Source organism: Gracilibacillus caseinilyticus, from assembly GCF_022919115.1.
Lineage (GTDB): Bacteria > Bacillota > Bacilli > Bacillales > Amphibacillaceae > Gracilibacillus > Gracilibacillus caseinilyticus.
In genome coordinates, this window is record NZ_CP095072.1 from 1,901,742 (window position 1) to 2,017,084 (window position 115,343).

Sequence of the window (115,343 nt, forward strand, 5' to 3'; positions counted from 1 at the left end):
CGTGATCACAGCAGAACAAATGCTGGAACGCTTTCTTTTTCCAAGATCACAGCAGTGGACATTGGTCCGCAAGCTGTCTGGTGGAGAGCGAAGAAGGTTATACTTGCTGACGGTTTTAATGAAGGAACCGAACGTCCTGTTTTTAGATGAGCCGACCAATGATTTGGATACAGAGACGTTAACGGTGTTAGAAGATTACTTGGACCAATTTCCTGGTGTTGTTATCACCGTGTCGCATGATCGTTATTTCTTAGATAAAACGATCGAGCAGATCATTGCGTTCACAGGAAGTCCGACTGTAACCACTTTTTATGGTAATTATTCTGAATTCCGGGAGCAGCAGAAGCAACAAGAAGAGCTGAATCATCAGCCTGCTAAGTCGACAGCAGCGCAGAAGCCCAAACGGAAAAAGAAGAAATTATCATACCATGAACAAAAAGAGTGGGATACGATTGAAGATGAAATAACCGAATTAGAAACGGAACTGGAACAGGTGCAATCGGAAATCACAGAAGCGGGAAGTGATATTGGTGCCATTCAGCCGTTATATAACAAACAAAGTGAATTAGAAGAGCAATTGGAACAAAAAATGGTTAGATGGGAAGAACTTTCCCTTTTAATAGAAGAAATGAAGGAGGAGTCATAAATGGCAGATCAACAACTACAAGAAAAATACGCAGAACTAGCGTTAAAGACAGGTGTGAATTTACAAGAAGGACAAGCACTAGTCATTAATTCATCAATAGAGGGAGCCGATTTTGCCAAAATTGTCGTACGTAAAGCGTATGAAATGGGTGCAAAAAATGTTCAGGTTAACTGGGCTGATGATGAATTAACATTATTGAAGTATCAATATGCTTCTGAGGAAGTGCTTACCGATATCCCGGAATGGCAGATTGCCAAACAATTAGCTTTTGCTGAAGATGGTGCTGCGTTATTATCGATCCGTTCGACCAATCCGGATTTGTTAAAGGACATTGATCCTTCCAAGGTGGCGAAAGCAAACAAAGCTGCAGGAGAAGCAATGAAAGAATTCCGCCAATATACGATGAACGATCGCATCCCTTGGTCAATTATATCGATTCCAACCGGTGACTGGGCTCAAAAAATCTTCCCAGGCAAAACAAAGGAAGAGGCAATCGAAAGCTTATGGAAGCAAATTTTCAAAATTGTCCGTGTTGACAAAGAAGATCCAGTGGCTGCATGGGATGCACATAATGATACATTAAAGCAGGCTCGCGAATACTTAAATAAAAAATCTTATCAAGCATTAATTTTTAAATCGGAAGGTACCGATATCCGCTTTGAATTACCAGAGGGTCACATTTGGAAAGGTGGCGCTGCTCAAACGCCAAATGGTAATGCCTTCAATCCGAATATGCCTACGGAAGAAGTATTTACAATGCCGCATAAATACAAAGTTGATGGAACAGTTACGGCAACGAAACCACTCGTCTATGGTGGTAACATGATTGATGGATTCAGTCTGACATTTAAAGATGGAAAAGTGGTTGATTTCAAAGCAGAGCAAGGCTACGATACATTGAAGCACCTGCTAGAAACGGATGACGGTGCCAGCCGATTGGGAGAACTTGCATTAGTACCGCATGCGTCACCAATTTCGCAGTCTGGTTTAATTTTCTATAACACATTATATGATGAAAATGCGTCCTGCCATATCGCATTAGGAAAAGCTTATCCAACTAACATGGAAGGCGGCTCTGATATGAATGAAGAACAGCTTGATCAGCATGGCGTCAACGACAGCTTAACACATGTCGACTTCATGATCGGCTCAGCTGATCTAGATATCGACGGCGAAACAGCAGATGGCTCAACCGAACCCGTCTTCCGCCAAGGCGCATGGGCAATTGATTTTGACTAAGTATGAAAAAAAAGACTTGATCCAGTAAGGGTCAGGTCTTTTCTTTTGAAGTAAGGCAATTATATAAACTGTCATGAAGGCAAATTACATGCGGTATGGGTTCTTATAATACGGATTATGTAAAGTGGAACTATACGTCAGTAGGCCATTTTGATATGTTGTCTATGCGTAGCAAAGCTCCGGAAATATGCACCGCGTCCTGTGGGGTCGGCCTCAACTTCCTCAGAAAGCAAAAACCGCTTTCCTGCGGGATTTTCGGACACGACTGATCCCACGGGAGTCTACGCATATTTCCTGCGCTCTAATGAGGTTTTACAACGTACGTAACCGCTAAAAGCAGTGTTTTTAGGCATTAATGAATGCAGTCAATTATTTATGGACAATTAAAGATGCGCTCAATATGCTAGCTCCTGCAAAAGTTGTAGAGTTCTTATCCTAGCGCAGGCCAACCACGTAGACTCCCGCGGGACATGCAGGTGCTGAAGGATCCACTTTGTGAAGCGGTCTTCTCCACAAAGTTAGCTTCAGCCGTGCCCCGCAGGACGCGAAGTGGTTGGCCGGAGCGGTATCAAACCACTAACAATATGTCAAAATTACTGCTAAGCTACATAATCCGTATTATAAGAATGAAAATTTCTTTAAGAAACAAAATGCTATTATCTATGCCATTTAATCCGAACCGTATGATTTCTTTTTGAACAGGAACAAGCTCCACCATATAAGTAGAAATAAATAACCAATTAACGTAAAAATCGACCAAACAGCTCCTTGAAAGAATTGATTAAGTAAGTGTTCGAATTCGTTCATTCCTCTTGCTCTGCCAAATGAATAAAAGAAGCTGACAATTGGAATGGTTAGCGTAAAGATGATACATACAATAGACAGGATCTTATCATGCTTATTGAAAAAACGGAAGATTGCAGTTCCTAAAGTAGCTAATAAAAATATGTAATAGATAGTCCAAAACCAGTTAGGAAGGGTTTCCCAGTACATTCAATTTGCCTCCTGTATCCTTTGGTCTCTCATAAAATTAAACATATTTTAACAGAAAAAATAAATTCATACAAAATATTTCACTATTACCTTTTTCCAATCTTATACATTACCATTGTGTATAAGGTTGGTAAGCTTATAAAAAAACAGCTGTATCGGTAGTCATGAAATACCTCTATTGATCCGACAATACCTTATTGATTTCAAAAGGAGAGATAGCCATGAGCAAAAAATGGAAAGTTGGAATTTTCCTCTTTAACGATGTAGAAGTATTGGATTTTGCTGGTCCATTTGAAGTTTTTTCTGTTACATATGATAATAACGGGGAAAAGCCTTTTGACGTAAAGACGGTTTCGGAGACAGGAGAAATGGTGCAAGCTCGCAACGGATTACGTATTCTACCTGATTACCATTTTGAGAATGCCCCGGAATTTGATATTTTGGTTATTCCGGGAGGATCTGGTACACGGGAGATAGAGCATAATCAGAAAGTTATTCATTGGATCCAGCAACAAATGCAGTCGGTAACACTTATGACTTCTGTATGCACAGGTGCGTTTCTCCTGGCAAAAGCAGGTCTCTTAACTAAGCGAAAATGTACAACACATTGGGGAAGTCTTGAAAGATTGCAAAAGGAATATCCAGCTATTGATGTAAAATCAGAGGTCAAATTTGTGGATGAAGGAAATATCATTACTTCAGCAGGGATTTCAGCAGGTATCAATATGTCTTTTCACGTGCTGCAACGGTTGGTGGGGAAGGAGACAGCAAACGCTACAGCTCACCGGATGGAATATGATATGGAGTTATAAAAGTGAGTTGACCTTGTCGTGGTGTTAAGTGTTCTGTTCTATGTTATTTATAGTCTTGAGACGATAAAACATCAATTAAACATCCTTAACGAAAGAGTGGAACAAGAATCCAACGATGACATAGAAAAAGAATTGGAAGAATGGCACGAAAGGAAAAACTAAAAAACACCACCTGGACTTTATACCTGGTGGTGTTTCTCTTAAGTTTCCTCCACTAATTCAACAAAGCATTTCAAAAAGAGTTCGCCGTATTGCTCATATTTGCGCTGGCCAACGCCATTGATCTCCAGCATTTCGTATTTTGTAGTTGGCTTGACTCTCGACATTTCCTTCAATGTCTTATCTGAAAATATGACATATGGCGGCACTGCTTGATCGGTAGCTAATTGTTTGCGCAGTCTTCTTAATTGTTCAAACATATCGACATCATAATGGTCATCTTCCTGTGCTTTCACTTTGGCAACTTGCACGTATACTTTTTCCTCACCTTTCAGTACGGTCTTGGATCGTTTGCCCAGCTGTAAAACAGGGAATTGTCCGCCTTTCGAAACTAAATACTCTTCTGCTACCAGAAATTGAATGAAGGAAAGCACTTCTTTTTCGGTTAACTCCTTTAATAAACCGTAAGTCGTCAGCCGGTCAAAGTGGAATTGCTTCACTTTTTTGTCCTGCGATCCTTTTAATACTTTGGCAACAAGACTGGCGCCAAATCGTTCATCCATCCGTTTGACACAAGATAATACCATCTGTGCCTCTTTCGTGTGATCAACCAATTCTTTTTCATTATCACAATTGGAACAATGACCGCATGGTTCGCTTGAAGAAACCACATCATTAAAGTAACGCAAAATATATTGCTGCAGACATTGTTCGGTATGACAGTAGTTAATCATTGCTTGCAGCTTTTTATATTCATTATGCTTCTTGTCGTCTTGCATTTCAGATTGATCAATTAAATATTTTTGCAGATTAATATCTTGTCCCGAAAAAAGAACAACACACTGACTAGGTTCTCCATCACGACCTGCACGTCCAGCTTCTTGATAGTAGCTTTCCAGATTTTTCGGTAATGCATAATGCACCACATATCTCACATTGGACTTATCAATTCCCATCCCGAAGGCATTGGTTGCCACCATGACCTGTGCATTATCATAAATAAAGTCATTTTGTGCTTGTTTACGTGCTTCTTCGGTCATCCCGGCGTGATATTTTTGCACCGCATATCCTTTTTCCTCTAGTAAATGATAAAGCAAGTCGACCTGTTTTCTTGTAATGGCATAGATAATACCTGTTTCCGAAGCATGAGCTTTTAAATAGTCAAGCAAATATGTCTGACGATCGTGTCCTTTGACTATCTGAAACATCAAATTTTGTCGGGCAAATCCGGTATTAACGACAGTTTCCGTCCTTACATCCAGTAATTGCTGTAAATCTTGTGTAACTTCGACAGTTGCCGTAGCCGTTAGTCCAACTAAAATCGGGCGCTGGTTTAATTGATTGACCACCTGTACAACCGTACGATAGCTAGGGCGGAAATCATGTCCCCACTGTGAAATACAGTGTGCTTCATCGAAAGCAATCAGGGCAATAGGCAACTGGTTAATGGTATGGAAAAATGAGTTCGATTCAAATCGTTCAGGTGCCACGTAAACAAATTTGTATTCATTGCGCCTCAATGCTCGCAGCCTGCTTGCTTGTTCCTCTGAAGTAAGGGAACTATTAATATAGGTAGCAGTGATTCCTAATGATTTAAGCGCGTCAACCTGATCCTTCATTAATGAGATGAGAGGGGAGATGACTACTGTAATCCCATCCATTGCAAGTCCAGGGATTTGATAACAGATTGATTTTCCACCACCAGTGGGCATAATTGCTAACGTGTTATCGCCATTCATAATTTGACCGACAATTTGCTCTTGACCTGGTCGAAATGTGTCATAACCAAAATATTTTTTTAATAAAGCTAATGTATCCTTCGACATCTGAACCATCCTTTATATCATTCAAATTTTATCTTAACATTTTCCAGGTATCCGTGCAGGTAAAAATTGCTCGAAATAAAATGATTTACATCTATTCCTTTAACCTTTAAAATAATGCTATCTTGTGTGTAAAAAAAGATCAGATAGAGATAGATAAGAAAACAGATAGGGGGATAATAATGGACTCTTTATTATTAATACTTATGCTGGTAGCAGTTCTCGGGATCGGTTCGCAGTGGCTGGCGTGGAAATTTCAATTACCGGCAATTGTGGTCATGTCGATTGCAGGATTGCTAGTCGGACCTGTGTTTGGCTTGATGAACCCGGAAGAGGCATTTGGGGATATGTATCGTCCATTTATCTCCATAGCAGTTGCGATTATTCTGTTTGAAGGAAGTCTTAATCTTAATTTTAAGGAAGTCAAAGGATTAGGGAAGCCTGTCTTTCGAATCGTGACATGGGGGGCTTTTATTGCATGGATATTAGGTTCTGTAGCTGCCCATTTTGTTGCAGGGATGTCGTGGGCGGTTGCGTTTGTCATTGGTGGTATCTTTATTGTAACAGGTCCTACTGTTATTTTGCCACTATTAAGACAGTCAAAATTAAAGCCGACACCCGCCAAAATTTTAAAGTGGGAAGGCATCATTGTGGACCCATTTGGTGCGTTAGTCGCCATCTTTGCCTTTGAGTTTATTCTTTTCCTTTCAGCAGATGGCAGGGATGCAACTTCCTTGTTCTTGTTCTTACTGGCGGCGTTATTCGCAGTCGTCATTGGCTATATATTTGGAAAAGTGGTCGCGTGGATGTTCGAGTCGGGCCATGTCCCAGAATTTCTGAAATCACCTGCCGTGTTCGTGGCGGTTATTGCCTGTTTTATTATTGCCGATGAAGTAAAACATGAAACAGGGTTATTAGCTGTCACTGCGATGGGGATGACACTTGCAAATTTAGGGATATCCTCGATCAAAGACATGCGCCATTTTAAAGAAAATATTTCGATCTTACTCATATCAACGGTATTTATTTTATTAACGTCCTCCTTAACAACGGAGACATTGATGGATGTGTTTCGACCGGAAATTATCGGTTTCGTGTTATTGATGCTTTTTGTCGTTCGGCCACTTTCGGTTTTTCTCTCAACGATTAATTCTGGATTGAATCTGAGGGAAAAAACGTTAGTCGGCTGGATTGCGCCAAGAGGTATTGTGGCACTAACGGTAGCAAGTTATTTTGCATCCATTTTGGCAGATGAAGGGTTTGCTGGCTCGTCACTTATTACACCGCTAACCTTTGCACTTGTTTTCTCAACGGTTGTAGTTCATGGGTTCTCCATTGGCTGGCTGGCGAAAAAATTAAACCTTTCTGCAGAAGGAAATCCAGGTGTGCTGATTGTCGGTTCCAATCGTTTTTCGAATGCGCTAGTGAAGGTGATGCAGGAGTTGGATATTCCATCTGTTGTGGTTGATTCCTCATGGGACCGCCTGCAACGAGCAAGAAAAGCCGGCATACCGCATAACCATTGTGAGATATTATCGGAGCAGACAGAGTATATGATGAATTTCACACCGTATGATTATTTATTGGCTTCGACGGAATATGACTCGTATAATGCCTTGGTTTGTTCAACGTTCTTACCGGAATTCGGCCGTAAGAATGTATTCCGATTACCTAATCAAAGTCACAGTGGTGATCAAATTAACGATATTGACCATACGATTGGTGGAAGAGAAGTCTTTTCACCAATGGAGGGCATCGAGGAATTAAAATATAAATTGAAAAGCGGTTATGTGATGCGCAAAACGTCGTTGACAGAGCAATACCGCTATAAAGATTATTTAGAAGATCGTCACGAGGAGACGATTCTGTTGTTTATCGTAAAACAATCGAAGCAAATTGCCTTCTTTACAAATGACGTTGAAATTTCTGCATCGCCAGGAGATACTATCGTCAGCATGACACCACCAAGTAAAGAATTTAATAAAATAAAAGAAAAATTAGAAGAAAAACGTAACGAAAAAGGCTAGCCACTTGGCTAGCCCTTTTATCGGATTCGGTTCTTCTATTCCTTCGTATGTTGAAGTTGCTTTCTTAACGAAGCAATCTGTTCAGTGAGTCTTTCTAGCTCATCCTCGTTATGTTCCGTTCTTCCCCCAACATACACAAGCTTCTCTAAATCAGCCGAAAGTCTTGCATAGTCTGCCTTTAAATCCTCAATTTCAGCCTCAATTTCCTTACGGTTCATATACTCCAAGCCTCCATCAGTCGTTTTCTTAAGCGTAAAACAGATACAGTTAATAAGCAAGATAAATACGATTTCCATATTATAGGTCACATTTGGGTAAATAGCTACCAATTTTTGAGTATTCTAGATTATTTATGAGGAAATGCCATCATATATCCATGATTGAAGAACATTTTTACGTAGTCAGAAAATTTGTGGTTTATTTGCGCTGAATAAGGGTATAGTAAATTTGTGAATGCTGAAACAATTCTGTAACATTATTAATATGAAAAAATTTCGGTATTTGAAATGAATCCTTTGAGGAGGAAAAAAAGGTTGAAAGTATTTCAGTTATTAGACAAATTCATCATGAAATTAGAAGAATTTATCTTGAGTTTTTCTATTATACTTATCTCGATCATGATTGTGGGAAATGTTATTGCTCGTGAAATTTTTAATTCAGGTGCATTTTATTTTGCTTATGAAGTAAGTAAATTCGCTATTGTAATTGCAACATTTATTGGAATTTCTTACGCAGCGAGAAAAGGACGTCATATCAGTATGTCAGCATTTTATGATTTTGCACCTTTTAAAGTGCGTAAAATCATGATGATAATCATTAATTTTGTGACAGCAATTGTGATGTTCGTAATGGCATACTTTACGTTTAATTTTGTTATGTTTGAATATGAAACAGGGGCGATTACCACTTCACTAGAAGTACCTCGCTATTTCATGTCTGTTATTATTCCTATCGGTTTTATTTCTGCAGGAATTCAATTCTTGCGCAATACATTTATTAACTTCACTAAGAAGGCAAAAGACAAAGTGTATTTAGGGATAGATGCGGTAGATTACAATGATGAAGAGAAAAAAGATATTAAAATGGAAGATATTTCCATATAAAAAGTCAATGTGGAGAGGAAAAGATTATGTTAACGACTTTGTTATCAATAATGATTGTATTATTGCTGTTGAATTTTCCGATGATGATACCTTTAATTATTGCACCAGTTATCATCATGCTAATTTATAATCCAAACTTAAGTATGGATTTATTAATGAAGCAGCTCTTAACAGGTATCGAATCACCTGTATTACTATGTGTGCCGTTATTTATATTTGCTGCAGACATTATGACCTCAGGAAAAACTTCTCAACGTTTATTAGATTTCATTGGTGCGTTTGTTGGTCATATTCGCGGTGGATATGCTGTTACAACAGCTGCAGCTTGTACACTTTTTGGTGCGATTTCGGGATCGACACAGGCAACCGTTGTTGCAATTGGGCGTCCAATGAGAGAAAAGTTATTAAAAATCGGGTATCGTGACTCCAGTGCAATCGCATTAATCATAAACTCCAGTGACGTGGCATTACTAGTTCCACCAAGTATTGGGATGATTATTTATGCTTTAGCTGCAGGATCTGGTGTTTCTGTCGGAGATTTATTTATTGCAGGTATTATTCCAGGGATAATGGTATTTTTAGCGTTTGCCATTTATAGTGTAATCTATGCAAAGGTTAAAAATATTCCATTAGCAGAAAAAGTTTCCTGGCCAGATAGATTTAAATTTTTTAGAAAAGCGTTATTACCTTTAGGTTTCCCGGTAATTATCGTTGGTGGTATTTACATGGGGTACTTTACTCCAGTTGAAGCATCCGGGATTTCGGTTTTATATGCCATTATTTTAGAAGTGTTAGTTTACAAAACAATTCCATGGAAGAAGTTACCAAGCATTGCGTTGTCTACAGGATTGGTTACATCAGCAGTATTTATCCTGGTAGCTGGTGGTCAGTTGTTTACTTGGGTATTAGGTTACGCTCGTATACCACAACAAATAACAGAAGCAGTATTGGGATCAGATCCAAGTGCAATGTATGTATTATTAATTGTCAGTATCTTTTTCTTTGTTGGCTGTATGTTTGTAGACCCAATCGTAGTTATTTTAATTCTGACACCTATCTTTGTACCAGCAGCTGAGACTGCAGGTGTTGATTTAATACACTTAGGTATTATTGTTACATTCCAGGCAGCATTAGGATCAGCGACACCACCATTTGGGGTCGATATATTTACCGCCAGTGCGGTATTTAAGAAACCTTATCTGGAGGTAATCAGGAGTACACCGCCGTTTATTGTTATTTTGCTGGTTATCGGCGCGTTACTTATTCTGTTCCCACAATTGTCATTAGCATTAATTTAAGTTAGTAAAGTGGCTGCCCTAAGCAGCTCGCTTTATATAAAGTTTTTAATAAAATTACAGGGGGTAATGGTCATTTTAAACAAGAAGTATTTACTTATGTTACTTTCCATCTTGACGCTTAGTTTTGTACTAGTAGCGTGTGGTGGAGGCGAAGAAGAAGGCACTGATGAAGGAAACTCTGGAGAAGATTCAGGATCTGAAGGCGGCGAAGAAGCTTCAGGTGAATTCGAAGAGCAGTCTTGGCAATTTGTAACAGAAGAGCTTAAAGGCGAAGTACAGTACGAATATGCAGCAGAATTCGCTAAACGAATTAACGAAAAATCTGGTGGAGCTATTACTGTAGAACCATTGGAATATGGTGCGTTAGGTAGTGAAGTAGACCAGGCGCAATTACTGCAACAAGGTGGCGTTCAGTTAGCAGTTATGTCACCAGGTTTTACAGGTGGCCAAGTACCAGACGGTCAGATCTTCTCACTACACTATTTCTTCCCATCTGATCAAGAAAAAGTACAAGAAGTATTAACAAACAGTGAAGCACTTAACACAGACCTTCGTGCTAAGTATGAAGAACATAGTATTTCTCCACTTGCATTCTGGACAGAAGGTGCAATGGCTTGGACTAGTAATGTAGGAATCGAGTCTCCCTCTGATTGGGAAGGCTTGAACATGCGTGTACAAGAATCTCCATTAATGCGTGAAACATATGATGCATATGGTGCAACTGTACAATCATTAAGCTGGAGTGAATTGTATACAGCACTAGATCGTGAAACAGTTGATGCCCAAGAGAACCCGTTATTCTTTATTGAATCAGCAAGTTTCCATGAAGTACAAGATTCAATCACGATCTCTCACCATAACAACTATGTAGCGATGACAACAGTTAATACAGAATGGTATAATGGTCTAGACGATAATGTGAAACAACTAGTTGATGAAACAGTTGCAGAAATGCAAGATTGGGTATTCGATGAACAAAAAGCTCAAAACGAAGCAGGGTTAGAAGCAATTAAAGCGGACGAAGAAAACCCAACAGAAATCATCGAATTAACAGATGAACAAATTGCAGAATTTAAAAAAGCTGCAGAGCCAGTACACGAATACTACAAAAACGAAGTAGAAGGTATTGACCCAGCTATTTATGACAAATTAAAAGAAGAAATCGCAGCAGTAGAAGGCGAATAATTCTAAGCGGAACCTGTTCCTTATGTAAGGAGCAGGTTCTTTTTTATATTTTAGGAAATTTCAAAGTCGTAAAAGGTGAATAGCAGAAGTGAAGAGTATTTAAGAGTAAAAATAAGTGAAAGCTCTTAAAATTCAACTAGCTTGGCAACCATTTTGAAATCGATCTTGTGCTGGTATTGCTTCGAAGTGGGCTTCCTCGGCACAAGGCAACGAAGCTCATAATAGATAAGACTGGTTTCCAGACAACAAAAAGCAATTATGACGATCATATTACGAATATAATGTAATAGAAAGGCTATTAATCATATATATTATAGAAACCAAAGTTATGAAATTAGTGTTATAAAAATCCTAATGACGCCAAAAACACGCTCATTGTAACAAAAATTTCACACAGTTTTGATTCCGCTTCCATTGACGGAATCGCAATATCGAAATATACTTAAATCATTAGCAATAATTTTGCTAAAAATTTCAAAAGGAGCTGGTTATGTGAAGACAAGTATCAGACAATGTACAATAGACGACTTGTATTTGTTACAAGAGATAGGCACAGATACGTATAACGAAACTTATAGCCATTTAAATACTCCCGAAAATATTAATGAATATTTGGAAAATGCCTTCAATGTAGATCAACTCACCAAAGAATTATCCAATCCATCATCAACATTTTTATTCCAATATGTAGACAAAAACCTCGCTGGTTATTTAAAAATTAATGAAGCAGATGCTCAAACATACAATGTTAGTGATAATGCATTAGAAATAGAACGTATTTATGTAAAAAATAATTACAGAAGCATGGGGTTAGGGAAAGTATTGCTAGACAAAGCTATGGAGATTGCCAAAGAGCGTCAAAAAAGTGAAATATGGTTAGGGGTATGGCGAAAAAATAAAAATGCCATCGATTTTCATAAAAATATGGGATTTGAATCAAGAGGTTCCTATTCTTTATATTTTGGAGATGACGAGCAAATTATGTACATTATGGCAAAAAAATTATAATCCTTTGCAATAACTAGGGATAAGGCTATTGCCACTTTAACTGGCAATAAGCCATCATACCCTATGTAGAACAGCTTTACAGCAGATCTGGATCTTTCTCTGGCTGTTTTTCTTTCCATTCATGATAGAAATGAGAAATAACAGTTTTGACAACGGCATATGCAGGGATGATGAATAACAACCCTATAAATCCAGCGATACCCCCGGCAGCTAAGATTAATGTGATAACTGTTAACGGGTGGATCGAAAGGGCCCGTCCCATAATGTTTGGCGAGATCAGGTTACTTTCAATCTGTTGTGCAATCACCATGACACTAGTTGCCCAGACAGCCATCATAGGTTCCTGGAAGAAGCCGACAATGATCGCTGGTATAGCTGATAAGAATGGCCCGATAAACGGAATAAAGTTCATGACAAGACCAAATAATGCCAAGGATAGGGAGTAATCCAGTTTAATGATCACATATCCAATGTACAGCATGATCCCTACACAAAGACTGACAAAAAATTGTCCTTGAATGAATGATGACAGCGTATGATTAATATTAGCTGTTAAGGTTTTAAAACTGTCCGCTTTTTTCGGACTTAAAAATTTTGAAACAAAAGGTACCAGTTTATAGCCGTCCATCATCATGAAGTAAAGAAAGAACGGAATCAGGACAATTGAAAAGACAAAACTAAATATTTGTCCAATGGCACTGATAATCCCCGTCGTTATTTTCTCCGCATAGCCACTAATATTATCCAGCACGTTCTGAATTGCACTTTCAAATTGAGGTGGAATGATGTTCTGATTTTGCTGCCACAGCTCAAATATATCTTGCGCACTTCTTACCATCTTCGGCACGCTATCGACAAAATTGGAAAATTGTCGTTGTACAATCGGTGCAATAAATAAGATAATCAGCGTGATAACCGCTATAAGTAACAGGAATACGATCATGGTCCCAATAAAGCGGGGGACTTTTTTTCGTGACAGCCAATTAACGATCGGACTGGTAATATAATAAATGATACCAGAGCCGATAATCGGTACGGCGATAGCTGCTAAATAAGCACCAACTGGTTGGAAAATAAAGCGGGATAAATAAATTAAGTATACTAAGATGAAAATTAATATGAATGTTATTAGCGTTCGAATGCTTTTTTTCTGTAACAAATGCTTCACAACCTTTTTTATTTCATACTGTCATTCTATCATCTGTAGACAAATGATGGTATGTTTTTGTTAGGGCTGAAAAGGATATTTCAGCAGTAAGCTACAATTTATTATACATATAAAATCAATAGAAACGACAGCAAGACTATGCTACTATAGGATTATAATAATGTATGTTTAGGGGGAAATCGTATGGCATGGCAAGATACATTAAAAAAATGGGCATCGTTTACGACGCTTCATCCAGATTTGTTAAAGCAGTTGAACACGCTGTCAGATAATGAAGAAGAATTAGAAGATTCGTTTTACAAAAATTTAACCTTCGGAACTGGTGGTATGCGTGGCATGCTGGGTCCAGGAACGAATCGCATGAATATATATACGGTACGTAAGGCAGTTGAAGGCCTCGCCAATTACATAGTAGAAAATATAAAAGATGCAGAGAGCCGTGGAGTGGTGATTGCCTATGATTCACGTTATATGTCTCAGGAATTTGCCGTAGAGGCAGCAAGGGTATTGGGTGCCCATAAAGTGAAAACATATGTCTTCGAATCGATAAGACCAACTCCATTACTTTCCTTCGCTGTCCGTCATTTGCACACAGCGGCAGGGATTATGATAACGGCAAGTCATAATCCGCCAGAATACAACGGATTTAAGGTATACAATGCAGATGGCGGTCAAGTTCCACTTGAAGAAGCAGCAGCTATCATTGAAGAAGTGAACAAAGTCGAAGATGAGTTGCAAGTAGAAGTACTAGACAGAGAAGAAGTGGAGTCTGCTGGTCTGTTGGAGTGGGTTGGTGAATCCGTCGATACAGCATATCTAAAGGAACTGAAAACGATCCAGAAACAAACAGCTGAAGATCAGGTGAATATCGTCTTTACACCTTTACATGGAACGGCGCATGATTTGGTGCTGAAAGGATTAGCACAAATCGGTTTCAATAATGTTCATGTTGTCAAAGAGCAAGCACAACCAGATCCTGAGTTCTCAACCGTAACATCTCCGAATCCGGAAGAGCACCAAGCGTTCGAAATGGCGATTGCTCAAGGAACGGAAGTAGATGCAGATATTTTAATCGGAACAGATCCAGATGCCGATCGTCTTGGTGTAGCAGTGAAAGATGGTAAAGGTTCTTATCAGGTCTTGACAGGTAATCAGCTCGGTTCGTTGTTATTGGATTATACGTTAGCACAGACGGAAGCGGATCAATTACAAGATGGTCAAGTGGTGAAAACCATTGTAACGACTGAATTAGGCAGAGCGATCGCTTCTTATTATGGTGTCAATACAATTGATACGTTAACAGGTTTTAAATTTATTGGTGAAAAAATGAAACAATTTGAATCAGATAACCGTCATTTCCTTTTTGGCTATGAAGAAAGCTATGGCTATTTGATTGGTGACTTCGTCCGTGATAAAGATGCTGTGCAAGCGGCAGTTGCGGCATGTGAGATGGCTAATTATTGGAAAGTACAGGGTAAAACATTGTTAGAAGCGTTGGATGTACTATATGAACGTCATGGCTTTTATCTGGAAGATATGAAGTCATTAACATTAAAAGGGAAAGATGGAGCAGAACAAATTGCTGCGATTATGGATGATATTAGACAAGAACCATTCGAGCAATTAGGTGGATGGAAAGTTATAGCGGTGGAGGACTATCACAGCAGTATCCGCCAGCTTCCATTGCAAGAGACAGAAGAAGTCATTACCTTACCTAAGGAAAATGTGATGAAATTTTTATTAGAAGAAGAAGCATGGGTTTGCTTCCGCCCGTCTGGTACAGAGCCTAAAATCAAAAGTTACTTCGGTGTGAAGACAGACGGATCTGAAAAAAGCAAGGCGCTGATCAAACAGTTGCAAACGGAAGTAGATGATCGTATCAGTAAAGTAATTAATGCATAAATTCGAGTATAAAAGAAGAACCTAAACCTAATCTGATGGTGAAGGTTCTTTTTTCTATAAGTGCGTGTTCAAAAAATGTTGCCGAATGCCTTTTTGAATATCCTAATTAAGAAAAGATTGACAGAATCGGAAAAAGAACGTATATTAAGAATATACATAAAGGGGAGTAGCTGTTACAATAAATGTCGTCATTTCGAGAGAATATCTCCGGCATTATTGGCAACTCGACGTTGTTAGCGAGACCTTTACCATCCATGGTAAAGGTCTCGCTATTTTTGTGTGATCTTTGCTAGCGGGTGGAGAACATATCAAAGAGGAGTTGAAGCAGTTGGAATTAATTTTTGAGTATGGCTGGGTATTATTAGTATTAATTGGTTTAGAAGGTATATTAGCTGCAGATAATGCACTTGTGCTTGCGATAATGGTGAAACACTTACCAGATGAGCAACGAAAAAGAGCTTTATTTTATGGTTTAGCAGGGGCTTTTATCTTACGTTTTGGATCATTATTCATTATTTCCTTCCTTGTCGATGTGTGGCAAGTGCAAGCAATAGGTGCTGCCTATCTATTGTTCATTTCGATTAAAAATCTTTATGATATTTATAAAAAACGGAAGAACGATGGTGATGAGGAAGAGGGCGAAGATGCGGAGAACAAGGGCAGTGGCTTCTGGATGACGGTTCTTAAGGTTGAATTAGCAGACTTAGCGTTTGCCGTGGATTCGATTCTGGCAGCTGTTGCCTTGGCAGTCGCGCTACCGGCAACAGGTATAGGTACGATTGGAAGTCTTGATACAGGTCAATTCTTAGTTGTTTTAGCAGGTGGTATGATCGGTCTGATCATTATGCGATTTGCAGCAAATGTCTTTGTTAAATTGCTGCACGATCGTCCGGGATTAGAAGCCGCAGCCTTTATTATCGTCGGCTGGGTTGGTGTGAAGCTGGTAGTAACGGTACTGGCACATGAAGATATTCATTTATTACCGCACGACTTTGCCCACTCAACAGCTTGGAAGTTATTCTTCTATGCCGTACTTGTAGCAATTGCTGTAGGTGGCTGGTTTTTGTCAGGAAAAAACAAAAAAGAAGCATAAATCATTTTAGTTTCATCTCATCCATCACCTGTCTATAATGGGAGGAAGAAAGGATGGTACAGATGGCATTACATCATTTTTACCTAGAAGCATCGTGGCCTGGTGGCAGAAATGAAGTAGGGGAGTTGGAAGCAGGTAATTTGAAGACACAAATTTCGATTCCTCCAGAGATGGATGGCCCTGGAATTGGGACCAATCCAGATGAAATGCTGCTTGGCGCGGCTTCTACATGCTATATTATTACATTGGCCGCAATGATCGAACGAGCTCACCTTCCGCTGGACTATTTACATTTAGATTCAGTCGGAGATGTTGACGTTACGAACGGCGTTTTTACCTATAAAAGAATCACGCACCGTCCAGTGGTCAGATTAAAAAAAGAAGCAACAGCAGACCAACTGGTTCAATTAGAAAAAATCGTAACAGACGCTGAGGCATCCTGCATGATATCACGTGCTATCAAAGGCAATGTCGATGTCGTATTAGAAGAAGACATATCGATTACATGATAAGTCATAACAAAAAAGAGCCGAACATAACACGAATGGACGAAAAAATTCGAGTTGTGTTTGGCTTTTTCTTTGTCATAAAGAATAAAAGTGTAGGTTCTTATAATACGGATTATGTAAATTAACAACTGGCTTAGTGGTCATTTTGAAATGATTCATGTGCTAGGACATCGCTCCGGGGCCAACCACTTCCATCGGGAGTCTACGTGGTTGGCCTGCGCTAAAGTATTGATTCTACAACTAATGTAAGAGTTTTAGCTTTTAGATTGTTATCCAGAAGTAACAATCAATGATAGCATTGGAAATTGCAAATACACAATGTTTAGCACTGCCGCTATTAATTGTGACTAACGTTGTAGCACTTCCTTAAGCGAAGACTCCGCATGCGTCAGTACGAGTACGATCTGAAGATCCACTTTGTCTGCAACTGTGGCTGCTAGTATCCCTTCGAAGTAAGTTTCCTCGGCACAAGGCAACAAAGAAGTTGTTCAAATTTTAGCCTAGCTGAAGCCGTACCCAACAGGACGCGGAGTATATTTCCGGAGATTTGCTAGCATATATAACATATCAAAATTACCACATTGACACACAAGATCCACTTTACATAATCCGTATTATAGGCAGCTTAAATATTTTTAAGTTAGTTAGGACCGGGCGGGTTAAGACCGGCTTTTCTTTACCAAGTTATCATTCCCAATTTGTTTTATATTTCAATTGATTAACATCATTAAGTTGACAGTTGCGTAAAATGATAGTAATATATCATAGTATTTTAATCGGAATTATATTATTTGAGGAGGAAATAAGTATGGATACGTTTTTGATTATTATTAATATTGCAATTATGTTAGTATTCATTGGTGTTTTAATCGGTATGCAGCGAAAATACGTATCGTTTAGTAAACGTGTATTCACTGGTTTAGGTTTAGGTATTCTGCTAGGGGCATTTTTACAAATTGTCTATTCAGCAGATTCTGAGATTGTTAGTTCCACAACAGATTGGTACAATATCGTAGGTAGAGGATACGTCCGTTTATTAATGGTTATCGTTATTCCATTAGTCATGGTGTCGATCATCCAATCGATCATTAATTTAGAGAAATCATCAGAATTAGGGAAAATGTCCGCATGGATTATTGGGATTTTAGTTACGACAGCTATGATTGCTGCTGTAGTTGGTATTACCAGCTCTACTATTTTTAATTTAAATGCTGATCAAATTGAAATGGGGCAGGCGGAAGAAGAGCGTGGTCTGGCACTTGAAGAAAGACTTGGCTCTTTAGAAGGCATGACGACTCCGCAAAAAATATTAGAATTTATCCCATCGAATATTTTTTTGGATATGACAGGTGAGAGAGCAACATCTGTTATTGCTGTCGTGATCTTCTCGATTTTAGTTGGGATTGCCGTACTAGGAGTAAGAAGAAAACAGCCGGAACAAGCAACGAAATTCGTAGAAATGGTTAACGCAATTTATGCCGTAGTGATGCGGATGGTGACGATCATTTTACGACTTGCACCATTCGGTATCATGGGCTTAATGGCGAATACGGTAGCACAAACGAATGTAGCCGGTATTATTGAGCTAGGAAAATTCGTAGGTGCGTCCTATGTCGCTTTATTGATCATGTTCGTCATCCATTTAATTCTACTAGCAGTATTCGGTCTGAATCCGTTCCTGTATATACGTAAAGTATTACCTGTATTGAGTTTTGCCTTTACGTCACGATCCAGTGCCGGAACGATTCCATTAACCATTCAAGTACAGAAAGAAAGCCTTGGTGTGCACAGTGGTACTGCGAATATGGCAGCATCATTCGGTGCAACGATTGGTCAAAATGGCTGTGCGGGTATTTACCCAGCAATGCTGGCAGTGATGATCGCTCCATCACAAGGCATCGATCCATTATCACCAAGTTTTCTAATTCCCTTGGTACTAATTATTGGCATCAGTTCATTTGGTGTCGCTGGTGTAGGTGGCGGTGCGACATTCGCAGCATTAATCGTACTTTCCTCAATGAACTTACCAGTAGCATTAGCCGGGTTACTGATAACTGTCGAACCGTTAATTGATATGGGGCGTACAGCATTGAACGTAAACGACTCAATTGTATCAGGTACGCTTACTTCAAAAATTATGAAAAAGTTAAACATTACTAAATATAACGACAAAGAAGCAGTGAACAAAGATATTGCGTTGTAAAATAAAAATAAAGAAATCCCCAAGTCTTTAATTGACTTGGGGATTTTGTTTATACGGTAGAAAAGTATAAAATTTTAGCAATGAAGATGCACGACGCAGTGAAAATTTAGAATGTACCAAGTATAAGAAAAACTTCGACACTCGCTAATAGACGAGGCGAATGCCGAGTTTTTCTAATCACGGCGCTAATCGTCCGTAATACCCCCACTTCAAGATTCGAGAGATAAATTAAGAAGCTAAGTGGGGGTTAAAAACCCCCACTGATTGAAGTCTCACTTTATTTGTTTAGCTCGAAACTTTTCCATGGTCATATAGAAAGCTGGTAATAGCAGCAAGGTCAATACAGTAGAGAAGATTAACCCAGCCACAATCGATACTGCCAATGGTTTGAATAAGACATCGCCCATAAAAATAATTGGCGTTAACGCTGCAATCGACGTTAAGGTCGTCAGAATAATTGGTCTTAGTCTTGCACGGCCGGCTGTAATAATGGCTTCTGCTGTATTTCCTTCATATTGTTCTTTATTTTGCTGAATGAACTCAATAATGAGAATTGAGTTCCGTACCACAATACCAGAAAGCGAGATAATACCTAAGACAGCTAAGAAGCTAAGCGGCTGACCGCTGACGAAAAGCCCGACAACTGCACCGGTGATTGCTAAGAAAATCGTGCTTGTAATTAAGAATGGTGTCAGTAACGAATTAAATTGAATGGCTAATGTGATGTAAATCAAGAACAAGACAATTACAAACAACTTCGCTACTTCAACAAAGAATTCTGTTTCTGCACTTGCTTCCCCATCTTCACCTAGAGCATACTCACCATCGATATCATCAAGCTCGGCACGCATCGAATCAATTACTTCAGTGGTTTCGGCAGCGAAATCCCCTTCACCTGATTCATACGCGGATATCGTTATAGTTCGGTCCCCATTAGTATGTGTGATCGCAGCAATTTGTTGATCCTCACTGCTTGTAATGAATTCGTCAAAGGAATAAATGGACGGTGCTCCCTGATCAGAAGCGACGACAGCACTTAACTCACTTAAATCAATTGCATTCTCTGTTCCTTCATCCAACCGTAATTCCATGTTTAATTTTTGATCATCCACCTTGATTTCGGATAGAGGAACACCTGCATTAGCCAGCTGTAATGTACCTGTCACTTGATTAAGTGAGATCCCATTTTGAGCAAGAAAATCACGATCAATATCATACGTTTTGACAGGCTGACTCGTTCCTGTGTTCACCGTCGCAATCTCGACAGAATCAAGTTCATTTAACTGATCCTTTAAGGCTGTTGATTTCTCTAATAAAACATCGAGGTCTGGACCTTTCAATTTCAATTCAATTGCCGGAGACGGTGGTGGTCCGGAAACAATTGTTTCTAAGAAAATTTCACTATCTGGAAATTCGTCTCGTAATTCTTTTTCATATTGCTCAATAAAGGCACTGGCGGACGTTTTATCTCGGTCTACACGGATGACAATTTGCCCAGTGTTTTCACCTGATCTGGTTAAGCCTGAATTAAAAATATTTGGTAATCCGCCACCAGTATAACGAGCGGTTTCGCTGATATCTTCCGCATTTTCTTGAATGTAGCTTTCGATATCTGCCAGTTTTTGATCAGTTTCTTCAATTGGTGTACCTTCATCTAACGTTAACGACAGCGTCACCTCAGCACGATCAGCAGCAGGGAAGAACTCAAATGGTACTTTTACTGCTAAAAGTAATAAGAGAATACAAATGACAATACCACTGATTACCGTTAGCCAAGGTTTTTTAATAATGGCAGGTAAGACATTGTCAGCATAGAGGTTCTCTAACCAACGGAAAAAACTCGTTAACAGACCGACGCGACGTTTTTTTGTTTTATACAGCTTTAGTTGTCTCGTGTATTGCACCGTTGGAATTAAAGTTAATGCCAGCAATGTCGATGCAATGATGGTTCCCATGAGTGCTATCGGTAAGGCCCGGATAAATTCGCCGTTGCTGCCCGAAAGGAACGTGAGAGGGAAGAAGCTGAACACGATTAATAAAGTTGAAGTAACGATCGACACCCGTACTTCTTTTAGACCGCGTTTGACCCCATCCATCGGTCCGTCACCTAGTTGATAGCGCCGCATAATATTATCATTCACAACAATTGCATCATCGACAAGAATCCCGATCGCTACGATAATGCCGATGATCGATATTTGATTAAGGTCCACTCCTGCATATGGTAACGGAATAAGCCCGACAATAATCGAAATCGGAATAGCCAGGGCAACCAATATAGCAGAAGATATTGGTAAGCCGAGCACCATGATGATAATGACAGACAACAATGAAATCGCTAATGATATTAGTAAACTGTTATATACTTCATCAATAACGGTGCTTTGAGAATAGAAGCGGTCCGCGTTGACTTCTGCTGGCAAGTCTTCTTTTAATTTAGAGACCTTCTCATCGATTTGATCCTGAAGACTCGAAATGTTTCCGCCATCCTCAGCGAAAACCGTTAACGATAAGGCTGCCTGATCTTTATAGGTAATTAAATCTTCCGTTGCTTCATTCTCTACATTAATCGAAGCGATGTCTGATAGTGTTGTTTCCCCAGCTATATAAATATCCTCTAGTTGTGCTAAATCATCGACAGACACCAGATTTAACAGAATGTTTTGCTGTTGATTACTTTCTGTCCCTAAGGCTGTCGGACTTAGTTCATTCTGAATCGCTTCAATCACTTGGTTTGGCTGAATTTGATTGTCAGCAAGTGCTTCTTGATCAAGTGAGATAAGTACCTTTTGTTCAGGCAGACCTTTTACAGAAACAGAGGAAATGCCACTGATCTCCGTTAAGCTTGATTTCCAATTCTCCACCTGATCACGAATCGCATATAGATCATCCCGGTTATCACTTAGTAAATGGTATGTAGCGACGCTGGATGTCACAAGGTCTGTTTTGACTTCAGGTGAAAATGCATCATCCGGGAAGCCGCTTTCGGCATCCTGCACGTATTGTCGAATAGTGGAGTACACAGAATCTGAGTTAGCGTTATCACTTAATGTTACCGTAACGGTAGAAAAACCGTTTGTGGATGCGGACGTGACATTGTCAACCCCTTCAATCTCCATCACTTTTTCTTCAATTGGATTGGTAATTTCATTTTCTACAACTTCTGGATTGGCACCAGGATACACGGTCGAAATCGAAGCGATGTTTTGACTGATTTCGGGAATATCACGTTTTGGAGTTTGTAAATAGGTGAAGATCCCTGTAATAATAAGCAGCAGAACAAAAATCCACACAATTTTCCGATATTTTAGTAATGTCTCCATCTCATAAATCACCTCTATATAGTTATTAATGCCATAGTATATGAAAGAAGTAAATGAAAAAGATTTGCTTTTTCCATGGAATAAGTTAGCATATTATTATAGTTCACTTTGGAGAGGAGCAGTAAACATGAAAGAAGCATTAACGAAGTATGCGAAGTTAGCATTACAAACAGGTGTTCATTTACAAAAAGGACAAGGGCTTATTGTGCAGGCACCAATCGAAGCTGCCGAATTCGTCCGTCTCGTGGTTAAAGAAGCCTATCAAGCTGGAGCGAAAAATGTTCATGTCGAATGGAACGACGATGATTTAACATATCTAAAAATGAAAAATGCCCCGATGGAAGTATTGGAAACGTTTCCGGAATGGCGAAAAGATGCGATGCTTAGTATGGTTAAAGATGGTTATGCTATTTTGAATATTTATGGGGAGAACCCTGATCTTCTGAAAGATATTGAAGCCAAACGAATGGCTGCCGTTACCAAAGCGAGCTCTACTGCATTAAAAGAATATCGTGATTACTTAATGAATGACCGGGCACGCTGGTCGATTGTCGGTTACCCGACTGCGGCATGGGCAGAGAAAGTTTATCCTGATTCGTCAACAGAAGAAGCAACAGAAAAGCTGTGGCAGGAGATTTTCCGTATTTCGCGTGTGGATAAGGAAGATCCCATTAAAGCGTGGGAAGATCATAATGCATTATTACGTAATGCCCGCGAATATTTAAATGATAAAAACTATGCTAAACTTCATTTTACAGCAGAAGGTACTGACTTAACGATCGAGCTGCCAGAAGGACATATTTGGCATGGTGGTGCGGCGAAGGCAACAGATGGTGTGACTTTCAATCCGAATATGCCAACAGAAGAAGTTTTTTCAATGCCACATAAATATGGGGTGAATGGCCAAGTTACCAGCACAAAGCCTCTAAGTTTTCAAGGTCAGCTAATCGAGAATTTCACCTTGACGTTTGAAAAAGGCAAAGTAGTCGATTTTACCTGTGAAAAGGGCGAGCAAGCTTTGAAGGAGCTGTTAGATGCAGATCAAGACGGCGCATCCCGTTTGGGAGAAGTAGCGCTTGTACCGCATGAATCACCAGTTTCACAGTCAGGTATCATCTTCTTTAATACGTTGTTTGACGAAAATGCTTCGTGTCATATTGCTCTTGGTAAAGCATACCCGACCAATATTAAGGGCGGCTCTGATATGACTGAAGCGGAAATGGATCAGCATGGTGTCAACGACAGTATTGTCCACGAAGATTTCATGATCGGCTCTCAAGCAATGAACATCGACGGCATCACCCAGGACGGCAAAACAGAAGCCATCTTCCGTAATGGAACATGGGCAATTGAATTTTAAGTGAAAACACCCCGGATTGGGGTGTTTTTTTATTCATTCATATCGGCGGAAATTAGCTTTCTTCAGGTAAGCCATTTCTAATGTCCGTCAGCTCTAGAGGTCATTTGAGAAAGAATACAAATCTTAAAATACATCGGGAGGATTTGTATTCTAAAGGGGTGAAAGGGAACAAAAGAGCCCGCTAAGTCTGAAGATTTGTATCCAAAGATGGGGAAAGGGAACAAAAGAGCCGCTAAGTCTGAAGATTTGTATCCAAAGATGAAGAAAGGGAACAAAAGTGTACGCTATGCCCAAAAAGTTGTATCCATAGAGGGGAAAAGAAGCCAAAAGAGCCTACCCTATCCAAAGATTTGTATCCAAAACATAGTTAAAGTTCAAAGAAGCAACGCAATGGCAAAAAAAATTACCGATTGCAAGATTTACTCCACCAATAATTTCAAGACACGCACTCACATTCACCTATTAACCCACATAAATCTATGCGTTACATCTTCATGAAAAATCTTCGGAAAATATTACGTAAACAATCAAAGCTTTTCAGTTTATTAACATCTGATTTACAAATGGATAACAATTATCCAATTTACTTTTTGTTCTCTTTTGTAGTGGGTATTATGGAAATAACGAAAAGTAAGGGAGAATGTAAAATGCAAAGAGAAGCATACTTTGATAATGCCAAACTCTTATTTATTTTTTTGGTAGTATTCGGGCATTTAATTCAGCCCCTTAAAGAAAATATAGAATTAGTAAATGTACTTTATCAATGGATATATTTATTTCACATGCCAATATTCGTATTGGTAAGCGGTTTTTTTGCAAAAGGAATTGGTAACAAGCAATATATCGGCAAATTAGCAAGGCGAATCCTTGTACCATATTTACTGTTCCAAGCGTTTTATTTCCTCTATTTTTTAGGGATAGGGAAGGACAGCTGGGACACCACCTTATATGATCCGTTATGGGGATTATGGTTCCTGCTTAGTTTATTCAGCTGGCACTTGCTCCTGATAGGATATAAAAAAATGAAGCCGAGATACGGGATACCACTCGCCTTCGCGGTTGGGGTTGTGGCGGGGTATATCTCATGGATAGGACCTAGTTTTAGTTTATCCCGGACACTGGTGTTTTTTCCGTTCTTTTTAATCGGTTACTGGTTAACGAAGGACCAACTGTTTAAATGGCAAACGAAAGGAATGAAAATAGCAGCAATTAGTGTACTTGTCGTTATATTTGCGATCTGCTTTATCGAGCCAGGCGTTCCATCTGAATGGATGTTCGGATCTAAATCCTATCAAACGTTAGAGGCAGGTATGTATGGTGGGGTATTCCGATCAATGTTATATGCTGTTTCAACCTTAATGGTGTTTGCCATTTTATTATTGGTGCCAAGACGTGGATTTACTTTTACCGTGCTAGGTCAAAATACGATGTATGTCTATCTGTTGCACGGTATCATTATTCAATATGTGCGTGAGGCGAGTTTATTGAGAGTGGATCATAATCTCGACACGATTGGAATGGGGATTATCGCAGCAGCTATCGTCTGGTTCCTGGCTTCCAAGCCGGTTGTAACCTTCACACAACCAATTGTCGAAGGAAAATTTAACAATATCCAGCAATGGTGGCAAAACAGAAAAGAACAGAAAGCCTACCATTATCAAGAAAATACCAGAGAACATTACTCATCCGCTAAATAAAAAATAAAAAGCCGAACAGAACACAAAACGTGCTATGTTCGGCTTTTCTTAAATTGTTATCTCCCAACCTCTATACTGAGTAATGAGCTAATAATCGATCCACACTGGATCCATATGCTTCACCAAATAAGTTCAAATGCACCAGCAAATAGAACAGTTGATAGAGCGGTTTAACGTCTTCATAATAATCTTCTAATGGAAACGAAGTCTGATAGCTTTGGTAAAAATGAGCGGGAAAGCCACTGAATAACTCGGTGAATGCTATTTCAAACAGATGGTCACCATAAAGGACAGACGGATCAATCAGATAAGGCTGGCCGTGAGCACCAGTTAGCCAATTACCACCCCACAAATCACCGTGCAATAACGATACACGGGGCTTGGCCGGAATAAATCGTTCGAGATTCACTAGCAGTTGTTCTAATCTCGCCTGACGGATGCCAGTCATACGACCGTTCGTTATCGCCAGATCCATTTGCGGTCTTAAGCGCTTGTCCCGATAGTAATCCACCCAATTGTCATACCAATGATTATTTTGGGTTAATGCACCGACGTACGTTCTCTGATCCAATCCATATTGCGTGCCGACATCGGTGGTATGCATGGCAGCTAATTGTTCACCTAACCAGTTACCTGTTTGTTTGGTTGGCCGGCCGTCAATCCATTCCATAATCAATGTCATTTCCTGATCTGCAGCGTCATGATCAACATGATAAACAGCAGGGACCGCAATCGTTTCGGTATTCCTGATCCGATCTAATCCATCTGCTTCTATTTGAAAGAAATCCGCTGGGACATCCTGGTTCGTTTTGACAAAATATTGATGGTTCGCTGTCTGTACATAATAAGCTTGATTAATATCGCCCCCAGAAACTGGTTGAACCTTCTCAATAGTGCTCTGATCGCCCATTAATTTGATTTTTTCCTGCATCACAACTCCTCCTCAATCGGGCAGTCATATTAAAACATGTTTACATCATTATATCATCATAAAATCAAGGTAGAAAAGCGAATGCTTATCATGTACAATAAGGAAAGCTTTTATAAATTTGTTGAATGAGGTGTAACAATTTGCAACGAGAAAATTGGACTTCGAGAATTGGGTTTATGCTGGCCGCAATGGGCTCAGCAGTTGGCTTAGGAAATATTTGGCGTTTCTCTTACGTAGCAGGTGAAAGTGGTGGAGGCGCATTTTTAATTTTATATATTTTAAGTGTGTTAGTTATTGGTATTCCATTGTTGCTCGTCGAGGTAAGTATTGGAAGAAAGGCGCGTCAGGATATTGTCGGATCCTATAAAAAACTAGCTCCCGGCAAACCATGGTATATGCTAGGTTATCTAGGTGTTGCCAGTGCCTTTTTAATATTAAGTTTTTACAGTGTTGTAGCAGGGTGGGCGTTGTATTACTGGTGGCGCTACCTTACAGGCTCGATGTCTGTCATGCCTGATATCGGCTTTGGCGGATCTTTTGAGAGCTTTATTGCGCAAGATTACGCTCCGTTAGGCTGGCATGCCTTGTTTATGGTGATTACGATGTTCATCGTCCTTGGCGGTGTGCAAAAAGGAATCGAATTAGCGAACAAAATTTTAATGCCATTATTAGCGCTTATGATGATAGGTTTGGCGATTTACAGTGTGACATTGCCAGGAGCTTCAGAAGGGTTAGCGTTTTTATTTAAACCAGACTGGTCAGTGCTTGAAGATCCGAGCGTTTATATTTCGGCGTTAGGGCAGGCATTTTTCTCCTTAAGTCTTGGTGTAGGAACAATGATGACTTATGGAAGTTACTTAACCAAAGATCACAAACTGCCTACTGCCACTGTTGGTATTGGGATCATGGATACATTCTTTGCGATTATTTCAGGGATCGTCATTTTTCCGGCGGTATTTGCCTTTGGAATTGATCCAAGCTCAGGACCACCGCTTGTGTTTATTACCTTACCGGAAATTTTCTATCAAATGAGTTTCGGTGGTATTGTTGGCTTTATCTTCTTTACGGCCTTAAGCTTGGCAGCTATTTCTTCTTCGATCTCCCTGTTGGAAGTGCCGGTAGCCTATTTGATGCGTGCCCGTAATATATCAAGAAAAAAGGCATCACTGATCGCAAGTATCGTCATTTTTATCTCCGGTATTACCGTTTCACTTGGTATGGGAAAATGGAGTGGCGTCACTTTGATTGGCGATCACAACATTTTAGATTCCTTTGATTATATAACGTCCAATGTGTTCCTGCCGGTTGGCGGATTGACGATGGCGGTCTTTGTCGGCTGGTATTTTACCAGAAGCGAGGCATTAGAAGCTGCGGATTTAACGAAAAGTGCGTTGGCGTCGATTTGGTTAGTATTAATTCGAATTGTCGCACCGATTATAATCATTATTATTTTCTTAAATTCACTAGGAATTGTATAATGACAGTGAGAGGATGAAATAAGATGGCGATAACGAATCAGCAGATTTTGCGAAAAATTATAACAGAATGCGAACAAGCATTGCACAATGAATCAAAAGTCCGCGAACATGCGAAAGCTGTCCAATCGTTGACTGATTTATTGCTGGAGCAAGAGTTCACAACAACGACCACAAGCAGTTCGTCCATTGATCCTGTAGAGTGGGAGAAGATGGTGGGGCAACCAACCCCGAAACCAGCAACAACAGACAGTAAGAAGTTAAAGGAAGAAGATGCGAATGGAGATTCGTTACTTGACTTTTAATATAGGGGAGAGAGACAACGAATGAAGATATTTTTATTGTTAGGTATCCTGAATGGTTTTCTTGCCGTAGCATTAGGCGCATTCGGTGCACATGGACTGGAAGGGAAATTATCCGAGAAAATGCTCGCAACATGGGATAAAGCAGTGCTGTATCAGATGTTCCATACTGTAGCATTACTCGCAACTGGTTTACTGATGCAGAAGTATACCGGAGGAAGCATCGTTTCTGCGGGCTGGTTCTTCTTTGCCGGGATTGTGCTGTTCTCTGGCAGTCTGTATGTGTATTCGACTACTGCAATTAAGACGTTTGCGATGATCACACCACTTGGCGGCCTGGCCTTTTTAATCGGCTGGGTACTGTTAGGTTACGCAGTCATGAAGTTTGTGTAAAGAACATAAGATAGAATACGTTGAACGGTGAAAGAGGGATGTTGGATGAACACCCTCTTTTTCTATAAAAAACTGCTTGGAGATGGGATCATGACGACAAACTGGAGGAAAGCAGGCGAGGCTTTACGTAAGATCGAGGTGGAATCCACTTCACAGAATCAGCCAGTACTTATCAGAGGAACGTCTGATGAGCTGAAATGCATTGGAATTGGTACAGATGCGGCTGTTTTTCAGCATGTGGATATACCGGAATATGCGTTCAAGCTATATGCTAAAGACAAAATGCACAAGCTGTCAGTAGAGGAAGCGATTTATCAACAGCTGGGAGAGAACCAATTTTTCCCGACCTGTTATGGGGCAACAGAGCAATACCTCGTGATTAGTTATGAAGAAGGCATCACGTTATTTGATTGCATCTTGCAAGGTGTCTACATTCCGAAAGAAGTGATAGCAGAAGTGGAAGAGGCGCGTGATTATGTGCGACAGCTTGGTCTCAATCCACGTGATATTCATACGAAAAATATTTTGCTGCAAAATGGGCGCGCCAAAATCATCGATGTCTCGGAGTATTCGCAAGCAGGCAATGATTTCCGTTGGGAACATTTGAAGAAAGCATATGATGAGCATTACCATTTGATTGCGAATAAGCCGATTCCATTCTGGGTGGTGGAAACGGTAAGGAAGTGGTACAATCAGCGCTCCCGAAATTATCCGACATTTGATGAGTTTGTCGGGGCTGTTTTAAAATGGACCACTTTTTCCAAACAGAATCTGTCAAACAAAGAAGAGAAGGATAGCGATTCCAAGTAGGCCGAGACCTCGGAACAACTGCTGCGAGAAGAATAACGGTGGGCGGCCAAGCTTCCATTCTTTAAAAGCTTCCATGAAAAAGTTGACGCTTAAACTGGTTAAAGCAAGCACCCAGAGCAGGACCGAATGGTATTGCCAGGCTAACACAATTAATGCGAGGGAGATGCAAAAAAAGCTAATCATTACTTCGTGCGTTTCTGCTTTTTTATTCATGGTTCTGCCTCCTGAAAAAGAAGATAAAGGAAATCCGCTGGTCTCAGAGGGCCAGCGGATTTTAGTTCTATTAGCGTGGTGCGTAGGTGGCCATTTGTGCATTATATGGATATTCGTAGACTATTTCTTCATCAAACGTAATGTAATCTAAGTATACCATCAATAGGATGTAGCGTTTGCCTGTATCAGGATCACTCAAAATGATGTGGTCACGACCTGCTGCTTCAATAATCCCTTTGAAAATTTTCGCATTCCAGCGATCATTGTTTTCAAATGTCATATAAACAGTAGCCTGCTTTCCTTTGTTCAGACGCAAAATGTTCTCAATATACGATTCTTCCATTGGAAGCATGCCAGGTGTGGCAGTCATGCCTGGTGGTTGTTGTTGAGCGTATGGATATTGCTGCTGCATTTGGTTATACATTGGATACGAGTATCCCCCGTTGGTATAACCGTCCTGCATACCATAATAATTTTGCGGGATATATGGCTGAGTAGTTGTCGGCTGCTGCTGTCTGCTTTGACTTTGATTTGGGTTTTGTCCTTGACTCATCTTTGAAAAGCTCCTTTCCGTTGTCGGGAATCCATTCGTGCTTTTTTCCGTATTCCTACTAGCCATCTATATGCGGTTTATAAAACAAACATGCATAAAGAAACGAAGGCTTTCACCAAATACTGGCGAAAGCCTTCATTTCCGTATCGTTTGTTCATAAAATTTTTACCACGTCGTAGAAAAAACGTGTGTTTAAACAGCTAAATAAGCTGGGACGTCTTCTGTTTTTAATATATTTCCAACATAGAATGGTCCGAATTCCCCGTAACGGGCACTGACCACATCAAAGCGCATTTCATAAACAATTTTCTTCAGTTGTAACACGTCTTTCGCAAAGAGCGTGACACTCCATTCCCAGTCATCAAAGCCCATTGAGCCGGTAATAACCTGTTTCACTTCACCCGCATATTTTCTGCCGGTAAAACTGTGTTCATACATTAATTGGCGACGTTCATCGAAAGGAAGCATGTACCAGTTGTCATTTCCTTCCCGACGCTTGTCCATTGGGTAAAAACAAATATGATCCCACAGTGGTAATTTCGGTGCTAAACGGGCACGTACACCTGGATTGTCTTCCGGATTGTCACTTTCTTTCGACATATATTTAGAGAGTTCCACCACAGATACATAGGAATAACTAGGCTTAGTAAACTCCGCTATTTTGGACTTATTGAAACGAAGCTCAATCTCACTTAATTCCTGCATTGTCGGACGCAAGATCATAAGAAGAATGTCTGCTTTTTGTCCCATAATAGAATAGAAGGCATGACTGCCGTCTCGGGCCTCAGCTACTTCTTCCCATTCACGGAGCATCGTCTGTAATTCCTCAACTGCCTGCTGACGCTCTTCTTCGGTTGCTTTTTTCCATTTTGTCCAGTCGATGGTTCGTAAATCGTGTAAACAATACCAACCGTCCATTGTTTCTACTGCTTCTGGCATCTATCTTCACTCCTTTGCTTACTATCTCTTGTTTTAATATAACATATTTAGGGGAAAATACTTATTGAAAAGCAATAAGCATCACCTAGTATTTACCATGAATTTGAACAAATAAAAAATTTTCAAGATAAAACGCCTTCATTTTAGCTGATGCTTTCATTATGACACAAAAAGGCGTATCATATAATACAGATAAGATATTGGAGGGTGTAATCATGAGTGATTTATTTACAGATATTAAAAGCAGATTGCAAGGAAATGCTAGAAAAATCGTTTTCCCTGAAGGGTTAGATGAACGAATTTTAACAGCTGCAAGTAAGTTGAAGGAAGACCAATTTGTAGAACCTGTACTAGTCGGAATTCAAGAAAAAATAGAACAGAAAGCAAAAGAATTATCAATTGCTATCGATGGAGTAGAAATTATCGATCCAAGCACATATCCTGCATTTGACGAAATGGTAGCAGCTTTTGTTGAACGAAGAAAAGGAAAAGCAACTGAAGAAGATGCCCGCAAGATTCTATTAGATGAAAACTATTTCGGTACGATGCTTGTTTATATGGGCAACGCAGACGGACTTGTAAGTGGTGCGGCACACTCTACAGCGGACACAGTACGTCCTGCCTTACAAATCATCAAAACAAAAGCCGGTGTCAAAAAGACTTCCGGTGTGTTCGTGATGGTACGTGAGGAAGAGAAATACGTATTCGCAGATTGTGCGATTAACATTTCACCTGACAGCCAGGATCTTGCTGAGATTGCCATTGGCAGTGCAGAAACAGCGAAGCTTTTCAATATCGATCCTCGTGTAGCAATGCTAAGTTTCTCCACTAAAGGATCAGCGAAATCAGATGAAACAGAAAAAGTGGCAGAAGCAGTAAAAGTAGCGAAAGAAATGGCACCAGATGTAACGTTAGATGGCGAGTTCCAATTCGACGCAGCATTCGTCCCGTCTGTAGCAGAGAAAAAAGCACCAGGCTCTGTCCTGAAAGGGGACGCCAACGTATTCGTATTCCCAAGCTTAGAAGCAGGAAACATCGGCTACAAAATTGCCCAACGCCTAGGCGGACTCGACGCAGTTGGCCCAATCCTGCAAGGCTTAAACCAGCCAGTAAATGATCTATCACGCGGCTGCAGCAGTGAAGATGCATATAAATTAGCATTAATCACAGCAGCACAAGCACTAGATGCCTCTGAGGCGAAATAATGTAAGTTAGTATAAAAGCCGAACTAATTGTGTTAGTTCGGCTTTTATGTGGTGTCGAGGAAGCTCGAAGCGATATCATACCACTAACTACCTGTCAAAATGATCTCTAAGCTAGCCAACATAATCCATAATAGAGGCAGTTGTATATGTGCAGGTTTATGTTATGACCTAACCTCATTTTTTGCTATACTAAAATAGCAGAAAGGAGATATTATTGATTCCAGAATCCTCGATCATTTGGCAGCAATACCAGGCACTCTCCGAATTGCTACCTCCTGATCAACCCGGATATTTTCAGATCGCAGAACAATTCAGACGGCATGACATCGGTCAAGCCAGTGAAGACAGCCTCGCATTTTACCTCCAGCAAACACACATTCCACTCGATCTCTGTATAAAAAGACTTCGCCTCGAACATCACGTTCCCTTTCAATTAGATTGGTTGATCTTAACAGAAGCATTTCGCGTTATTTTCGAAGTGAAAGGTCACACTGGAGAAATTTATTTTGATGCCAAATCCCATCAGCTTGTGCGCGAATCAGAGACGAAAAGGAAGTATTTGACGACCCGATCTTGCAGGTTGACCGCCAGTATGCCAATTTGAGAACTTTTTTCAGTGATTACCAAATTGATCAACTACCAACCTACCGCTTTGCAGTCTTTACGAACCCCAACGTTATTCTCAAGCTTCATGATTATACTGAGTATGAAAGAATCCTTACCGTCCAAGAAGTTCCAATTATTTTAGAGCGATTAGCAAATAAGCATACCTCTAAAATCTCTTATCAACAAAATAAACAGATTCGATCCTTCCTAATCTCTCGCCATCAAGAACGATTTAGCGTGATACTAGAAAAACATCAGATTATGTGGGAAGATTTAAAGAAAGGAGTTCCTTGTCCGGATTGCAGCAGGCGTTCGATGATACGAGAAAGAATGCGCTGGCAATGCACGTACTGTGGAACGCGCAGTACGGATGCGCACACAAAGCTTCTCTTTAAGCTCGCCTTACTTACGAATAACCGTCTGACTAAAGCAATGGTGCAAGACTTTTTACAAATCCCAACTGCGGATGCGACAAGAAAGTTAATCGCTCGAGCAGGCTATCATAAGGCAGGAGTAAGAAAAGGTGCTATCTATTATCATCCAGGAATTCCAGCAAGTGGCCATAAAGCACAAGCAAGTGGCCATAAAACTAGTAAAAGTGGCCATAAAAAACAAAAAAAGTGGCCATTAAATCATCAAAAGTGGCCATAAAACATCCAAAAGTGGCCATAAAAGGAGCCACGTCTATGATTACAATCGAAAAATGCATCATACATCGCTTCAAGATGCCGTTGAAGCATCCATTTACGAACAGCAGCACAACGATAACGGAAAAAGATATTATCATTACGGAATTAATCGATCGTGAAGGGCGCAGCGGCTTTGGCGAGTCGGTTGCCTTTGATGCGCCTTGGTATACAGAAGAGACGACGGACACGGTAGCAGTCATGATCGAAAACCATCTGTGGCCACTGATCAGGCATCGAACATTTTCACACCCGGCAGATATTCCGTTCCACACGGTTCACAGAAATCACATGGCGAAAACAGCCATCGAGGGAGCCGTTTGGGATTTATACGCCAAGCAGCAGCAACAACCACTCTACAAAATCATTGGCGGGCAAACGAATACAATTCCGGTCGGAGCGGCGATTGGACTGCAGCCGAGCGATGGCCTTTTGCTAACCAAAATGGAACAAGCTATAAGAGAGGGCTATCAACGGATTAAATTAAAAATAAAGCCAGGGCATGACCTCACATTACTGGAAAAAGTACGCAGCCATTTTCCAGATGTACAGATAATGGTGGATGCTAATTCGGCTTACACCTTACATGATATCGATCATCTCAAAAAGTTTGATGATTATAACTTAATGATGATCGAACAGCCGCTGGCGCACAACGATTTCGTCGATCACGCCCGGCTGCAGGAGCAATTGCAAACGCCGATTTGCCTGGACGAGAGCATTCATACGATGGCGGATGTCCAAACGGCGATCCAGCTAAAAAGCTGCCAGATCATCAGCATGAAACTAGGAAAAGTAGGCGGCTTCACCAATGCGATGCGCATCCACGATTACTGTCAGCAACATGACATACCAGTCTGGTGCGGCGGCATGTTCGAAGCCGGGGTAGGGCGTGCACAATCATTGGCATTGGCGACACTTCCGAACTTTCAATACCCGGCAGATCCCGGTGCATCCGCCCGCTATTGGCGTCAGGACATCATCACACCGGAGGTAAAAGTAGAAAACGGCTGCGTCACGTTACCAGACCAGCCCGGAATCGGCTATCAGGTCCAGCTTCCAAAATCGGATCAAAAGGTACTCACTTGAGTACTTTTTGATTCCGATCAACCATCTGTTTCATCCGCTCTTCAAACACTTCGAGCTCCGAACCTGCTAGATCACGCCATTCCGTGTCACCCAACAGTCCTAATACACGCTCGATACTATCCTCCACCGTCAATGCCTCACTAGTTAATTCAGCTAAAGACATCATCGTTTCCGGCTCCACCACAGGATAAGTAAAACGCTCCGAATCAACGGCATGTCCTTTTTGATAAAAATCACGGATCAATGCTGCACGCTCAGCCCCGCTGCCGCGCACGCATAAATAAATTTGCACCGCGATTCCTTTTTTAACCCGGCGCTGGGAGATCCCTGCAAATTTTTTGCCGCGAATACTTAAATCGTAATCACCGGGACAATAAGAACCAACTACTTCAAAGGCTTCAATCTCATCTGTCAGATCTCGATACATATCCTGTACGAATGCCGTCATCAGCTGATAACCGGAGTGAATACCCATCTCCTGTAAATCTGGCAAAATAAAAGAGAAGTTCAGCACATCCTCATCCAGCACAACTGCGAGTCCACCTGAATTGCGGACGACGACATCATAGCCTGCAGCTTCCAAAAAATCGATAGCCTCACGAATTGCAGGAAGACGACTGTCCAAAATTCCGAGCACCACGGTTTTATCATGGACCCAGAAGCGGCAGGCAATATCATTCTCTGTCCGACCGATCGATTCACATAATGCATCGTCAGCGGCAAAGGATGCCATCGCCGTTCCAAGCGCTTCCGGATCACGGTGATCGACCACTCGTATTTGTTTATCTAAAAAAAATTGCTTCCAATCTTTCATTATTATCCTCCAAACCTTTTCGTACATTTGAATCTACATTATACTATATATAGTAAGTAAATTGTTTATGTAAAATGGAGCGCCGTGGAAAGCGCTCCTTAATTTATTGTTATCCAGTTAATACTCCTTCGTGAGGATATTTTATTTTTTCTTCCTTAGAACTGGCCAATGAAAAAGCTAATGTCAGTGGGCCAAGTTTACCGATAAACATAATCAAAATAATGATAATCTTACCTATCATAGAGAGAGATCCGGTTAAACCAATAGAGAGCCCTACTGTTCCAAATGCAGAAATAACTTCGAATAATATTGTCATAAAAGGTGCTTGTTCTGTAATACTTAATAAAAAGATGGCGGAAAAAATAAAAAATACCCCCATTGTTGCAATAGCTAAAGATCGTAAGATATAAATTTGACTAATCGATCTCTCTGCAATTGTTATTTCTTTTTTACCTTGTAAAAAGGTAAAAACAGCTAATATTATAACTATAAAGGTTGTTAATTTTATACCGCCGCCAGTTGAAGCACTACCGGCTCCAATAAACATGAGTAGAAGCATGAAAAACAAGGTAGGTTCTTCTAAGCTTCCGATATCTAATGTATTAAAACCAGCTGTTCTTGGTGAAGTGGCTTGAAAGTAGGAGGCCCATAGTTTATCTGATAAAGTAGGCAAACCTCCCAATGAATTTAGGTTATTGTATTCTAATATAAAAATAATAAACATAGCCACGATGTTTATTATGAAAGTTCCTGCAATCATTAATTTGGAATGAAGAGATAGTTTCTGAAATTTCTTTTTGTACCATATATCTGAAAGTACAGTAAAACCGATCCCTCCAATAATAAAAAGTCCTGAAATGACAATGTTTGTAATTGGGTCGCCAACATATCCCATCAGACTATCAGACCATAGAGAAAATCCCGCATTATTAAATGCTGAGATAGCATGAAAGAAGCTAAAATACAAACCTTTTCCCCATCCTAAATCAGGTACCCATTTAATTGCTAGAAAAAACATCGCAATCATTTCGATTGTGAGAGAAAAGATAAACAAATTACGTACTAACTTGATAATTCCCCCTATTGAGGTCTGATTTAAAGCTTGTTGAATAATAAGTCTTTCTTTAATGCCAATTCTTTTTCCTAACATAATATAGATGAGAACGGCAAATGACATTATTCCTAATCCACCAAGTTGGATCAAGAGTGCAATAACAATTTCTCCAAAAATAGTAAATGCTACAGGGGTATCCACAACGATTAAGCCCGTTACGGTCATGGCGGAGGTCGCCGTGAATAAGGCATCTAACCAAGTGATGGATGCTGTAGTTGCGATTGGGAGTCTTAATAAAATGGTTCCTATTATTATGCAAATGGCAAAAATAAAAATTAACAATTGAGATGGCTTTAGGTTAATATATTTTCGTTTCATTTCTGTCTCCTATGTTTTTCAAAACGTTCAATATCTTTATTACGACCGATGATAATTAATACATCGTTTTTATAGATCGTTTCATCAGCGGATGGTGAGATAATGGTTTCATCATTTCGTTGAATACCGATAATGTTGCATCCATACTTGTCCCGGATATCTAAGTCTGTTAATGACTTATTATATAATCTGTCAAATGCTAAAATTTCCACGATACTATGGTCTTTGGAAAGTTCAATGAAATCAATCATATTGTCATTGGTTACGTGTTGTGCTATACGCCTTGCCATTTCTCTCTCTGGATGCATAACACGATCTACGCCTATTTTACTTAGTACTTTATGATGATAATTATTTTGTGCCTTGGCCCATACTTTAGGTATTCCCATTTCTTTTAAGAGTAAAGAGGTTAAAATGCTAGCTTCAATATTTTCGCCAAATGAAACAAAGGCATGATCTACATTTCGAACTCCTATTTCTTTCAATGAATTTTCATCAATACCATTTGATCGTACAGAGTGCGTCGCTATTTTGCTGTATTCATCCACTTTAGCAGGATTAATATCAACAGCTAGTACTTCTACATTATTCATACTTGAGAATGACTTTACAAGACTTCCTCCGAATTGTCCTAACCCAAAAACTGCATAGTGCTTTTTCATATTTATCCTTCTTTCTTTAAAATTGAGCACAAAAAAAACCATTCCAAAAAGAATGGTCAATGATAACATTAACCCTTCTCTCTTAAATTGCTGACGAGGTTAGCTGTCGGATTAGGGACTAAGAGTATCCCTTCTTAACGTGAATGGTTAAGATTCACCCCAAGATAAACAAAAGTTATCAAAAGTGGTTCCCCCGCTCAATAACATGATTAAGCTTTAAAAAGGTTTTATTAAATTGATAAAACATACTTTACTCCTTTGAAACAAGATAGTCAATACACATTTTGTAATAATTTTATTATTACTTTATGAAAGATCTAATCTTTTAGTATATACAATTAACTTTGAACATACTAAAAAAGCCAGAGTAGATCTCAGACCACACTCTCCAACACCCATCACTTATTAGTAGGGGATTTTAGAGTTTTTCTAGGTTACTTTGATAGAGGAAACAATCTTTAGAGTTTTAAAAATAGGAGAAAGAGCAGCAATTATTAGTATTATTGCATACGTGTGCTTATCCATCATAAAAGTTTTAATTGGTTATAATACTGGTTCAGAAGCCTTGAGAGCCGATGGTCTTAATAACGTTACGGATATTTTAGCGTCAATTGTAGTATTAGTAGGATTAAAGTTATCTCAAAAACCTGCAGACCATGATCATCCTTACGGTCACTGGAAAGCTGAAATGGTGGCGTCGATGGTGGGGTCGTTTATTATGATGGCAGTGGGTTTACAAGTATTGTATCAAGCGATCTCTTCTGTATGAAACTATGGTACTAATGTAGTGGTAGATGTTGTGATGCAAGTATATTCTAATCAAGATATCAAAGAAGCTCATGATCTTTCAACCAGAGTAGAAAACCAATTGATAGAAAAACACGATATATTTGATGTTCATGTTCGCATTGAACCAAAATATTAGACTGAAGAAGACGGTAGAGATATAATGCCGAGAGGGAGAAAAACTCCCATCTCTTATTCTAGTCCTTATCCTATTAGTTCTATAACCCCTTTCTTAGAATTGGGGTAAGGGCTTATTCTATTTCTATTTATTTATAAAATATAGAAACCAAACAGCATGGTTTTGCTCGTCAGCTGCAGCACGTTGAAAAGATTGTTTAATCTTCTCCTCTTGAGCACGATCGGCCATATCTAAATAAAAGTCCACAGCCCCCTGTTCATCATTAAAAGCAAATTCTATTCCATCACGATAATTAGTTGGACATTCCTCCGTTATATTATAGGTGGGTTGCTGTCCTGTTAAACGAATATAAATTTCTGCAAATGCCTGAAGATGTCTTTTTTCATCATTTTGTATCTCTAAGATTCTATTTATTTGTGTAGAGTTCGGTGCCATTTTCGCTAGCATACCGTAACATGAAATAGCACTATATTCAGCATTAATTGCTTTTTGCAGGTCTGCGATGAATTTATTATCATCATTCATGACGCGGTAGTTTTCATAATTTAAATATTGATAATTTGAGTACATGGTTACTCTCCTTAAGTTAAAGTTTCCATATAACTATATGAAGAACGTTGAGGGTATGTGCTAGTCTAATTAATGTTGATTATAAATGAAAAAACATAAATAATTCATTAAAATTAAGCCATAATATAGGTGATTTTAATAAAAGGAGGCGAATTCAGTGGACCAAAATCAACTTCAAGAATGTATTACTGAATGCGAAAGTGCGCTAACTCATTTGAGTAGTGCTATGAGCCATGCACATGATTCTGCAAAACAAAAAATGCAACATGCTTCTAAAGATTTGGAAGAGTGTGTAGCAGAGTGTCGTGAATTACTAAATTAATAAAAATCCCTCCTATTTTTAGGAGGGTACTAATTGAAAGTTGACTCTTTTGGTTGTTCAAAGCCGATTTGCTCCCATTCTTCTTTAGAAGGGCCTTATATTCCAGGTACCGATAATCCAGCTTTTCTCATGAGTTGATCGAAGGTATCCCTTCAAAGAAAGTTCTTGTTTTTCGAAATTTTTGTGTGCATCATTCAACTAAATAACTTAACGCGCCCATAAAAATAACTGAATAAATGACAAGAATAAGTTGCGCTTCTTTATCATATATGGCATTACCTACTAACTCACCGAGAACAAGGGCAGAAATAAAGTCAAAAGGTGTAATTTGAGCAAGACTCACCTTTCCTAATAACTTTGACATAATGAGCAAGAAAAAAACTACTGCTAATTCGATTGTTAGTGAAGCAAAATCCATAATTATCTCTTCTTTAGAATTAGGGTATACTATTGGATGAATAATTACTCTAAATATTTCAGCACATTACTTAAAAAGAAGATTACAATTAATTTAAATTGGAACATTTGACAAAGCACCTATCAAAAATAAGTAAATACTCGACTTTTATCCTCATTTAATCTACTCACATTTCTAGTCTCAAATCAGCCCCAGAACCTTTCTTTAACATGCATTAATTTGCGTTTGCGTTTTAATAAGATTAATAGTAAAGTATTGATATAACAAGGTTTCGAACTAATTGTTTCGTTAGTTTACTATTAGATGATGATACTAATAGTAAGAAAAAAGAGGAAGGTATTTGCCATGGCTTATAAAGATGACCAGTTACACGAGGAGAAAGTATTTAAAGATCCTGTTCACCGGTACGTGCACGTGCGGGACCGCGTGATCTGGGATTTGATCGGCACGAAAGAATTTCAACGGTTAAGACGAATCAAGCAGCTTGGCACATCGTTTTTCACTTTCCACGGTGCAGAACATAGTCGCTTCAATCATTCACTGGGTGTCTATGAAATTGTACGTCGCATCTTAATTAATTTTGCGGACAGGCCTAAATGGAATCATGAAGAGCGCTTGCTGTGCCTGTGTGCCGCTTTGCTGCATGATCTGGGACATGGACCGTTTTCCCACTCATTTGAAAAAGTGTTCCGCCTCGATCATGAGGAATTCACAAGAGCAATTATTTTAGGTGATACCGAAGTCAATCACGTTTTAAAAAGAGTAAGCAAAGATTTCCCACAAAAAGTTGCAGATGTTATTAACAAAACCTATCATGATAAATTGGTTGTCAGCCTGATTTCCAGTCAGATTGATGCGGACCGGATGGATTACTTGCAGCGTGATGCCTATTTTACTGGGGTTAGCTACGGCCATTTTGATATGGAACGAATCCTCCGTGTCATGCGCCCGGTCGAAGATCAAGTCGTAATCAAGGAATCCGGGATGCATGCGGTCGAGGACTATATCATGAGCCGGTATCAGATGTATTGGCAGGTTTATTTTCACCCGGTTACTCGCAGCGCTGAAGTAATCTTGACGAAAATCCTGCATCGCGTCAAACAGTTATTTGAAGAGGGGTATACGTTCAAAGTAGAGCCTACGCCGTTTGAGTCTTTTTTTAAAGAACAGGTTTCCTTGGAAGATTACATTCGTCTGGATGAAGCATTTGTTCTTTATTATTTCCAAATGTGGGCCGAAGAAGACGATCCGATTTTAAGTGATCTCGCTTACCGTTTTGTCAACAGGCGTTTATTTAAATATGTCGAATTTAATCCGAATTTACAAATGAATGAATGGATGCAGTTATACCAACTGTTTCAGGCAATCGACCTTGATCCTGACTATTATTTGGTAGTTGATTCTTCTTCCGATTTGCCGTATGATTTTTATCGTCCAGGTGAAGAGGAGGAACGTCTGCCGATTCATCTATTATTACCAAATCAAGAATTACGAGAATTGTCCCGTCAGTCTGATATTGTCGAGGCCATATCAGGTAAAAAAAGGACAGACCATAAATTATATTATCCAAAAGATCTAATCGAACAATTACCGGATGATCGACCGGAAAAGGCGAAAATCAAAGAGATATTAAACTGATAAAAAACTGGGGTGTTTTCATTGTTAGATAACCATGCAAAGCTTGTTAAAGTAATCGCAGCATCGGAAGGAATTGTCGGTCGGAAGAAACTGCAGAAAATCATTTATATTATGAAAAAGTTAGGGCTGCCATTTGAGGAGAAATATACCTTTTATTTCTACGGACCCTACTCAGAAGAACTAAGCTTACGAATCGAGGAGTTAACGAATCTTGGATTTGTATCAGAGGTAAAAGAAAAGAAGAGCAATTATTATCAATATCGTTATCAAGTAACGGAACAAGGTGAAGATTTTCTTAAACATTCCAACACAGAACTGCCCCCGGAGATTTCGATAGCAAAGCAAATGAAAGAACAGAGTTCCCGTTTCTTAGAGCTCGTTTCCACCATGCTTTATTTTGATCACTTACCAAAGCAGGAAATTGAACAAAAGGTGCAGGAAGTCAAAGCAAAATCGAACTACACATCAGAAGATATCGAACAAGCTTGGGACTATATTAACAGCATTAAAAAATAACCCCCTTACGAAGGTGGGTTATTTTTTTTTGTCTAATAGACGATCCAACTTATCCTCAATCCGATTCATTTGCTGTTTGCGAGGTCTCAAGCGCGACGTGTACCAGGTCACCGTGATCACTATAACTATTAACAGCAGTAATACGAGTGAGAAAACAATGTCGCCCCAATGTAACCCGCCGATACCTACGAAAAGCATGCTATACACAACCTTTAACACAAAAGTAGTTAAGGAGATTATAGCACAAAAGAGGATAAAAGTGGAATTGCTTGTGGTGAGTATGATTCTATTACCTTTTCCTATCAAATAATCAAAAGAAAAAGCAGTAATGAACGAGTGACTAAACAACCAAGCAAAACACATCCCCACGAATCTGTCACAGTTACAGTTGCATTTTCATTAGAAAAACCGGTAAAGTCACCCTGTTAGCTGAGCATCCATATTGAGATATTTAATGTGCTGGGATATCGCTTCGGCCAACCACTCCGCGTCCTGCGGGGCACGGCTGAAGCTAACTTTGTAAAGAAGATCGCTTTACAAAGTGGATCTTCAGCGCCTGCCTGTCCCGCGGGAGTCTCCGTGGTTGGCCTACGCTAGGATAGGGACTCTACAACTTTTGTCAGAGCTAGCTAATTGATCGCATGCATATATAATAGCTATGTATAAATGCCTAGAACCACTGCTTTTTGCTGTTACATACGTTGTAGCACTTCCTTAAGCGTAGGAAATAGGCGGAGACTCCCGTGGAATCAGCGCGAGCTGAAGATCCAATTAGTCTGTGCCTGTGTTTGCTAGTATCGCTTCGAAGTAGGCTTCCTCGGCACAAGGCAGCAAAGAAGTAGTGCAAGTAGTAGCCTAGCTGAAGCCGTGCCCACAGGACGCGGAGCCTATTTCCGGAGCTTTGCTAAGCAAACGAAATCTATTAAAATTACCACAATGTCAGACAGTTCTACTTTACGTAATGAAACCAATTTTTTGACCTACTTCTGTTAGGACATTTTTATCACGGCGCTAACCGTCCGTAATCCCCCGACTGATGGAAGTCTCACTTTGTGACAGTGATTATATGCTCTCTTGACTTGAAATAAAAAAGCCGAACGAAACAAATCGCTCGGCTTTCACAATAAATCAATCAACCAGACGCTTACCGCCAACACCATAATTACGCTTATCAATATCCTCTACGAATACGACAACCTTCTCGCGGGTCGCGCCGGTTGTTTCGACGACGGCGTCGGTTACTTTTTCGATTAATGCTTTGCGTTGTTCATCTGTTCTTCCTTCTAGCATTTGTACTGTGACATATGGCATATGTATCTGCTCCTTTGTAATAAAAGATACATCTATTGTATCGTAAAAGCGAAAACAGGGAAACAAAGAAGATGAAAACACCATTTTAAACATGCTACAATGAAAAGTAAAAGAAGTAGGAGGATAAATCATGAGTGAAGAGAAGAAAAAGAAATCCAATGCGTTTACGATCATGAAGGACGATTCGACGGATGGTCATGGTGGATACGGTGTTGGTTCGGTTAGTTTAGAAAATATTTCTCCTGTTATCATTGATCCGAATGAAGATCGTGCATTTGTCGATATGGGGGCGATGCATGCCAGAAGTGAAGTCGAGCGCAGGGTGAAATTTTTAAAAGATAGAAACGAAGTACCGAATGGCAAATTGTATTGGATTGTATGGGTTACGGTAGAGCGTGGAGAGAACGGTCCGTACTTTCATGGGGTGACCGGCTGCGAAATCCTGGTAGACCGTTCGATTAAACGTGCCTATAAATCGATGCCGGAGCATGTGAATCACATGGACAAATCGATGAAAGGTCATGTCATCGTGGAACATATGGACGAAAAATCGCAAAAATTATTAGGCGATTTTCTGCGTGAATTCGATGCCGATATGTGGAAAAATTCATCTGATGAATTAAAGCAGGCATTACCGAAATAATGAACATTTTGTGAACATTAATTGAATTTACAACATTATACTTGTCGAGTCCGTTCCTTTTTTTATAAAATGAACACACATGGTAACTCTTTGTTACTAGGACCGGAAAAGGCTGGGCATTTGCCCAGCCTTTTTCCGTGCTATGGAATTACTGCTCGTCTTCTCCTGTCCATAACCATTTCCACCAGTTCTCCAGCAGGGCGTCGTCTGGTATGCCTTCATTGAGATCGTCAGGGTGTTCCGGTGTGAACTCATCATCTAAATGCAACGTACATTGTTTCGTCGGTTCTGTTCCTTTTACAAAATACATCTTATGTGTCTGGCCGCAATCTTCTGTTGCCAAGAGTCCCGTATTCAGGTCAATATTGACTTCCACCACATTATCCGGTTTGACAACATGTTCTTCCGGTAAATCCTGATGGGAGGCTTCCATGAAATCGGCCCAAACCTGTTTAGCAAAATGCTTATCATTTGTCTGGGTGATCTCGCGGTTATCATCATAGCCCGTCCAGACACCGGCTACAAGTGACGGGCTGAAGCCGATCATCCAGTTATCCGAATTGGTTGTTCCCGATTTACCAGCGTATTCATGTGTCAGCTGATTGGCGATCGATGAGCCCGTTACCTGCATGTAGCCATCAAGCTCATGGTTAAACATGCCCTTCATCAGATCCTGCAAGATAAACGCATACGCTTCTTTTAAAACTTGCTTGTCGTCTTCTTTTGGAAAAAGACTCCACGCTTCTTCTTCCTTTTTCACTTCTTCACGGTCATACAGCACTTTACCATATGCATCTGTCACTTTCGTTATCGTGTGGGAGTTTACCTCAGCACCGCCATTTGCAATCATACTGTATCCGTGCACCATTTCCTGCATCGTTACGACTTCGGTACCTAATGCCAATGCTGGAACTGCATCCAACTCACTTTTGAAGCCGAATTTATCTTTGACGACACGTACGAAGCGTTCCGGTGTCAGGTAAAGGTTCGTTTTCACTGCAAAAATATTATCCGATAATGCCAGAGCCTGTGCCATCGTGATCGGCTCGTTGGCATAGTAATCGTTGTAATTACTAGGCTGATACATTTTCCCATCCGCAAGCTCAAAGGATGTCGGCTTGCTCATAAGCGTGGTCGCTGCCGTCATACCATTTTCCAGAGCGGCATAGTAAAGAAATGGTTTAAAGGACGAGCCTGGCATCCGTTTAGCCTGAGTCACGCGATTAAAGGACGACGCTTCGTAATCTTGTCCGCCGATTAATGCCGTGACAGCACCTGAATTAGGATTCATTGCCATTGCGCCGATTTGAATTTCTTTATTGGATACGTTCCGCGTAGTGGCCTCTTCCAGTGCTTGCTGCTGCTTCATATCCAGTGTCGTGTACACCTTGTACCCACCGGAGCGAATCTTCTCAATATCGACATCCAATAATTGCTTCAATTCTTCGACGACTACGTCTTGAAAGTAAGGGGCAGCGCTCTGCGTTGTAATGACATGATCCTCTGAGTAGGCGAGTTCTTCTGCTAAGGCAGATTGATACGTTGCTTCATCGATTACTTCGTGCGCATACAGATTATCTAAAATGAACCTTTGCCGATTTTTCGCTTTCTCCTCATCATGAAAAGGTGAGTAGGTTGACGGCCCTTTCGGAATGCCGGCAAGCATCGCAGCTTCTGCCAATCTCAATTCGTCTGCCGATTTATTGAAATAATACTTACTGGCGGCTTCAATCCCGTAGGCACCATGGCCATAGTAAATCGTGTTCAAATAGCCTTCCAGCAGCTCTTCTTTATCATAGTACATTTCCAGTCGGATCGTATAAAATGCTTCATATAATTTACGTTTCCACGTCTTTTCATGAGAAAGAAACAGATTACGAGCATATTGCTGGGTAATCGTGCTTGCCCCTTCCTTCAGAGAGAAGGAGGTAATGTTTTTGACCACAGCAGACATTAATCGTTTGAAGTCAAAACCAATATGATCATAGAAATGCTGATCTTCCGTCCAGATCGTTGCCTTTTCCAAGTCGTCGTCAATGTCCGCAAGGGATACCCAGTATCTTTTTTCGGATCCGTATTCCTCTCCAATTACTTCTTCTGTATTGCCATAGTAAATCGTATTCTGCGGACGCTCTAAGGACGGAGGACCAAGCAGAAAACTGGCAAGCAATAACACCGCAAGACACGAACCAGCCATCATCACTAAAAAAAATAATAATTTCATTACCCGGATTTTTTTTCTTCTACGCCTGCGACTCACAGCTATACCCCCATCTATATTTTTTGCTATACAGTAGCTGTAATATATGAGAACCTATTGTTAGCATTATGGTTAAAACCACCAGTCACTAAACATCAAATGTAAAGAATTACTTGATTTTTTAAGGAAAAACTCTAAAATAGTATTGTTTCCTAGTAAATAAAGTGAGACTTCAATCAGTGGGGGGTTTGACCCCCACTGATTGCTAGCGAAACTTATCAGGAAGTTATCGTCCGTTTATCCCCCACATAGCTTCTTATTTATCTCTCGAATCTTGAAGTGGGGGTATTACGGACGGTTAGCGCCGTGATAAATTGATTGGATATAGATAAAGGAGCGATCCAGATGGGATTATGGTTCACAGAGAAACAAACCGAAAACTTCGGTATTACAGCAAAAATTAAACAAACCTATCATTCAGAACAAACTGATTTTCAGAAATTAGATATGGTAGAGACAGCAGAATGGGGCAACATGCTATTGTTAGATGACATGGTGATGACCACTGAGAAAGATGAATTCGTTTATCATGAAATGGTGGCACATGTACCGTTATTTACCCACCCTAATCCTAAAGATGTATTAGTAGTAGGTGGCGGAGACGGTGGTGTAATCCGTGAAATATTGAAGCATCCATCCGTTCAGAAAGCAGTATTGGTCGATATTGATGGAAAAGTCATCGAATATTCGAAGCAATACTTGCCTTCTATCGCTGGAAAATTAGAGGATCCTCGCGTAGAAGTAAGGGTAGCAGACGGATTTATGCATATTGCTGAAAGTGAAAAAGCGTATGATGTGATCATGGTTGATTCTACCGAACCGGTGGGACCAGCCGTTAATCTTTTTTCAAAAGGATTCTATGCAGGGATTTCCAACGCATTAAAAGATGACGGTATTTTTGTCGCGCAAACAGATAATCCGTGGTTTAAAGCAGATTTAATTAAGCAAGTATTCCACGATGTACAAGAGATCTTCCAGGTAACACGTTTATATACAGCGAATATTCCAACGTATCCAAGTGGTTTATGGACCTTTACATTAGGCAGTAAAATGCATGACCCGCTGAAGGTAAAAGAGGAGCGTTTTTTTGACTTGGATACAAAATATTACACAAAAAATATTCACCATGCAGCCTTTGTATTACCTAAATTTGTTGAGGATTTAACGGAATAGAGGAGATGAAAGCTATGCGTTTTGATGAAGCTTATTCTGGGAAAGTATTTATCATGTCACGTCCGACCTATGAAGATGCCGATGCGATTCTGTACGGAATGCCGATGGATTGGACGGTCAGCTTTCGCCCGGGCTCCCGCTTTGGTCCGAACCGTATTCGTGAAGCCTCATTAGGATTAGAAGAATACAGTCCTTATTTAGATCGTCACCTGGAAGAAGCAGCTTACTTTGATGCAGGGGACATTCCGTTACCATTCGGAAATGCGCAGCGAAGTTTAGATATGATCCAGGATTACATCGAGCAGATTCTAGCAAAAGGAAAGTTCCCGCTTGGACTAGGTGGCGAACATTTAGTCAGCTGGCCGATCATTCAGGCGATTTATCATCAGTATCCCGATCTTGCGGTCATACATATTGACGCGCATGCCGATTTGCGTGAAGAATACGAAGGTGAAGCCTTATCCCATTCGACACCAATTCGAAAAGTATGTGAAAAAATCGGACCGAAAAACGTTTATTCTTTTGGAATCCGTTCAGGTGACCGCGACGAATTCCGTTATGCGAAAGAAAGCGGCATGCATATGTCCACATTTGAAGTGGCGGCTCCGTTAAAAGAGATCTTGCCAAGCTTAGCTGGAAGACCGGTTTATGTCACAATTGATATTGACGTGTTAGATCCTGCATTTGCTCCTGGAACAGGAACCGCAGAAGCTGGCGGTATTTCATCGAAAGAGCTGCTTGAAGCAATTCACCTGATTGCACGTTCGGATCTTCAGGTCGTTGGTGCAGATCTTGTCGAAGTAGCGCCGAACTATGATCCGGCTGAACAAACAGCCATTGCGGCGAGTAAGTTCGTACGTGAAATGCTGCTTGGCTGGGTGAAACCGTCCAAATAGCACAGATTAGATGTAAGTTTGTTTGTAAATATGATAAAATATGATACGAGTTTATGAAAATTTTAGGGGTTTTTCACATGAGAAAAAATCAATTTATGAATGAGTTTTTGACTAGAGAGACAGAGATGCCACTGCATGTCGTTCATCAACAGTTAAAAGGTCATCCACATGAATTGCAGGATATGAAGGAGATTTGTTTAATAACAAAGAATGAAGCCAATCTTTGCACAGCTATGGAATATTTATACGATAACGGATTAATAGCAGAATTAAAAGAGCTTATCGATAAAACAAAACATGCGGAAAGTGAACAGCTTCGAAAAACATCACGAATCTATCAGATCATGTACAACCGCAAAAAGTTAAAAGCAAAACAATTAAAGCCAGACGATCCGGTGTATTGCATTAAATATGTCAATCGGATCAGACTAAAAGACACTGACTATCGGTTACTTATTTTACGCGATCTTGTCCAGATCTATTGCTATTTCGATATTCATCAGTATGGCAAGATCGGCACGTTTAATGAAAAGATAAAACAGAACTTAGCACATATAAAAGACCCATTGCAATATCAATTATTTAAATCAAGACTGGATGAAACGTTGTTTGTTTTTCATTGGAAGCGAAATGAGATGATCCTATCTCGCAAGTACGGTTATCGTTTATTAACTGAAACGAACAACATACGTAAAAAAATCGATATTCATAATATATTGGCACAAGGTTATTTATTTGAAAGCTATGAACAGGCGATGAACCATATTTGCGTTGCAATTGAAATTGCGGAACAATTAGGTGTCGAACGAGCTATCTATGGTTTGAAGAACTACACACTGGCATTTATTGCTGCTTATTACAAACAAACAGAAGGCATTTCCAGTCAGGATATGGCAGAACGGGCCCATATCGCGCTAGCGGAGAATGACATAGATACCTGTGTCCGTATTTTAGAAGACTTTGAAACGTTATCGCCATTTCAGCAATATTATTTAGGACTGGCTAAACAGGATAAACATTTATTGCGTACTTCCTACCAACGATTTATTGAAGAACGCGATGATTATTTTTACGCAAAATTACCACTAGAAGCGTTAAACACGCTTGATGAATAAAAGGAAGCATGATAATGTGAATAAATCACAAGTTGCCATCAAAATGACGATGGAAATATTCGATACTGGTCAGAAGGATGTCACGGTAGTAGAGGAAACCGGTCTATTTTTTGAAAATGAGGGAAAGACGGTTTTGAAATTCAGTGAATTAAATGAGAACAAGGAGCAAACCAACTCATTGATCACGATTCATCCGGATAAAGTCAGCGTCAAACGATCTGGCGCTGTAACCATGCTGCAGCAGTTCCAACGAAAGCAAAAGACGGAAAATGTCTACCGTCATCAATTCGGCACGATTCATATGGAAACTGAAACAGATCAGATTCTCTATCACCCCCCTGAAGCACAAAAATCAGGGAAGCTATTTATCAGCTATCAAACAAGTTTGAATGGTGAGCCGCCAAGACGGCATCGTTTGACCATTACCATGAAAAAAGAAAACTAATGGAGGTTATCGCATGAACGTGATGCAGGAAATGCAGGAAAATTTAAAAGCAGAAATAAAACGTGCAGTCTTAGCCGCGGAATTAGCATCAGAAGCAGAAATTCCGGATGTCATATTAGAGCAGCCAAAAGACAAATCGCACGGAGATTACGCAACCAATATTGCGATGCAATTAGCGAAAGTGGCGAAGAAAGCACCACGCCAGATTGCGGATGATATTGTCGGACAATTAGATCATTCCAAAGCAGCAATTAAAAGTGTGGACATCGCCGGACCGGGATTCATTAACTTTTTTATCGACAACAGCTATTTGACAAAACTGATTCCTGCGATTTTGGATCAGCAGGAAACGTACGGTGCTTCAAATACAGGGAAGGGCGAACGCATTCAGGTAGAGTTTGTATCGGCGAATCCTACTGGTGACCTTCACTTAGGGCATGCTCGTGGTGCCTCTGTTGGTGATGCATTGTGTAATGTACTAAATAAAGCTGGTTATGAAGTACAGCGTGAATATTATATTAATGATGCTGGAAATCAGATCAACAATCTTGCTTTATCGGTTCAGGCACGTTACATGCAAGCGCTAGGTAAGGACTTTCCAATGCCGGAGGATGGCTATCATGGTGCAGACATTATTGGTATTGGTGAGACCCTTGCAAAAGAATACGGTGAATCGATTTTAGATAAATCTGAGCAAGACCAATTTGCTTTTTACCGTTCTTACGGTCTGAAGTTCGAACTAGATAAATTGGCAAAAGATTTAGGACAGTTCCGTGTGAATTTTGACAATTGGTTCTCGGAGACTTCGTTATATGAAGAAGAAAAAATTGTGCCTGCCATTGAACTTTTAAAAGAAAAAGGCTTTATTTACGAACAAGACGGTGCAACATGGTTCCGCACGACGGATTTTGAGGATGATAAAGATCGTGTATTAGTAAAACAGGACGGTTCCTACACCTATTTATCACCTGATATTGCTTATCATAAAAACAAACTGGATCGCGGCTTTGACAAATTAATTAATATTTGGGGAGCGGACCACCACGGCTATATTCCGCGTATGCGTGCTGCAATTCAGGCATTGGGCTATGATGCAGATACATTAGAAGTGGAAATCATCCAGATGGTGAACCTGTTTGAGAATGGGGAAAAGGTAAAAATGAGTAAGCGTACAGGGAAGGCTGTCACGCTGCGTGAATTGATGGAGGAAGTAGGCATTGATGCGATGCGTTATTTCTTCGTTATGCGTTCTGCTGATTCTCATCTTGATTTCGATATGGATCTGGCGAAATCACAATCGAATGACAACCCGGTTTACTATGTTCAATACGCCCATGCGCGTATTTGTACGATGCTGAAACAGGCGCAGGATAAAGGGATTGACTTTGCTGGCTATGACAGCAGTCTGCTTCAATCGGAAAAAGCGGAAGACTTAATGAAGAAATTGGGCGAATTCACCCAAGTCGTTGCGGATGCGGCTGAAAACCGCACGCCACACCGCATTACCCAATATATCTTCGACTTAGCCGCTAACCTGCACAGCTTCTACAATGCAGAAAAAGTTATCAACGAAGACGACGTAGAAGCAACCAAATCAAAGCTGGCATTAATGGAAGCAGTCCGTATCACGCTATCAAACGGAATGAACTTAATCGGTGTACATGCACCAGAAAGCATGTAAATAATAAAAGCTGCGGGGTCATTCGCAGCTTTTTCTTATGTTCAAGAAATACTGAGTGATTTCTCAGTTGAGCACAAACACATGAAGAAGAAGCAAGTTCAAACGAAAAAGGATCTCAATTGAGCGCAAACGCATGAAGAAGGAGTAAGTTCAAGCGAAAGCGGATCTCAATTGAGCGCAAACGCATGAAGAAGGAGCAGGTTCAAGCGAAAGCGGATCTCAATTGAGTACAAACGCATGAAGAAGGAGTAAGTTCAAACGAAAGTGGATTTCAATTGAGTACAAACGCATGAAGAAGAAGCAAGTTCAAACGAAAGTGGATCTCAAATTGAGCAAAACGCATGAAGAAGGAGTAAGTTCAAACGGAAGCGGATCTCAATTGAGCGCAAACGCATGGAGAAGGAGCAGGTTCAAGCGAAAGCGGATTACGATTGAGCAAAACGCATGAAGAAGGAGTAAGTTCAAACGGAAGCGGATCTCAATTGAGCGCAAACGCATGAAGAAGGAGTAAGTTCAAACGGAAAAGGATCTCAATTGAGCGCAAACGCATGAAGAAGGAGTAAGTTCAAACGGAAGCGGATCTCAATTGAGTACAAACAAATGAAGAAGGAGTATGTTCAAAGGGAAGGCAAACGCCTAAGTTGACATAGGTTTAAAGGAAAGAAACACTTAATTTTGAAAAATTTAAAGTGCTTCAGCCAACCACATTCTGCGGAGCACAGTTGAAGCTAGGCTACTACTTTTAGCTACTTCTTTACTGTCTTGCACCGAGGAAGCTCACTTCGAAGCGATACCTGTAGACACAGAAACAGACAAAGTAGATCTTCAGCACTTGCACGTCCCGCGGGAATCTACGTTGGTCACTAAAAAATATAGTATGGAAATTGTTGTTCTCCACTTAGATAGCTAAAAATTCCAATAAGTAGGTCTGACCCACCATTTATATGTTATTTTTTATGAAATTTTGGATTTAATTTCCTTACTGTGAAATCTTATGGACTTTTCAGTGACCAAGAGTCTAAGTAGTTGGCCTGTGCTAGGATAACTATAGGTACTCTACCATAGCGCATCCCTCATTAGCCATTTAATGAATAACGCACCACTGCTTTTTACTGTTCCATACGTTGTAACACTTCCTTAAGTGTAGGAAAAATGCGGAGATTTCCGTGGAATCAGCGCGAGCTGAAGATCCACTTAATCTGTACACTGTACCAGCGTCTGCTAGAATCGTCGCTTCGTAGTATGCTTCCTCGGCACAATGCAGCAAAGAAGTACTTCAAAGTAGAAGCCTAGTTGAAGCCGTGCCCAACAGGACACCGAGCATATTTTTACGCATAATTACCATTTGTTTTATTTAACATAATTTGTGTTATAGGTAGTTATATGTTAGGCCGCTTTTCTGAAAATAGCACTACATGCGAAATCTCAAAAGAATCCTGCTACAGCAACTTCCGTATTGGTACAACCACCAAGGCCAGCAGCTTTAAATACATCGGCTGGTGTTTGATCCAGTGCTCGCTCATTTTCTTGCTGGATCCGACGTCGACGTCAAAGGCTGTCCGCATTTTATCGTAGATCGGGTGTTTGTTTGATGCGATAATGTTGATCTCCTGGTTCACCTGTACACTTCTGCGATCAAAATTAGCTGTGCCGAAATCACACATCTTTTCATCAAAAAATAACACTTTTCCGTGAAAGAATCCATTCGTATACAGATAGATGGATGCGCCAGCGCGCTGCATTTTATCCAGATAGGGAAGTGCAGCCGCCTTTGTCAATATATGATCTGCCTTATCAGGAAAAAGAATCGTTATCTTCACGCCACGCTTCAGCGCATGATGGAGGGCCTGTGCCATCCTTTTCGTCGGAATAAAATAAGGCGAGCCAATTTCAATCGATTCGCTGCTTTCTTTAATAAAACGAACAATTTCTTTTTCCAGGACATTTCCTTCTGTTGACAGAATTTGCAGATCACCATCATGCGCTATTTTCTGATCGATTTTCTCTCCCCAATCGATGGCAAAACATTGTTGGAAAATCTTTGAAATATCGCCCTCCAACCGTAAATGATAATCCCGCCAATTGCCTAATTCGATATTCTTTCCAAGGTAATCATCGCCAAGGTTAAACCCCCCGATGTAACTAACCTGTTCATCGATAATCATCAGCTTCCGATGATTCCGCTGCTGGATATGATAGAAAAAAGGAATACGTGGCTTATTCGTTTTAAGAAATGGGAATTTGTTTGCGAGCCATTTCGAACGAAAAGCAATACTTCCTGCCCAATCCGCCATAAAGCGTACTCGTATCCCTTCTGCTTGCTTACCTGCAAGCAGCGAATACAATTGATTACTGATCCGGTCATTACGGATAATAAAAAATTGAATATCGATCGAATGGCGGGCATTTTCGATATCCACAAGCATCGCCTCGAATAATGTATCACCTGTCGTGTATACATCTACCTTATCTGCTCGAGAGCGGATATGCTGGCTTTTGTTATGAATAGAAACGAGATAATTTCCTACAAGAAAATCAACCCACATCAATAAGAGCATAATTGCAATCAGAATAATCCAGAACATTGTTATTCCCCATTTCATCAGGATACCTTCTCTTTACTTTGCCCTAATTACCGAGAAAACATGAGTAACTTAATGGATGCGTTTTTTAAAATAATACGTTAACATATAAAAGGAATAGATAATATTAAATGAGGTGTAAACGTGCAGAAATTAGTATTTTTCGTTGGTGTAGCAGGAACAGGAAAAACAACTGTAGCAGAGAAAGCCACAGAGCAGATCCCGTGTGCTTTTCTTGATCGTGATACAGTAGGCGGACGCTTTGTGGAACGATTTTTGGAAATGAATGATTTAGACCCGAATGATCGTGATTCCTCTTTTTATAAAGAAAATCTTCGTGATTTAGAATACGATACAACAAAAGATATATGTATTGAAAATTTACGTGTTGGACAAAATGTTTTTATGATTTCTCCATTTACAGCAGAACTTAAGAATAAGAAATGGTTGGAAGATGTCATTGCAGCAAGTGGTAAATCGAAGGAAGATATCGATGTGAAAGTTGTTGTCGTAACCTTGGCAGACATTGAACAGCAACGCAAGCGAATTGAAGAACGTGGTACGGTTCGTGATTCCTGGAAGCTGGACAATTGGGGTGATTACGAAACAAGAGTGGACTTTGTGCCAACGATTAATTGGGACATTCCAGAGGATCACATCGAGATTTTTGATAATTCTGGAGACTTAACAGAAGATAAAGTGACAAAATTAGTCGGATTTATTAACAAATAGTTGCCTGTTATATTGTTGCAATTCAATTAACAAAGCCATATAATATGATGGTAGAACTTAACTAGTCAGTCAGTGGCTTTACATATAGATTTGATAAAGGGGTGCTAGAAACGTGAGTTTAAAGGACTTAACAAAAGAACGTGCAGAAGAATTGGCAATGATTGATATTGCAACATTGATATTAGAAGAAGAAAATAAAGCATTGAATTTCCGTGAGGTTTTTGACCGTGTGGCGAAGATCAAAGGATTAACAGAAGCACAGATGGATATGTCAATCTCACAATTTTATACGGATTTAAATATAGATGGACGTTTTATGACTAAGGGCTCGAACCTTTGGGGCTTAAAGAGATGGTATCCAGTCGAAGAAATTGACGAAGATATTACACCAGTTCCGAAGAAGAAGAAAAAGAAAAAGGCAGCCAAGAAGAAGAAGAAGAAAGCACCAGTGGAAGAATTGGATGAAACAGAGGATTTGGATGAATCCATTGACCAAACAAAGGATAATGATATCGTAGGCTTCGATGATGAAGACCTGGATGCCGTGGAAGATCTTTCAGCTGATGACGATGACTTCGATTTTGATGATGATGAAGATCTGGACGATGATATCGATGAAGATTTTGATGATGATGAGGAAGACGACGAAGAAGAGAGCAGTAAATAAAAAATAGTTCTAATAGATGCTTGACTTTCGATAAGCTTCTGAGTAAAATTTTTATTGGGCTCTATAATTTAATGGAATGTACAGCGTTCCCCTGCTTAAGGGGAGCGCTTTTTATTTTTTATTACCATGAACGACTTTATTTAACAATAGTTAGTATGAAAGAAATGATTCATACTAAGCAACAAATAGAACATTTAAAAGAAAGAGGGATACAGTGTGACGAAATATATCTTTGTAACTGGTGGAGTAGTATCATCCATTGGTAAAGGAATCACAGCAGCATCATTAGGACGCCTGTTAAAAAACAGAGGCTTGAAAGTAACCATCCAGAAATTTGACCCCTACATCAATGTCGATCCTGGTACGATGAGCCCGTATCAGCACGGTGAAGTGTTTGTAACAGACGATGGCGCGGAGACAGACCTTGACCTTGGTCACTATGAGCGATTCATTGACATTAATTTAAATAAATACAGCAATATTACAACAGGTAAAATTTATTCTACTGTCATCAAGAAAGAACGTCGTGGCGATTATCTAGGTGGAACAGTCCAGGTTATCCCGCACATTACCAATGAAATTAAAGACAAAGTATTTCAAGCAGGTAAACAGACCAATGCCGATATCGTCATTACCGAAATTGGCGGTACGGTAGGGGACATCGAGTCATTACCATTTATCGAAGCCATTCGCCAAATCAAAAGCAATATCGGTAAAGAGAATGTAATGTACATCCATTGTACACTGGTACCATACATTAAAGCTGCCGGCGAATTAAAAACAAAGCCAACACAGCACAGTGTAAAAGAATTACGCTCTTTAGGTATTCAGCCTGATGTGATTGTGTTACGTACCGAGCACAAAATCAGCCAGGAAATGAAAGAAAAAATTGCTTTATTCTGTGATATTAATGAAAAAGCAGTAGTGGAATCTGGCGATGCGGATACACTTTACCATGTGCCGTTAGCGATGCAGGAACAAAAATTGGATCAATTAACGTGTGATCACTTTGGTCTGGATTGTCAAACAGCTGATATGACAGAGTGGGAGCAGCTTGTCGACCGCGTACTGAACTTATCGAAAAAAGTTACAATCGGCCTTGTAGGGAAGTATGTCGAGTTACCGGATGCATATATTTCGGTTGTTGAAGCATTAAAGCATGCCGGGTTTGCCCATGATGCAGATGTGGATGTGAAATGGATTAATGCAGAAGAAATAGCCGTAGAGAATGTTGCTGCAGAATTAGCGGATGTTGATGGTTTATTAGTACCAGGAGGATTCGGTGATCGTGGTATCGAAGGGAAAATTGAAGCCATTCGTTATGCCCGTGAAAACAAGCTGCCATTCCTCGGTATTTGCCTTGGTATGCAGTTAGCAACCGTTGAATTCGCCCGTCACGTCTTAGGATTAGAAGGTGCTAACTCAGCAGAGATTGATCCAAATACACCATATCCAATTATCGACCTTTTACCAGAACAAAAAGATATTTCTGACCTAGGTGGAACATTACGTCTAGGATTGTATCCTTGCCGATTAAAGGATGGCACCAAAACAAAAGCAGCATATGATAACGAAGATGTTGTCTATGAGCGTCACCGTCACCGTTTTGAATTTAATAATCAATACCGTGACCAAATGGAAGAGCGTGGTTTCATTTTCTCCGGGACAAGCCCAGACGAAAAACTGGTTGAAACCATTGAACTGAACGACCACCCTTGGTTCGTCGCATCCCAGTTCCACCCGGAATTCAAATCAAGACCAACAAGACCACAACAACTGTTCCATGGCTTCATCAACGCAACTGTGAATAAATAATTTGAAAGACAGGAGAGCATTCTCCTGTTTTTCTTTATTTGCGTGGGATAAGGCTGCTCATAGCGTTAAGCTCATTTTGAAACGTTTCATGTGCGGCGATATCGCTCCGGCCAATCACTTCGCGTCCTGTGAGGCACGGCTGATGCTAGGCTACTACACCAAATTATTTCTCTGCTGCCTCGACACAAGGCAGCGAAGAAGCATGTTCAAGTAGTAGTCTAGTTGAGACAGATCCCACAGGACGAGAAGCATATATGCTAAGCAAATAAAACATATTAAATTTACCACTTTGTTATACAATTCAATTTTATATAATCTGTATTATCAAGAGAGTTTGTTCAAGCGTTTTTCCCAATTTTTATTCCAAACATCTATTTTTTGTAAATAAATTATGTATTTACTACGAATTTTGCAGGATTTTCTCACTTCATATCGAACTATTAAGTAAAAGGGCTTATAATATGCTGTATCATTTTCCATAAACCAGTGATTCATATTATTTATATAGAGATAAAACGTAATAAAGGAGCTGGCAAAATATGAATAAAACAGTGTTAGTAGTAGATGATCAAATTGGAATACGCCTTTTATTAGAAGAGGTTATACAGCAAGAGGGCTATCAGGTTGAGTTAGCATTAAACGGAAAAGAAGCATTAGACAAAGTTAAAGAAAGTAAGCCTGATTTAATGATGCTAGACTACAAACTGCCGATTATTGATGGATCAAAATTAGTGAAACAATTAGAGGAAGGCGGGATCATCATTCCAACGATTATCATGAGTGGTCTGCCGGAAAAAGCCAAAGCAGATGTGGAAAACCTCCAATCCGTCAAGGAAACGATTGGGAAGCCGTTTCAATTGAATGATATTCGTCAATTAGTTAATACAATGCTAAGTGAATAAACTTCCATTTTTGTGTAATCTAAATAAATTAATAAAAAATTAACGAGGTAAGCGTTTACTATGGATTGCGATGTTGCACCTTTTTGTCGGAATTGGTATTCTATTTATGGGTGCAATCTATCGATGTATGAACGATTGTTTTTAACAATTGTGATACATACCTTAAAGGAGGAGCAATTATGCCATTAGTTTCAATGAAAGAAATGTTAGAGACTGCTAATAAGAATCGTTACGCGGTTGGGCAATTCAACCTTAACAACCTAGAATATGTACAAGCTATTCTTCAAGCAGCAGAAGAAGAAAAATCTCCAGTAATCTTGGGTGTATCTGAAGGTGCTGGGAAATACATGGGTGGTTTCAACGTTGTAGTAGCAATGGTTAAAGCTACAATGGAAGCACAAGGCACAACAGTTCCTGTAGCTATCCACTTAGATCATGGTTCAAGCTTCGAATCTTGTGCGAAAGCAATCCATGCAGGTTTCACTTCTGTTATGATTGACGCTTCACACGACCCATTCGAAGAAAACATCGCTGTTACTTCTAAAGTAGTAGAACTAGCACATTTCCACGGAGTTTCTGTAGAAGCAGAGCTTGGTACAGTTGGTGGTAATGAAGATGGCGTACAAGGTGGAATCATGTATGCAGATGCAGATGAATGTAAAGAGCTAGTTCAACGTACTGGTATTGACTGTCTTGCACCTGCACTAGGTTCTGTACACGGTCCTTATCAAGGTGAACCAAACTTAGGATTCAAAGAAATGGAAGAAATCAACACAATTGCTGGTATTCCATTAGTACTTCACGGTGGAACTGGTATCCCGGTAAAAGATATTCAAAAAGCCATTTCTTACGGAACTTCTAAAATCAATGTAAATACAGAAAACCAAATCCAACAAACTAAAGTGGTTCGTGAAGTGTTAGAAGCTAACCCAGAAATGATTGACCCACGTAAATATTTAGGACCTGGACGCGACGCAATCAAAGAAACAGTTATTTCTAAAATGCGCGAATTCGGTTCTTCTAATAAAGCATAAGTACAAATGTAAAGCCACTCTTTCGGAGTGGCTTTTTGTATGGATGCTTATGGACAAAAAACTCGAGAGAATGAAAAAGTCTGTCCATAAGAATCAATCCGATTAGCCGAAGAATGATAAGACCGTCCGACTCTATCAAAATCGAAATACTAACCGTAATGCGATAACCCCCTCATCCGCAAACCTGCTAACAGTTCCTCCACCAATACAGCTAATTCTGCTGTAAACGAATGCACCAAGCCCCCTATTACTATCTCATACTTTTTTTCACTAAATAGTCATGGAATCAACTGTTTGAAAACCTCTGCAAATAAGATATAATAAGATTAATGTGTTTTTTATTACATAAATTTGGCAAGTGTTGCACAAGCTATAATTATACATGTTAAGTGGGTAAAATGACGACAGGAATCCTTGAAAGTGAGGGAATAGATACCATGCAAAAGTTGCTAATAGAGGGCGGCCATTTGTTAAATGGAAAAGTTCGGATCAGCGGGGCGAAGAATAGTGCGGTGGCGTTGTTACCAGCATCGATTTTGGCAGATTCGAAAGTAATTATTGAAGGTTTACCAGATATTTCAGATGTAGAAACATTAAGTTGTTTATTAGAAGAAATCGGAGGAACCGTTGGACGAAAAGGACAAACTGTTCATATTGATCCGGCTGAGATGACGGCCATGCCATTACCGAATGGACGGGTGAAGAAATTAAGAGCTTCTTATTATTTCATGGGTGCGATGCTAGGCAGATTTAAAGAAGCAGTTATTGGTTTACCTGGAGGCTGTTACCTGGGCCCAAGACCGATTGATCAGCATATTAAAGGTTTCGAAGCACTTGGTGCCACAGTGACCAATGAACAAGGTGCTATTTATTTGCGTGCCAAAGAATTGACTGGTGCCCGCATTTATCTTGACGTGGTCAGCGTTGGTGCGACCATTAATATTATGCTGGCAGCTGTGAAGGCAAAAGGTAGAACGGTTATCGAAAATGCAGCTAGAGAGCCGGAAATTATTGATGTAGCAACATTATTGACAAGCATGGGTGCAAGAATTAAAGGTGCGGGTACTGATGTGATCAGAATCGACGGCGTCGAGCAATTAACTGGTTGCATGCACACCATTATTCCTGACCGGATTGAAGCAGGTACCTATACGATCATGGCGGCAGCACAAGGCGAGAAAGTGATGATTGATAACGTGATCCCGCAGCACCTTGAACCATTGCTGGCAAAATTGCGTGAGATGGGCGTTAAGATTGAAGAAGGAGAAGAACAACTTTTAATTCATCGAAGTGATAAGCTTAAGTGTGTGGACATTAAGACGTTAGTTCATCCCGGCTTTCCAACGGATTTACAGCAGCCATTTACCTCACTAATGACAAAAGCAGAAGGTACGGGCGTTGTCACTGATACGATTTACCAGGCTAGATTTAAGCATATTGATGAATTGCGAAGGATGAATGCGCAAATTAAAGTAGAAGGCAGTTCCGCGATCATTCAAGGACCAACACCGCTAGAAGGCGCCAAAGTAAAAGCGAGTGACTTGCGCGCGGGTGCGTCATTGATTGTAGCTGGCCTGATGGCGAACGGCATAACAGAAATTACCGGTTTAGATCACATAGACCGCGGTTACGCCAACATCACCGAGAAATTAGAAAATCTCGGAGCCAAAGTATGGCGTGAGGAAATGACAGAAAAAGAAGTTCAGCAATTCCAAAATTCATAAATAAAAGAGCTGGCACAAAACAATGCCAGCAGTCAAAAGCCGAACATATTCACCTAATGTTCGGCTTTTCTCTTGTGCTGTAAAGGAAATGCTGCAAAATAACTTATTAGCCATCGTGCATCCATCCATACGTAAAAAAATAGTAACATTGAGGAATTTTTTCCCCATACATGTACCCAAAAATCGATTTTTTTCATTACAAGAACATAAAAAATATGATTTTCTGCAAAAATTAGTTGAATATCTTGTCCTAACCATGTACTATATAAAAGGAATACAAGATCTCGATTTATCCGTATAATGGAGTTCTTCCAAGTATCAAATAAAAAGTGAAAATATAACTTGCTTCCATCTCATACTCTTCTTGGGATTTTAAGTGATCTCAGTGCTCCAATTGAGTTTCCTAAACTGATTACATTTTTTAAAAACAAATGAAACAATTTTATTAATCATTGAATATTAGTCAATTCATAGAATTGATGCTATTCCCCGTGTTTATCAAGTTGTGAACGGTTAATCTCGAATTACAGAAAGATGGAACAACATAAAAAATAGGTGTGGTGATTTTGTGAGTGAAGTAACAATTTCTGAATTAGAATCAATGACATTAAAAGAGCTTTATGCGCAAGCCAAAGAATATAAAGTATCTTATTATGCTAAATTAACAAAGCGTGAATTAATCTTTTCTATATTAAAAGCGCAAGCAGAGAAAAGCGGCTACTTGTTTATGGATGGTATTTTAGAAATCATCCCGACGGAAGGGTTTGGTTTCCTTCGTCCGATTAACTATTCGCCAAGTGCGGAAGATATTTATATCTCTGCATCACAAATTCGCCGTTTTGATTTACGTAACGGTGATAAAGTCTCCGGTAAAGTACGTCCTCCAAAAGAAAATGAGCGTTATTATGGACTCTTGCACGTTGATGCGGTAAATGGTGAAGATCCCGAAGCGGCAAAAGAACGTGTACACTTTCCAGCCTTAACCCCATTATATCCAGATCGTTTAATGAACCTCGAAACAGACACGAAGTTGATTTCGACTCGAATCATGGATTTATTAACCCCTGTTGGTTATGGACAGCGTGGACTGATCGTGGCACCGCCAAAAGCAGGGAAAACAATGCTGTTAAAACAAATTGCCAACAGTATTACCAGAAACCATCCAAACACGAAGCTGATTATCCTGCTAGTGGACGAGCGTCCCGAGGAAGTAACGGACATTGAGCGTTCTGTTGACGAGAATGTCGATGTAGTTAGCTCGACGTTTGATGAAGTGCCGGAAAATCACATTAAAGTTGCGGAATTAGTATTAGAACGTGCGATGCGTTTAGTAGAACACAAAAAAGACGTCGTTGTCTTAATGGATAGTATTACACGTCTTGCGCGAGCGTATAACCTGGTAATTCCACCAAGCGGAAGAACGTTATCCGGTGGTATTGACCCTGCAGCTTTCCACCGTCCGAAACGATTCTTCGGTGCTGCTCGTAATATTGAAGATGGCGGAAGCTTTACTATTTTAGCGACAGCGCTTGTAGAGACAGGCTCGCGTATGGACGATGTGATTTACGAAGAATTTAAAGGGACCGGAAATATGGAGCTGCACCTTGACCGTAATCTTGCACAGCGTCGGATCTTCCCTGCGATCGATATTCTTCGTTCCAGCACACGTAAAGAAGAATTACTCGTGTCCAAGCAGCATTTAGAAAAAATGTGGGCAATTCGCAAAAGCATGCAGGATTCACCGGATTTCTTAGAGCGATTCTTGCGTAAATTACGTTCAACGAAAAACAATGAAGAATTTCTTTCCGTATTAGAAGAAGAAATGAAGCGAAAAGGGACCAAGAAACCGACAAATAATTAAGGAAAGATGACAATTGATACCAGCTATTGATTTTTATTAAAATAAGCTTGCAATCAATAGGTGAGATTGTTATAATCTTTCTGTATGACAAAAGTGCGTGCATCGCATAATCTCACTCTGTTTCTTAAGGATTCAGGGCAAAAGGAGTGGACAGACATGAAAAAAGATATTCATCCAGAATACCAAAAAGTAGTTTTTCTTGATACAAGTTCTGACTACAAATTTCTAGGCGGATCTACAACATCATCTGATGAAACAATCGAATGGGAAGATGGCAACACATACCCATTAATCCGTGTAGAGATCAGCTCAGCTTCTCACCCGTTCTATACTGGTAAGCAAAAAGCTGACAAAGTCGGTGGTCGTGTTGACCGATTCAAGAAAAAATACAACCTTAGCTAATTGGTATTTTTTCATTGTACGGAGATATAATAGGATATTAATCCTTCGAAACAGGCAAATGCATCAACTATTTGCCTGTTTTTTATTTCCGAAATTGATTAGGAAACAGATTGATTTTGACTATTAATATATAGATAATGACGACTCCGATGTTGCCAAAAACGTGGCATATGCGGAGAAGTTCTTGATACGAACAAGTACAAGTAAGATTCTTAGATGATTCTTATCATATGGATTATGTAAAGTGGAACTGTCTGACATAGTGGTAATTTTGATAGATTTTAACTGCTTAGCAAAGCTCCTGAAATAGGCTCCGCGTCCTGTGGGCAAGGCTTCAGCTAAGCTACTACTTGAACAAGCATCTGTGCTGCCTTGTGCCGAGGAAGCCCGCTTCAAAGCGATACTTGTAGACACAGGTACAGACAAAGTGGATCTTCAGTTCGCGCTGACGCATGAGGAGTCTCCACATATTTCCTGCGCTTTAGGGAAGTGCTACTGCGTTTGTAACAGCTAAAAGTAAGGATTTTAAACATTGTTACAGTGAATGATGAAATCGGTGAATGCTACCTCTTGCGTCCGTTGTAGAACCAATATTAGAGCGTAGGCCAACCACTCCGTGCCCCGCAGGACGCGGAGTGGTTGGACGGAGCGGTGTCCTTACACATACTCTATATCAAAATTACCACATAGCTTAAAGCAGCTAGTTTACATAATCCATATTATAGGTAGTTGTATATTATTTATGTCAGTTAGGACCGGTTGGGCTTTTCCCTAACATGTACATGAAACAGGGGCGGTTCTCCTGTTGCGTTTATCCAGACGATTTGACATAAATACAAAAGGAGAAACGTCTTTATATTTTACTCATAGAACAAAATTGCTGGAATAGGCAATTAACGATCCACATTATAAAACATGAGGGATGAATAGAATTAATTTGTGAGGACATGTTCTTCGGAAAATCAGAAGACATTTAACAGAAAAGCAGAAATAAAGTATGAAGAATTTATCTGTTAGACGGATAAAAAAGGAAAGTGAAGGTTAAGGAGAGAATATTGTGGCACAATTATATTTTAAATATGGAGCAATGAATAGTGGGAAATCAATTGAAATATTAAAGGTAGCCCATAACTACGAAGAACAGGATAAGCCAGTTTTAATCTTCACTTCGGGAATTGATAACAGAAATGAGATTGGTTACGTTTCAAGCAGGATTGGCCTTAAAAGAAAAGCACTTCCAATATATGAAGAAACAAATATATACGACGTTGTTAAATTTTATAAGCAAAGCCCATATTGCGTACTTGTGGACGAGGCACAATTCTTAAACAAAGAACATGTTTTACAGTTAACAAAGATCGTTGATGATCTTGATATTCCTGTTATGGGTTTTGGGCTTAAAAATGACTTCCAAAACGAATTGTTTGAAGGAAGTAAATATTTTTTGCTGTATGCCGATAAAATTGAAGAAATGAAAACGATATGTTGGTTTTGTGCAAGAAAAGCTATCATGAATTTGCGTGTAGATGAAAGAGGCAAGCCGGTCTATAAGGGTGAACAAATTCATATTGGAGGAAACGATTCCTACTATCCGGTATGTCGTAAATGCCACGTCAATCCACCACTTTGATAAACATTTTTTGTTTGATTAAAAAGAACATAAGTAAAAATAAATCCCACCTGCATCAGTAGGTGGGATTTATTGATGTTGATTTATACAAGAGGTATTTCTGCTAATTGTGCTGACTTTCCACTCCGCAAACGGTGGCTATTGCTTTAGCATCAGGTTGTTAGCACGGATCAAATAGAAACTTAACAACCGAAACACTAAAATTTCCATAGGTATTCATTTCTCCTACAACATCAGAAAGCGTTAACTTATCCAACTTTATACTTGCTGAATTCTTAATATCCTCACGTGTTGATTGATTAGATTCAATACGCAAACTATTATTCAAGTGTAATGACTGATTATTAAATGTGCTAATGTACAAGTTTAGTCACTCCTTTTTAGTGAGGTCGATATATAGAATAAGCAAAATGATAAAGTGAATCCTCATTGGAAAAAACAACTAGTGGTATAATATCAAAGTACAAAGTAGTGATAGCTACTGTAAGTTGTATAACCATAGTCCCCGACAGTATATTCTATTACCTATATCGGCTCTTTTTCCTTTTTTAAAAGAATTTCCCTTATTATAGTTCCACTATCAGATCTAATTAAAACAGCATTAAAAAGTAATGAGGATTATTTTTCAAGCGGATGGACGAGTGATAGAGAAAGTTTGTATCATCTTCAGACTCAAGAAAAATTAAACCTTATAGCTGAAAAGATGGCTCCTGTTTCAGTGAGAGATGAGTCATTACGTGTATATGAGGCTATTTATAATCGGGATAAGGGAAAAGCAGGTGAATATGTTCAAATTGCAAATCGGATGAAAAATTCCATTAAGAACATTCGGGAAGGTAATCATGTTGTTCAAGTTGAGCAAAAACAGTATAATGATTTATTTTCTAATTTAAACTCATTGTCCCAGTTTCAAAACCAATATGAAGAGGTAATGACGGGATATAAGGAAATCCAAAAAGATCAATTAGGTGGATCTTGGAATAAGAAGACCGAATCGCGTGTAGATAAAAATATTCAGTTACTGAGAGAAGATTGGAATGATTTTGTTAGTAAATTTGAAGAACTGGATTCTTATAGACTTTCTTCCCATAAATACTCTAAGATCGATTTCAAAGTTTAAATGTCAGATTTTAATTTGTTTAGATTAGCCTGGTCGTAATTATATTGTGACTAGGCTATTTCTATTTTAAATACCTAAAAAAGACACGTATTATTGTACAATTGAAGATAATGAATATAATATGTAGAGACACTAACAGATACAAAAGCAACAGCTTGATCCTGACTTAACCTTATCAGTATTATTTCAAGCTGAGTAGTTATTCTATCCTTACAACTCACATTCGCTTGACCACGATGGTAACAGCCCGTAAGTTCCTGAAGTCGTAAACGGTCTGTAACACCCTGGTAAGTCTCGCTATCCTTCAATGGGGACAAACCACCCCATTGAAGGAAGTCTCGCTTGACCACGGTGGTAACAGGCCGTAAGTTCCTGAAGTCGCAAACGGTCTGTAACACCCTGGTAAGTCTCGCTATCCTTCAATGGGGACAAACCACCCCATTGAAGTAAGTCTCGCTATATACTATACTGTAACTTAGTAAAGTTTTGTCTAATCGTAGAAAGAGGTGAAGGGCGTGTTAGATCGTTTAGAATCGTTGGAAGCACGTTATGATAAATTAAATGAATTATTGAGTGACCCGGAGGTTATTAATGATTCGAAGAAATTAAGAGAATATTCGAAAGAGCAAGCGGATTTACAAGACATTATTACGGCGTATCGTGAATATAAAGACGTGACCGAGCAATTGGGTGATGCGAAGCAAATGCTGGAAGATGACTTGGATGAAGAAATGCGTGATATGGCAAAAATGGAGATTTCGGAGCTATCGGAGCAACAGGAAGGCTTGGAGGAGCGCCTGAAAATTTTATTATTGCCAAAAGACCCGAACGATGACAAGAACGTTATCATGGAAGTCCGTGGAGCAGCTGGTGGTGATGAGGCTGCGTTATTTGCCGGAGATTTATTCCGGATGTATAACCGCTATGCGGAGGCACAGGGCTGGAAGATTGATATTATGGATTCCAACACAACTGGTGTCGGTGGCTTTAAAGAGGTTGTCTTTATGATCAATGGTGCTGGTGCCTATTCCAAATTGAAATATGAAAATGGGGCGCACCGTGTGCAGCGTGTTCCAGAAACAGAGTCTGGCGGACGTATCCATACTTCTACAGCAACCGTCGTTGTTATGCCGGAAGCAGAGGAAGTAGAAGTCGATGTTCATGAAAAAGACATCCGCGTTGATACATTCGCATCCAGTGGACCTGGTGGGCAATCCGTAAACACGACCATGTCTGCGGTACGTTTAACACATGAGCCAACTGGCATTGTTGTATCGATTCAGGATGAAAAATCACAAATTAAAAACAAAGAAAAAGCAATGAAGGTATTACGTGCCCGTATTTATGATAAATTTCAGCAGGAAGCGCAGGCAGAATACGATCAGACACGTAAGTCAGCGGTCGGCTCAGGGGATCGTTCAGAACGTATCAGAACGTATAACTTCCCGCAAAACCGGGTAACTGACCACCGTATTGGTCTTACGATTCAGAAGCTTGATCAAATCCTTGAAGGTAAAATGAACGAAATCGTGGAAGCATTAATCATCGAAGAACAAGCGAAAAAGATGGAAGAAATCGGTGAATAACCATGACTTCTAAGACTATTCACGAGGCCCTGACTTGGGCTTCTTCTTTTTTAGAAGCACATCAATGTGAACCGAAAGTCGCCGAGATCCTTTTGTTGCATGAACTGAACTGGACCAAAACCGATCTGATTACGAGATTACGTGACACCATGCCTGAAGCGGATTGGCTTACCTTTTCGAAGCAAATATCCACACATGCCGAAACGAAAGTGCCAGTACAGCATTTAACCGGTGTGGAAAACTTTTATGGCAGAAGCTTTCATGTGAATCAGCACGTCTTGATCCCACGTCCGGAAACGGAAGAGCTCGTCCAATATGTACTGCAGCATATGAACAACTCTGTGCACAGTGGTGTCGATATTGGAACAGGCAGCGGTGTAATCGCGATAACGTTAGCGAAAGAATCGCGTCCATCCCTTAAGATGTTGGCAACCGATCTGTCAGAGCAGGCCTTACAGATGGCACAGCGTAATGCAGACGAACAGCAGGCAGCGATCACCTTTTACCAGGGAAGCTTCTTAGAACCGCTCATTATGGAAGGAAAAAAGGTGGATATGATCGTCTCGAATCCGCCTTATATTGCCTATCAAGAGGCCGATACTTTAGACGAGACGGTGCGCCTGTTTGATCCGGAGCTTGCTCTTTTTGCTAAAGAAAACGGGCTCTATGCCTATCAGCAAATCATCAGTCAGGCACCACAGGTATTAAACGAAGGCGGTCCGCTCTTTTTCGAAATTGGTCATACACAAGGAGAAGCCGTATCTGCGCTGATCCAAGCTCAATTTCCTGCGTATCAGACGAACGTGATCCAGGATATCAACGGAAAAGACAGGATTGTTCACGGCTACATAATTGATCCAGCAAAAAAATAATAGTTTACCAGTTTAAAAGTTTTCGTTCTTGTCCACAATATGACTAGCAAAAGAATCAGCTAGGAGGAGAAGAGAATGCGAAAACTTTTTTTATTTTCTGTACTTATATTTTTAATAATTGGTTTTTTTCCACAAAAAATAGAAAGCAAGGATGAAAATGCCTATCAGGTGATTCCGGATGAAGCAATCCGTCTCCGTATTTTAGCGAATAGTGATAGTGAAGAAGATCAGGCGCTCAAACGGGAAGTGCGGGATGCGGTCAATCAGGAGGTCACCAAATGGGTTGAAGAAATGGATGATATTGATGAAGCACGTCAGCTTATTTCTTCTCGGATCGATGACATCGAACAAATCGTCGCAGATACCGTTGCTGAGGAGCAGGTTGAATATAAAGTGGAATACCGTAAAGATGTAAAGTTCCCAACGAAATTATATGATCATTATTTATATCCGGCAGGTGAATATGAAGCGATCCTTATTTCATTAGGAGAAGCGAAAGGAGCTAATTGGTGGTGTGTCGTCTTCCCGCCGTTATGTTTCCTCGATTTCTCTTTCGGTACAACGGTGCAGGCCGAAGAAAAAGAGGATGCTGGGGAATCCGAATCGAAAGAGAAAGAAGCGGAAGAGAAAAAAGAAGAAGAAGTAGAATATACATTTTTCTTCTTAAAATGGTTTCAATAGGCATAACTCTATCATTTCGCCATAGATTAGTAGTATAAGACAATATGATAGAGGTGATAGGATGTTAAAAGCAACGAAATCCATATCCGATCGTGAATTTGACGCGTTTTTTAACCAGCAGCTGGCCATGTTCGATCGAGATGAAATGAAAAAATATGGCTATTTCTTGTATCATCAGGATCAACCGGCTGCCTTTTTTTCCTTACTGCCAGTCGATCGTAACAGCTATTGGCTGCGAACGCTCGTCATGAAACAGCACGTTTCTAAGTTATTACCAATCACCATTTTTGAATCAGCAGAAAGCCTAACCCACCATTTCGGTGCATCTTCCTTGATTGTCCACAGTAAGACGACTGTTCTGAATGAGTTATTAACACAATTAGGTTATCAACAGACAGATCATGTTTTGGACGAATCGCTTGATGCTTCGTGGTGGATAACTACTGTTTCTAATGTGGATAAAAATTACAGTTATACACACGAATGAGTCGAATTGTGCATAACATTATGTCTATTGTGGGTAACAGATAAAAATATCTGATAATTAAGAAAATAATCTGTGTATAAAACCGCCGTTTATGCACAGATTTTGTTTGTGATGTGGAAAGTATTGTGGATAGTTGCTGATCCTTGCGAAAATGACAGAATCGTTTCATAATAACGATAGAATACATCGATAACGAGGGATAATATGAAAACAGAATTTTTGGATGCTAATCCATTCGCATTACAACAAGCTGCTCAAAGGTTGCAAGCACATGAAGTTGTCGCCTTTCCGACAGAAACAGTATACGGATTGGGTGCGGATGCCACGAACGAAACAGCAGTAGCCAAAATTTTTCAGGCAAAGGGGCGTCCTGCTGACAATCCGTTAATTGTGCATGTTCATGCTCGCAATCAAATTGCACACTATGTCACAGACATCTCTCCGATGGCTCAGGCGTTAATCGATCAGTTTATGCCGGGACCTTTCACCATTATTTTGAAAAGTAATGGGACGGTAGCTCCGACTGTAACAGCTGGATTGGATACGGTCGCGATTCGCATTCCAGCGCATCCGGTGGCAAGAGATCTTATCGAAGCAGCTGCTTTACCACTTGCTGCGCCAAGCGCCAACTTGTCCGGTAAGCCAAGTCCGACGAATGCCACTCACGTGTATGAGGATTTAAATGGCAGAATTGCAGCCATTATTGATGGAGGCGCCACTGGTATTGGACTTGAGTCAACCGTAGTCGATGCCACTGGAGACGTGCCGGTTATCCTTAGGCCAGGTGGTGTCACCAAGCAGGATATCGAACAGGCAGTTGGCAGAGTCGAACTGGCAGGCGAGCTGACAGAACAGGAAGCACAGCCGAAATCGCCGGGGATGAAATATAATCATTATGAACCAGATGCGCCGCTCGTTTTAATTACCGGCGACTCAGCATTTTTTCAACAGCACATCAACACCTATCAGCAAGAGGGAAAAAAAGTAGGCGTCATTGCCAGTAAGGAGTTATTGACACAACTTGATGCTGATCACACTTATGCATGCGGCAGCAAAGACCATTTAGAGGAAGTGGCGGCAAAGCTGTATTATGCGCTTCGCTACTTTAATGATACAGATGTCGATATTATTTTGGCTGAAATCTTTACGCAAGAAGGAATTGGTGCGGCTATCATGAACAGACTGTCAAAAGCAGCCACTTATAATAAGAAGCAACAATAAAACATATAACAAAGCCTCCTAGCATAAAAATGGGACAAGGGGACAGTTTTGTCCCATTGTCTTGTCTGACGGCGAAGGAGGCTTTTTTATGGTGGCGTCAATAAATGAAATAGCATCGATTATTTGCATGGCATTTGCATTAGGGATGGATGCTTTTTCAGTAGGATTGGGAATTGGAATGCAGGCCATCCGTCTTAAACGAATATTGCTAATCGGTTTTGTGGTCGGAATTTTTCATGTTGTCATGCCGTTTATCGGATTGATGCTCGGATCAATTTTGTCCAGCAAAATCGAAAGCATTGCAATACTGACAGCGGGTTTATTGTTATGTGCCATCGGTTTTCAGATGATGTGCCAAACCTTTATGAAACATGAAAAACCAATATTAGCACCAGTTGGCTTCGGATTGTTTGTCTTTTCTTTCAGTGTCAGCCTCGATAGTTTTTCAATCGGTTTATCGCTTGGATTATCTGGTGCAGCTACTGCTTTTGCGATAACGATGTTTGGATTATTTAGTATGGTTTTAACATGGACTGCCTTATTAATCGGCAGGCGAACGCATCATTTATTAGGTACCTACAGCGAATTATTAGGTGGTATTATCTTGTTTGGTTTCGGCTTGGTCGTGTTGTTGTAAACACTGCGTGACATATCCTCCATATGCTATAATAGAGGTGGATCATCAAAAATGGAGGAACCAACATGACTAATATATTATTTGTATGTACGGGTAACACTTGCAGAAGTCCGATGGCTCAGGCGATTATACAGCATAAAAGTCATATTAATGTGCAATCTGCAGGTATTTTTGCAGGAGAAGGTGCCCCGGCATCACAAGGTACGAAAGAAGTGCTGCATGCGAAAGGCATTCCTTTTCAACATCAATCACAGCCAGTTACAGCTTCCTTGCTAGAGTGGGCGGATGTGGTCCTGACGATGACGCAGAACCACCGAGATCTGTTAAAACAACAATATCAGGCGGCAACGAACAAGGTTTTTACCCTGAAAGAATATATCGATCCAGATTATGAACAAGCTTGGACAGAATTAAAGGAAGCATATGCGCAGCTTGAAGATCAGAAACTAGTAGGAAAAGAAATGCAAGCAGATGTCATCAGAAAGATCAATAAGCTCGAAAAAAAGGTGCAAAATGTCGATATTAGTGACCCATTTGGCGGGAATATCATGACTTATCAAAAAACTTATGAAGAATTGGATAATTATCTTGCACAATTAGTCAAAAAGATGGAGAATGAAAATAGATAAAAAGTCATGTTTTTCTGAGGAGGACCCCAAATGGAACAAGCAAAAAAAGGTGCAAGTTTACGTATTAAACTGGTGGTTTTCACCACATTATTAGCTATTATTACCTATTCTACCAGTGCTTTCTTTATCTATTTTCTACAGGAAGTCATTCGACCGATCATCCAGGTTCCGGAGATGGTCTATGTGTTAGCAACATTACTATTAGGGATTATCTGGTCCGGTATTCTGGCGTTTGCTGCGGCTGGTTTTATCACAAAATCATTAACCAAGCTTAAGGAAGTCGCCGAACGAGTGGCGGAAGGAGATTTGAATCAGGAAATCGAGTCTCCGAAATCAATAGGCGACGAGGTGGCAGCCTTAACCATTGCTTTTCAGAAAATGGTCGGCCAGCTAAAAACAGTTTTGCTTGATATTGATAAGCATGCCTCTGAAACGAAAGAATCAGTACATAAAATGAAAGAAGCAGCCTCTAATACGAAAGAGCAGACCAATACCTTAGAGGATACCGTTGGACAAATATCGGCCGGTGCAGAAGAATCATCAGAAGCGATTCAGCAGACAGCGGAAGCAGTGGAGAATTCTACAAGACTAGCAACTCAAGTCGATCAAAAAGCAGAGGAATCACAACGAAAATCAAATGAAATGGTCGAGCAGCTCAATCAATCAAAGGATGTAATTAGTCAGTTAGTCACAGGCATTACACAGCTTGCTGATAATCAAGACCATGCACTGCACGATGTCAATCGATTGTCTCAAAATGCGAAGGAAGTAGAAAATGTCATTTCCTTAGTAGGTGATATTAGTGAACAGACGAACCTTCTAGCACTTAACGCATCAATCGAAGCATCGCGTGCAGGGGAAGAGGGCCGAGGATTCGCTGTCGTTGCGGAAGAAGTGCGTAAATTGGCGGATCAAAGCTCTGACGCGGTGAAAACAATCTCAGAATTGATCCAAGCTATGCAAAAAGATGTGGAATTAGTCGTATCGAATATGCGTACGCAAGTGGACGAAGCGAGAGGCGAGGTACAAAAAGGCGAACAAACAACAACTGTAATTGACAATATGTCCACGTCCGTACTCCAAGTGGCAAGCGCCATTAAAGAGATCTCGGAGCTGGTCGACCATCAGTTGCAGGAAATCGAAGCAACCCAGGCGAAATCACAAAACGTGGCAGCGATTGCGGAAGAGACATCGGCAGGAGCAGAAGAAATGCGAGCTACCATAGAAGAACAGGCTAACTTCGCTGAAAGTTTAGAAGAATTGGCGATTTCACTTGAACAGCAAGCACAAAACTTGAAATTAAAAATCGGCCAATTTAAGCTAAGCTAAACAACAACTTTTTTTCAAAAGGAGCTTGAAACAGTATGAAAGTCATTTTGGCATCAGATCACGGTGGGATTAATCTCTCAAAAGAAATCATTTCATTATTGGAAGAATTGAATATTGAGTATGAAGATATCGGCTGTAATTGCCCTGATTCTGTGGACTATCCGGATTACGGGATTCCGGCTGCGGAACGAGTGGCGAGTGGCGAGTTTGATCGTGGTATCTTGATTTGCGGTACTGGAATTGGCATGTCGATTGCGGCAAACAAGGTAAAAGGTATTCGTGCAGCACTTGTGCATGATCTTTTTAGTGCGAAGGCAACGCGTGAACACAATGATTCGAACATGATCACAATGGGAGAGCGTGTCATCGGTCCTGGTCTGGCAAGAGAAATTGTCAAAGAATGGTTAGGAACAGAGTTTCAAGGTGGACGTCATGCCAACCGTATCGGCAAAGTAGCGGATTACGAAAATAACTAACAGAAAGAGAGGGAAATCCATGAATTTAGATCAATGGGCACAAGATTTAAGATCAATAGTGGATGAATGGATTTCACAAGCAGTTCTTTCAGAAGGTGATTTGTTCATCGTCGGATGTTCTACTAGCGAAGTCGCAGGCGAACGAATCGGAACAGCAGGAAGTGAAGAAGTGGCAGCGATGGTTTTTCAGGAACTGATCCGATTGCAGGAGAAGACAGGTGTTTCCCTTTGTTTTCAATGCTGTGAACATTTGAATCGTGCGGTTGTCATCGAAAAGCCGCTTCTTAAAGAACATCAATTGACGCAAGTTGCGGTCCGTCCTGTCCGAAAAGCAGGTGGAGCGATGGCTTCGTATGCATTCGATCATATGAAGGATGCTGTCCTGGTTGAGTCCTTGCAGGCAGACGCTGGCATCGATATTGGCGAAACAATGATCGGTATGCACTTGAAGTCAGTTGCGGTACCGCTTCGCATGGAGAAACGCTATGTCGGGCATGCCCGTACAACGAATGCTCGAACGCGGCCGAAGCTAATTGGCGGACCGAGAGCCGTCTATCTCGATTAAATAGGGTAGAATACGCACTTGTTCGTTATTCACGAATAAAAGGTGCGTATTTTATTTTTTTATTCGTGAAAATCTCTAGATTTATTTCCGGAATGATGTTATTTTAGAGATGGATCATAGAATTAACGAATAATGAACTTTTAGGGGGAGCTAACAAATGGACCACGTAAAAAACTTTGATGCAGAAATTTTTCAATCAATCGAAAATGAACGCAAACGTCAAAATGACAAAATTGAATTAATCGCATCCGAAAACTTTGTTTCAGAGGCAGTAATGGAAGCACAAGGATCAGTTTTAACAAACAAATACGCAGAAGGCTACCCAGGCCGTCGTTATTATGGTGGTTGTGAGTACGTTGATGTGGCAGAAGATCTAGCGCGCGATCGTGCTAAAGAACTTTTTGGAGCGGAGTATGTAAATGTTCAGCCACACTCTGGTGCACAGGCAAACATGGCGGTTTACTTCACGATTTTAGAACCAGGCGATACCGTTCTTGGAATGAACTTAAGTCATGGTGGACACTTGACTCATGGTAGTCCGGTAAACTTCAGTGGTAAATTGTTTAATTTCGTAGACTATGGTGTGAATCAGGAATCAGAACAAATTGATTATGATGCTGTATTAGCGAAAGCGAAAGAAGTACAGCCTAAATTGATTGTAGCTGGTGCTAGTGCCTATTCCCGCCAAATTGATTTTGCTAAATTCCGTGAAATTGCGGACGAGGTAGACGCCTATTTGATGGTAGATATGGCGCATATTGCTGGTCTTGTTGCAACAGGTTTACATCCAGATCCGATTCCTCATGCACATTTTGTTACAACAACGACACACAAAACTTTACGAGGACCTCGTGGTGGTATGATTTTGTGTAAAGAAGAGTTCGGCAAAAAGATTGATAAGACTGTATTCCCTGGTATGCAAGGTGGTCCGTTAATGCATGTCATCGCAGCAAAAGCAGTAGCATTTAAAGAGGCATTACAACCGTCTTTCAAAACATATGGCGAGAATATTATCAAAAATGCTAAAAAATTCGGCGAAGTGTTAGAAGCACAAGGTATCCGTACTGTATCAGGCGGAACAGACAACCATTTACTGCTTTTAGATGTTCGCGGTTTGAATCTGACTGGTAAAGATGCAGAAAAAGCATTAGACGAAGTAGGTATCACAACCAATAAAAATACGATTCCTTTCGATCCGGAAAGTCCATTCGTAACAAGTGGTGTACGTGTCGGTACTGCAGCTGTCACTTCCCGTGGCTTCGGTGAAGAAGAAATGGCAGAAGTAGCGAAAATCATCGCACTTACTCTAAAAAATCCAGAAGACGAACAAACACTAAACGAAGCACGTGAACGCGTAGCTGCATTAACTAAGAAATTCCCTTTATATCAATAAATAACGAAAGACGTGATCAACGAGATCGCGTCTTTTTTTTATCATTTAAGAAAGTATATAATCCGCGGTATAGGGGGAATTTTAATGTGGCAAAAGAAAAAGTCAGGTTCAGTGAGAGAAATTATTTAATCGTACAGTGCGGTTCTATCGGACAAAAAGAGAGTCGGGAAGCATTCAACTGTCCGATAGAATAAACATCCCGTAAAAACACCTACCACAGCTCCATCACACTATTTACTATTACTATATACTCCCTCAAGTGACTGTTGTTCCATGCTCATCTCATATAATGGAAAGCCATATTGTATCAATGGCTGGGATAACCTAGCCAGGTCCTCATCAATGCTAACATTGACAATGATGTAAGACTTTTTTAATGAAACAAACTCCACATTAAAATCCCAGGCTGCCGATAGCTCTGTCATTCTGTGACTAATGATGCCAAACGGACGCTGATTTTATCAGCGCCTTCAGTCAGCCGTGCCTCGCAAGACGCGAAGTGGTTGGCCGAGCGGTATCACAGCACATTAACTATTTCAAAATAAGCAAAAGGCTACTTTATATAATCCGTATTATAGGTAGCATTAAATATACTTACGTTAGTTAGAACCGTGCAGGTTATAGCAGGGATCTCTTTTTTCTGTGATAGTTTTAGTTCAAGCGGAAGCCACACTACAAATCTAGTAAGCCCTCAAAGAATAGTACGACACCTTCTTCTCATCGATAACGAACCCCGAACCCCGAAGCAAATATTTCCAACCACAATAAAAAAAGCCCCCTAACACCACATATCACAAGCCCTCAGCCCTAATTGAAAATAATTTAACACGAGACTTGCATCGGCATCTGATTTTCTGTACAATTTTAAGGATGAATATTGTGGGTTATGGAATATTAAATGATAAAGGAGAGGGATCCTCATGAGTAAATTATTTGTTTTGGATCATCCGTTAATTCAGCATAAGTTAACGTACATACGAAATAAAAACACGGGAACGAAAGAATTCCGAGCATTAGTAGACGAAGTGTCAACGTTAATGGCATTTGAAATTACAAGGGACATGCCTCTTGAAGAAACAACGATCGAAACACCGGTCACACAAGCAACGACAAAAGTGATCAGCGGTAAGAAAATTGGATTAATTCCAATCTTAAGAGCTGGATTAGGTATGGTGGACGGAATCTTGAAACTGATCCCAGCTGCGAAAGTAGGACATGTCGGCTTGTACCGTGATCCAGAAACATTAACACCAACTGAGTATTATATTAAATTGCCTTCAGATATAGAAGAACGTGAACTGATCGTAATTGACCCAATGCTAGCAACAGGCGGATCAGCAAATGACGCGATCCACTCCTTGAAAAAGCGTGGCGCAACGAACATCAAATTAATGTGTCTGATTGCAGCACCAGAGGGGATAGAAGTCCTTCAAAAAGAACACCCTGACGTCGATATTTACTTAGGTGCACTAGATGAGAAACTGAACGAAAAAGGTTACATCGTGCCAGGATTAGGCGATGCAGGAGACCGATTGTTCGGAACAAAATAACAACCATCAAAACAACTGGAACCCAACTGCCGCGTTCTGGTTGTTTTTTTATCAGATAAAAACCTTGATTTTCTCCAACTCCTATACATATCTTTTCCTCCCCAAGCAAACAATACTCCTAACTAATGGAGGGAGTGCTTGTTGTGTCGTTTATTTTATCTTTATTTCTTTTCACATCTATACATACTCAACAGCCATTACCTTTTATTATAGAAGTAGAAGGCGATCCTCATCAGGTGGCAGAAGAAATTGAAACCTACCATCCAGGCGTTGAGATTTTAACGATTTATGACACGATTTTCAATGGCATAGCGATTAAAACAGATCCGAAAAACCTAGAAGAAATAAAAGAGAACAGCTACTTCAAACAAACGTATCCCGTTCAAAACTATCAAACCCAGCAAACCGCGGAGAATATTAATCAAAGCATCCCTTTCCTCATCCCGAACGAAACAGGCTATACAGGAGAAGGCGTCAAGGTTGGAGTGATTGATACAGGCATTGATTATACCCACCCAGACCTGAAACCAAATTTCAAAGGTGGTTTTGACCTTGTTGATTTTGATAAAGATCCGATGGAAACGAAACCGGATCAAGGCATTCCTACGCTGCATGGCAGTCATGTTGCAGGCATCATTGCTGCCAATGGCAAGATGAAAGGAATAGCCCCTGATGCCGAATTATATGCCTATCGTGCACTTGGGCCAGGTGGAACCGGGACATCTGTGCAGGTTATGGCTGCTATCGAAAAAGCGGTGAAAGATGGCATGGATATTATCAATTTATCCTTAGGTAATTCGATTAATGGTCCGGATTGGCCGACGAGTGTCGCGGTCAATCGTGCTGCCGAAGAAGGTGTGGCAGTCGTCATAGCAAATGGGAATACCGGTCCGGATTTATGGACAGTAGGATCTCCGGCAACAGCCGATCATGTGATCTCTGTCGGTGCATCGACACCAGCGATGGAATCTGCCTATTTATATGAAAGATTCCGTAACAAAAAAATTAAGATGTTACCGATGCAAGGCTCACCTGCATGGGATTTTGCCCGAGATATGAAGGTGACAAATGATCCAGATGAGATTGGACATGACACCATTTTGATAATGGAGCGAGGCGAAATGCAATTTACGCAATTAGCCTATGAAGCACAAGAAAAAGGAGCCGCTGCTTTGCTGATTGCTAATAATGAAGAAGGAATCTTTCAAGGTGGAATTGACCCTAATATTTCGATTCCGGTAGCAGCGATAACCAAGAAAGATGGCGAATGGCTCAGGAATAATCCAGGCTACTTAAATCTCGAGTATCAGCATGTCCAGGATACAGTGACGGATTTTAGCTCCCGCGGACCTGTTACGGTCAACTGGGCGATTAAACCGGAAGTGGTAGCCCCAGGTGCAGCTATTCTCAGTACGGTGCCAGGTGGTTATCAGAAACTGAGTGGTACTAGCATGGCAGCTCCCCATGTTGCAGGTGTACTTGCCTTACTGAAGGAAGCTCATCCAGATTGGACACCAAAGCAATTAAAAGCTGCCTTGCTGACAACGGCTGATCCATTTCAGACTTTTGAACCAACGGCACAAGGAGCGGGAAAAGTAGATGCGAAGGAAGCAATTGAGACAGATACATTGATCTACCAATCCCTATTACGATTTGGCAAGATCGGAGACAAAAGCGAGCAGAAGCAAGACACGCTGATTATCGAGAATATATCCGATCAGCCGAAAGAATACACCTTTCAACTGCCAGATCAGCAAAAAGCAGTCCACTTTCAGCTGCCACAATCTTTTACATTACAACCACACGAAAAAAAAGAAGTAAAGGTGAAGGCGACGATCAGACCAAGTTTTATGGAAGAAACGATGAAGCAAAGCTATCTGTATCTCAATGACACACCGATTCCATACATGTTCCTGTCAGATGAACATGAAATTCCAACAGCGATGGGGCTCGAGTTGTCCGTCACACCATTGGAAGCTGGCTATCATTATCAGCTCTATTTAGTAGAAGAGGCAGAGAAGTTAACGATAGACCTGTACGATCCACAAACCTTCGCGTATAAAACGACAATTGTCGAGCGTGAAGAACTGAAGCCAGGCGTAATAGAAGGGGATATTGAACTCGAAATAGACCTAAAAGGTCAATATATTGCTAATATTACGATTGAAACCAAAGATAATAAAACATTTCAATACCAGACTATTTGGGATGGAAGTAGTTAAATGAGCAATTTTCTGAAAAAAACGTTGTTTCGACACTCGAACGAATTGTCACAATTCTTTCGAAAAATATGAAAATTCAGTTGAAAGCTGTTATTAAAGGATTTTGATTACTGATGTGGATACTTGTCCGTTTATTTTTAGTTTTTGTGGTCAAAAGAGATTGACATTAGATTACCCCTATTGTATGCTAATTTAGTGTGGATGATAAGGGTTTCAATACAGTGGCAAAAATCTATCTGTAAGGAAATGTTATATGCACATGTAAGATTTTCTTCCTTTGTACATACGTAACAAAATGTGCGGAATTAGGAGTGAATAGATGTCACCACCTAAGAAAAGTCCCTATCATGGTTTGGCAGTATATTCGGCGATTTTGTCACAACTTGTCGGAGCGCCACTTATAGGCTTATTCATTGGAAGATTTATAGACAAACATTTATCCACATCACCACTTTTTTTATTAATCGGACTCTTTATCGGTTTAGGAGCCGGGTTATACGGAATGTTCCATTTTCTTAGAGAGTTAACGGGAGACGAATGATAATGAATCAATATAAGCATATAATTACCCGTCAGCGTAAATGGATGTTCTACCTTCTTGCATTATTTGTTCTTGGTTTGGGCTTAACACCTTATACGAGAATATTCCTCGGACTCCTCCTTGGAACAACACTAAGTTTTTATAATTTATGGGTAATGCAGCGGAAGATCGACCGGTTTGGACAAGCAGTCGTAAAGGGTGGTCGTGCTTTCGGGATAGGAACCTTTACCCGTTTTGCCACTGCAGGGTTAGCGGTATTAATCGCTCTGCACTATGAAGAACATTTCCATTCTTTAGCGGTTATTATGGGATTAATGACAACTTATGTTGTTATTATGATAGATTTTGCACTATTTAGAAATCAAGACTAGCAAAGGAAGTGAGGTGAAGGAATTGGATCATGAGGCACCAATAGTTCATGATGTATTAGGGATTCCATGGTTGGATTTTAATTTATCCACTGTTTTGATGACGTTCATTGCTTCAGCAATAGTATTTATTATATGTACGCTTGGAGCGAGAAAATTACAAATGAAGCCAACTGGTTTCCAAAATTTCATGGAATGGATTATTGAATTCGTTAAAGGTATTATTGGCGACACCATGGATTGGAAAACAGGTAAAACATTCTTACCATTAGGATTAACTTTACTAGTTTTTATATTTGTCAGTAACATATTAGGAGTTATTACTATGGTGGTTTTGGGACACGACCTCTGGTGGAAATCACCAACTTCTGATGCGGTATTGACATTAACATTGTCATCGCTTGTCGTAGTCCTATCTCATTATTATGGGGTAAAGGAAAAAGGGTTCAAGGAATACGCAAAAGATTATGTTAGACCTGTGCCATTTTTACTTCCATTTAAGATTATTGAGGAGTTTACAAATACGTTAACTTTAGGTTTACGTCTCTTCGGTAATATCTTTGCTGGTGAAATATTATTATCACTTATTACCAAAATGGCGATGATTGCTGTACCATTTACAACAGTCGTATCCATCATTCCTATGGTGGCATGGCAAGGGTTCAGTTTATTTATAGGAGCCATTCAAGCATTTATTTTTACTATGTTAACGATGGTTTATATGTCTCATAAAGTGAGTTCAGACCATTAAAATAAACAATTTTAATAATTTATACTTTTTAAAGGAGGAAACAATAATGGGTCCATTAGCAGCAGCAATAGCAATTGGTTTAGCGGCACTAGGTGCTGGTTTAGGTAACGGTATGATCGTAAGTCGTACAGTAGAAGGGATTGCACGTCAACCAGAATTAAGAGGTGCACTTCAAACAACAATGTTTATCGGGGTAGCGTTGGTAGAGGCGATTCCGATCTTTGCGGTAGTTATCGCGTTTATCGTAATGGGTAGCTAATAGTTTTAGATGAAATAGAATGGCGGAGTTCGTCGATGACAATCTTCGCCATTCGTTTATGGAAATTTATTTATTGTTAACTGGCATAGATGTGCCATTGTGCAACGAATTTGAATACAGAATGTAATTATATGTGACTATAGATGACTATACGGAGGAAGGAGTGAACACTGTGCAACTTTTATCAAGTGGGCTCATCATTCAAATGTCTTTAGGCGGTTTGCATGGGGGAGATATCGCGTTCTCATTAGCCAGTTTCTTGATTTTACTATTTCTATTAAGAAAATTCGCGTGGGGTCCATTAATGAACCAAATGCAAAAGCGCGAGAACTATGTAGCGAATGAAATCGAAACAGCTGAAAAGAACCGTGCAGAAGCTGAAAAAGCATCACGTGAAGCGAATGAACAATTAAAAGCGACACGTCAGGAAGCGCAAAAAATCATTGAAGATGCCAAGAAAGCTGGTCAAGAACAAGAACGCTCTATTATCGAAGCGGCTAACCAGGCAGCAGCTCGTATCAAGAAATCTGCTGAAGAAGATATCGCACGCGAGAAAGAAAAAGCAGTCGAAGCACTTCAGGCACAAGTGGCAACATTGTCTGTACAAATTGCTACTAAAGTGATTGAGAAAGAAATCGACGCAAAAGATCAAGAACAGTTGATCAGTGACTACATTAAAGAGGTAGGAGAAGAGCAATGAGTAAAACGAATGTAGCCAAACGTTATGCAGAAGCTCTTTTTCAAATTGCAAAAGAAAAAGAAACGATTGATTTTCTCGAAGCAGAACTAGCAACTGTGAAAGAAGTTTTTCAAAGTAATCAAGAATTTCTTAAGTTCTTGCACCATCCGAAGGTAGACGCAGATAAGAAGAAACAACTGTTAAATGAAGCGTTCCAGGGGTTCTCGAAGGATGTATTACATACACTTTCGTTATTGGTGGACCGCCACAATGAAGCAATTATCGAAGAGATTGCAACAGCGTTCATTACCCTTGCACAAGATGCGAGAGGTGTGAAAGAGGCAACGATCTATTCTGTTCGTGCATTGTCTGATGCAGAGCAGGAAGAGATTCAACAAGTTTTCACTAAGAAATGGAATATTAAAGAGTTGAAGATAAATAATCAAATTGATCCGAACCTTCTAGGTGGAGTAAAAATCAGAATTGGCAATACAGTCTATGATGGCTCTATTAAAGGGAAACTGGATCGCTTAGAACGACAAATCGCAACTGCAAATTAAGAACGATAGGGGTGAAATGGCATGAGCATTAAAGCTGAAGAAATCAGTGCACTGATTAAACAGCAAATCGAAAGCTATGATGCAGACATCGAAGTAGCAGATGTTGGTACAGTTATCGAAATCGGTGATGGTATCGCACGTGCACACGGTTTAGATAACGTGATGTCTGGAGAGCTTGTCGAATTTTCAAATGGTGTCATGGGTATGGCACAAAACTTAGAAGAATCAAATGTAGGTATTGTCATTCTTGGACCATATACAGGTATTCGTGAAGGAGACGAAGTTCGTCGTACCGGCCGTATTATGGAAGTGCCAGTAGGGGAGGAACTTATTGGTCGTGTTGTTAACCCATTAGGACAACCTGTTGATGGTAAAGGTCCAGTGGAAACATCAAAAACTCGTCCAATCGAATCTCCAGCACCTGGTGTAATGGATCGTAAATCCGTTGATGAGCCATTACAAACAGGTATCAAAGCGATTGACGCATTAGTGCCGATCGGTCGTGGTCAACGTGAGTTAATCATCGGGGACCGTCAAACAGGTAAAACCACCGTTGCTATCGATGCCATCTTAAACCAGGCAGATCAGGATATGATTTGTATTTACGTAGCAATCGGTCAAAAAGATTCAACTGTACGTGGAACAGTAGAAACACTACGTCGTTACGGCGCGCTTGATTACACAATCGTTGTAACAGCAGGTGCCAGTGAACCAGCTCCATTACAATACCTTGCACCATATGCAGGAGTATCAATGGGTGAAGATTTCATGTACAACGGCAAACACGTATTGGTTGTATATGATGATTTATCTAAACAAGCGAACGCATACCGTGAGCTTTCCTTATTATTACGTCGTCCGCCAGGTCGTGAGGCATTCCCAGGGGATGTATTCTACTTACACTCCCGTTTACTTGAGCGTGCAGCGAAGCTTAGTGATGCAAAAGGTGGAGGTTCTTTAACAGCTCTTCCATTCGTTGAAACACAAGCAGGCGATATCTCAGCATATATCCCAACCAACGTTATTTCCATCACAGATGGACAAATTTTCTTACAGTCTGACTTATTCTTCTCTGGTGTTCGTCCAGCGATTAACCCGGGTCTTTCTGTATCACGTGTTGGTGGTTCTGCACAGATCAAAGCAATGAAGAAAGTTGCTGGTACGCTTCGTCTTGATTTAGCATCATTCCGTGAATTGGAATCATTTGCACAATTCGGTTCTGATTTAGATAAAGCGACTGCAGCTAAGCTGAACCGTGGTCAACGTACAGTAGAAGTATTAAAGCAAGGTCTTCACAAGCCATTAGTAGTAGAAAAACAAGTTATGATCATCTTTGCTTTAACAAAAGGTCATCTTGATGATATTCCTGTTTCGGATATTACTCGTTTTGAAGATGAGTTCTTGAATTGGATGGACCAAAACAAGAAAGACTTGCTTACATCGATCAGAGAAACTGGTCAACTTGCTGATGCTGACGAAATGAGCGGAGCAGTAGAAGAGTTCAAGAAAACATTTGTAGTATCTGAATAAGAAGCGAGAGTTTCTGTAACGATACACGCGTTACAGAAATCACTCAGCTTTCAATATAGGAAACGTTCAACCTTTTTGGAAAGGGCGGTGAAAAATAGTGGCATCTCTTAGAGATATAAAAACGCGTATTAATTCCACGAAGAAAACAAAGCAAATTACGAAAGCCATGCACATGGTTTCTGCTTCAAAGTTAAATAAAGCAGAAGAATTAGCGAAATCTTTTGATCCATACAGCAATAAGATCAAAGAAGTCGTTCATAGTATTGCTGGAAGTGGCCAGGATGCAGACCATCCGATGCTGCAAACACGTGAGGTGAAGAAAACAGCCTATTTTGTTATCACATCTGATCGTGGTTTGGCAGGAGCCTTTAATAGTGGAGTATTACGCCAAGTATATCGAAAAATTGAAGAAAAGCATCAATCAAAAGATGAATATACGATTATTACGTTAGGTCGTATGGGGCGTGATTTCTTTAAGAAACGCGACATGCCGATTTTGAGAGAAATTACTGGTGTTTCCGATCAACCAAGTTTTGCGGAAATAAAAGAATTAACTTCTGAAACGGTACAACTTTTTATTGATGAAGAAATCGATGAATTGGTTATTTTCTATAATCACTTTATCAGTGCGATTTCACAAGAAATTACAGAGAAAAAGCTTTTACCACTAACAGACTTGTCCGAAATGTCTGGAGGGGTACAGAGCACATATGAATATGAACCAAATCAACAAGAAATATTAAACGTATTATTGCCACAATATGCGGAAAGCTTGATCTTCGGAGCACTTCTCGACAGTAAAGCGAGTGAACATGCATCTCGTATGACTGCGATGAAGAGTGCAACAGACAATGCGGATGACCTTATTGATGATCTATCATTACAATACAACCGCGCAAGACAAGCAGCCATTACGCAAGAAATCACCGAAATCGTCGGTGGAGCAGCCGCGTTAGAATAATACAATCGGAATCATTTAGTTAGGAGGGAAATCGATGGCAAAAGGACACGTTATTCAAATTATGGGACCGGTAGTTGACGTTAAGTTCGAAGACGGACACCTCCCTGAAATTTACAACGCGTTAAAAGTACAGTATGAAGCGAACGGTGAAACGCAGGACCTTACAGTAGAAGTTGCTCTTCACTTAGGCGATGACGCTGTACGTACAATTGCAATGTCATCTACAGAAGGTGTACAACGTGGTGCAGCTGTAATAGATATGAATGCACCGATCTCTGTACCAGTAGGTGAAGAAACATTAGGCCGTGTCTTCAATGTTTTAGGTGAAAAAATCGACCTTGATGAAGAATTAGGAGAGCAAGTACGTCGTGATCCAATTCACCGTCAGTCACCTAAATTTGAAGAATTAGCAACAGAAACAGAAATTCTGGAAACAGGTATTAAAGTAGTAGACCTTCTTGCACCTTATATCAAAGGTGGTAAAATCGGTTTATTTGGTGGTGCGGGTGTAGGTAAAACCGTACTTATCCAGGAATTAATCAACAACATTGCACAAGAGCACGGTGGTATTTCCGTATTCGCAGGTGTTGGGGAACGTACTCGTGAAGGTAACGACCTTTACTACGAAATGAAAGATTCGGGCGTAATCGCAAAAACAGCGATGGTATTCGGTCAAATGAACGAACCACCCGGAGCTCGTATGCGTGTTGCCCTAACTGGTCTTACTATGGCGGAGCACTTCCGTGATGAGCAAGGTCAGGACGTTCTATTGTTCATCGACAACATTTTCCGTTTTACACAAGCAGGTTCAGAGGTATCGGCACTTCTTGGCCGTATGCCATCTGCCGTTGGTTATCAGCCAACACTTGCAACGGAAATGGGGCAATTACAAGAGCGTATCACATCAACAAACAAAGGTTCTGTAACATCTATTCAAGCGGTATACGTACCTGCCGATGACTACACGGACCCGGCACCGGCTACAACGTTCGCTCACTTAGATGCGACAACAAACCTTGACCGTGGATTATCTGAGCAAGGTATCTACCCCGCGGTGGATCCACTTGCATCAACATCTCGTGCCCTTGACCCTGAGATCGTAGGGGAAGAGCATTACAATGTTGCACGTGAAGTTCAGCAAACGATTCAAAAGTATAAAGAATTACAAGATATTATTGCCATCTTGGGTATGGATGAGTTATCTGATGAAGATAAACTTACCGTTGCTCGTGCGCGTCGTATCCAGTTCTTCTTATCGCAAAACTTCCACGTTGCGGAGCAGTTTACAGGTCAAAAAGGTTCCTATGTACCAGTTCAGGAAACAGTTCAAGGTTTCCGTGAAATCCTTGACGGTAAATATGATGACCTTCCAGAAGATGCGTTCCGTCTAGTAGGTCGTATCGAAGAAGTAGTAGAAAAAGCGAAGCAAATGGCGTAAGAACGCCTTTTGCTTTTATTCCAGCCTAAGGAGGGGTTCTGTTGAAAACACTAACAGTAAGTGTTGTTACTCCGGATGGCCCTGTTCTGGAAGATTCATTTGAAATGGTTAGCTGTAAAGCTGAGAGTGGAGAGCTTGGGATCTTACCTGGTCACATTCCGCTCGTTGCACCGTTATCGATTAGTGCTGTGCGTTTAAAAGGCGAAAATCCACATCGCATTGCCGTAAGTGGAGGATTCCTAGAGGTACGCCCTGACAAAGTGACCATCCTGGCACAATCAGCAGAGCAACCAGAGGACATCGATATCGAACGTGCCCGCGCAGCGAAAGAACGAGCAGAACGCCGCTTACAAGCTAAACAAGATGAAATTGATTTCAGAAGGGCAGAATTAGCACTACAACGTGCCTTAAACCGAATCGAAATTAAAGAAAACAGATAAGTAACAAAAAACGGCTGCCGTAACCAACCAGGTTACGCGCAGCCATTTTTTTGTACAAACTGTGCTCATTTTGAAATTGTCTATGTGCTAGGCTGTCGCTCCGCCCAACCACTCCGCATCCTGCGGGGCACGGATTCAGCTAGGCTACTACTTGAACTGCGTCTTTGCTGCCTTGTGCCGAGGAAGCCTGTTTCGAAGCAATACTTGCAGACACAGGCACAGACAAAGTGGACCTTCAGCTCGCGCAGGACGCGAAGTGGTTGGCCGGAGCGGTATCCCAGCACATAAACAATTTCAAAATCACTACCAAGTTAGTTAACATAATCCTACTATAATAAAACAATCCCAATAACGTGCGAATAACATCGCAATTATGACAAATCATCCGCAAAATTGCCGTCGAATTTCCCGGGAAATATCGAATCGTATCCAAAAAAACAGAAATCGATCCAGATATGTTACAATATAAAATAAATCATAGGTTAGTGAGGGATTTTGAATGTTGGAGAGTTTAGCGCAGGATGGGTTGATCGGCATGTTATCTCATCTGCTTTTTATTGTGATCACATGGCAAGTATTGCAATCATTAAATTTTGATGAATGGTTCAAAAAGCATAAAGTAATGGAAGCAAGAATCTTCCTTATATTAATCACGATTACGATCGGTTCCACCGTAAGTAACTTTTTCTTAGATTTCTTAAACTGGTCGCAGCAACTGTTATATATGTTTTCTTAAGATATGCCAATTCATCTATATTAAAAAGATAAGATCTTCATGTATGGATACTTCATTTTCTGCCAATACTTTTTACTAAAAAAGGAGTGCGGGGAATGAAGTATTTACTTTTTTCTATTACGGCAATGATGATGATATTTTTTGTGCAGCAATTAGATGCGAAAACGACGGAGGATAATACGAAAGAGATAAATGATATGGTGGCGATGATAGAGGAACAAGACTTGAATCTAGCAAACTTAGAAACTACTATTAGAGAAAGAAGAACAATTCAAGAAATTTCTCGTTTTATCGACAATCTGGAAGGGTATCAACTAACTATGGTTGACGACGATACGTATAAATTAGATTCAAACCGTCGGAATAATAGTGGGGTTAACGAATCATTATTAATAGTGCGCACATATGAAAAGAAAAATGAATATCAAGTACTTTATACTATTTCAACGACGAAAATGACGCCGGAAGTACTAGAAAAGTTTCAGGAGAATATAAAAGGAGTTACAAAATCATTATTTACAGACAAAGCACAATATTTCTCTTGTGCACAAGCATGGAAAAATGGTATTATAGATATTGTTTCTTTTATAAATTTTGTAAAATCTGAACTGAAAATGTCAATTATTGACGAAGTAAATGAGCCAGACTTCACTACATGGACTGGTTATACAGCGAAATGGAAGCAGGAAATACAGCAATATGATCAAGAATTCAATATACAAATCGCCGTTAGAGAAGGGATAGGAGACAGAAGTACCGTAACAATTGGAACACCTATCCTGATAAATGAATACTAATAATAATGAATATGCACTACAGAGGAGAATGAGCCTTGGAAAATATCATCGTTCGTGGTGGGAGGCAGTTAAATGGTACCGTTAAAGTAGAAGGTGCCAAAAATGCCGTACTGCCTGTCATTGCAGCAAGCATAATTGCAAGTGAAGGAAAAAGTATTATACACGAAGTACCTGCATTAGCAGATGTACTCACTATAAATCAAGTATTAACGCACATGAACGCAGAAGTTAAATATGAAAAGAACACCGTTACAGTTGATGCAACACAACCACTTCTAACAGAAGCTCCTTTTGAATATGTACGTAAAATGCGTGCTTCTGTACTGGTATTAGGGCCATTGTTAGCTCGTTATGGTCATGCGAAGGTTGCTATGCCGGGAGGATGTGCAATTGGCTCAAGACCTATTGACCTTCACTTAAAAGGCTTCGAAGCAATGGGGGCAGATGTACATGTAGGTAATGGTTTTGTTGAAGTTTCAACAAATGGCAGATTGAAGGGTGCAAAGATCTATCTGGATATGCCGAGTGTTGGAGCAACAGAGAACATTATGATGGCCGCAGCACTTGCAAATGGTAAGACAATCATCGAGAATGCTGCAAAGGAACCAGAAATAGTAGACTTGGCCAACTATCTGAACAAAATGGGTGCGCATGTTATTGGAGCAGGAACTGAGACAATTAAAATCGAAGGCGTCGATAGACTGTATGGCGCAGAGCATACGATTATCCCGGACCGTATTGAGGCGGGAACATTTATGGTAGCTGCAGCAATTACAGGTGGAAATGTTTTGATTGAGAACGCTGAAGTGGATCATATGCGCGCACTAGTATCGAAGATGGAAGAAATGGGAGTCCGTATTCTTGAAGAAGCGGATGGTGTTCGCGTGATTGGACCGAAAACTCTTCAATCGACCGATATTAAGACATTGCCACACCCAGGTTTTCCAACGGATATGCAGTCACAGATGATGGCACTTATGCTACATGCAGCAGGTACAAGTGTAATTACTGAAACTGTTTTTGAAAATCGTTTTATGCATGTTGAAGAATTTAGAAGAATGAATGCGAAATTGAAGATCGAAGGCCGCAGTGTGATTGTAGAAGGTCCTGTAAGTTTACAAGGGGCTGAAGTAGCTGCCACAGACTTACGCGCAGGAGCTGCGTTAATTTTGGCAGGACTGGTAGCAGATGGTTACACACGTGTTACTTCTCTGCACCATATTGACAGAGGGTATGTCGATATCACGGAAAAATTTGCGAAACTCGGGGCGGATATTGAACGCGTTAACGCAATGGAAACATCTTTTGTAGCAGAAGCTAATATAGCGGATACAGAACAAATAGAAGTACAATAATAGAGATAAGAGGACAGCAGAGACATATGCTAGTCCTCTTTTTCTTTCATAAAAATCACTAATGACAACGAGAAGAGCCAAGTTTATCTATAATGTTCTATTCTCCTAATCTTGTGAATAAAATAGAGTAGAAATACAAGACAAGAATGAGGAGGTTATTCATGGCCAAATGGCAGTACAAAAAAACCAAACAGTCCAACTGGAAAATGCCCGTCATAGTCATCGTAGCAACTTTACTGACCTTTATGTTCATCGTACCTACAATCATAGTTATTCCGTTTAAAGGGGATAACGCAACACAAGCATCTATCGAAAAACAGGCCGAAGAAGCGACAGCTGCAGCACCCGTCACATTGGATTCTCCTTTTGATGTCAATGTCTTACGTAGTGAAACGGACGAAGTCGAAAAGGTACCATTGGAGGATTATGTCGTACACGTAGTTGCCTCGGAGATGCCCGCAGATTTCGAATTAGAGGCATTGAAGGCACAAGCGCTAGCGGCAAGAACGTATATCACTCAATACCTAACACAAGGTCAACAAGGCAAGTTAGAAGGTGGGGCAGATGTAACCGATACCGTCCAGCATCAAGTTTATAAGAACGAAGATGAACTACGCCAAGTGTGGGGGAGTGATTATCATTGGAAAATTGAAAAAATCACAGAAGCAGTAGCAGCCACACAAGGTAAGATTATCACTTATAGTAACCAGCCGATCACACCAGCATTCTTCTCTACAAGTAACGGATATACCGAGAATTCGGAAGATTACTGGGAAGGCGAACTGCCATACCTTCGTACGGTGGAAAGCCCATGGGATGAAGAAATTTCACCTAAATTTTTTGATCAAAAGATATTTACGAAGCCAGAATTAGAAAAAAAATTAGGTGTAACGATTTCCAGTCAGATCAATGATTTTCAATTGACGAGGACAGAAAGTAAACGGGTAGAAACTGTCAAAATAGGTGACAATACATTCTCAGGTCGTGATATACGAGAAAAACTCGGCCTGCCATCGAATGACTTCACAATCACGAAAAAAGACGATCATTACGTCTTTACTACGAAAGGATATGGGCATGGCGTCGGTATGAGTCAATACGGAGCAAATGGCATGGCGAAGGAAGGAAAAACGTACGAAGAGATCATCGAATATTACTACCAGGGCGTGCAGGTTTCCACGCTGGAAAAGGCAACACCAAAACTTTTAGTAAAAAAATAATTTTTTTATGTATATTTTTTCCTCTATTTGATCACAATGGTTGCTGAGGTGATGCATAATGGAGGAAAACAAAAACGTTTCAAAAAATAGCTGGAAACGTATCTTCAAGAAAAGATGGTTCTTTCCTGCAGTATATTTAGCAGTAGCGGCTCTACTTTTAACAGGGGTATTATGGTATCAGAATGCTATCAATCAAGTTCCAGAGGCTGCGGAAGACATGCAAGATCAATTGAATGGTGAGCAGGAAAGTCAGGATGACGAAGACGCAACAACAGTCATGCAACAACAGGAAATGCTAGAAATGCCAGTAGCGGAAGACTTGCAAACGGAAATCGTGACAAAATTTTATGATTATGGTGCAGATGCAGAAACACAGGAACAAGCGTTAATTCTACACGAAAATCAATACTATCAAAGTGATGGAATTGATATCTCTACATCTGGAGATGAAGCTTTTGACGTAAGTGCTGCACTATCAGGTACAGTAGCAGAAGTGAAACAAGATCCACTACTAGGTAACGTAGTGAAATTAGAGCACGATTTCGGTGTTACAACGTATTACGCTAGTTTAGAAGAGATTCTCGTAGAGCAAGGTAGTACAGTAGAACAAGGTCAGGCAATCGCAACAGCTGGACAGAACACACTCGGTCAGGAACATGGTATTCACGTCCATTTTGAAGTAAGAAAAGATGGTACACCCGTGAACCCTGAAGATTTTGTTAATCAACCTATTAACAAGATTATAGCTCCTGATCAAGAGGATGCAGAATCAGATACCGAAACGGACACGGAGACAGATCAAGGAACGGAAGCAGACACGGAAACGGATGATAGCGAAGATAAAGCCCCTGCTGCTGAAGAAGAAGACAATACAGATGATGCAGAAGAGACACCAGAGGATACCGAAGAAGATTCTACTAATAACTCAGAATCTGAAATGGAAAATAGTGAATCTTCAAGCGCAATGGAAAATGCATAAATACGAATCTCCTTACCTGTGAAAATAGGTAAGGAGATTTTTTTGCATGGCAGGAATACTATAAAATTCTCTCAGATAGCATTCTGGCTTAAAAGAACCACATATATAATGTATGACATGAAGGCAAATTACAAAAATAATAATGTGATTTGGTTTCTTATAATAAGGATTATGTAATGCTAGCATGTTTTGCGAAATGATTATATTGATAGAAAGTATTTGCTTAGCAAAGCTCTAGAAATATGCTCCACAGGACGCGAAGTGGTTGGTCGAGCGGGTATCCTACCACTAACAACATGTCAAAATAACCGCTAAGCTAACTGACATAATCTGTATTAAAGGAAGTTGTATTTAGAGGATCGAGCGAGATGCCTAGTTTTTATATACAACGAACATAACGTTCCTAAAAGCGATCATCCTGTCGATAATATGAGGTATTTGACGAACGAATATACCGATTTACCTATTGAAATCTATCTCGAATATGAAATAATATAGTAATGTGAAAGGAGATCGCAAATGGAAACTACAAAAATAAAAACTGGGATGATCCGCGAATATTTTGAATCCGAGAAGCAGATGCAACTCTCACAATTTCTCACGATGATCAGCCTAGATAACGACGAAACACAGGAACTATCCATCACTAAAGATTTTTTACTTCTTAGTAACTCCACCACAGATCAACGTCTTGCCTTAGAATATTTTTACATCAATCGATCCTACCAGGAAGTGCAGTACTTTATTAAATTAAATAAGGAACATTGTCATCCGCTAAATAAAAATTCAGCAAAACTATATCAGCTTATGCTCGACTTAAGAGCGGGCAAACCTGCCCATGAAGTTAGGGCACTCGCGAAAACGGTTTCCGCCGATACACCAGAATTAAAGTGTATAAAATACTTTTTAAATATAGAGGTAGATTCAAAAGTATATAACTTTGAAAGAATCGGATATTTTTTAAACAAAATCCAAAAACAAATATGTTATGTGGATAATCCACTTTTGATTACTTTCTTTAATAGTAGAATTCAAATTATTTTGTTTCATTATTATTGGAAGCGCAACGAATTAATTCTGGCAAGGAAACATGCTTACGAAGCACTGCAGCTACCGCATCAAGCCAAACAAAAAGCAGAACTTCATTTGAATTTGGCATTAACGTATATTTATGAAGATTTTCATTCGTGTCTCTATCACATCGAAGAGGCAAAATACTTGGCAATCGCCCTGGATGATAGAGAAACTTTAGATATGATTGATAATTTCACCTATCCATTTGTTTGTGCGCATTTTGGAAAGACTGAAGGTGTAGACACAAAACATCCTGTAGAAAAAGCACATCTTGAAATTGCGAAAGGGAACTTCGATGTAGCAACGCAAATGCTGGAAGGCCTCGAATTCACCACTCCCTTCTCGCAATACTATTTAGGACTCGCCACCAAGAAGCAACATTTTTTTATACATTCTTACCAACACTTTATGGAGAAAAGGAGTGATCATTTTTTTGCTAAATTGCCACTTAAAGCTTCTGAAGGATTAGGTTTATAAAAAAGATAATCCAAGGGAATAGGAGAAATTCGATTAATGAAGTCAATTAAAAAAATGGATCCAGACTACGGTGATATCGGATGAAAGGTGATGGCTCAGCCATCATCTTTTTCCTTGTAGTGAGACTTTGGGGATGGTAGCGGAAGTTAGTGAAAGAGTACAAAAGTGCGGAGGTAGGTAGTTGATTTGTCTCCATTGGGGGAGAAAGGATACAAAAGAGGAAAAGCAAAAGGAAGATTTGTCTCGAAATTGGAGAAAGGGAACAAAAGAGAAGAGCGCACCAGAAGATTTGTCTCCATTGGGGGAGAAAGGATACAAAAGAGGAAAACCAAGCCGAAGATTTGTCTCGAAAGTGGAGGAAGGGAACAAAAGAGAAGAGCGCACCAGTAGATTTGTATCCATTTGGAGAGAAAGGATACAAAAGAGGAAAGCTTGCCCCTAAAGATTTGTCTCCAATCCCACAACCGAAGCAATCAAAAGTTTCATCCCCTCATCCAGAAGCCACTGAAGGGAAATTTATCCACTACCGCGATCAGCCATAAACAGCCATTGGATGTAGCGAATCCATCAAAGTAATCCGGTTCATCACTACACCCCCCATGCACCTTAAATAATCCACCCCAACATCCCGTCCAAACACTACTTGTCCAATTACGGTAAATTACGCTCGCCTTGCCACTCGGAAACCAATCAAGCATAAGTATGTCCCAAAAATTACTGTCATATTGGGCTTTGCTGAGTAATAAGATGTTACAAATTATCTTTTATTTGTCTAAGGTGAAGTTCTCATCTCAGTATCCTATGTATTTTTATACGCAATGCTTGTCTCAATTCACGCCTTGGACTGACAACTATTGGGAGGCGAGTAAAGTGCATGACTACATCAAAGAACGAACATTAAAGATTGGCAGGTACATCGTAGAATCGAAGAAAACAGTTCGAGTCATAGCGAAAGAATTTGGAGTTTCCAAAAGCACTGTACACAAAGATTTGACAGAACGTTTACCAGAATTACATCCCGACTTAGCAAACGAAGTAAAAGAAATATTAAGCCACCATAAATCGATCCGTCATTTAAGGGGTGGTGAAGCAACCAAGATGAAATATCAACTTCATGGCAAACAAGCACCACCACTACCTGAAGAACTTATTACAAAGTAGCAGCACATTATCCTCTCTAATTCATCTGAAATCCTTTTTCCACTAGCCTATTTCCAATAACCAATCGCCAATACCATCTAAGATCCGACAACATCGACATATTTTCCTAAAAATATTGACATTTTTTATGGAAAGCTATAACGATCTGGATCATTTTATGATATTATATATAATTAGAGGTATTATGTACCATAATAATATTAATTATTATATAAAGCTTACATACATAACAAACAACGTCCTAGACGAAATGGATCACAAGGTATTGAAATAGGGAGGATAATCGTTCATGTTTTCAAGAGATATTGGAATAGATTTAGGAACAGCGAATGTGCTGATTCATGTAAAGGGAAAAGGGATTGTATTAGACGAACCATCCGTTGTAGCAATGGATCGTAACACTGGAAGGGTTCTGGAAGTAGGGGAAGCGGCTCGCCGTATGGTTGGCCGTACACCTGGCAACATCGAGGCTATTCGTCCGTTAAAAGATGGCGTTATCGCTGACTTTGACGTAACCGAATCCATGCTGAAATACTTTATTAACAAAATTAATGTCAAAGGCTTTTTGTCAAAGCCAAGAATGTTAATCTGCTGCCCAACAAACATAACGAAAGTGGAGCAAAAGGCTATTAAGGAAGCAGCCGAAAAATCAGGTGGAAAGAAAGTATACTTAGAAGAAGAACCTAAGGTAGCAGCAATTGGTGCAGGGATGGATATTTTTCAGCCAAGCGGTAATATGGTAGTCGATATCGGTGGTGGAACAACAGATGTTGCTGTATTATCGATGGGTGATATTGTAACGGCACAATCGATCAAAATGGCTGGGGACAAATTCGACGCCGAAATTCTTCAGTATGTAAAACGAAAATACAAATTATTAATTGGTGAGCGCACAGCAGAAGATATTAAAATCAATGTGGCAACAGTATTCCAAGGAGCCCGCAGTGAGGAAATCGATATCAGAGGACGTGACATGGTATCCGGTTTGCCAAGAACGATTACGATTCGTTCCGAGGAAGTAGAAGAAGCGTTGCGTGAATCAATTTCTTTAATCGTACAATCAGCGAAGACTGTACTGGAAAAAACACCACCAGAGCTATCTGCAGATATCATCGACAGAGGTGTGATTTTAACAGGTGGCGGTGCGTTACTAAATGGTTTAGATCAACTATTGGCAGAAGAATTGAAAGTACCTGTTTTACTAGCTGAAGAACCAATGAATTGTGTGGCAAAAGGTACCGGAATTATGCTGGATAACATCGATAAATTAGAACGTTCTATCGTATAATGCAATCGAAAGTGAGGTTCGACCCATGTTAAGAGGTTTCTACACAGCGACAAATGGCATGATGGCGCAGCAACGTAATCTCGAAGTGCTGTCCAACAACATGACGAATGCGCAAACACCAGGCTATAAACAAGATACCGCAACACTAAGGGCATTTCCGGAACTGTTGATTCAGCGAATGGAAAACCGTGAATTGCCGACTACGGAAGGTACAAAGATCCCGACAATGACAGAACTCGGTGCGATCAATACAGGTGTGTACGTGCAGGAAACGATCCCTGATTTTGTACAAGGCTCGTTAAAAGAAACAGGTGTCTCTACAGATATGGCGCTTGTGCAAGGCACCACACCAGATGAAACTGGGTCCATTTTTTTCACTGTTCAAAATGGTGATGGCGACATCCGCTATACACGAAATGGTAATTTTACGGTGGACGGTGAAGGAAATCTGACGACGAATAATGGTTACTACGTATTAGATGAAGCCGGCAATCCGATAAATACAAACGGACTGGATTTTTCCGTGTCGACTGATGGTGTAGTCCAAGTAGCGGGTGGGAACATTCCGCTTGGAATTGCCTACAGTGCCAATGCTAACGATTTATCGAAAAATGGACAGGATCTGTTTGAACTGGCGGAGGATGGACAAGCATTAGTCAATGCCGGGGGCGTAGAAGGATTGCAATATTCCATTCAGCAAAATCATTTGGAGAATTCCAATGTGGATGCTTCGCAGACGATGACCGATATGATGCAGGCATATCGTAGTTTTGAAGCCAATCAGAAGGTTGTGCAGCAATACGATCGCAGCTTAGATAAGGCGGTCAACGAAATTGCACGACTTGGATAACGTAAAGGGGTAGAAGCCGATGACTAGAATGACTATTCAAGCTGCCGCCACAATGGGGCAATTGCAGAAACGACTAGATAATATCGCGAATAATATCGCTAATTCCAATACAACTGGCTACAAAAACCGTGATGCCAATTTTTCCTCACTATTGTCTCAACAGATCAATCTTGAGGCAGATCCGACGAATGAAACAGGACGATTAACGCCGGAAGGATTACGGGTTGGAGCAGGAGCAAAATTAGGACATACTAATTTTGACTTCACTCAAGGTTCTTTGCAGACAACGGATCGCAATCTTGACGTGGCATTGCTTGAGGATAATCAATTTTTTCAAGTAGCCGTTGAGGAGAATGGTCAGGAAGAAGTTCGTTATACAAGAGCGGGGAACTTTTACTTGAGTCCGATGGAGAATGATACGGTGATGCTGGTGACCTCGGATGGAAATCCGGTACTTGGTGCAAATCAGCAGCCGATTGTATTAGCGGATGATATGGAAGACTTGACCATTGACGAAAATGGTATGATCAATGTAACACGGAATGGTGAACAAGTTGTCGAAGGACAGATCGGTGTCGTAGAAGCCGTACGCCCACGTCTGTTCGAGGCGTCAGGTGACTCGCTTTTCCGATTATCAGAGGACAGTCTTAACAATTATCCACTAAACGAAATTATAAATGATGTTGATAATATCAGTGTCCAAAGTGGGGCACTGGAAGGATCGAACGTAGATATTGCCAAACAAACAACCGATATGATTGAAACACAGCGCGCTTATCAGTTTAATGCGCGAACAATCTCGATGCATGACCAGATGAATGGTCTGATTAATCAATTGAGATAAAGTCGAAATAAGGAGCCATCTCGTATGTCAGAGGAAATAAAGAACGAAATGAAAACCCCTGAATCCAATCAGGAAAAGAAACAAAAGAATGAAAAAAGAGCAGAAGTCAAAGAAAAGCAGAAGCAGGAGGAACTGCAGGAAAAAGAGAAGCGGTATGTCCGTCGTCTCATTCCGATTTGGGCGAAGCTTCTGATCTTTTTAGTGCTTAGTTCATTTGCTCTTCTCATTGGACTTATTGTAGGATTTAGCATACTAGGGGATGGCAGCCCATTAGATGTGCTGAAATGGGAAACATGGCAGCATATCATCGATTTTATTCAAAAATAAAGATAGGGTCAGACGAATGGTCTGATCCTTGTTGTATATAAAATGGAAGGAGACAAATACATATGGATATTGAACAAATAAAAGAAACGATTCCACACCGTTATCCATTTTTATTAGTGGATCAAATCACGGACCAAACGGATACAAAGATTACCGGAAAAAAGAACGTAACCATCAATGAACCCTTTTTCCAAGGACATTTTCCGGATTACCCGGTAATGCCAGGTGTACTCATCGTCGAAGCCCTCGCACAAGTAGGTGCCGTAGCGATCCTGAGCAAAGAGGAAAACAAAGGAAAAATCGGTTTTCTGGCAGGTATCGATAAATGCCGCTTCAAGCGTCAAGTAAAACCAGGCGATCAACTGCAATTAGAAGTAGAAATCATCCGCATCAAAGGACCAATCGGCAAAGGCAAAGCCGTAGCAAAAGTAGGCGAAGACCTAGCATGTGAAGCAGAGATTACATTTGCGGTGAAATAACTGGAACACGAAAAGCAGAACGTAACACGGATTCTTTTAGCTGTTATGTTCTGCTTTTTCTTATGTGACTGTGGAAAGGGGTGGTCAACCCCCCCTTCGAAAACCTTGTCGGCGATTCGGTGTGGTTTCAAAAACTTCCGAAAAGAAGATCACTTTCAGCGAAAAAGAGTGTAACGAGCGAAGGTGCTCGCCATTCAACCACAATACCCTTGATAAAAGCACATAATGAACGAAAGCGTGGCTCATTCGCCCACAACACCCTTGCAAAAAGCGTATAATAAACGAAAATGCACCTCATTCAATCACAATGCCCTTGCCAAAAGCGCATAACGAACGAAAGAATTCCCCATCCAATCACAACTATGGGAAATGAAGCCCGATAGTAACAGCATAGCACGCAAAAGATTTTTCACCTTTGTGCCTTTTTTTAAATGCCAGTGATGTACAAAAAATAAAAAGGGGTGGTCAACCACCCCTTTCCGACGGTGCGATTGTTTTTTAAAAAAAAACACTTTTCTGCTCGCACTTATACCTTGCCAATGTCGCCTATTTCCTCAGCCCAATGCAGCCTAAAATAGTTCAAGCAGCAGCCAAGCAAGAAAGCCTCATCAACTTGGTTATTTACAATAAAAAATTACCAACCCACAAAAGCATATAATTCGAAAAAGTTGGTTAAGCTAGCACTGAAGACGACTTAAAAGGAGGACTAAAGCATATGAAATCAAAGTACATCAAGTACCTAAGTGCCTTTTTATTATCTCTTGCTTTTCTTGCAGGTTGTGCAAATAGTGAAGAAGAAAAACCATTAGAAGAAGAACAACAGCAAGATGACCAAACAGGTACTGAAGAGGAAGAGGTACCTGGCGATACGGGTGACAACCCAGAAGAAGGAACTGGAACTGGTACTACTGACGAAGGTACAATAGATGAAGGCACTACCGAAGATGGAAACACAGGTGAAGATATGGGCGAAGAAATGGAAGATACCATGGATGAAGCCGAACAAAATATGGAAGATGCGGTAGACAACGAAGAAAACAAATCAGGAAATGAATAAATAATAATGAAAGCCAATCTTCATACCAAGAAGTATTGGCTTTTATTATGTTTACACAAGCAGAAAAAATCTGAAGCACAACCGTTGCAACGAAACGCTAGAGTTGGTAACGTAGAGATGTGACTGACCAGTCATGAGAAAAAAGTGAAACCTCTGTAGCCCAGCTATCGTACAAGAAAAGGAGAGTGAGAAAAGCCATGTCGAAACTGGAAGACAAAAAGAAACGAATTATGCAAGAAAGTCTAAAACTCTTCGCAGAAAAGGGATTTCACACGACTTCCATTCAAGAGATTGCTTCCACGAGTGAAGTTTCCAAAGGCGCCTTTTACATCCATTTTGATTCAAAAGATGACTTGTTAGTGGAAATCTTCAAATATTATTCCGAAACAATCATGGAAAAACTAAACCGCATGGAGCATTCTTCGGACGATCCATTTGAAACGTTCACCAATCAAATTGCAGCATTTCTTGATTTATATAAAGACCATAAAGAATATTTGCTGATGCATTTCCGTGACAACATTCACCTTGGTGATAAGATGGATGACTTAATCCGAAGTCTACATAAACAAAGCTACGACTGGATGGAAGAACGCTTGCGAAATATTTATGGCAGTCAGTTATCCGTGCACATGACCGATATCATCATTCAGGTCGACAGTCTGCTCAGTGGCTATTTCAAATGGATTGCGATTCATCATTTGGATTTCGATTCAACACATTTGGCATCATACATTACCCATCATATCAACCTTATGATTCAAGATGTTCTCCAGGAAAATGCGCCACCCATTTTTCAATATCAGGATTTAACTCAATTTAACGAAAAAGACGAACTGGCGATTCAAGAGAATATCGATGCATTATATGAAAAAATAGCACGATTATCTGAACAGGACAAACAGGAAGCCAAAGAAGCGATTCAAGTATTAGAAGAAGAACGAACGAAGCAAAAGCCGAAACGTATCATTATTCAGAGTATGCTGCAACATTTAGAAACACATGAGGAGTTACAAGCCCATGTGCAAAATATAAAAAAATATCTTTAAGAACAGAGAGGGGACAAAAGTATGAAGCGTTTATTGTTTTTACTGATGATTGTGATCATCACACTTGTTGCATGTTCACAAAATGAGAACGAAGAGCAGGAGGAAGAGACAGAGCGTGTTATACCAGTAGAGACTGGTGAGGTAACAAAAGGGGATCTGGTTATGGATCGTGTTTTTTATGGACGAACCTCACCAAATCAATCGACACCCGTTATTCCCTCTGTCGCTGGTGAAATGGATGAATTGGAGGTAGCGAATGGTGATAAAGTCGAAGAAGGCGACGATATCGCTACGATTGCCAGTCCTCAAGGGATGATTACAGTAGAAGCCCCTTCTGATGGTGTGATTACCCAGTTAACTGCCAAAGAAGGTTCCATGGTATCGACACAGGATCCATTAGCTGTCGTTACGGATTTAGCCAGTCTCAACGTCCAATTACAAGTTGCCGATACGCAACTCGATTTATTTGAAGAAGGAAAAGAAGTGAGCGTCACAACAGGTAAAGATGACGGTGAAGCGCACCAGGCTACGATCGATTATGTGGCAGATGTCTCCAATGATTCCGGCCTGTTTCATGTTGATTTGTCCTTTGATAATGAATCAACGAATGTGAAAGCAGGAGTTGTGGCGAAAGCTATTATTAAAGATACCGTTGTGCAGGATTCCTTGCAGATTCCGACCGCTGCCTTAGTCGAACAAGATCAGGAGACGTTTGTCTATGTCGTTGATGGTGATACTGCTCGAAAAGTAGCCGTCACAGTTCAAGCCACACAATCTCAATCAACCGCTGTGAAGGCAGAGCTTTCAGAAGGAGATCAACTCGTCACGAGCGGCCAGCTGACGTTAGTCGATGGCAGTAAAATTAAAGTAGAGGAGGATTAATCATGAAATTAGTATCAACATCTGTGAAACGGCCAGTCGGAGTCATCATGATTGTCCTCGCTATCATCGCAATGGGTTTTATCTCCGTTCGAAATTTAGCGATCGATTTATTTCCGGAAATTGATTTACCAATTGCGGTCGTTGCAACCAATTACCCGGATGCAGCACCACAAGAAGTGGAACAGCTTGTTTCCAAGCCAGTAGAAAGCACCCTTAGTTCCATTGAAGGTGTCAACACGATTCAATCCCAATCGCAAAGGGGTTCATCGCTTGTCATCGTTATGTTCGAAAATGGCACGAATTTGGATAATGCCTTACTCGAAGTCAGGGAAAGCGTGGATCAGGTAAAAGGGGCATTGCCAGACGGTGCCAATGATCCAAGCGTACTCCGTTTTAATCCGAACCAAATGCCCATTATGTGGGTCGGCTTAACTGGCAGTGATACACAAAAATTACAATCTGTCGCAGAAGACACGGTTCAGCCTTATTTTGAACGTCAAAGCGGTGTCGCTTCCGTTAGTATCGAAGGTGGCGAAGAACGTGTCATTGACGTCGAATTAGACAGAGCAGCCATGAAGCAATATGGAGTCTCGACGCAATTAATTCAGCAATCACTGCAAGGTGCCAATCAATCTGCTTCTGCTGGCACTGTCCAGCGAGGTGAACAGGATTTACAGATCCGGATAGATGGTTCCTATGAATCGGTAGATGATATTCGCGGGTCCATTATCCAGACGCAACAAGGGGCTAAAATCACTCTTGATGACGTAGCTGATATTCAGGATAACAGACAAAAAAATAGTACAGCACTGGTTAACAACGAAACAGCGGTTGTCCTCAGTGTTCTTAAGCAGTCTGATGGCAACACGGTTGACGTCTCCAATAATATATTAGACGCGATGGATGACTTGAATCAGCAGCTGCCAGACGATGTCAGTCTCGATGTCGTCGTTGATACATCCGATTTCATTAAACAATCTATTAATTCGGTTATCCAGAATATGATCTTCGGTGGTATCTTTGCCTTACTCGTCTTGCTGCTGTTCCTAAGAAGCTTCCGTGCGACGCTCGTTATTGGCGTGTCGATCCCAATTGCGATTATTTCGACGTTCGTTTTACTGTATTTCACCGGCGAAACCTTAAACGTCTTAACAATGGGTGGCCTCGCACTCGGTATCGGGATGATGGTCGACAGTTCGATCGTTATATTAGAAAACATCGTCGCCTACCGCCAAAAAGGCTATAGCATGAAAGAAGCGGCAATCAAGGGTGCATCCGAACTCGCCCCAGCGGTTATCGCATCAACTACGACGACACTGGTTGTATTCTTACCAATCGTGTTCGTGCAAGGTCTCGCATCCGAGCTATTTACGCCATTAGCCTTAACGATTTCGTTCTCACTGATCGCATCACTTGCGGTAGCAGTTACGCTAATTCCGATGTTATCTTCCAAGCTGTTAACGAAAGCAATGGAGGATCATGGCAGACGTTACTGGTTCGATCGCGTCATGCAGAAGGTAATCAATGGCTATGAACGTGTCATTAAAGGTGCATTAAAATTACGAAAAACGACTATTCTAATTACGATTGCAGCGATTGTCGGCAGTCTTGCCTTAATCCCTTATATCGGCACAGCCTTTATTCCGGAAGGGGATCAGGGACAATTAACGATTTCCGTGGAAACACCACCAGGAACGAGCGAGCAGAAACGACTCGATCTTACCGAAAAAGTAAATACACAGCTATCGGAATATGACGATATCATCGATGTCAGCTATGTCACGGTAGGAAGTGGCAACAGCCAAAGCGCGATGATGTCCGGCGGCGGAGGTTCAAACGCTTCGTATCAAATCCAGCTCGTTCCTGCAGAAGAGCGGGAGCAAACGACGTCATCCTTCGCGCAGGAGATCGATGAACAGTTACAAAATATTGCCGGTGCTGAGATCACTGTAAGTGAAGCAAGCTCTGGAGCAGGACTTGGGGATCCTATCCAAATTCAGCTGTCCGGTCCTGAGAATGATGTATTAAAAGAGCTGTCTGATCAAGTATTAACGGTATTAGAGGATGTAGAGGGGGTCTATAATCCAACGTCTTCTTTATCAGATACGCAGCCTGAAATGATGGTGCAGGTTAACCGTGAATTAGCATCACAGTATGGCCTCTCTTATCAGGAAGTAATGAGTCAAGTCCAAACAGCCATGACCGGCCAAACCGTGATGCAGTACCGTGAAGACGGAGAAGAGATGAATGTGACCTTGCAGTATCCAGAAGATGAGACGACCACGATTAACGATTTAGAAAACCTGGAAATCCAGAATCAACAAGGTACCACCATTCCGTTATCAACGGTTGCAGATTTTGAACAGGTCCAAAGTGCTGCCACGATCAGCCGTGAAAATCAGCAGCGCCAAGTCAATATTACCTCTGGTATCGAAGGAAGTGACCTCGGTACGGTTTCACAAAATGTGAAGGATGCACTCGACTCGATGCACTTCCCGGAGGATTATGATTACACGATCGGTGGTCAGACAGAAGACATGACGGAAGCTTTCGCTGACTTAAGCCTTGCGTTAATCTTGTCGATTTTCCTTGTCTATGCTGTCATGGCTGTCCAATTTGAGAACTTCTTGCATCCGCTTGTCATCATGTTCTCCTTGCCAGCAACAGCAGTAGGTGTCTTCGGTGGTCTCTTTATCACTGGCTTACCACTATCGATCACCGCCTTCATCGGGGTCATCATGCTCGCCGGTATCGTCGTCAACAACGCCATCGTGCTTGTCGACTACATCAATATCTTAAGAGCCCGCGGCATAGCCCGATATGAAGCGATCGTAGAAGCAGGAAAAACAAGGCTGCGCCCAATCCTGATGACCACCTTAACCACCATTCTCGCTATGGTTCCACTCGCCCTTGGCTATGGTGAAGGTGCCGAAATGCAGCAGCCAATGGCTGTCACGGTTATCTTCGGTCTGTCTGTATCAAGTATTTTCACACTGGTGTTAATACCGGTTGTGTATACGTACTTTGACAGCTTGTCGATGCGAGTGAAGGGATGGTTTACGAAGAAAGGATAGGAAAAGCTCAGTATAAGTAAGAAACAAAAACGCTTGGATCCAAGCGTTTTTGTTATTGTCTTTTTAAATAAAGGTACCTTTCAGTTTATGTGCATTCTGCAATATATTAGCATATATAGATGTTGTTTAAATTCCAACAAGAGAGAAACACCATCCTAAAATGGCATTCCTCTTGTTGGAATGATGCCCTCTATAATGGTACAAATCAATAATTGTTGTATCCAGCTTTTTTGCATGCTGTCTAGGATTAATTTTGAAAATGTGAGGGCATGTGGTTGGAGAGGGGGAGGACCTAAGTGAATGAATGATATAATATATCTACGATGATAAGAACTGGACGACATTTACTAATATGGCTGCAGGAACGTATCATGGGGATGTGGCAAAAGTCCATAATCCAAGTAAGCAAATTAAGGGAAAGATTAGTTTTAGAGTATATTAATAACGTATATTGAATCAGTCTGTCTACTAGTAGAGGCGCGAAAAGTTATCTAAATATTTTGTTAGCGCACAAAAGGATATTAAGACTGATATAGAAGGACTTTATCGATCGCCATATTTTAACGATATTTCTTAATTGTGGGATGGATGAAATCCGTTTTTTCAGAATTCGAATTTTCATCACCGGAATTCGAATTCTTACATAATAAATTTATTTAGCCTCGATTCATGGAAAACGGTAAAATAGAGTCAAAATGACTTATCCCTTCATAAAAGCGTAATATTAAGCTGCTATGTATTGCAATTTAATAGTTGTCTTTTAAAAAAGAAAATTGCAACTGAGTGCTTTCTAAGGTGCAAAGAAATATTATTGACTAGATAGATCTAATAATAGAGCCAAATATCATTGAATGGTGGATTTGTTAAATCAAAAAGTTCCTGTTTCTTATATTGCAGAGAAAGTTGGTGTTAGTCGTTATAATGTTTTAAAGTATGGTTAACTTATTCGAGATACATGTCATGTTATTTCTATATGTGTTTGAGACTAGGAAGATAAATAATTTTTATTTGTAACATTTCCTTCTGTTAAAGCAATCATCCTTGCCTTTGTATGTATTCCTATTCTCCAAACATTAGAAAGGACCATGGACATAAAGGTTTCTATTTCAACTGTTGTATTTAAAATGGGAAAGAAGTCCAAGTTTGAGGTGCAATCCCCCATTCCTATTTTACTCCCTTTGTAAAACTATTTTTATGTACACATTCCTACTCATGTGATAAAAATCTCTGTTTATTTTAACATAATATTACAATTACCTACTCGTTTAAAAAATCAGCATAGCAAGTAGCATAACAATTAACATATTATATTAACTTCTGAAAAGCAAAGGTAGTTTTATTTTAATACAAATTATGTAAGCAAACGATATCGACGTGATTTGACATATGGTGTGTGTGCATCCAATGCTTCTGCAATATGCTCGGTATACAGTGATCACGCTCCAATTATGCTACTATTGAATATCCTTCTGAACTGCTTCAAGCTAAAGAATTGATCTTCGAACTATGCCAAACTTAGTGTGTTTTCATTCTGCTTTATTCTCTCAGCTTCAAATTATGTCTTTTCTGTCATGCTAGTAAATAGTAAGATAGATATGTAGCATTAAGAAAGGAGTAGGAATATTGAAGTTTTTAAAAATAATGAGCATTTTCATGATGATATCGACCATTATTTTGGCTCAGTTTTCATCGATTTCTGTTTTCGCAGAGAACAAATCGACTATGGTAGAACTGAAAGAACCGGTCCAGTTCATGATTAATGAGTCTTCCTATGTAAAAGTAGAGAAAGGGGCATTACTGTCACTTAATGAGAAACAGCAATTGGTATTTGACGAACGTACCTATGACCTGCAATCGATTAAATTTGAAACTATCATAGATTCAGAGAAAGAGCCGATCAATCTTTCTGACGTAAAGCCAGTCACTGAAGCAGATCCGAAGATATCGATTGTGAAACCTCAGACCAAAGAAGATACTTCATCGAATGAAGAATCAACAGAAACAGGTCCACCACAATTAAATACAGACGAGACGGACGATCGTGAAAAGCCTCAACCTAACGAAGATGAAGAAGAAAAAACCCCACAAGAAGAGTCCGATAAATCCAATTCAAGTGATGAGGATACAGAAAAAGAATCCAATAATAAAGAAGATACGGATAAAGAAACAGAGTCTGACAGTTCAAAAGTAGAAGATACAGAAGACAAAGAAGTGAATGTGAAGGCAATATCAGCAAAACTTACTTTTTCTAATACGAAACTGTTTGAAACCAATCAAGATAATGTCTCTCTTTACAAAAAAGAAAATGGAGAATTGATCAAAGTATCCACATTAATACAGGGTGAAATATATCAATATTATCAAGATGTAGGGAACTGGTTGCGTGTCAAAATAGGAAGCAAGATTTATTATCTATGGCAGGAAGCAACTGATCCGGTTGATCCAGACACATCTTTACATAACCCGGCCGCAATCTCAGGTAATCAGACATTAACTACGATTACTGAAGGAACGATTTACGATAATAGCAGAAACGGGTTAGTTGATATTGGTACTTATGAAGCAGACGAATCATTTACTTATGTTAGGAAATCAGGTAATTGGTACAAGATAAATTATCTTGGACGATATGCATATATCTATCATAGCGCAGTTATTGAAAGTAATATTAATCAACTGGATTATATCATTCCAAAACAAGATGTACCAGTAAATTTACCAGGTAAGATACCGTTTGCTTCACTGGAAGAAGGTCAGCTTTATCAAACAATTGATGAAGAACCAAACTGGATAAAAGTAAAAATAGGTAACCTTACAGGGTATGTGTGGAAAGCGGCTGTTTGGAAAACAAGTGAAAAACCATTAAAAACAACAAGTGCTACAGGTCAATTGAAATTAAAAACGACAGAAGATGTACCAGTGTTTGATAATAGCACAGGAAAATTAATTCAAATTGGGGAAATTGATGAGGCGAAAGAAATACGATATATTTCGAGAAAAGGTAATTGGTATCAAATCAATTTTGCCAATCGAACAGGATTTATTTACTACGCAGGTGTTGAAGCATTATTCACGAAGAATACGAAATATTTCACAACTGATCAGGATAATGTCAGTGCCATGATTCGTCGGAATGGCTCGCTGCAGTTTTATGGTGAATTGCAGGAAGGTGAATCATATGAACGCCTGGCCGATTATGGAAATTGGCATCAAATAAAAATTGGTGATCAGCATGCTTTTGTATGGAAGAAAGCAACTTCTCCTGCGAGTGCTGGAGATATCCCGAATCCAATTTCTGATACTTCTGTACAAGCGATATATCAAACGAAAGAAACAGTATCGGTTTATGATAACTCTTCAGGTTCACTGGAGGCAATGGGTACCATAACTTCTGGTGAAAAAATTCCAGTATTAAATACGAAAGGTAATTGGGCTACCGTTAATTATGCTGGGCGAGAAGGATATATTTATAAACCATCATTGAAACTGTTAACGAAGGATGTTGTCAATCCGCAAACTACCTATACGTATGAACAGATGCAAAAAGATTTAAATGAAATTGTTGACTTATATCCTGACCATACTCAAAAAACAATTATAGGAAATTCTGTCGATGGCAGAAACCTGTATGCCATCAAAGTGGGGAATGGTGATAAAGAAATATTTATCAATGGGTCGCATCACGCCCGCGAACACATGACAACCAATGTGGTTATGGAAATGATAGATCAGTATGCAAGAGCATATGCTGTAAATGGTACTTTTAATGGATATAAAGTCAAAGAGATTTTGGATGAGGTATCGATCTGGTTTGTGCCGATGGTAAATCCGGATGGTGTTACGTTGGTACAGAAAGGTTATACAAGTGCCAAAAATCCAAATCAAGTATTGCGATTAAATAATTACAGTAAAGATTTCTCTTCCTGGAAAGCGAATATAAGAGGAATAGATTTGAATCGCCAGTATCCTGCGAGATGGAAGTATATCCAAAATGCTGCCTCCAGCCCGGGACCAGCCTTTTATAAAGGAGCGGCTCCACTTACAGAGCCAGAAGTAATGGCGTTATATGACTTTACGAACGAAAGAGATTTCAAGACAACAGTTGCTTATCACTCGTCAGGGCAAATTATTTATTGGTATTTTAATAACCCATTTAGTACGAAAGCGAGAGATAAGGCGTTAGCACAAAAAGTTTCTAATATCACTGGCTACAGCTTGGTTGCTGCAACCACCAACCCTAGTGGTGGCGGTTATAAAGACTGGGTTATTCAAGAGCATCAAACGCCAAGTCTAACCATCGAAATATCACCATACACGTACCAGGAACCGGTACCTTTATATCGATGGGGATCAATTTGGAATAAGAATAAAACAGTAGGGATCTATCTGGCACAAGAAGCCGGCAATCGCTAGACAAAAAGAATAAGCATAGTCTGGAACAATAGCCGAGCAACATGGATGATTTTATAACATCCATGGTATGCTCGGCTTTTTATGTGGTATGTATAAACTCCTTAAAACAATCCAATATAATGTAAGAAAAACACTTATTTCAATTTGGTGATTTGACATTTCTAATGTGCTAAGCATAGCTCCGGAAATATGCCCTCTAGGACGCGGAGTGATTGGCCGGAGCGGTATCCTAGCACAAGAATTATTTCAAAAAGAACTCATTGCTAAACTCTCACTAAATCTTTCTTACTTCGCAGCATTCCTTCAACTATAAAAAAAGACCGGGCGTTCAATGCCCAGTCCTCTCATCACTATTATGAAACTAACAAAAACGCGCCGCCCATAATACATACTAAACCGATTATTTTTTTGGTAGTGATTTTTTCCTTCAGAAACATAGCGGACAGAATAAATGTCCAAATATACGTAATAGAAGTCAAAGGGAATAAGATCGTATAATCTGTAAACTTTAATGCGATAATGTTCAAAATAGCACCACTGCCATAAAAGAAACAACCTACAATAAAGTTAGTAACAAATGATTTGTTGAATCCTATATCACTGTTACTCATCCTTTTAAAATAAAAACTGCCAATTGACCCCATAGCGGTGAATACGAGAAGTAATAGGAAGATAGGTAAACTAATCGTCACCACCTCCTATCAATATCGCACCTGCTATAATACAAACAACGCCAAGCAGATTTTTTCCTTCAAGTATTTCGTCGAGAAAGACACTTCCAAAGACAACGGCAAATATATAGCCAGTACTTAAGAAAGGGTGCAACACGGATAAACTGCCAAATCGGTAAGCCAGAATCATAAAAACAGCTCCAAGGAAATAACAAACAAATCCGCCAATTAACCATAAATTAATATCAGCATCAGATATTTTCCATTGTAATTGACCAAAAGCGGTAAGAAGCGCAGCAACAACCATTAAGAGTATGCCATATTTGTTATGGTGATAAGATTCTTTCATCCTTGTCATGCTCTTCGCTCCTTTTGCTTTCTGTCAGTCAGTAATGCACAAAGAAATAGAAAGGCAATGGCAAAACTGTTCGCTAATAAATATCGGAAATCCTGTGCCGGAATACCAGCTGTAACGGTCCCGATATTCAAGATAACTGGTACTGTTACAAGCCAAGCTCTCCAGCTTGTTTTGCGTGCAGCAATATATCCCATTAATAACAGGAAGAACATATAGGTTGCCGGGCGCCAAATTAATGTTTTAAAATGGATTTCCGTAATATTCAGCATTCTTTCCATTTTGTCATGTAGCCAGTTACTTACAGGCTCTTGTTCGATATTAAATGTGTTTGCGTGATAGATACCACCTGGATTGAGGTTAGTATACCCATCAGAAGGCTCATTCATTTGCCATACCAAAGAGGTCTGCTTTAAAAAGGCTTCTGTCACAATGACAGGGTTTTTTAGCGAGACGCTTGCCCATGTTTTTGCATAGTAGCCCACGTCATCAAAGACCACATCACTGTTATAATCCCCTGAGAATTTAATTGGATCGGTAATATAGGGATCGTAATATTGATGCCACTTATCCTCTGGCATCATTTGATAGATATATTGTTCCTCTTCTTCAGAGAGGTCTCCATTTTCAACAACTACTCTTGCAAATTGTTGTGTAGGAATTCCCAAAGCTTCGTTCGGATCCTTATTATCGACTTGAAAAGCGGTGAACAACGGTCCAGTAATGATCATATAGCTGGCTATTACAGCCACAAGCGTGATGAGCAGTTGCTTCCAATAAGGTAAAAACATAACAATCATCACAATAGTTAACGCGAAATAAATAGGAATGCCATTGCTTCTCATTAACATCAATGCTAAACCGGTAAAACCTAATAACAGTAAGTGCATGTTCTTGCGAAGCCATTGACCGCGTGAGGAATAGACGGCAAACATTAAGATCGTCAGCAATAAGAGAATGGCACTATAGAGAATGTCCTTCCATAGTACGATCGAAAATGCCCCGTAAACGGGAAAACACGCGATAAATAGATTACAGATATAGATCAGGATCCGGTGTATGCCAGCCTTTTGAAATTGGTAAAGGCCATAGCCGAAGATCAAGCTCAGAATGATGATTTGAGCAAGACCTACAACAGCCGGTGAATACCAGATTTTTGTCAGTATGATCATCAGCCACGTATAGACAACCGGATGCCAGTTATTAAATTCAAACGTATGAATTTGGCGCCAGTGAGCGAAAGAGTCAGGAGACATTTCTCCAGGGAAATTCGCTAATAGATAAATGCTCCAGCCGATAATAGGGAGGATCGAATAGATAAGAATCATCCATTTAGATACATACTGCTGTTGCAAGACGAATGATTTTCTCATCATAACAGCAGTAATACTGAGAACCGTACTAAAGACAGCGACACAAGCACCAATCAATGTAACAAGCTGAACAATCAAACTCATCGATTTAAAATGTCCAATAGAGAAGGTGCTGAATAAAACAACTAAAGTCAAAAGGATCATGAAAATCATATTACCTTTCGTATAAATATGTTTTACGAACTTTTCCCTGTAAGTAATAGTCTCATAGAATAGTACGGCATATACAGTAAGAAAAAAGATACCGGTAGCAGTGATCGATAAGACCGACATCTCTTTAATCGGATCAAACCAGTTTAACATAGTGACAGATGCAAACAGCGTAATACCAATTAATAATAAGAAATAAATGATTTTATTCATATTTTCCCTCATTGGAAATCTTGTTTAATTCCAATTCGAATTGTTTTTTATGGCTGGTTGCGACAGTATCAAGAATCAAACCGCAAGTAAGCGACACGACAGATAGTAAGACAAGCCCTACTGCGAGAATAGCGGATGGGATTTTATCCACTTCACCAGTAACAGCAAATTCGGTAATAACCGGAATACCACTGGCTAGTCCTAATATCATGAAGAGTAAAGCCCAAATCGCAAAGAATAGCATCGGCTTATATTCTTTAAACAAGGTAAAGATTTTGTTAAGCACCTTAAATCCGTCACTTAATGTGTTCAGTTTGGACTCACTGCCCTCTGGTCGATCTCGATAATCAATCGCGATCTCTTTTATTGCTAAACGTTTGTCTAAAGCATGAATAGACATCTCTGTTTCGATTTCGAATCCTGGACTCATAACAGGCATTGATTTAACAAAAAGTCTGTCAAAAGCACGATAGCCTGTCATAATGTCATTCAATTCACTTTTGTAAAGAAAATTGATTAATCCTTTTACCAGCGTGTTACCAAAATTATGGAACGGGCGTTTGTTTTCTTCGGTATACGTACCGTTAGATAATCGGTCACCAATGACCATGTTCGCGTAACCGTCTTTAATTGGATCGATCAGTTGATGTACAAATGAAGCTGGATATGTCTGGTCACCATCCACCATCACGTAGCAATCTGCATCAATTTCTCTGAACATGGAACGTACCACATTACCTTTACCTTGGCGCCATTCTTTTTTTACAATTGCACCGTGTTCCTCTGCTACTTTCGATGTATTATCTGCAGAGTTATTGTCGTATACGTAAATAGTTGCACCAGGCAATTCTTTCTTAAAATCTTTTATGACTTCTCCGATTGTTTGCTCTTCATTATAGCAAGGGATCAATATTGCAATTTCCAATGGAAGTCCTCCTTAATTACAATTAAATGTATTATTGTTATTTTACCCAAATAACGAGTATAGCAAAAAAAATAAAAAAATGTAATTCCATATTATCAATTCGTATAGTAAATCTAAAAAAAAAATGATAAAATAAGTTTTGGATTATGTCTATGATATGATAGAATATGGATTCATCTTAGACATATGCTTATTAATGAAGTGAGGTCTTGTTTTTTGAAATCAAAGTTAGGTTTAGCCAGTTTATGGTTTATTGTTATCTCATTATTATTAAAAGTCTCTGGACTCATCAGAGACATGGTCATTGCATTTTATTTTGGAGATAGTTATGTAGCAGATGCATATCTAGCTGCCTTCATTATACCAAATATGTTTATATTATTTATGACAACAGGTATGAAGAATGCGTTCGTACCGTCATACACAGATGCTCTTCAAGAAGGGAATGCCAGCAGTCATCTTAAAGATATCTACAGAGGCAATGGATGGATAAGCCTAATTGTAGCATTACTGGGAGCGGGTCTTGCTCCGGTCTATGTTCCATTACTTTATCCGGACTTCTCTCCCGAAGCATTGGATATCGCTGTTTATTCTACCATGATTTTATTCGCTGCGGTATTTTTCACAGGGATGAATGCCGTGTTAGAAGCGTTATTTGACGCGAAGAGTAAGTTTAGTCTCTCTGTATTTTCACAAGTAATTGTGATCCTGACATCGATTTTATCGGCTTTTTTATTTGCTGAAGAGATTGGCGCTTATTCCATTGCAATCGGGTATGTAGCTGGTACAGTTATTTCCCTGATATTAAAGAAAATAATTATTAGAAAACAACATATTGTCTCTTTATTTGGTAAATTAAATAAAGCAGAGTTAAAATCATTTTACCCTGTATTTATACCAGTAGGGCTTACAGTTGCGGTAGGGCAGATCAATCTGATGATTGGTACCATTTATGCCAGTAAGTTCAGTGAAGGTGCCATTACGTATATTAATTACGCCAAGAACCTTGTACACATGCCGCAAGCCTTGTTTGGGGTGACGATAGGGACTATCATCTTCCCGATTCTGTCGAAAGCCATTTCAACCGATAATCGTGCACTGTTCAAGAGAGGGATTGAACAAGGTTTAACGACGATGTACTTTGTTTTACTGCCAGCTACTATTGGCATGATGTTATTGATGCCAAATATTATCGCACTGTTGTATCAACGCGGAGCCTTCTCAGAAAGTGCAACCATGCAAACATCTTATGTTGCGTATTATTACTTTGGATCTGTATTATTCTTTAGCTTAAACCAAGTTATCAATAAAGGCTTTTACTCTCTCAAGAAAGGGCACGTTATTCTGTTTATCAGTGGAAGCTCGATCTTGCTGACTTTTGCACTGAATGCTATTTTCACACATTGGCTTGGTTATTTAGGAATTCCATTAGCAGCATCGGTAAACGGTCTGTTATATGCGTTAGGAACGTTCCTGATTTTCTTAAAGCAGGTCGGTGGTTTGTCTTTAAGAAGTATGACAGTAGAATTTCTGAAGACGACATTCGCTGTAGCAGTAATGAGTGCAGTGGTTCTGTTAATCAAACCAATCTTGCCTTTTGACCAGAACCTGCTGATTATTGTGGTCATTGCAATTGCAGGTGCTGCTGTTTATACACTTACAGCCTGGTTATGTAAGATTCAGTCTATGCAGATTATATTAAAAAAGTTTTTAAAGAAATCGTGAGTAAAAAAAGGGAGTCATCTTAATGAATAGTAAAGAACTCATGTTGCGAATAGCAAAACCCATTAACTATCCAATTACGAAATATGCGTTAAACAACTATTACAATGACAAGAAAAGCTTATCCACTGCCAATGTAGCAAAGAATGTGTTAGTGTTAGCGCCACATATGGATGACGAAACAATAGGGCTTGGCGGTACCATAAAGAAACACGCCAGCGAAGGTGCTGATGTACATGTAGCATTAATTACAGATGGGTCCAATAGTGTGAGTTCTTTATCAAAAGAAGCGCTGACCAAAAAAAGAATTCAGGAAATGCAGGAAGTCAAAAAATTATTGGGGATAAAAGACATTATCTACATGGGATTACCAGATGGAAATGTCCGTTCCACTGATCATGCACAATCTAAACTTATACAAATCATAAAAGATGTCAATCCTGATCTTGTGTATTGCACATTGTTTGTAGATGCTCACCCGGATCATACGGAAACAGCCATTCTATTAGCAAATGTCATTCCGAAACTGGAAGACTGTCAGTTTGATATCCGCCTTTATGAAATCAACTGTGCGATCCCGCCATCTTATATTAACTGTGTGGTGGATATAAGCGAGACTTTCGCTGACAAGAAGCAGGCGATCGATACGTTCCAGTC

107 protein-coding genes, 1 pseudogene and 1 riboswitch (2 of these 109 cut by a window edge) are annotated in these 115,343 nt (G+C 40.1%); of the genes and pseudogenes, 85 read left to right on the forward strand and 23 right to left on the reverse strand.

Going from position 1 to position 115,343, the window contains the following annotated elements:
• Both MUN88_RS09050 and MUN88_RS09055 read left to right on the forward strand, forming a co-directional pair.
• Positions 1-646: the 3' portion of an ABC-F family ATP-binding cassette domain-containing protein gene (locus tag MUN88_RS09050; RefSeq protein ID WP_244723511.1), read on the forward strand. Its footprint begins 1,247 nt before the window's first position; 646 of the gene's 1,893 nt are visible here — the last part of the coding sequence; its start codon lies beyond the left edge, outside the window; its stop codon occupies positions 644-646.
• Positions 647-1,885, forward strand: a complete 1,239-nt coding sequence (locus tag MUN88_RS09055; protein ID WP_244723512.1) for an aminopeptidase — start codon at positions 647-649, stop codon at positions 1,883-1,885.
• A 669-nt stretch (positions 1,886-2,554) separates the two neighbouring features.
• Here the strand turns inward: MUN88_RS09055 and MUN88_RS09060 are convergent.
• On the reverse strand, positions 2,555-2,878 hold the full coding sequence (locus tag MUN88_RS09060; RefSeq protein ID WP_244723513.1) for a hypothetical protein: 324 nt from the start codon (positions 2,876-2,878) through the stop codon (positions 2,555-2,557).
• A 221-nt stretch (positions 2,879-3,099) separates the two neighbouring features.
• On the opposite strand from MUN88_RS09060, the gene MUN88_RS09065 reads away from it, so the two are divergent.
• Entirely contained in the window at positions 3,100-3,690 is a 591-nt protein-coding gene (locus tag MUN88_RS09065) for a DJ-1/PfpI family protein (RefSeq protein WP_244723515.1), read from the forward strand.
• A 200-nt stretch (positions 3,691-3,890) separates the two neighbouring features.
• Here MUN88_RS09065 and recQ read toward each other — a convergent pair whose 3' ends face one another.
• Positions 3,891-5,675, reverse strand: a complete 1,785-nt coding sequence (recQ, locus tag MUN88_RS09070; protein WP_369809966.1) for a DNA helicase RecQ — start codon at positions 5,673-5,675, stop codon at positions 3,891-3,893.
• Between the two features lie 179 nt (positions 5,676-5,854).
• Here recQ and MUN88_RS09075 point away from each other — a divergent pair, with 179 nt between their 5' ends.
• The gene (locus tag MUN88_RS09075) at positions 5,855-7,699 is read left to right on the forward strand and encodes a cation:proton antiporter (protein ID WP_244723518.1); all 1,845 of its coding nucleotides are present in this window, start codon (positions 5,855-5,857) and stop codon (positions 7,697-7,699) included.
• A 35-nt stretch (positions 7,700-7,734) separates the two neighbouring features.
• Here MUN88_RS09075 and MUN88_RS09080 read toward each other — a convergent pair whose 3' ends face one another.
• Complete coding sequence (locus MUN88_RS09080; protein WP_244723519.1) at positions 7,735-7,917, reverse strand: SE1832 family protein; 183 nt, start codon at positions 7,915-7,917, stop codon at positions 7,735-7,737.
• 315 nt (positions 7,918-8,232) lie between these two features.
• Between MUN88_RS09080 and MUN88_RS09085 the strand changes: the two genes are divergently transcribed.
• The 4 genes from MUN88_RS09085 (at position 8,233) to MUN88_RS09100 (ending at position 12,293) form a co-directional block, all read left to right on the forward strand.
• Positions 8,233-8,802 (forward strand): TRAP transporter small permease, encoded by a 570-nt coding sequence (locus tag MUN88_RS09085; protein WP_244723521.1) that lies wholly within the window; start codon positions 8,233-8,235, stop codon positions 8,800-8,802.
• Positions 8,803-8,828: 26 nt separating this feature from the next.
• Entirely contained in the window at positions 8,829-10,100 is a 1,272-nt protein-coding gene (locus MUN88_RS09090; protein ID WP_244723523.1) for a TRAP transporter large permease, read from the forward strand.
• A gap of 66 nt (positions 10,101-10,166) precedes the next feature.
• Positions 10,167-11,285, forward strand: coding sequence for a TRAP transporter substrate-binding protein DctP (gene dctP, locus MUN88_RS09095; protein WP_244723525.1), 1,119 nt, complete (start codon positions 10,167-10,169; stop codon positions 11,283-11,285).
• A gap of 492 nt (positions 11,286-11,777) precedes the next feature.
• The gene (locus tag MUN88_RS09100; RefSeq protein ID WP_244723527.1) at positions 11,778-12,293 is read left to right on the forward strand and encodes a GNAT family N-acetyltransferase; all 516 of its coding nucleotides are present in this window, start codon (positions 11,778-11,780) and stop codon (positions 12,291-12,293) included.
• Between the two features lie 76 nt (positions 12,294-12,369).
• On the opposite strand, the gene MUN88_RS09105 is transcribed toward MUN88_RS09100, so the two are convergent.
• A complete protein-coding gene (locus tag MUN88_RS09105; protein ID WP_369809967.1) occupies positions 12,370-13,461 on the reverse strand; it encodes an AI-2E family transporter in 1,092 nt (363 codons plus the stop codon).
• 183 nt (positions 13,462-13,644) lie between these two features.
• Here MUN88_RS09105 and MUN88_RS09110 point away from each other — a divergent pair, with 183 nt between their 5' ends.
• The 4 genes from MUN88_RS09110 to MUN88_RS09125 all read left to right on the forward strand — a co-directional run bounded on the left by MUN88_RS09110 (position 13,645) and on the right by MUN88_RS09125 (position 19,168).
• Positions 13,645-15,363: a phospho-sugar mutase gene (locus MUN88_RS09110; RefSeq protein WP_244723532.1), complete on the forward strand. Its 1,719-nt coding sequence runs from the start codon at positions 13,645-13,647 to the stop codon at positions 15,361-15,363.
• 328 nt (positions 15,364-15,691) lie between these two features.
• Complete coding sequence (locus MUN88_RS09115; RefSeq protein WP_244723535.1) at positions 15,692-16,456, forward strand: TerC family protein; 765 nt, start codon at positions 15,692-15,694, stop codon at positions 16,454-16,456.
• 62 nt (positions 16,457-16,518) lie between these two features.
• Positions 16,519-16,965 carry an OsmC family protein gene (locus tag MUN88_RS09120; RefSeq protein ID WP_244724426.1) on the forward strand — a complete coding sequence of 149 codons (447 nt, stop codon included), beginning with the start codon at positions 16,519-16,521 and terminating at the stop codon, positions 16,963-16,965.
• Between the two features lie 808 nt (positions 16,966-17,773).
• Complete coding sequence (locus MUN88_RS09125) at positions 17,774-19,168, forward strand: L-cystine transporter (RefSeq protein WP_244723538.1); 1,395 nt, start codon at positions 17,774-17,776, stop codon at positions 19,166-19,168.
• 272 nt (positions 19,169-19,440) lie between these two features.
• On the opposite strand, the gene MUN88_RS09130 is transcribed toward MUN88_RS09125, so the two are convergent.
• Positions 19,441-22,491, reverse strand: coding sequence for an efflux RND transporter permease subunit (locus MUN88_RS09130; RefSeq protein WP_244723541.1), 3,051 nt, complete (start codon positions 22,489-22,491; stop codon positions 19,441-19,443).
• Positions 22,492-22,618: 127 nt separating this feature from the next.
• Between MUN88_RS09130 and MUN88_RS09135 the strand changes: the two genes are divergently transcribed.
• Together MUN88_RS09135 and MUN88_RS09140 are read left to right on the forward strand one after the other, a co-directional pair.
• Positions 22,619-23,851 (forward strand): aminopeptidase, encoded by a 1,233-nt coding sequence (locus tag MUN88_RS09135; protein ID WP_244723544.1) that lies wholly within the window; start codon positions 22,619-22,621, stop codon positions 23,849-23,851.
• A 647-nt stretch (positions 23,852-24,498) separates the two neighbouring features.
• The gene (locus MUN88_RS09140) at positions 24,499-25,548 is read left to right on the forward strand and encodes an acyltransferase family protein (protein ID WP_244723547.1); all 1,050 of its coding nucleotides are present in this window, start codon (positions 24,499-24,501) and stop codon (positions 25,546-25,548) included.
• Between the two features lie 70 nt (positions 25,549-25,618).
• On the opposite strand, the gene MUN88_RS09145 is transcribed toward MUN88_RS09140, so the two are convergent.
• The gene (locus tag MUN88_RS09145) at positions 25,619-26,479 is read right to left on the reverse strand and encodes a fructosamine kinase family protein (RefSeq protein WP_244723550.1); all 861 of its coding nucleotides are present in this window, start codon (positions 26,477-26,479) and stop codon (positions 25,619-25,621) included.
• 140 nt (positions 26,480-26,619) lie between these two features.
• Here MUN88_RS09145 and MUN88_RS09150 point away from each other — a divergent pair, with 140 nt between their 5' ends.
• The 4 genes from MUN88_RS09150 (at position 26,620) to MUN88_RS09165 (ending at position 29,459) form a co-directional block, all read left to right on the forward strand.
• The gene (locus tag MUN88_RS09150) at positions 26,620-27,957 is read left to right on the forward strand and encodes a sodium-dependent transporter (RefSeq protein ID WP_244723553.1); all 1,338 of its coding nucleotides are present in this window, start codon (positions 26,620-26,622) and stop codon (positions 27,955-27,957) included.
• Positions 27,958-27,980: 23 nt separating this feature from the next.
• The gene (locus tag MUN88_RS09155) at positions 27,981-28,259 is read left to right on the forward strand and encodes a YwdI family protein (RefSeq protein WP_244723556.1); all 279 of its coding nucleotides are present in this window, start codon (positions 27,981-27,983) and stop codon (positions 28,257-28,259) included.
• A gap of 21 nt (positions 28,260-28,280) precedes the next feature.
• Positions 28,281-28,649, forward strand: a complete 369-nt coding sequence (locus MUN88_RS09160) for a DUF423 domain-containing protein (protein WP_244723559.1) — start codon at positions 28,281-28,283, stop codon at positions 28,647-28,649.
• Between the two features lie 90 nt (positions 28,650-28,739).
• Positions 28,740-29,459, forward strand: a complete 720-nt coding sequence (locus tag MUN88_RS09165) for a serine/threonine protein kinase (RefSeq protein ID WP_244723562.1) — start codon at positions 28,740-28,742, stop codon at positions 29,457-29,459.
• On the opposite strand, the gene MUN88_RS09170 is transcribed toward MUN88_RS09165, so the two are convergent.
• The 3 genes from MUN88_RS09170 to hemQ form a co-directional block, all read right to left on the reverse strand.
• Entirely contained in the window at positions 29,424-29,672 is a 249-nt protein-coding gene (locus tag MUN88_RS09170) for a hypothetical protein (RefSeq protein WP_244723565.1), read from the reverse strand. The two genes, MUN88_RS09165 and MUN88_RS09170, sit on opposite strands and share 36 nt — an antisense overlap.
• Positions 29,673-29,742: 70 nt before the next feature.
• A complete protein-coding gene (gerQ, locus tag MUN88_RS09175) occupies positions 29,743-30,225 on the reverse strand; it encodes a spore coat protein GerQ (RefSeq protein ID WP_369809968.1) in 483 nt (160 codons plus the stop codon).
• Positions 30,226-30,417: 192 nt separating this feature from the next.
• Positions 30,418-31,164: a hydrogen peroxide-dependent heme synthase gene (hemQ, locus tag MUN88_RS09180; RefSeq protein WP_244723568.1), complete on the reverse strand. Its 747-nt coding sequence runs from the start codon at positions 31,162-31,164 to the stop codon at positions 30,418-30,420.
• A gap of 215 nt (positions 31,165-31,379) precedes the next feature.
• On the opposite strand from hemQ, the gene pta reads away from it, so the two are divergent.
• From pta to menC, 4 genes are all read left to right on the forward strand, one after another.
• Positions 31,380-32,369: a phosphate acetyltransferase gene (gene pta / locus MUN88_RS09185; protein ID WP_244723571.1), complete on the forward strand. Its 990-nt coding sequence runs from the start codon at positions 31,380-31,382 to the stop codon at positions 32,367-32,369.
• A gap of 214 nt (positions 32,370-32,583) precedes the next feature.
• Positions 32,584-32,973 (forward strand): NERD domain-containing protein, encoded by a 390-nt coding sequence (locus MUN88_RS09190; RefSeq protein WP_244723573.1) that lies wholly within the window; start codon positions 32,584-32,586, stop codon positions 32,971-32,973.
• Positions 32,970-33,626 (forward strand): TetR/AcrR family transcriptional regulator, encoded by a 657-nt coding sequence (locus MUN88_RS09195; protein ID WP_244723575.1) that lies wholly within the window; start codon positions 32,970-32,972, stop codon positions 33,624-33,626. Before MUN88_RS09190 ends, MUN88_RS09195 begins: the two co-directional genes overlap by 4 nt.
• A 35-nt stretch (positions 33,627-33,661) precedes the next feature.
• Positions 33,662-34,750 (forward strand): o-succinylbenzoate synthase, encoded by a 1,089-nt coding sequence (menC, locus tag MUN88_RS09200; protein WP_244723577.1) that lies wholly within the window; start codon positions 33,662-33,664, stop codon positions 34,748-34,750.
• Here menC and MUN88_RS09205 read toward each other — a convergent pair.
• From MUN88_RS09205 to MUN88_RS09215, 3 genes are all read right to left on the reverse strand, one after another.
• On the reverse strand, positions 34,743-35,564 hold the full coding sequence (locus MUN88_RS09205; RefSeq protein ID WP_244723579.1) for a lipoate--protein ligase family protein: 822 nt from the start codon (positions 35,562-35,564) through the stop codon (positions 34,743-34,745). The genes menC and MUN88_RS09205 overlap by 8 nt on opposite strands.
• A gap of 109 nt (positions 35,565-35,673) precedes the next feature.
• Complete coding sequence (locus tag MUN88_RS09210; protein ID WP_244723581.1) at positions 35,674-36,996, reverse strand: TrkH family potassium uptake protein; 1,323 nt, start codon at positions 36,994-36,996, stop codon at positions 35,674-35,676.
• Positions 36,993-37,658 (reverse strand): potassium channel family protein, encoded by a 666-nt coding sequence (locus MUN88_RS09215; protein ID WP_244723583.1) that lies wholly within the window; start codon positions 37,656-37,658, stop codon positions 36,993-36,995. The genes MUN88_RS09210 and MUN88_RS09215 overlap by 4 nt, the downstream gene beginning before the upstream one ends.
• A gap of 72 nt (positions 37,659-37,730) precedes the next feature.
• A riboswitch (cyclic di-AMP (ydaO/yuaA leader) is annotated at positions 37,731-37,884 on the reverse strand.
• 216 nt (positions 37,885-38,100) lie between these two features.
• Here MUN88_RS09215 and MUN88_RS21715 point away from each other — a divergent pair.
• Positions 38,101-38,424: pseudogene (locus tag MUN88_RS21715) on the forward strand (cation diffusion facilitator family transporter); the annotation flags it as partial.
• Between the two features lie 36 nt (positions 38,425-38,460).
• A complete protein-coding gene (locus tag MUN88_RS21870) occupies positions 38,461-38,583 on the forward strand; it encodes a cation transporter dimerization domain-containing protein (protein ID WP_244724431.1) in 123 nt (40 codons plus the stop codon).
• Positions 38,584-38,706: 123 nt separating this feature from the next.
• On the opposite strand, the gene MUN88_RS09230 is transcribed toward MUN88_RS21870, so the two are convergent.
• Positions 38,707-39,153, reverse strand: a complete 447-nt coding sequence (locus tag MUN88_RS09230; protein ID WP_244723585.1) for a ferritin-like domain-containing protein — start codon at positions 39,151-39,153, stop codon at positions 38,707-38,709.
• Between the two features lie 157 nt (positions 39,154-39,310).
• On the opposite strand from MUN88_RS09230, the gene MUN88_RS09235 reads away from it, so the two are divergent.
• On the forward strand, positions 39,311-39,475 hold the full coding sequence (locus MUN88_RS09235; protein WP_244723587.1) for a hypothetical protein: 165 nt from the start codon (positions 39,311-39,313) through the stop codon (positions 39,473-39,475).
• 190 nt (positions 39,476-39,665) lie between these two features.
• On the opposite strand, the gene MUN88_RS09240 is transcribed toward MUN88_RS09235, so the two are convergent.
• Positions 39,666-39,893 (reverse strand): DUF421 domain-containing protein, encoded by a 228-nt coding sequence (locus tag MUN88_RS09240; protein ID WP_244723589.1) that lies wholly within the window; start codon positions 39,891-39,893, stop codon positions 39,666-39,668.
• A 345-nt stretch (positions 39,894-40,238) separates the two neighbouring features.
• Here MUN88_RS09240 and MUN88_RS09245 point away from each other — a divergent pair, with 345 nt between their 5' ends.
• Together MUN88_RS09245 and MUN88_RS09250 are read left to right on the forward strand one after the other, a co-directional pair.
• On the forward strand, positions 40,239-41,531 hold the full coding sequence (locus tag MUN88_RS09245; RefSeq protein WP_244723591.1) for an HD domain-containing protein: 1,293 nt from the start codon (positions 40,239-40,241) through the stop codon (positions 41,529-41,531).
• A gap of 21 nt (positions 41,532-41,552) precedes the next feature.
• Entirely contained in the window at positions 41,553-42,047 is a 495-nt protein-coding gene (locus MUN88_RS09250) for a YwgA family protein (RefSeq protein ID WP_244723593.1), read from the forward strand.
• An 18-nt stretch (positions 42,048-42,065) separates the two neighbouring features.
• Here the strand turns inward: MUN88_RS09250 and MUN88_RS09255 are convergent, their stop codons facing one another.
• Together MUN88_RS09255 and thmT are read right to left on the reverse strand one after the other, a co-directional pair.
• A complete protein-coding gene (locus MUN88_RS09255) occupies positions 42,066-42,245 on the reverse strand; it encodes a hypothetical protein (protein ID WP_244723595.1) in 180 nt (59 codons plus the stop codon).
• Positions 42,246-43,175: 930 nt separating this feature from the next.
• The gene (thmT, locus tag MUN88_RS09260) at positions 43,176-43,358 is read right to left on the reverse strand and encodes a 2-hydroxymuconate tautomerase (protein WP_153406339.1); all 183 of its coding nucleotides are present in this window, start codon (positions 43,356-43,358) and stop codon (positions 43,176-43,178) included.
• 130 nt (positions 43,359-43,488) lie between these two features.
• Between thmT and MUN88_RS09265 the strand changes: the two genes are divergently transcribed.
• Positions 43,489-44,001, forward strand: coding sequence for a YwhD family protein (locus tag MUN88_RS09265; RefSeq protein ID WP_244723597.1), 513 nt, complete (start codon positions 43,489-43,491; stop codon positions 43,999-44,001).
• A 148-nt stretch (positions 44,002-44,149) separates the two neighbouring features.
• On the opposite strand, the gene MUN88_RS09270 is transcribed toward MUN88_RS09265, so the two are convergent.
• Entirely contained in the window at positions 44,150-46,261 is a 2,112-nt protein-coding gene (locus MUN88_RS09270) for a transglycosylase domain-containing protein (RefSeq protein ID WP_244723599.1), read from the reverse strand.
• A 345-nt stretch (positions 46,262-46,606) separates the two neighbouring features.
• On the opposite strand from MUN88_RS09270, the gene speE reads away from it, so the two are divergent.
• From speE to argS, 5 genes are all read left to right on the forward strand, one after another.
• Positions 46,607-47,434, forward strand: a complete 828-nt coding sequence (gene speE / locus MUN88_RS09275) for a spermidine synthase (RefSeq protein ID WP_244723601.1) — start codon at positions 46,607-46,609, stop codon at positions 47,432-47,434.
• Between the two features lie 14 nt (positions 47,435-47,448).
• The gene (gene speB / locus MUN88_RS09280) at positions 47,449-48,330 is read left to right on the forward strand and encodes an agmatinase (RefSeq protein ID WP_244723603.1); all 882 of its coding nucleotides are present in this window, start codon (positions 47,449-47,451) and stop codon (positions 48,328-48,330) included.
• A gap of 77 nt (positions 48,331-48,407) precedes the next feature.
• On the forward strand, positions 48,408-49,445 hold the full coding sequence (locus tag MUN88_RS09285; protein ID WP_244723606.1) for an AimR family lysis-lysogeny pheromone receptor: 1,038 nt from the start codon (positions 48,408-48,410) through the stop codon (positions 49,443-49,445).
• Between the two features lie 16 nt (positions 49,446-49,461).
• Positions 49,462-49,890 carry a YwiB family protein gene (locus tag MUN88_RS09290; protein ID WP_244723609.1) on the forward strand — a complete coding sequence of 143 codons (429 nt, stop codon included), beginning with the start codon at positions 49,462-49,464 and terminating at the stop codon, positions 49,888-49,890.
• Positions 49,891-49,903: 13 nt separating this feature from the next.
• A complete protein-coding gene (argS, locus tag MUN88_RS09295; RefSeq protein WP_244723612.1) occupies positions 49,904-51,571 on the forward strand; it encodes an arginine--tRNA ligase in 1,668 nt (555 codons plus the stop codon).
• Between the two features lie 1,439 nt (positions 51,572-53,010).
• Here the strand turns inward: argS and MUN88_RS09300 are convergent.
• Entirely contained in the window at positions 53,011-54,174 is a 1,164-nt protein-coding gene (locus MUN88_RS09300; protein WP_244723615.1) for a phospholipase D-like domain-containing protein, read from the reverse strand.
• Positions 54,175-54,297: 123 nt separating this feature from the next.
• On the opposite strand from MUN88_RS09300, the gene MUN88_RS09305 reads away from it, so the two are divergent.
• The 39 genes from MUN88_RS09305 (at position 54,298) to MUN88_RS09495 (ending at position 93,853) form a co-directional block, all read left to right on the forward strand.
• Positions 54,298-54,885 carry a P-loop nucleotide/nucleoside kinase family protein gene (locus MUN88_RS09305; RefSeq protein ID WP_244723618.1) on the forward strand — a complete coding sequence of 196 codons (588 nt, stop codon included), beginning with the start codon at positions 54,298-54,300 and terminating at the stop codon, positions 54,883-54,885.
• A 112-nt stretch (positions 54,886-54,997) separates the two neighbouring features.
• On the forward strand, positions 54,998-55,552 hold the full coding sequence (gene rpoE / locus MUN88_RS09310) for a DNA-directed RNA polymerase subunit delta (RefSeq protein WP_244723621.1): 555 nt from the start codon (positions 54,998-55,000) through the stop codon (positions 55,550-55,552).
• A gap of 216 nt (positions 55,553-55,768) precedes the next feature.
• Complete coding sequence (gene pyrG / locus MUN88_RS09315) at positions 55,769-57,367, forward strand: CTP synthase (protein WP_244723623.1); 1,599 nt, start codon at positions 55,769-55,771, stop codon at positions 57,365-57,367.
• A 539-nt stretch (positions 57,368-57,906) separates the two neighbouring features.
• Positions 57,907-58,269, forward strand: a complete 363-nt coding sequence (locus MUN88_RS09320) for a response regulator (RefSeq protein ID WP_244723625.1) — start codon at positions 57,907-57,909, stop codon at positions 58,267-58,269.
• A 179-nt stretch (positions 58,270-58,448) separates the two neighbouring features.
• The gene (gene fba / locus MUN88_RS09325; protein ID WP_244723627.1) at positions 58,449-59,303 is read left to right on the forward strand and encodes a class II fructose-1,6-bisphosphate aldolase; all 855 of its coding nucleotides are present in this window, start codon (positions 58,449-58,451) and stop codon (positions 59,301-59,303) included.
• A gap of 437 nt (positions 59,304-59,740) precedes the next feature.
• Positions 59,741-61,027 (forward strand): UDP-N-acetylglucosamine 1-carboxyvinyltransferase, encoded by a 1,287-nt coding sequence (gene murA / locus MUN88_RS09330; protein ID WP_244724433.1) that lies wholly within the window; start codon positions 59,741-59,743, stop codon positions 61,025-61,027.
• A 568-nt stretch (positions 61,028-61,595) separates the two neighbouring features.
• Positions 61,596-62,888 carry a transcription termination factor Rho gene (gene rho / locus MUN88_RS09335; protein WP_244723629.1) on the forward strand — a complete coding sequence of 431 codons (1,293 nt, stop codon included), beginning with the start codon at positions 61,596-61,598 and terminating at the stop codon, positions 62,886-62,888.
• 156 nt (positions 62,889-63,044) lie between these two features.
• Positions 63,045-63,290: a type B 50S ribosomal protein L31 gene (locus tag MUN88_RS09340; protein WP_244723631.1), complete on the forward strand. Its 246-nt coding sequence runs from the start codon at positions 63,045-63,047 to the stop codon at positions 63,288-63,290.
• A 1,057-nt stretch (positions 63,291-64,347) separates the two neighbouring features.
• Complete coding sequence (locus tag MUN88_RS09345; protein WP_244723633.1) at positions 64,348-64,920, forward strand: thymidine kinase; 573 nt, start codon at positions 64,348-64,350, stop codon at positions 64,918-64,920.
• A 655-nt stretch (positions 64,921-65,575) separates the two neighbouring features.
• Complete coding sequence (locus tag MUN88_RS09350; RefSeq protein WP_244723635.1) at positions 65,576-66,040, forward strand: hypothetical protein; 465 nt, start codon at positions 65,576-65,578, stop codon at positions 66,038-66,040.
• Positions 66,041-66,555: 515 nt separating this feature from the next.
• A complete protein-coding gene (gene prfA / locus MUN88_RS09355) occupies positions 66,556-67,626 on the forward strand; it encodes a peptide chain release factor 1 (protein WP_244723637.1) in 1,071 nt (356 codons plus the stop codon).
• Positions 67,627-67,628: 2 nt separating this feature from the next.
• Positions 67,629-68,498 carry a peptide chain release factor N(5)-glutamine methyltransferase gene (gene prmC, locus MUN88_RS09360; protein ID WP_244723639.1) on the forward strand — a complete coding sequence of 290 codons (870 nt, stop codon included), beginning with the start codon at positions 67,629-67,631 and terminating at the stop codon, positions 68,496-68,498.
• A gap of 75 nt (positions 68,499-68,573) precedes the next feature.
• The gene (gene spoIIR, locus MUN88_RS09365; protein ID WP_244723641.1) at positions 68,574-69,179 is read left to right on the forward strand and encodes a stage II sporulation protein R; all 606 of its coding nucleotides are present in this window, start codon (positions 68,574-68,576) and stop codon (positions 69,177-69,179) included.
• A gap of 61 nt (positions 69,180-69,240) precedes the next feature.
• A complete protein-coding gene (locus MUN88_RS09370) occupies positions 69,241-69,666 on the forward strand; it encodes a hypothetical protein (protein ID WP_244723643.1) in 426 nt (141 codons plus the stop codon).
• A gap of 204 nt (positions 69,667-69,870) precedes the next feature.
• Positions 69,871-70,887 carry an L-threonylcarbamoyladenylate synthase gene (locus tag MUN88_RS09375; RefSeq protein WP_244723646.1) on the forward strand — a complete coding sequence of 339 codons (1,017 nt, stop codon included), beginning with the start codon at positions 69,871-69,873 and terminating at the stop codon, positions 70,885-70,887.
• Between the two features lie 88 nt (positions 70,888-70,975).
• The gene (locus tag MUN88_RS09380; RefSeq protein WP_244723649.1) at positions 70,976-71,524 is read left to right on the forward strand and encodes a manganese efflux pump MntP; all 549 of its coding nucleotides are present in this window, start codon (positions 70,976-70,978) and stop codon (positions 71,522-71,524) included.
• A gap of 65 nt (positions 71,525-71,589) precedes the next feature.
• Positions 71,590-72,153: a low molecular weight protein arginine phosphatase gene (locus MUN88_RS09385; protein ID WP_244723651.1), complete on the forward strand. Its 564-nt coding sequence runs from the start codon at positions 71,590-71,592 to the stop codon at positions 72,151-72,153.
• A gap of 30 nt (positions 72,154-72,183) precedes the next feature.
• Complete coding sequence (locus MUN88_RS09390; protein ID WP_244723654.1) at positions 72,184-73,482, forward strand: methyl-accepting chemotaxis protein; 1,299 nt, start codon at positions 72,184-72,186, stop codon at positions 73,480-73,482.
• Between the two features lie 35 nt (positions 73,483-73,517).
• Positions 73,518-73,958, forward strand: a complete 441-nt coding sequence (rpiB, locus tag MUN88_RS09395) for a ribose 5-phosphate isomerase B (RefSeq protein WP_244723657.1) — start codon at positions 73,518-73,520, stop codon at positions 73,956-73,958.
• A gap of 19 nt (positions 73,959-73,977) precedes the next feature.
• A complete protein-coding gene (locus MUN88_RS09400) occupies positions 73,978-74,523 on the forward strand; it encodes a TIGR01440 family protein (RefSeq protein WP_244723659.1) in 546 nt (181 codons plus the stop codon).
• Between the two features lie 157 nt (positions 74,524-74,680).
• Complete coding sequence (gene glyA / locus MUN88_RS09405) at positions 74,681-75,916, forward strand: serine hydroxymethyltransferase (protein ID WP_244723662.1); 1,236 nt, start codon at positions 74,681-74,683, stop codon at positions 75,914-75,916.
• A 920-nt stretch (positions 75,917-76,836) separates the two neighbouring features.
• Entirely contained in the window at positions 76,837-77,466 is a 630-nt protein-coding gene (upp, locus tag MUN88_RS09410; protein WP_244723665.1) for a uracil phosphoribosyltransferase, read from the forward strand.
• 143 nt (positions 77,467-77,609) lie between these two features.
• The gene (locus tag MUN88_RS09415; RefSeq protein ID WP_305852502.1) at positions 77,610-79,688 is read left to right on the forward strand and encodes a S8 family serine peptidase; all 2,079 of its coding nucleotides are present in this window, start codon (positions 77,610-77,612) and stop codon (positions 79,686-79,688) included.
• Positions 79,689-80,007: 319 nt separating this feature from the next.
• Positions 80,008-80,229, forward strand: coding sequence for an AtpZ/AtpI family protein (locus MUN88_RS09420; protein WP_244723671.1), 222 nt, complete (start codon positions 80,008-80,010; stop codon positions 80,227-80,229).
• Positions 80,230-80,231: 2 nt separating this feature from the next.
• The gene (locus MUN88_RS09425; protein ID WP_244723674.1) at positions 80,232-80,600 is read left to right on the forward strand and encodes an ATP synthase subunit I; all 369 of its coding nucleotides are present in this window, start codon (positions 80,232-80,234) and stop codon (positions 80,598-80,600) included.
• A gap of 22 nt (positions 80,601-80,622) precedes the next feature.
• The gene (atpB, locus tag MUN88_RS09430) at positions 80,623-81,348 is read left to right on the forward strand and encodes a F0F1 ATP synthase subunit A (protein ID WP_244724435.1); all 726 of its coding nucleotides are present in this window, start codon (positions 80,623-80,625) and stop codon (positions 81,346-81,348) included.
• 46 nt (positions 81,349-81,394) lie between these two features.
• On the forward strand, positions 81,395-81,607 hold the full coding sequence (gene atpE / locus MUN88_RS09435; RefSeq protein WP_244723677.1) for a F0F1 ATP synthase subunit C: 213 nt from the start codon (positions 81,395-81,397) through the stop codon (positions 81,605-81,607).
• 172 nt (positions 81,608-81,779) lie between these two features.
• The gene (gene atpF / locus MUN88_RS09440) at positions 81,780-82,307 is read left to right on the forward strand and encodes a F0F1 ATP synthase subunit B (protein WP_369809969.1); all 528 of its coding nucleotides are present in this window, start codon (positions 81,780-81,782) and stop codon (positions 82,305-82,307) included.
• Positions 82,304-82,846 (forward strand): F0F1 ATP synthase subunit delta, encoded by a 543-nt coding sequence (locus MUN88_RS09445; RefSeq protein ID WP_244723680.1) that lies wholly within the window; start codon positions 82,304-82,306, stop codon positions 82,844-82,846. Before atpF ends, MUN88_RS09445 begins: the two co-directional genes overlap by 4 nt.
• A gap of 21 nt (positions 82,847-82,867) precedes the next feature.
• On the forward strand, positions 82,868-84,376 hold the full coding sequence (gene atpA, locus MUN88_RS09450) for a F0F1 ATP synthase subunit alpha (RefSeq protein WP_244723683.1): 1,509 nt from the start codon (positions 82,868-82,870) through the stop codon (positions 84,374-84,376).
• Positions 84,377-84,473: 97 nt separating this feature from the next.
• A complete protein-coding gene (atpG, locus tag MUN88_RS09455; protein WP_244723685.1) occupies positions 84,474-85,337 on the forward strand; it encodes an ATP synthase F1 subunit gamma in 864 nt (287 codons plus the stop codon).
• Positions 85,338-85,371: 34 nt separating this feature from the next.
• Positions 85,372-86,775, forward strand: coding sequence for a F0F1 ATP synthase subunit beta (atpD, locus tag MUN88_RS09460; protein WP_244723687.1), 1,404 nt, complete (start codon positions 85,372-85,374; stop codon positions 86,773-86,775).
• Between the two features lie 41 nt (positions 86,776-86,816).
• Entirely contained in the window at positions 86,817-87,215 is a 399-nt protein-coding gene (locus MUN88_RS09465) for a F0F1 ATP synthase subunit epsilon (RefSeq protein ID WP_244723689.1), read from the forward strand.
• A gap of 499 nt (positions 87,216-87,714) precedes the next feature.
• The gene (locus MUN88_RS09470) at positions 87,715-87,951 is read left to right on the forward strand and encodes a DUF1146 family protein (protein WP_244723691.1); all 237 of its coding nucleotides are present in this window, start codon (positions 87,715-87,717) and stop codon (positions 87,949-87,951) included.
• 95 nt (positions 87,952-88,046) lie between these two features.
• Positions 88,047-88,748, forward strand: a complete 702-nt coding sequence (locus MUN88_RS09475) for a YwmB family TATA-box binding protein (RefSeq protein WP_244723693.1) — start codon at positions 88,047-88,049, stop codon at positions 88,746-88,748.
• Between the two features lie 35 nt (positions 88,749-88,783).
• Positions 88,784-90,103: a UDP-N-acetylglucosamine 1-carboxyvinyltransferase gene (murA, locus tag MUN88_RS09480; protein ID WP_244723696.1), complete on the forward strand. Its 1,320-nt coding sequence runs from the start codon at positions 88,784-88,786 to the stop codon at positions 90,101-90,103.
• 161 nt (positions 90,104-90,264) lie between these two features.
• Positions 90,265-91,323, forward strand: coding sequence for a stage II sporulation protein D (gene spoIID, locus MUN88_RS09485; protein WP_244723699.1), 1,059 nt, complete (start codon positions 90,265-90,267; stop codon positions 91,321-91,323).
• Between the two features lie 58 nt (positions 91,324-91,381).
• Positions 91,382-92,302, forward strand: a complete 921-nt coding sequence (gene spoIIQ, locus MUN88_RS09490) for a stage II sporulation protein SpoIIQ (RefSeq protein ID WP_244723702.1) — start codon at positions 91,382-91,384, stop codon at positions 92,300-92,302.
• Positions 92,303-92,821: 519 nt separating this feature from the next.
• A complete protein-coding gene (locus MUN88_RS09495; RefSeq protein WP_244723705.1) occupies positions 92,822-93,853 on the forward strand; it encodes an AimR family lysis-lysogeny pheromone receptor in 1,032 nt (343 codons plus the stop codon).
• Between the two features lie 482 nt (positions 93,854-94,335).
• On the opposite strand, the gene MUN88_RS09500 is transcribed toward MUN88_RS09495, so the two are convergent.
• The gene (locus tag MUN88_RS09500; protein ID WP_244723708.1) at positions 94,336-94,551 is read right to left on the reverse strand and encodes a hypothetical protein; all 216 of its coding nucleotides are present in this window, start codon (positions 94,549-94,551) and stop codon (positions 94,336-94,338) included.
• A 172-nt stretch (positions 94,552-94,723) separates the two neighbouring features.
• Between MUN88_RS09500 and spoIIID the strand changes: the two genes are divergently transcribed.
• From spoIIID to MUN88_RS09555, 11 genes are all read left to right on the forward strand, one after another.
• Positions 94,724-95,014 (forward strand): sporulation transcriptional regulator SpoIIID, encoded by a 291-nt coding sequence (gene spoIIID / locus MUN88_RS09505; RefSeq protein WP_244723711.1) that lies wholly within the window; start codon positions 94,724-94,726, stop codon positions 95,012-95,014.
• A gap of 289 nt (positions 95,015-95,303) precedes the next feature.
• On the forward strand, positions 95,304-96,302 hold the full coding sequence (locus MUN88_RS09510) for a rod shape-determining protein (RefSeq protein ID WP_244723713.1): 999 nt from the start codon (positions 95,304-95,306) through the stop codon (positions 96,300-96,302).
• A 25-nt stretch (positions 96,303-96,327) separates the two neighbouring features.
• On the forward strand, positions 96,328-97,152 hold the full coding sequence (locus tag MUN88_RS09515; RefSeq protein WP_244723716.1) for a flagellar hook-basal body protein: 825 nt from the start codon (positions 96,328-96,330) through the stop codon (positions 97,150-97,152).
• A gap of 19 nt (positions 97,153-97,171) precedes the next feature.
• Positions 97,172-97,996, forward strand: coding sequence for a flagellar hook-basal body protein (locus MUN88_RS09520; RefSeq protein ID WP_244723719.1), 825 nt, complete (start codon positions 97,172-97,174; stop codon positions 97,994-97,996).
• Between the two features lie 24 nt (positions 97,997-98,020).
• Positions 98,021-98,323 carry a DNA-directed RNA polymerase subunit beta gene (locus MUN88_RS09525; protein WP_244723722.1) on the forward strand — a complete coding sequence of 101 codons (303 nt, stop codon included), beginning with the start codon at positions 98,021-98,023 and terminating at the stop codon, positions 98,321-98,323.
• A gap of 62 nt (positions 98,324-98,385) precedes the next feature.
• Entirely contained in the window at positions 98,386-98,802 is a 417-nt protein-coding gene (fabZ, locus tag MUN88_RS09530; protein WP_244723725.1) for a 3-hydroxyacyl-ACP dehydratase FabZ, read from the forward strand.
• A gap of 715 nt (positions 98,803-99,517) precedes the next feature.
• Positions 99,518-99,859, forward strand: coding sequence for a hypothetical protein (locus MUN88_RS09535; RefSeq protein ID WP_244723727.1), 342 nt, complete (start codon positions 99,518-99,520; stop codon positions 99,857-99,859).
• A gap of 197 nt (positions 99,860-100,056) precedes the next feature.
• Positions 100,057-100,908, forward strand: coding sequence for a TetR/AcrR family transcriptional regulator (locus MUN88_RS09540; RefSeq protein ID WP_244723730.1), 852 nt, complete (start codon positions 100,057-100,059; stop codon positions 100,906-100,908).
• Positions 100,909-100,929: 21 nt separating this feature from the next.
• A complete protein-coding gene (locus tag MUN88_RS09545; protein ID WP_244723733.1) occupies positions 100,930-101,790 on the forward strand; it encodes an efflux RND transporter periplasmic adaptor subunit in 861 nt (286 codons plus the stop codon).
• Positions 101,791-101,792: 2 nt separating this feature from the next.
• Complete coding sequence (locus MUN88_RS09550; protein WP_244723736.1) at positions 101,793-104,864, forward strand: efflux RND transporter permease subunit; 3,072 nt, start codon at positions 101,793-101,795, stop codon at positions 104,862-104,864.
• 1,623 nt (positions 104,865-106,487) lie between these two features.
• Positions 106,488-109,277: a M14 family metallocarboxypeptidase gene (locus tag MUN88_RS09555; RefSeq protein ID WP_244723738.1), complete on the forward strand. Its 2,790-nt coding sequence runs from the start codon at positions 106,488-106,490 to the stop codon at positions 109,275-109,277.
• Between the two features lie 353 nt (positions 109,278-109,630).
• Here the strand turns inward: MUN88_RS09555 and MUN88_RS09560 are convergent, their stop codons facing one another.
• From MUN88_RS09560 to MUN88_RS09575, 4 genes are read right to left on the reverse strand one after another with little or no spacing between them, the layout of a single operon-like run.
• The gene (locus MUN88_RS09560) at positions 109,631-109,969 is read right to left on the reverse strand and encodes an EamA family transporter (protein WP_244723740.1); all 339 of its coding nucleotides are present in this window, start codon (positions 109,967-109,969) and stop codon (positions 109,631-109,633) included.
• Positions 109,959-110,306, reverse strand: a complete 348-nt coding sequence (locus MUN88_RS09565) for an EamA family transporter (protein ID WP_244723742.1) — start codon at positions 110,304-110,306, stop codon at positions 109,959-109,961. The genes MUN88_RS09560 and MUN88_RS09565 overlap by 11 nt, the downstream gene beginning before the upstream one ends.
• On the reverse strand, positions 110,303-112,039 hold the full coding sequence (locus MUN88_RS09570) for a DUF6020 family protein (protein ID WP_244723744.1): 1,737 nt from the start codon (positions 112,037-112,039) through the stop codon (positions 110,303-110,305). The genes MUN88_RS09565 and MUN88_RS09570 overlap by 4 nt, the downstream gene beginning before the upstream one ends.
• Positions 112,032-112,964, reverse strand: a complete 933-nt coding sequence (locus MUN88_RS09575) for a glycosyltransferase family 2 protein (protein ID WP_244723746.1) — start codon at positions 112,962-112,964, stop codon at positions 112,032-112,034. Before MUN88_RS09575 ends, MUN88_RS09570 begins: the two co-directional genes overlap by 8 nt.
• Positions 112,965-113,180: 216 nt before the next feature.
• On the opposite strand from MUN88_RS09575, the gene murJ reads away from it, so the two are divergent.
• Together murJ and MUN88_RS09585 are read left to right on the forward strand one after the other, a co-directional pair.
• A complete protein-coding gene (gene murJ, locus MUN88_RS09580) occupies positions 113,181-114,689 on the forward strand; it encodes a murein biosynthesis integral membrane protein MurJ (protein WP_244723748.1) in 1,509 nt (502 codons plus the stop codon).
• A 22-nt stretch (positions 114,690-114,711) separates the two neighbouring features.
• A protein-coding gene (locus tag MUN88_RS09585; protein WP_244723750.1) for a PIG-L deacetylase family protein crosses the window boundary here: on the forward strand, positions 114,712-115,343 show its 5' portion. The gene runs 268 nt beyond the window's last position; only the first 632 of its 900 coding nucleotides appear in the window; it begins with the start codon at positions 114,712-114,714; its stop codon lies beyond the right edge, outside the window.

Bases quoted from the DNA above. Each gene is read 5' to 3' on its own strand.
- MUN88_RS09570 (WP_244723744.1), bottom strand. From the start codon at position 112,039: ATGAATAAAATCATTTATTTCTTATTATTAATTGGTATTACGCTGTTT.
- MUN88_RS09375 (WP_244723646.1), top strand. From the start codon at position 69,871: ATGAAAACAGAATTTTTGGATGCTAATCCATTCGCATTACAACAAGCT.
- MUN88_RS09155 (WP_244723556.1), top strand. From the start codon at position 27,981: ATGGCGATAACGAATCAGCAGATTTTGCGAAAAATTATAACAGAATGC.
- MUN88_RS09065 (WP_244723515.1), top strand. From the start codon at position 3,100: ATGAGCAAAAAATGGAAAGTTGGAATTTTCCTCTTTAACGATGTAGAA.
- speE (WP_244723601.1), top strand. From the start codon at position 46,607: ATGGGATTATGGTTCACAGAGAAACAAACCGAAAACTTCGGTATTACA.
- MUN88_RS09320 (WP_244723625.1), top strand. From the start codon at position 57,907: ATGAATAAAACAGTGTTAGTAGTAGATGATCAAATTGGAATACGCCTT.
- MUN88_RS09080 (WP_244723519.1), bottom strand. From the start codon at position 7,917: ATGAACCGTAAGGAAATTGAGGCTGAAATTGAGGATTTAAAGGCAGAC.
- MUN88_RS09525 (WP_244723722.1), top strand. From the start codon at position 98,021: ATGTCAGAGGAAATAAAGAACGAAATGAAAACCCCTGAATCCAATCAG.
- MUN88_RS09210 (WP_244723581.1), bottom strand. From the start codon at position 36,996: ATGAAACGAAAATATATTAACCTAAAGCCATCTCAATTGTTAATTTTT.
- glyA (WP_244723662.1), top strand. From the start codon at position 74,681: ATGGACCACGTAAAAAACTTTGATGCAGAAATTTTTCAATCAATCGAA.
- spoIIR (WP_244723641.1), top strand. From the start codon at position 68,574: ATGCGAAAACTTTTTTTATTTTCTGTACTTATATTTTTAATAATTGGT.
- spoIID (WP_244723699.1), top strand. From the start codon at position 90,265: ATGGCCAAATGGCAGTACAAAAAAACCAAACAGTCCAACTGGAAAATG.
- MUN88_RS09510 (WP_244723713.1), top strand. From the start codon at position 95,304: ATGTTTTCAAGAGATATTGGAATAGATTTAGGAACAGCGAATGTGCTG.
- MUN88_RS09475 (WP_244723693.1), top strand. From the start codon at position 88,047: ATGAAGTATTTACTTTTTTCTATTACGGCAATGATGATGATATTTTTT.
- MUN88_RS09125 (WP_244723538.1), top strand. From the start codon at position 17,774: ATGGATACGTTTTTGATTATTATTAATATTGCAATTATGTTAGTATTC.
- fba (WP_244723627.1), top strand. From the start codon at position 58,449: ATGCCATTAGTTTCAATGAAAGAAATGTTAGAGACTGCTAATAAGAAT.
- MUN88_RS09420 (WP_244723671.1), top strand. From the start codon at position 80,008: ATGTCACCACCTAAGAAAAGTCCCTATCATGGTTTGGCAGTATATTCG.
- hemQ (WP_244723568.1), bottom strand. From the start codon at position 31,164: ATGCCAGAAGCAGTAGAAACAATGGACGGTTGGTATTGTTTACACGAT.
- MUN88_RS09545 (WP_244723733.1), top strand. From the start codon at position 100,930: ATGAAGCGTTTATTGTTTTTACTGATGATTGTGATCATCACACTTGTT.
- MUN88_RS09550 (WP_244723736.1), top strand. From the start codon at position 101,793: ATGAAATTAGTATCAACATCTGTGAAACGGCCAGTCGGAGTCATCATG.
- MUN88_RS09160 (WP_244723559.1), top strand. From the start codon at position 28,281: ATGAAGATATTTTTATTGTTAGGTATCCTGAATGGTTTTCTTGCCGTA.
- atpE (WP_244723677.1), top strand. From the start codon at position 81,395: ATGGGTCCATTAGCAGCAGCAATAGCAATTGGTTTAGCGGCACTAGGT.
- MUN88_RS09495 (WP_244723705.1), top strand. From the start codon at position 92,822: ATGGAAACTACAAAAATAAAAACTGGGATGATCCGCGAATATTTTGAA.
- MUN88_RS09500 (WP_244723708.1), bottom strand. From the start codon at position 94,551: ATGCTTGATTGGTTTCCGAGTGGCAAGGCGAGCGTAATTTACCGTAAT.
- MUN88_RS09165 (WP_244723562.1), top strand. From the start codon at position 28,740: ATGACGACAAACTGGAGGAAAGCAGGCGAGGCTTTACGTAAGATCGAG.
- thmT (WP_153406339.1), bottom strand. From the start codon at position 43,358: ATGCCATATGTCACAGTACAAATGCTAGAAGGAAGAACAGATGAACAA.
- MUN88_RS09470 (WP_244723691.1), top strand. From the start codon at position 87,715: ATGTTGGAGAGTTTAGCGCAGGATGGGTTGATCGGCATGTTATCTCAT.
- gerQ (WP_369809968.1), bottom strand. From the start codon at position 30,225: ATGAGTCAAGGACAAAACCCAAATCAAAGTCAAAGCAGACAGCAGCAG.
- MUN88_RS09400 (WP_244723659.1), top strand. From the start codon at position 73,978: ATGAATTTAGATCAATGGGCACAAGATTTAAGATCAATAGTGGATGAA.
- MUN88_RS09540 (WP_244723730.1), top strand. From the start codon at position 100,057: ATGTCGAAACTGGAAGACAAAAAGAAACGAATTATGCAAGAAAGTCTA.
- MUN88_RS09300 (WP_244723615.1), bottom strand. From the start codon at position 54,174: ATGAAATGGGGAATAACAATGTTCTGGATTATTCTGATTGCAATTATG.
- MUN88_RS09130 (WP_244723541.1), bottom strand. From the start codon at position 22,491: ATGGAGACATTACTAAAATATCGGAAAATTGTGTGGATTTTTGTTCTG.
- MUN88_RS09265 (WP_244723597.1), top strand. From the start codon at position 43,489: ATGAGTGAAGAGAAGAAAAAGAAATCCAATGCGTTTACGATCATGAAG.
- MUN88_RS09425 (WP_244723674.1), top strand. From the start codon at position 80,232: ATGAATCAATATAAGCATATAATTACCCGTCAGCGTAAATGGATGTTC.
- MUN88_RS09520 (WP_244723719.1), top strand. From the start codon at position 97,172: ATGACTAGAATGACTATTCAAGCTGCCGCCACAATGGGGCAATTGCAG.
- menC (WP_244723577.1), top strand. From the start codon at position 33,662: ATGATTACAATCGAAAAATGCATCATACATCGCTTCAAGATGCCGTTG.
- MUN88_RS09215 (WP_244723583.1), bottom strand. From the start codon at position 37,658: ATGAAAAAGCACTATGCAGTTTTTGGGTTAGGACAATTCGGAGGAAGT.
- MUN88_RS09140 (WP_244723547.1), top strand. From the start codon at position 24,499: ATGCAAAGAGAAGCATACTTTGATAATGCCAAACTCTTATTTATTTTT.
- MUN88_RS09075 (WP_244723518.1), top strand. From the start codon at position 5,855: ATGGACTCTTTATTATTAATACTTATGCTGGTAGCAGTTCTCGGGATC.
- MUN88_RS09385 (WP_244723651.1), top strand. From the start codon at position 71,590: ATGACTAATATATTATTTGTATGTACGGGTAACACTTGCAGAAGTCCG.
- MUN88_RS21870 (WP_244724431.1), top strand. From the start codon at position 38,461: ATGCAAGTATATTCTAATCAAGATATCAAAGAAGCTCATGATCTTTCA.
- MUN88_RS09090 (WP_244723523.1), top strand. From the start codon at position 8,829: ATGTTAACGACTTTGTTATCAATAATGATTGTATTATTGCTGTTGAAT.
- MUN88_RS09285 (WP_244723606.1), top strand. From the start codon at position 48,408: ATGAGAAAAAATCAATTTATGAATGAGTTTTTGACTAGAGAGACAGAG.
- spoIIQ (WP_244723702.1), top strand. From the start codon at position 91,382: ATGGAGGAAAACAAAAACGTTTCAAAAAATAGCTGGAAACGTATCTTC.
- MUN88_RS09340 (WP_244723631.1), top strand. From the start codon at position 63,045: ATGAAAAAAGATATTCATCCAGAATACCAAAAAGTAGTTTTTCTTGAT.
- MUN88_RS09060 (WP_244723513.1), bottom strand. From the start codon at position 2,878: ATGTACTGGGAAACCCTTCCTAACTGGTTTTGGACTATCTATTACATA.
- MUN88_RS09135 (WP_244723544.1), top strand. From the start codon at position 22,619: ATGAAAGAAGCATTAACGAAGTATGCGAAGTTAGCATTACAAACAGGT.
- speB (WP_244723603.1), top strand. From the start codon at position 47,449: ATGCGTTTTGATGAAGCTTATTCTGGGAAAGTATTTATCATGTCACGT.
- fabZ (WP_244723725.1), top strand. From the start codon at position 98,386: ATGGATATTGAACAAATAAAAGAAACGATTCCACACCGTTATCCATTT.
- atpD (WP_244723687.1), top strand. From the start codon at position 85,372: ATGGCAAAAGGACACGTTATTCAAATTATGGGACCGGTAGTTGACGTT.
- MUN88_RS09445 (WP_244723680.1), top strand. From the start codon at position 82,304: ATGAGTAAAACGAATGTAGCCAAACGTTATGCAGAAGCTCTTTTTCAA.
- MUN88_RS09390 (WP_244723654.1), top strand. From the start codon at position 72,184: ATGGAACAAGCAAAAAAAGGTGCAAGTTTACGTATTAAACTGGTGGTT.
- MUN88_RS09245 (WP_244723591.1), top strand. From the start codon at position 40,239: ATGGCTTATAAAGATGACCAGTTACACGAGGAGAAAGTATTTAAAGAT.
- MUN88_RS09255 (WP_244723595.1), bottom strand. From the start codon at position 42,245: ATGCTTTTCGTAGGTATCGGCGGGTTACATTGGGGCGACATTGTTTTC.
- MUN88_RS09170 (WP_244723565.1), bottom strand. From the start codon at position 29,672: ATGAATAAAAAAGCAGAAACGCACGAAGTAATGATTAGCTTTTTTTGC.
- MUN88_RS09565 (WP_244723742.1), bottom strand. From the start codon at position 110,306: ATGACAAGGATGAAAGAATCTTATCACCATAACAAATATGGCATACTC.
- MUN88_RS09240 (WP_244723589.1), bottom strand. From the start codon at position 39,893: ATGGATTTTGCTTCACTAACAATCGAATTAGCAGTAGTTTTTTTCTTG.
- rpiB (WP_244723657.1), top strand. From the start codon at position 73,518: ATGAAAGTCATTTTGGCATCAGATCACGGTGGGATTAATCTCTCAAAA.
- MUN88_RS09205 (WP_244723579.1), bottom strand. From the start codon at position 35,564: ATGAAAGATTGGAAGCAATTTTTTTTAGATAAACAAATACGAGTGGTC.
- murA (WP_244724433.1), top strand. From the start codon at position 59,741: ATGCAAAAGTTGCTAATAGAGGGCGGCCATTTGTTAAATGGAAAAGTT.
- MUN88_RS09120 (WP_244724426.1), top strand. From the start codon at position 16,519: ATGGCATTACATCATTTTTACCTAGAAGCATCGTGGCCTGGTGGCAGA.
- argS (WP_244723612.1), top strand. From the start codon at position 49,904: ATGAACGTGATGCAGGAAATGCAGGAAAATTTAAAAGCAGAAATAAAA.
- MUN88_RS09370 (WP_244723643.1), top strand. From the start codon at position 69,241: ATGTTAAAAGCAACGAAATCCATATCCGATCGTGAATTTGACGCGTTT.
- MUN88_RS09055 (WP_244723512.1), top strand. From the start codon at position 647: ATGGCAGATCAACAACTACAAGAAAAATACGCAGAACTAGCGTTAAAG.
- dctP (WP_244723525.1), top strand. From the start codon at position 10,167: ATGGTCATTTTAAACAAGAAGTATTTACTTATGTTACTTTCCATCTTG.
- prmC (WP_244723639.1), top strand. From the start codon at position 67,629: ATGACTTCTAAGACTATTCACGAGGCCCTGACTTGGGCTTCTTCTTTT.
- pta (WP_244723571.1), top strand. From the start codon at position 31,380: ATGAGTGATTTATTTACAGATATTAAAAGCAGATTGCAAGGAAATGCT.
- MUN88_RS09515 (WP_244723716.1), top strand. From the start codon at position 96,328: ATGTTAAGAGGTTTCTACACAGCGACAAATGGCATGATGGCGCAGCAA.
- MUN88_RS09110 (WP_244723532.1), top strand. From the start codon at position 13,645: ATGGCATGGCAAGATACATTAAAAAAATGGGCATCGTTTACGACGCTT.
- MUN88_RS09145 (WP_244723550.1), bottom strand. From the start codon at position 26,479: ATGCAGGAAAAAATCAAATTAATGGGCGATCAGAGCACTATTGAGAAG.
- atpA (WP_244723683.1), top strand. From the start codon at position 82,868: ATGAGCATTAAAGCTGAAGAAATCAGTGCACTGATTAAACAGCAAATC.
- recQ (WP_369809966.1), bottom strand. From the start codon at position 5,675: ATGTCGAAGGATACATTAGCTTTATTAAAAAAATATTTTGGTTATGAC.
- upp (WP_244723665.1), top strand. From the start codon at position 76,837: ATGAGTAAATTATTTGTTTTGGATCATCCGTTAATTCAGCATAAGTTA.
- MUN88_RS09380 (WP_244723649.1), top strand. From the start codon at position 70,976: ATGGTGGCGTCAATAAATGAAATAGCATCGATTATTTGCATGGCATTT.
- MUN88_RS09535 (WP_244723727.1), top strand. From the start codon at position 99,518: ATGAAATCAAAGTACATCAAGTACCTAAGTGCCTTTTTATTATCTCTT.
- MUN88_RS09230 (WP_244723585.1), bottom strand. From the start codon at position 39,153: ATGTACTCAAATTATCAATATTTAAATTATGAAAACTACCGCGTCATG.